The sequence below is a fragment of the Hallella seregens ATCC 51272 genome (genome assembly GCF_000518545.1).
Lineage (GTDB): Bacteria > Bacteroidota > Bacteroidia > Bacteroidales > Bacteroidaceae > Prevotella > Prevotella seregens.
In genome coordinates, this window is sequence record NZ_JADU01000006.1 from 1 (window position 1) to 115,343 (window position 115,343).

Sequence of the window (115,343 nt, forward strand, 5' to 3'; positions counted from 1 at the left end):
TCATGCAACTGCTCCTCGGAAAGGGAGAGAAGCTGATCGATGCTTTTCCCACTTGAAAGGAACAGGCGGACATACTTGCGGACAGTGTTACGGGAAGTATGGAACGTGGATGCCGTTTCCTTGATACCCATCCCTGCCGCATAACATCTTAAAATGTTCTTGATTCTCTTGTTCATTTGCATAGATTTTATTATTACCCCTTACACCAGGACTCGGGTTCCCAAATCTACACAAAAAAACTCTAACGACACTTGTACTAAGTGGTTAATGTTATTTTGGCCAAAAGGGTCAATCATATTATGGCCAAGGTGAGCAATCCTGTTTGGCCAAAAGGGTCAAAGTAGAGTGGCTTTTCCAATTTATTGCAAAATACTTATTTTTGGGTATTGCGGTGTTTTTATATCTTTGCTACTTTTGCAAAATAAACATTGCAACTATGCGAATACACAATATTTATATAGTAAGAGCGCAAATGGGCTCGTTCAATCTATCGCACCGTTCGATTACGAAACGGTGCGATTTTTTTATGAACAAAACAGAACTTCGTTCATTATTTAAAGTTTTCATGGGGGTATGCAGAAACTGAAAGACGACATTCGGCTGCGTATCGTTGCCGTGGCGCGAGAGGAGTTCATCGCTCACGGCGCACGCAGCACGTCTATCCGCACGGTGGCGCGGCGTGCGGGCATTGCTGCTGGCAACGTGTATAACTACTTCCGCAGCAAGGACGAGCTGTTCTGTGAGGTGTTGCGGCCGCTGCTCAACGAGCTGAACCGCTACATTCTGTCGCACAACGAGGAGCGGCACCTCTGCATCGAGGTGTTCGACGCACTCGATTTTCAGAACGAATACATCGGCACAATGAAGAAAATGGTGAAGCTTTACCGCCCCGAACTGCGCCTGCTGTTGTTCAATGCCGAAGGCACATCGCTTGCTGGGTACAAGGAAAGGATAGTTAAGCACCAAATGAAAGTTGGTTCGGAATACCTGCGACTGATGAAAGCGCGCTATCCGCACATCAACATCAACATCTCGCCCTTCTTCCTGCACATTGCGAGTTCTATGTGGGTGAACATCTTCTGCGAACTTGTGGAGCACGAGGACTACGACGAAAGCGAGGTGAACAGTGCGCTTCGGCAGTATACTGCCTACAGCATGGCAGGGTGGAAGGAACTAATGAAACCCTAAGAACCGCTACTATCGTTGCCCCTCTGCTGCTGTTTCCGACCGCTACAGGGCACACCGAAAACCGTAAGAACAATAACTTTTCAATACATATAAATAGCTATGATAAAAATACTGAAACGCTTAGGACGTTACATGGGAGGGCGCAAGCCGTTGCTGCCCTGCTCGGTTGTGCTGTCTGCAGTGAACGGACTGCTGTCGCTCGTACCCTTTATTTTCCTGTGGTTGGTGGTGCGCACGCTGCTCACTGCCGACGGAGACCTTGCCGATACGCCCGTATGGGACTATGCCATTGCGGCTTTCGTGGTGTCGGTGGCGAATGTTCTGCTCTATTTTGCCGCCCTCATGCTCTCGCATCTTTCCGCTTTCCGCATCGAAACCAATATGCGGCGCACTGCCATGGAACGGCTGATGCGTGTTCCGTTGGGCTTTTTCGACACGCAGAACACGGGGCGCATGCGCAAGATAATAGACGAGGATTCGAGCCAGACCCACACTTTCGTGGCACACATACTGCCCGATGTGGCAGGCAGCGTGGTGGCTCCGATAGGCATCATAGTGCTTCTGCTTGCCGTAGACTGGCAGTTGGGCATTGCCGCAATGGTGCCGATAGTGTGCGCCTTCGGCATCATGGGCTACATGATGAACCCTAAGAACAACGACTTCCAGCGTATGTACCTCGACGCACAGGAGAAAATGAGTGCCGAAGCCGTGGAATACGTGCGCGGAATACCCGTCGTGAAGGTCTTCCAACAGACGGTGTTCTCGTTCAAACGCTTTCACGACAGCATCATCAACTACCGCGACCTCGTCATCAGGTACACCCTTCTGTGGCGCATGCCTATGTCTGCCTACACCATAGCCATCAATGCTTTCGCCTTTCTGCTTGTGCCTACGGGCATCATACTGATAGGGCACGGCGGCGAGACTGCCATCATCGTTTCCGATATGGTGCTGTATGTGCTCATCGCACCCATCATTGCAGCCAACGTAATGAAAGCCATGCACCTCAGTCAGAACCTCTTTCTGGCAAACGAAGCGGTAGACCGATTGGAGAAACTCACCGCCACGCCGCCGCTTCCAGAGAGTTCCGAGCCCGAGAAAGCGGCAGCCTTCGACGTCAGCTTGCGCAATGTGTCGTTCCGATACGAAGCGGCGGAGCACGATGCCGTAAGCCACATCGACCTCGACATACCGCAAGGCAAGACCGTTGCGCTGGTGGGAGCGTCCGGAAGCGGCAAGACAACCATCGCAAGGCTCATTCCACGCTTCTGGGACGTGCGCGAAGGCAGTTTGAAAATAGGCGGTGTGGACGTTCGGCACATGGATAAGGCAGTGCTGATGCGCAACGTGTCGTTCGTGTTTCAGAACACCCGACTGTTCAAGACCTCCATTTTGGAGAACATACGCTACGGCAATCCCGATGCAACCATCGAGCAGGTGAACCGTGCCGTAGACCTCTCGCAGAGTCGGGAAATCATCGAGCGGCTGCCACAGGGGCTGGACACCGTGATAGGAGCGGAGGGAACATACCTCTCTGGTGGCGAACAGCAGCGCATAGTGCTTGCCCGTGCCATTCTGAAAGATGCGCCCATCGTGGTGCTCGACGAGGCTACAGCCTTTGCCGACCCCGAAAACGAGCACCTTATCAGGCAGGCATTTGCCCACCTGACTTGCGGAAAAACCGTGCTCATGATAGCCCACCGACTGACCACCGTGCAAGATGCCGACAACATTGTCGTGGTGGACAAGGGCAGAATAGCCGAACAGGGCACCCACCAACAGCTCATGGAGCAAGCCACATTATATTATAAGATGTGGAACGAATACCAAAAGTCGGTGGCATGGAAACTATAAACCTAAACAGAAAGGATACAAGACAATGATAAAATATCTTCAACAACGGTTCGCCCTCACCGAAAAAGGAGCGAAAGACTTGCGGAAAGGCATCGCCTTCTCTACATTGATGAACCTCGCATTGATGCTGCCGCCCACCTATTTGTTCTTCTTCCTCATGGAGTACATCGACGCCAAGCCCTCCACCGAGCCGCACACGCTGTGGTTCTATGTGCTTGTGGCTTTGCTCTTGGCAGTGCTTATGTTCTTCATAGCCCTCCGACAGTACGACAGCACCTACACCACCGTCTACAACGAGAGTGCGCAACGCCGCATCGGAGTGGCGGAAAAACTGCGCCGACTGCCCCTCGCTTTCTTCGGCGAGCGCAACCTTTCCGACCTCACCTCTACCGTGATGGAAGACTGCACGATGCTCGAGCAAACCTTCTCGCACGCTGTTCCCCAGCTGTTTGCGTCGGCTCTGAGCGTCGTCATCATCGGCGTGGGCATGTTCTCCTACAACTGGCACTTGGCTTTAGCCCTCTTTTGGGTCGTTCCGCTCGCCGTAACCACACTGCTGCTGTCGCGCCGTCAGCTCCACAAAGCCTTCGTCCAGCACTATAAAGTGAAGCGTGGCGTAACCGAACAGATACAGGAAGGGCTTGAATGTATGCAGGAAATAAGGTCGTACAGTGGCGAACAGGCATACTGCCGCAGCTTCGACAAGCGGCTGAAGGGCTACGAACACGAGCTTGTGCGCGGCGAACTCGTGGCAGGAGTCTTCCTCAACCTCGCCGGAATGCTGCTCAAGCTCGGCATGCCCACCGTTATACTGGTGGGAGCGTGGCTGTTGCAGCAGGGCGAAGTGTCGGTATTCACCTACTTGGCTTACCTCTTGGCATCGGCAATGGTCTACAATCCCATTATCGAAGTGTGCAACTACCTTGCCCTTCTCTCCTTCCTCGACGTGCGCATCAACCGTATGAAGGAAATAGAAGGCATGCCCACGCAGGAGGGAAGTGCAGCCGCACAACTCGAAAACTACGACATCGAGTTCCGCAACGTAAGTTTTGCCTACGAAACCGAGAAGCAAGTGCTGCACAATGTCTCGTTCACGGCACGCCAAGGCACTGTTACCGCCCTCGTAGGGCCGTCGGGTGGGGGCAAAAGCACTACTGCCAAGCTCTCCGCACGCTTTTGGGACATCGACGACGGACAAATTCTTGTGGGTGGAAACGACATCTCGAAGATTGACCCTGAAACGCTGCTGAAACACTATTCCATTGTTTTTCAGGACGTATTGCTGTTCAATGCCTCTATTGCCGACAATATCCGAATCGGCAAGCGCAACGCCACCGACGAGGAAGTGCGCCACGCCGCCCGACTGGCGCAGTGCGACGACTTCATCAGCCGAATGCCGCAAGGCTACGATACCGTCATCGGCGAAAACGGCGAAACCCTTTCGGGTGGCGAACGACAGCGCATTTCCATTGCCCGTGCCTTGCTGAAGAATGCCCCAATCATACTTCTCGACGAAGCCACCGCAAGCCTTGACGCCGAGAACGAGACGAAAATACAAGCGGGAATTTCCGAACTGGTGTGCAACAAGACCGTTATCATCATCGCCCACCGTATGCGCACCGTCCGCAATGCCGACCACATCGTGGTGCTTAGCGGCGGTACGGTGAGCGAGCAGGGAACGCCCGACGAGTTGTTGGCTCGCAACGGCGAGTTCGCCCAAATGGTTCGTCTGCAACAGGAAAAACGGCAATAATACCTCTACACCAATCGCTCGCAAAGGATTATGGCAAACAGCAACAGCCTATGGCTTACGACGCGTATGGCGACCGTGCAAATTGGACGCGTTTATCCAATAAGTTGGACAGACAAGTCCAATGAGCTGGACAAATTAGTCTAATTAGTTGGACAAATTGATCCAATGACATAAGTATTAAAGGTTTCCGGCGACCGTTCTGAGGTAGTAATAACGACCGTTCAGAGATAGTAATAACAACAAAGATAAAACAACAATGAAAATCGTAAAAATCAACAGTAAATTCAAGCGGTTGGCAGACTGGATACTTTGCCACCGGCTTGTGGTCGGTGCGTTGTTCGCAGTCATCGTCGCCTTCTCGTTTGTGGGAGCGAAGCGCATCGTGATGAAAACTTCGTTCGACGACTATTTCGTGAGCGACGACCCGATGCTGCTCAAAACCAACGAGTTCAAGTCTATCTTCGGCAACGACTACTATGTGGCGGTGCTGGTGAAAAACAAGGACATCTTCTCCCAACGCAGCCTGACGCTCATTCGCGAACTGAGCAACGAACTGAAAGACAGCCTGTCGTATGCCGACAAGGTAACGTCGCTCACCGATATTGAGTTTGCCGTAGGTACGGAGGAGGGTATGACCATCGAACAGATTGTCCCCGACGAGATTCCGTCTGATACCGCTTCGCTGAACGTAATCCGGCAGAAAGCGTACAGCAAACCGTATTTGGCAAAGAAGATGGTGTCAAACGACGGCACGATGACGTGGATTATGGTGAAACTGCGGCCGTTCCCCGAAGACAGCGTGTGGAAGAAGACGAGCGACATTGCGCCCGATATGATTACGGGCAAAGAAGCGGGACACATCATCGGCAAGGCGAAATACGCCGAACTGTCGCCCAACGCTGCGGGAATGCCCTATCTGGGCTACGAGAAATTCGTTTATCTCAAAAGCGAACTGGGGCGGCTGTTCCTCTTTGCCTTCATCATCTCCATCGTTGTGATGCTCATCGTAACCCGTTCGCTGCGCGGCGTTGTTGCACCACTGCTCACGTCCGTGTTCGGACTGCTCATCAGTTTCGGCATCATCGGCTGGACGGGCATTTACATCGACATGACCACAACAATGATTGCCGTGATACTGACTTTTGCCTGCTCCATCGCCTACAACATTCACCTGTACAATTTCTTCAAAACGCAGTTTGTAGAAACAGGCAAGCGCAGGGAATCCATCAAGGAAGCCGTAGGCGAAACCGGTTGGGGCGTGTTGCTGTCGGGACTTACCACCATGGCTGCCATGATGACGTTCCTGTCCATGAAGATAGTACCGATGCGAGCCATCGGCATCAACACCTCGCTCTGTCTGCTTGCCGTGCTGCTCACCTGCCTGCTGCTCACGCCCATCCTGTTGTCGTTCGGCAAGGACCGCAAGCCTGCCGCCGATATGTCGAAGAGTTTTGAAGGATATATCGGCAAACGATTCGAACAGTTCGGCAGTTTCGTGATGCGCAGGCATCGTTCCATTGTCGTTTCGTCGGTTGTGCTGACCATCTTCTGCGGTATCGGACTCTTCTCCATCGAGCCTGCGTTCGACATCGAAAAGACGATGGGGCGGAAGATTCCATACGTAAAGAAATTCCTCGACCTCTGCGAAACCAAACTCGGTTCGATATATTCCTATGACCTTATGATTACCTTGCCGCACGACAACGACGCCAAGAAGCCGGAGAATTTGCAGAAACTCGACCGACTAGCGGAGATTGCGGGTGGCTACAAGCTGACGAAACGCCACAATTCCATCACCGACATCGTGAAGGACATGAACTGCACGCTCAACGGCAACAAGCAGCAGTTCTATCGTATTCCGGACAACGCCGATATGGTGGCGCAGTTGCTGTTGCTCTATGAGAATGCGGGCGGTACGGAGTCGGAATACTGGATGGATTACGACTACAAGCGGCTGCGGTTGCAGTTGGAGATGAAAGACTACAACTCCAACGAGGCGGAAAAGGAAATGAACGACTTGCAGGCGGAGGCGCGCAAACTCTTTCCCGGCGCACACGTCTCGGTGGTGGGCAGCATACCGCAGTTCACCGTGATGCAGCAGTATGTGGAGCGCGGACAGATGTGGTCGATGCTGTTGTCGGTCTTGGTCATCGGCGTTATCCTCGTGCTTGTCTTCGGCAACTGGAAAGTGGGGCTCGTTGGGATGATACCGAACATTGCCCCCGCCATCATCGTGGGCGGGATGATGGGTTGGTTGGGCTATCCGCTCGATATGATGACAGCCTCGCTCATTCCGATGGTCTTGGGTATTGCCGTCGATGACACCATTCACTTCATCAACCACAGCCATGTGGCATATGACAGGTGCGGCAATTATGCAGAAGCCATCAACCGAACCTTCCGCACCGAAGGACTCGCCATCGTCATGTCCACAGTCGTCATCTCGGCTACGTTTACAGGCTTCGTCTTCTCCGACGGCACACAGATGCGCAATTGGGGCATTCTGGCTGTAGCCGGTATGATGTCGGCCCTGCTGGCAGATCTCTTTCTCGCGCCAATTCTTTTCAAGTATCTCCGTGTATTCGGGAATGATCGACAGGCTTCCTCGGGCGCGGCAAATGAACTTCCTAAGGAATGAGAAACGGGCTTCCCAAGGAACGGCAGATGGACTTCCCAGGGAACGACAAACGGACTTCCCGGGGAACGACAAACGGACTTCCCAGGGAACGACAAACGGACTTCCCAGGGAACGACAAACGGACTTCCCAGGGAACGACGGATGGACTTCCCAGGGAACGACAAATGAATTTCCTTGATAACAACAAAACACCATAAAATATAACGATATGAAAACAAAACATTTCACATTGCTGCTCATCGCCATACTGGCGGTTTGCAGCGCGCAGGCAGCAGGACTGTCGGGCAGAGACATCATGCAGAAAGTAAGAAACCGCGCAGACGGCGACACACGTTATGCCACCATCGAAATGACGCTCATTCAGAAGAGCGGCCATAAGCGTGTGAGGAAACTCGAATCGTGGGCAATGGACATAGGCAATGATACGAAGAAAATCATGTTCTTCACCTATCCCGGCGACGTGAAGGGTACGGGATTCCTCACTTGGGACTACGACAATACCGCCAAGGTGGACGATAAGTGGCTCTATCTTCCGGCAATGAAAAAGACGAGGCGCATCAGTGGGAAGTCGTCGAAAACCGATTATTTCATGGGCAGCGACTTTACCTACAACGATATGAGCGCCCGCAGCGTGGACGAAGAGAAGCATACGCTTCTGCGCGAAGAAATGTTGGGCGGTCAAAAATGTTGGGTGGTAGAGTCGGTACCCAACGACAAGGATGAGATTTACACACGCCGCGTCACCTGGGTTCGGCAGGACTGCCTGATGGCGGTAAAGGCGGAATATTACGATAAGCTGAACAAGCTGCACCGTAGGCTCACGATTTCCAACATAAATAAAGTGCAGGGCTTCTGGACGATGCACCTTATGCAGATGGAGAATGTACAGACGGGACACAAAACCATTATCCGTATGGACAATCAGAAGTTCAACATAAAGCTGTCGCCTAACCTTTTCACTGTTTCCCAACTGGAGAAAGGACTCTGATATGAAACTATTTATGCTCTTGCTTGTGCCGATACTCTCGGCGCAGGCAGCGGCCCAAATCGATAATACATTGCCGGCCGATAGCGACACCATCGGTTCGGCATGCACTCCGCAGGAAACGGTCGAAGCATCGGACGCTAACGCTTTTCAGGTGCAGGTGAAAGGTTTTCTTGATACCTACCATGCCGTCAGGACGGAGGGACGTGCCGACTGGATGGCTTCGCGGACTCGGGCGCGGGGAGAACTCAAACTCGAGAAAGGGGCGGCTTCGCTCTTCCTATCCCTGAACGCCACCTACAACGGAATATTGAAAGAACGCACAGGACTGGAATTGCGCGAGGCTTATCTCTCTTATGCAAAGGGCAACTTCGACCTGCGCGTCGGGCGGCAGATTGTCGTATGGGGCGTGGCGGATGCACTGCGCGTTACCGATTGCGTGTCGCCGTTCGACTATACTGAGTTTCTCGCACAAGACTACGACGACATTCGCATGCCCGTCAATGGGCTGCGTGCAAAATACACAAGAGGTTCGGTCACCCTTGAAGCCGTGTGCAATCCTGTGGTAGACTTCTTCGTGTTGCCGACAGACGAGCGCAATCCGTGGGCAATCCGCCTACCGTCTGCACCACTGCCTTACACCACCGACTTGGAAAGCGGCAAGCCGGAGAAGAAAATCAAGAATATGGAGTTTGGCGGACGGGTAAGCGTCAATCTCAGCGGAATAGACTTCTCCGTGAGTGCCTTGCGGACGTGGAACAAGCTGCCTGCCCTTTGCCCTGCCCTGTCGGGCGATGGAAGGACGCTCCACATCAACGGACAGTACCGCCGTATGACGATGTTGGGTGCCGACTGCTCATTGCCCGTCGGTCAGTTTGTCCTCCGCGCCGAAGTCGCCGAGTACATAGGCGAGGCACAAGGAAGCGGCTTGGGGCAAAATGCCGTGCGGCGCAACACGCTCAACGCCCTTGCAGGGGTAGACTGGTATCCGGGTAACGACTGGAACATCAGCGTACAGTATTATCATAAATACACATCGGGCAATCTCGCAGCGCTCTCCGTCTATCGCAATGCCGGGCTTGCCACAGCAAGACTCTCAAAGGAACTGCTGCACAACACGCTGAAACTCTCCACCTTTGCCTACATCGACGTGGCAAGCGGCGGCATCTTCAACCGCCTTTCCGCCTCCTATTCTCTCAACGACGATATAGAACTAACCGCCGGCTACGACTATTTCCATGCCAACAAAGGCAAGTTTGCCATGTATGGTAAGAACTCCGAAGCGTGGGTGAAGATGAAGTATAGTTTCTGATTCCATTTTAATACATGAAATGATTATACTCAAAATAAAAATAACATGTGAAAGTACGTAAAGAAGAAAAGTAGAATGTAGTCATAGGGTAGTAATGCTTGTCTTTCTCTAACTACATTCTAACTTTCTTTCTATCACAATTTTATATCTTTTGTAGTTATGTCGTAGATTGATATCGATGAAATAGAAAAGTGTATCAATTGATACTGCCATTGCAGGTATATCTGCTCCCTCACAGGTACAGGGCGTTGCAGTTCTCGACAGATGTATTTCCTGAACAAGTGTACTTCCGTGCTGTCCAATTGATAAGACAAAGCGATGATGATTGAAAGCGGATAAAGTGGGGCATAACCTTTTAACAGCCCATTTACGAATACTTCTAACTCCCCTGTATCCCTTTCATCGGGACGTAGGGAAGATACTTTTAGTAGTTGCTGCAGACGATAGTTGAGTTTCTTCCATGTTACACCGAAGAAGTCAACGAGCTCACTCTCGGTCATGACTATATCACCTTTACCTTTGCGAATGATTTGCATATTGTCGCCCCACTCGAAATAGCTGCGCTCTCTTTTTGTTTGATGGTGATTGACATTCATACGGCTTCCTCCCTTATTTCTTCTTTTTGATGTTTCCTTATCAATCTGTCCATATCCTCCGAAATCTTATTATCGGTAACCTGTGCGTAGATTTGAGTACTGGATATAGAGGCGTGCCCCATCATCTTGGCAATGCTTTCGATAGGTATCCCTGCACTTAAACTCATCGTGCCGAATGTGTGCCTCGCCATGTGGTAGGACAACCGTTCTCTGATGCCACACGCCTTACCCACGATGCTCAGCTTTGCACTCATCACGCTACGGCTACAAGCACAGTGAAAAATAAAGTCGTCGCCTTTTCCTTTCACTGTCTGCATTTCTTTCATGCTCAGTTGTTCTTTCTTGCATTGATTGATGATGGCCTCCGCTATCGGGTGCAGGGGCACAATAAACTCCATCTTTGTTTTCTGCCGTTCCTTTCTAATATATTTCTTTCCGTCTGCTGCCGTTTGAATGTGTCCAAATTGCAAATGTTCCATATCAGCAATAGCCAAGCCCGTGAAGCATGAGAAGACAAACATCCGTCTTGCTTGTTCTGCTTCCTTATCAGGTACTCTCAATGCCATGAGTTTGGCAACATCGCTCTTTTGCAGAAAGCGTATCTTCTGTTCCGCTTTCTCATACTTAGCTTTCTCAAAAGGATTACAGCGAATGAGCATTTGACTGACCGCACGGTACATCAGCTTACTCAACCAACAAAGGTAACGATTCATGGTAGCTGTTGTCAAACCTCGCTTTTTCAGATAGAAACGGTATTCTTCAAACAAGTCTTCCGTTATAGTGGCTATGACTATATCCGTCATTCCCTTATCCTTTACAAACTCCGTAAGTAACTTATCTGAATAAAGAAGATTCTGATAGGTTCCCTCAGCTCTTGATTTGCCCACGCACTCTTTAACGGATTGCAGTTCTGCTTTGCTCATGGCAAGAAGTGTTGTCGGCATGGTGGCTATCCCCTGCAAACGGTTCTTGAGCAGTTCCATGCTTACCACTCCGTCCTTTATCAATATCTCCTGATAGGCCTTTTCTACAAGTTCTTTGAACTCGCCGATTCTTTGATTGGTGTTCTTGTCGGTTGTCAGTCCTTTCCTGCTGTTCCACTCGGAGGATTTGCATTCCTCGCCTGTGGTAATGGCGGTACTCTTTCCGTCTATGGTGATACGGCAGAGAATGGTGGTCTTGCCGTCTGCCTTTATTTTCTTTCTGTTGATGTAAAACAATATCTTGAATGTACTTCTCATAAAAAATCTTGGTTAAATGGTTAAACGTAAATCTTCTGTGAAAGAAAGGAAACGGTTAAACTCCTCAAAGAGTTTCTGCGGTGTTACCTTTGCATAACGTTCGGTCATACTTACGTTCGTATGTCCGAGCATCTTGCTCACCGTTTCAATAGGAACGCCCTGCTCCAAGGTGATAAGTGTGGCAAAGGTATGCCTTGCAGTATGCGAAGTAAAGGGAAAAGAAATACCTGCCCGTAGTCGCAAGGCTTTAAGACAGGACTGATAAGTGGGATATTTGATGAAAGGCAGCAGTGCTTCCCTTTCATCGCTATGCATTTTCTCAATTAACCGAACAGCTTCCGGCAACAACTTGATACGACAAAGCACACCCGTCTTCTGTCGGTTGAACTTCAACCACAAACTACCTGCATCATCACGGACAAGATGCTTCTTGCCTAGTTCCATCAAATCACAATAGGCTGCACCGGTATAACAGGCGAAGAGAAACACATCACGAACTGTTTCCATTTCTTTTTCCAATTCATCAAAGCGGAGTGCTTTGAGTTTATCCAATGCTTTTTTGTCGAGAGCCTTGGGTGCTTTCTTCTCCCCGCGTTCTATATGGACTTTGTCAAACAGAAGCGTATCAGCCAACCCCTCACGATAAGCCAACCTGCAGACGGTCTTCAAATCTGCTGCAACTCTGAAGAATGTGCTTTGCTGATGACCGAGTTCGCCAAGACAAAATGCTTGTAATTCGTAGATAAAGTTTTCTGTCAGCTGCGAGAAAACCAAGTCCGAAACATGATACTTCCTCTGAATGAACTCCTGCAATCGTTTCCGAGTGGAATGATAGGCGTACATAGACCCTTCCTTGATGTCTATACCGATATGGCTTTCTTTCTCCCTGATGAGCATATCCAATCTTTCGATGAGCCTGCATCGTGCCTGCACACTGCCTTGAAACAGTTCCTTTACATCGGTTGCATCAAATGGCTGTCCTTTGGCAATCAACGACTGATAGGCAGATTGAATGGAAAGCAGAAGATTTTCCAACCTCCCATTAATTTCTACCGCCTCGCGGCTCTTGCCGTCCATTCTGCTCTCACGGGGATTCCATAAGTCGGGATTGCAGGAGAGTTTACAACTAAACTGAGCAATGGAACGCTCAATGGTAATACGCCCCATAATCGGAGCTTTTCCCGACTTGTCCAAACCGCTCTTTTTAAGGTAGAGCAACACCTTCATTTTCTCTGTTTTCATACGCTTTAATATTTGTGGGCAAAATTACTCGAATTAAAGCGTTCCTCACATACGCAGAAAACTGCCGACCAAAGCAACAGACGCACGAGCGAAAATAATTCAGTTACCGAATACTGCACCATCGTTACCAACATCAAAATAGGGTAACACTCTGGTAACTGAACTTCTGCCTAAATCTGCATATTTCTGCCCTTTACAAACAGAGCAACATCATGCTAATTTGTGCATTCCATCCTCATTATCAGTTAGTTTGCGCCAACTCCTATATTTCTTCATTTTCATTGATTAGTTACGAGCGAATCGCACGGCCGTTACGCCGTAATCACGATGCCGTTACGGTGCAAACGTACGGCCGTTACGGTGCAATCGCGCGGCCATTGCGCCGCAGGGCAAAACGCCTCACGGGGTCAAGCGCAAAAGAAGAAGAAAGAAAAAGGGAGAGGGAAAGGCACTGTCGCAGGGCCCGGCCGCCGTGCCGGCCCCTGCGGCGGGCACTTGCCGCATGCCGGTAAACCGGCGTGCCTCACACGGCCGTGTGGTCGTCGATGAAACGCTGCACCTCGTCCCTGTACGTTTCGCTGATGGGAACGAAGGCGCAACCAAAGGCAATGCGGCTGCGGTCGATGAGATTGATTTTGCTTCGGTTGACAATGTAGGAGCGATGCACGCGCATGAACGTGTCGATGGGCAGGATATGGTCCAGATGTTTCATGTTGAGCAGGCTCGTCACCTCTGTTTGCCCGTCGGGTGTGGGGCGTTCGAGCACAAACTTGACATAGTCTTTCAGGCCCTCGATGTAGAGAATATTGTCGAACGGCAACTTGAGAATCTTGTAGTCGCTACGCACAAAGAGGAAGCGGTCTGCGCCCACGGACGAGGCGCTGTCCGACCTGCCGCCAAGCACGAGGGCCTTGTGGGCCACGGCGAGAAAGCGGTCATAGGCGATGGGCTTGAGCAAATACCCGATGGCATTGGCCTTGTAGCTCTCGATGGCATACTGTGCAAAGGCCGTGGTGAACACCACGCGGGTCTGCCGGGGCAGGAGCGTGGCCAGCTCTACACCGTTGAGTTCGGGCATCTGAATGTCGAGAAAGGCCACGTCGATGGCGTTGGTATGGATGTCGCGGATGGCATCCACCGCACTGTTGTAGGCACCGACAAGATGAAGAAAAGGCGTTCGCGAAACGTAGCTGGCCAGCAAATCGGCGGCCAGCGGCTCATCGTCGATGACGATACAGTTCAATGTCATAAAGCGTAATTTTTGATTGGTATTCCTTATTGTCGTGCACAGGCCCGTAGGTCCACCGGTAGCCTCCGCCGTATTCCAGGTCGAGACGGCGGCGGATATACGAGAGCCCCACTCCGTGGCCGCTGCGGTTGGAGGCCGGCTTGGGGTAGTTGCTGTTGGCCACACAGAGCACATAGTCGTCCCCCTCCATGTAAATGCGGATGGAAACAAAGCTCGGCTCGCTGGCCGACACGCCGTGCTTGAAAGCGTTTTCCACGAGGGCGATGCCCACATTGGGGGCTACGGTGAGCTTGCAGTCGGGCGGCAGCTCGTAGCTTGTGGTGACGCGCACGTTGCTGCGCAGCCGCAGCCGCATGAGGTTGATGTAGTCGTTGATGAACTCTATCTCGCTGTGGATGCCGACGCGGGGCCTCTGATTGTCGTAGAGCACATGGCGCAGCATGTTGCCCAGACTCTCCACGGCCGACTGTGCCTTGTCCTTATCAAACGCGATAAGGGCGTAGATATTATTCAAAGTGTTGAGCAAAAAGTGCGGGTGAATCTCTGCACGCAGCACCTTGAGTTCGGCCTCGATGCGCGCCTTTTCGGCCATGCGCCGCTGCACCTCGGCCGTGCGCCACCGCTCCGTCATCCTGACGGCCGTGGCCGCCCCCCAAGAGGCGAAGAGCATAAAGGCATTCTTGAACATCATGAGCAGGGGCAGGTTGTACCGCCGCCGGCCATCCGGCCCGGAAAGGGGGGCAGCGGCACTGTCCCAGCCGGGTGCTGCGTTCCACAGATGGATGCCATAGACCAGCGCGCACACCATCACGATGTTGACTGCAAAGAAAGCAACCCGGCGGTTGTGGAAGTAGAGCTTCGGGATGAGCACGTAGTAGTTGAAGAGATAGGTGGACAGCATGAGGCTGGGCACGATGAGATAGCGGAGGTAGCTCCGCCAGTTGTGGTCGGTTGTGTCGGTATAAAGCAGCGGCGACAGGAAGATCATCAACCACATGGCGATACCAAACCGCGTCCAGTTGGGCTTGACAGTTGCACTCATGACATAGGGATCGGGGGTGGACAAAAGGGCGGAGGGCCGCTATTCATAGCGGATGGCTTCGATGGGATCGAGCCGGGCGGCCTTCTTGGCCGGGTACCAGCCGAAGAACACACCGGTGAAAGTGCAGACGGCAAAGCTCATGGCGATGGTCCACAGCTCGATGTAGATGGGCCAGTGGGCCAGCAGCCTCACGGCGTAACTGGCGCCCACGCCCAACGCCACGCCGATGACGCCGCCCGTGACACTGAGCAGAATGGCCTCGATGAGGAACTGGTTGAGGATGTCTACGCCGCGCGCCCCCACGCTCATGCGCAGTCCTATCTCGCGGGTGCGCTCGGTAACGCTGACGTACATGATGTTCATGATGCCGATACCACCCACGATAAGCGAGATGCCGGCCACGCAGCCCAGCAGGATAGTCATCATGTTGGTGGTGGAATTCATCATCGTCGAGAGCTCCTCCTGCGAGCGGATGTTGAAGTCGTCGGCGTCGGCCGCAGCCTCGTCGGTGGCTTCCTTGAGCTTGTGGTTGCGTCGCAGGATGGCAATCATCTCCTCGGTGGCCTTGTCGGTCACGTCTTCCGTGATGGCCGAGGCCTGTATCTCGCTCAGATAATTCTGGGCCAGGATGCGCTTCATCACCGTGGTATAGGGTGCGAGCACCAGGTTGTCCTGGTCCATGCCCATGGAGTTGTAGCCTTTTTTCTTGAGCACACCGATGACGCGGAACGGGATGGAGTTGAACCGAATGACGCGGCCGATGGGGTCGCTGCCGTCGGGAAAGAGATAGTCGACGACCGTCTTGCCGAGAATGCACACCTTGGCGCTCGACTTGATGTCCTGCTGCGTGAACACCTCGCCGTCGCTCACGCTGAGCTGTCGAATGCCGAGATACTCCTGATTGACCCCATAAATGGTGGACTGCGTATTGTTGTTGCCGTAGATGAACTGGCCGCTGCTGCTCACAACAGGGCTTATCGCCTTGATATAAGCGCACCCGTCCTTGAGCGTCTGGTAGTCGGTGAGCTTGAGAGTCTCCATCGACGAGGCGTCTTGACGCACTCCTCCGCGCATGTCGGCCCCCGGATGAATCATAATCATGTTGGAGCCCATCTCGGCAATGTTGGCTTGAATGCTGCGCTTCGAGCCTTGACCGATGGCCAGCATGGTGATGACGGAGGCCACGCCAATGATGATGCCGAGGGCCGTAAGGAACGATCGCATCTTGTTGGCAAGGATGGCGCGGAGCGCAATCTTGAACAAATTGGTATAATTCATGGGTAAGGGTGTCCTATTCGTCGGTGTTGGCCGGCAGGGCGGCAAGGCCCTCGGCGGCACTCTGAATGTTGTGGTTGTAGGCATCGCTCACCACACGGCCGTCGCGCAGCTGGATGTTGCGGCTGGAATAGTGGGCAATGTCGGGGTTGTGGGTGACGAAAATGATGGTGCGCCCCTGGGCATGGAGCTTCTGGAAGAGCACCAATATCTCGAAAGAAGTGCGTGTATCGAGGTTGCCCGTGGCCTCGTCGGCCAGAATGACGGCCGGATTGTTGACCAGTGCACGGGCTATGGCCACGCGCTGCATCTGGCCGCCGGACATCTGGTTCGACTTATGGTAGAGGCGACTGCCCAGTCCAACGGCCTCGAGGGCCTCGACGGCGCGGTCGTGCCGCTCCTGAGCCGAGACGCCGGCATTGTACATCAGAGGCAACTCCACGTTCTCCACGCTGGTGGTTTTGGGCAGCAAGTTGTAGTTTTGAAAGATAAATCCTATCTTGCGGTTGCGGAGAACGGCCCGCTGCGACTTGCTCATGGTGCGCACCGAAACGCCGTCGAGATAGTACTCGCCCGTGGTAGGGGTGTCGAGGCAACCCAGTTGATTGAGCAGTGTGGACTTGCCCGAGCCCGACTTTCCCATGATGGTGACAAACTCTCCCTCGAAGATTTTGAACGACACGCCGCGCAGGGCATGCACGGTTTCGTCGCCCACGAGGAAGTCGCGCCTCACGTCTTGCAGCTCGATGACCACTTTCCGGTCTTCGGTTTGGGGCCGCGGCTGCGGTTGTTGCTGTACCTGAACAGACATAAGCTATCTTCTTTCGCGGTTACTTCTTCTTGTTTCCGCCCGGCCGGCCCGGCGCAAAGGGGCTCGATTCCGAGGCTTGTCCGCCGTCGGCGAAGGCTTCGTCGCCGGCAGACTTCACGCTGACGCCGGTGATAACCCGCTGTCCCTGGCGGATGCCGCCGAGTATCTGGGTGTGCGTGCCGTCGGTGATACCGATGCCGACACTGTGTGCCACCACGGTGTTTCCCTCGAGCGTCCACACCTTGTTCTTGGCGTTGGGAGCGTCTTTAATCTTCCGTTGGCCCACCGTCTCCTTTTCGGGGGTGTAGCGCAAGGCCTTGCTGGGCACGCTGAGCACGCCTTTGCTCTCCTGGGTATAGATGGTGACGTTGGCCGTGAGCCCCGGCTTGAGCTTGAGGTCGGCGTTGGGAGCGCTGATGACCACCTCGTAGGTCACCACATTGTTGTTGGTGGTGGCCTCCTGGCGCACCTGCTTCACGGTGCCGGCAAAGGTGTCGTCGGGGTAGGCGTCGACGGTGAAGGCCACGCGTTCGCCCACCTTGACGTTGCCGATGTCGGCCTCGTCCACGTTGGCCACCACCTGCATGTTGGTCAGATCCTGGGCAATGGTGAACAGTTCAGGCGTGCTGAAGCTGGCGGCCACCGTCTGTCCCTCCTCCACGCTCTTGGAAAGCACCACGCCGTCGATGGGCGAAGTGATGGTGGCGTAGCCCAGATTGGTCTGCGCCTTCTGCACATTCTCCCGGGCTGTGGCCACTTGTTCGCGGGCCTGCTGGTAGGACAGGCGGGCCTGGTCGTAGTCGTTGGCGGCGATGAGCCCCTTTTTATAGAGGGCGGCATAGCGGGTGAAGTTGGCCGACTGGTAGTCCAGCGTGCTCCGGGCACTGGCCAGATTGGCCTTGGCGGTGTTGAGTTCACTCATGAGATTGGTCTTGTCGAGCTCGGCAATGACCTGTCCTTTCTTCACCACGCTGTTGTAGTCGACGTAGAGCTTGCTCACGATGCCCGACACCTGGGTGCCCACGGTGACCGACGTCACCGGCTCGATGGTGCCCGTGGCCGTGATGCTGTTCTCGATGTTGGCCGGCCCCACAGCCTCGGTGACAAACTCAACCTCCTCTTTCTCCTTGTTGCCGGAGAGCAGGAAAGCGGCTGCGGCCGCAACCACGATGACGGCCACGATGACCCAAATCTTACTTATCTTTTTCATAAAGGCTGTGTGCAATGTTATCTTGATACGGTGCCCGAGGGCTATTTCAGCGTTCCGTCCTGATAGAACTTGAGCAGGTCGATGTTGAGTATCGTGAGATACTTGGCTTGAAGCTCGGCCTGTTGGGCCTTGGCCAAGGCGTCCTTGCCGTTCATCAGCTCGATGACATTCTTCAGGTTCTGACGGAACTGCTCGCTCAGCAGCTCATAACTGGCCTGCGCACTCTCGGTGCTCACGCGGGCACTCTTGAACTGCGCCTGGTTGTTGACGGCCTGGAGCCAGAAGTTCTCGATGGCGGAATAGAGCGTGGTCTGCCGATCTTTGAGGTCGAGGGCATACGATTGCTTGGACAATATGGCCTTGTTGACGGCCGTGCGAGCCTGTCGGTTGTCGAAGATGGGCACGCTCACGGTGAATCCGCCGCCCACGGCGAAGTTGTTTTTGAGCTGCGTGCCCCAGGCGCGGCTGTTCATCGAGGTGGTGTTGGCGCTCAGACCGGCATTGAGCGACACGGTGGGGAGCCGCTGGGCACGGGCCGCCTTGATTTGCAGGTCGCCGCCCTCGATGGCGAACAAGGCGTTCTTGATTTCGGGACGGTTGTTCAGCGCCGTCTCGTAGACGCCCGTCACGCCCGGAATTTCCTGCAGGGCCATGGCGTCGGTGGCCTCCGGAACGGTCACGTCGAACTCCTCCTGGTCGGTGATTTGGAGCAGTTGTTTGAGCTGCCGCTTATAGTCCTTGAGGCTGCTCTCGGCCTGCACGAGTGCGTATTCATCCTGGGCACGCTGGGCCGTGAGCTGGGCCAGGTCGGCCTTGCTCATGCTGCCCACCTTGACAAACTCCTGTCCGCGGGCCTCGTTCTTCCGCGAGGTCTCGAGCGTGGCCCGGTTCACCTCAACGGCATCCCGCGAATAGAGTATCTGCACATAGAGCTGTGCTATCTGCTCCTGGATGCTGTTGGCCGTGGTTGCACTGTCCAGAGCGGCCCGGTCGGCGGTCAGCCTGTCCATCTTCACCTGGTTGCGGTTGCGCCCGCCGTTCCAAACGGTCCAGCTTCCGCTCACGCTGTACGACCCGTTGTAGTAGGCCTTATCCACGTTGGTCTGCACTTTGTCGCCGGCAATGGTGTAGCTTCCCGTCTCGGGCCATGGGTTGTAGGTGACGTTTTGCGAGGTCGAGGCCGAGAGCGAAGGCAGCAGGGCGGCCTGGCTCAGCTTGAGATCCTCGATGGCGCTCAGGTGCTGGACGCGCGTTTTCTGAAGCGAAATGTTGTTTTGCAGGGCGTAGGCAATGCACTCTTGCAACGACCACTGCCTGGCACCGGCCGTGAGCGGTGCACCGAGCAGCAGGAGAGTCATGGCAGATGCCATAAGCGTTTTATTCATAAACTGGCAATTTGGTGATTAATCGAATTGTAAACGTTGGACTGAAACCGAGGCAAAAAGTTTATAAAGTCCGCCGATTATTAACAAAAGTTAGGGGAAATGTCACATTCGGCAACATTTCCCCACGTGGATGGCTGGCAAGGCAGCAGGATGAAAAGACGGGACAACGCGAGGGCTCCCAACCGCCGTGCAGCGGCCACGACGGCCCGGAGCGTCAGCCGAAGTCGTACAGACGGGCGATGTACTTGCCCAGAATGTCGAACTCCAGGTTCACCACGCTGCCCACTTTGATGTCCCGAAAGTTGGTGTGCTCGCGCGTATAGGGGATGATGGCCACCTTGAACGTGTCGTCGGTGGGCTCGCAGACGGTGAGCGACACACCGTTGACCGTCACCGAGCCCTTGTCCACCGTGAAGTATCCGCGGCGGGCCATGGCCCGGTCGAGCGGGTAGCGGAAGGTAAAATAGGTGGAGCCGTCGGCGTCGGCCATGGCCACACAGGTGGCCGTCTCGTCGACATGGCCCTGCACGATGTGGCCGTCGAGCCGCCCGTTCATCAGCATCGACCGCTCCACGTTCACGCGGTCGCCCACCCGGAGGCGGCCCAGGTTGGAACGGTCGAGCGTCTCCTTCATCGCCGTGACGGTGTAGGCGTCGCCCTCGATGGCCACCACGGTGAGGCAAACGCCGTTGTGGGCGATGCTCTGGTCTATCTGAAGCTCCCCCGTGAACGAGCATTTCAGCGTGAAGTCCACGTTGCCTTGATACTTCTTGATGGCGACAACGGTGGCCATCTCTTCTACGATTCCGCTAAACATGTCCTGTAGTTTTAAAAGGGAGAACCGAGTGCCGGCACGGCGGCCGCCCTCAATTCTCCCTGATTGAAAAGGGGATCGTAACGATGATGTGATGAAAACTCCAGCTTAAAAAGTTGTGAGCGCTCTCCGTCTTTGTAATCCACCGGCTTTACAGCTGGGCACTTGGTGCTTGATGTGGCCCGCCATTGGCAAGAGAAGCATGCTCTGTTTTCAACGTAATTTGATGAGTATCCCGATCGAATCGATACAATCCCCCAAACGGTTTCTCCTTTATTCTGTTGCAAATATACGGATTTCCAGTTTGACCGCCAAACAATTTCGTGGTTTTTTGCAGGGCGGTGGTGGAAAAAGCACGGTGCGGACGCATGGGCATTGCGGTGTAATCGCGGGGCCGTTACGGCGCAATCGCCCCGCGATTCCACCGTTTTTCTCTGGCGTTTACGCCGTCATGAAAAACGGATTGTCCCCACACGCCATGTCCGCGCCAAGGCGTTTCATTTTCCAAGCGTGCGGGTATCGCCACGGATCACACGGATTTTCATGGATGCTGCGCAAGGCTTTTCTCACAGATTCCACGGATTTCGCAGATACTTCGCAGGGGTATTTCTCACAGATTCCACAGATTTCACAGATGCCAATCACCGCGCAGCATCTGTGAAATCTGTGGAATCTGTGAGAAAATTCTACGCAAAGTATCTGTGAAATCTGTGCCATCTGTGAGAAAAACTAACAATAACGGCCAGCCGAAGACGTTCTACATACAACATGAGAAAGGTACACCTATTTATATTAGGGCTGCTGGCCACCGCCCTGCACGGCCTTGCGCAGTCCCCGGCCGCGCCCCACCCCATCGTGACCGTGCTGCCGCAACGCGCCTTCCCCAAGACCATTCCGCCGGGAAACTACAGCGGCATCGCGTGGTTGGGCGGCGAACGCTATGCCGTGGTGAGCGACAAGAGCGAGGAAGACGGCTTCTTCGTCTTTGAAATCAAGACCGACTCGCTGACGGGCGAGCTGCTGTCGGCCCGCAACACGGGGTTCCACGGCTGCGGACTGCCCAACCGCGACGACGAGGGCATAGCCTACTGCCCACAGCAGGAAACCGTATGGATCAGCGGCGAGGCCGACAACCACCTGCGCGAATACACGCTCGACGGACGGCGCACGGGGCGCGACATCGCACCGACCGGCGTCTACCGGCACCTCGGCGCAAACCTTGGACTGGAGGCGCTGACCTACCACGCCGCATCGCGCACGCTGTGGACCTGCAACGAGAGCGACACGGTGTTCATCCAATCCTACGACAGTCTGCTCCACCCGAGGCAGTGCCTGCGCTACCGACTGGACGCGCCCGTGGGCGATGCACGCAAGGCACGGTCCCATGCCCACGGCATAGGCACGCTCTGTGCGCTCGACGACGGCAGTCTGCTGCTGCTCGAACGCGAGTTCTGGGTGCCTCGGGCCAAGCTGGGGGCCTTTGTCAACTGCAAGCTGTTCCACCTCACGCCGCCCCCGGCGAAGCAGGGCAACGGGCCCGCGGCCCCCATGGACGCACCCGGAAAGACCTTGGTGGCCGAGTGGCGCACACGCCTCACGCTGGCCGGCCGCAGCCTGGCCAACTACGAAGGGATGTGCCTCGGGCCCACGCTGGCGGACGGCTCGCGCGTCATTGTGCTGGTGGCCGACTCTCAGAATCAGTATGGAGGGGTGCTGAAGGACTGGATAAAGACGCTTCGGCTGGCGCCGCAGCAGACGTCTGCCGCTCGTCGGGCCCCGTCTGCGGGGCAGCCGTAGGCCCTGCGTGACCCGCCGGCACACCGGAGCTCACTGGGCGCAGACGGCCGTAATCGTCGAAACCGTAGCGACGTCCGATTTCGAGCGTGATCCAAAGCGAGGCCGTCGAGGCGGCCAGCACGGCCACAAAGAGCAACAACTGGAATGCCACGGCCGTGCCTACATCCACTCCGGCCAGCACCAGTGCCAGCAGAAGTGACGGGGCCGAGAGGGTGACCATGCCGCTCATCTGCTTCAGCAGCGGGTAGAGGGCGGCCTGAAAGCTGCGCCGCACAAAGTGGCGCAAGGCCTCGCGGTGGGTTCCGCCGTTGCCCAGCAGGTAATGGTAGAGTTGCGCATGGTGCTGCAAACCCATGTAGTAAGTGTGCAGCGCCCTGGCATTCAGGCCGATGATGCCGCCGATAACCAAGGCCAGCACAGGAATGAAAAGGCGCGTATCGAAGACTTGCCGCTGTCCCAGCACCAGAAAGACCATGTAGAGGCTGACAAACAGCACGGCCGGCAGCGTGCCGACCACGACGGGCAGCAGCAGGCGGGCCATGCCGAGGCGGGCGTGCCGGACGGTGATCGCCGCCGAGGCCAACAGCACGGCCACGCCGGCCAGGAGGGTGAGCGGCACGCTGTTCCAGCGCATCAGCAGGTGGATGAGCCCGCCCAGCGCACCCACCATCAGGGCCATGCGCCCCAGCGACACCAGCAAGCGGCGCATGCGGCGCGCATCCACCGTCCAGACTACGTACAAAGGGATGGCCAGCAACAGCAGTCCCAAGGCAAAACCGAGCAAAGAAATTTCCATCGTTCAGAGTTTTATCATTTTGTCGAAAGCTGTCGGCGTGCCCCCGTCGGCCTCCGCACCGCTGCCGTGCAGCGGCTCGCGGCAGGTGCACACCACCTCGGCGCCGTCGGCCGTGAGCTGGTGGAGCAGGGCCTGCACGGCAGGCGTCTGCGGAATTTCGTCGAGCAACACCATGGGCCGCCCCAGCAAGGGGAGCATGGACAGCAGCACAAGTTGCAGCTGCGGGCGGGTGAGCGTCTGCGTCGCGCGGTCGTAACAACGCTCGTCCACGCCGAGCTGCCGCCACCGGGCCATGAGTGCCGGCCGGTCGAACGCCCGGACGCGGTTCACCTTCAGGGCAAAGAGCTGGCGGCAGAGCTCGGCCACGGTGAGCGTGTTCCAGGGAGGCTGTTGCGGCACATAGGCCATCAGCTGCCGGAAATAGCTGCCGGAGCCCGGCGTGACAAGCTCGCCGTCTACCGTGATATAGCCGGCAGCCAAGGGGGCCAGCCCCATGACGGCCATCAGCAAGCGGGTCTTGCCGGAGCCTCCGGGGCCCGACAGGCATACCGTCTCGCCCCCATTCACCACCAAGGAAAAGGGAGCCGACTGCGTGCCGTCGGCAAGACCGACGCAGACATTCTTGAATTCGAGCATCGCTTATTTGTTTTTCGACCTGCATTCGGCAAGTCCGCCGCACAGCGCAAAGCCGCCGGCGGCCGGGTTGCCTTTAAGGATGGAGAGGCTGTGCCAACCAAGCGTTGGGCACAGCCTCTCGTGAAGTGTTTGCCGTTGGGAGCGGGCGGCTTACTGGTTGCCCTTCAGCAGCTTCTCCATCTCGACCGTGCGGGGGTCGTTGGCGGCGTAAACCAGATAGTAACACTGGTAGAGCGGATAGGCCCAGTTGGCCTTTTCGCGGTTGGGATCCAGGTTCTTGGCCTGCTCCAGATAGCCCATCGACTTGGTGTAGAGCTCCTTCTGTGCAGCGCGGTTGCCGTCGATCTGGCTGGCTTTGGCGTTGATCGAGAAGCCCAAGTAGGTGAGCACCACGGGGTTGGTGCCGTCCAGCTCTACGGCTTTGGTCAGTGCTTCGATGCACTCGTCCCAGTCGGGCTTGTCGGCTGTGGAGTTGCGGTTCATCAGTGTCTGGCCTTTCAGCGCCCACGCCGTGAAATTGTTGGGCTCGCGTTTCAGCTTGTCGGCCACCACGGCATCGAGTTCAGCCATCATGCCCAGGCCGCTGTACATGTTGCAGAGCGTGCCGAACGCCATCTCGTTGGTCGGCTCGCTCTGGTAGAGGGCCTTGATCTGCTCCACGTATTTCAGCGAGTCGGCATGCGTCTTGAGGTTGCGCTGGGCAATGGCAAACTTGAAAGTCTCGGCCTGCTTACGCATGGCGGTGTCCTGCATGGCAATGTCTGCATACTTCACGGCCTTGTCATACTGCTGGGCCTGATTGGCATACTGCGCCGTATAGTAAGCCACTTGGCCGAGGAACTGGGCCTCGTTGGCCTTGGAAGCCTGGAAGATGGGGTTGTCGTCGGTATCGAGGAATGTGCCCCAATACTTCAGCACGCCCTCCTCCTTGCCGTTCTGGGCAAAGTGGTTGCCGGCGGTCACGAGCTGCATGCGGGCGTTGGCAATGAGCGGCGTCAGAGAGCTGGCATACTTAGCCTTGACCTTTCCTTTCTCGTCGGGCATGGCATCGTACTTCAAGCACTCCAGACCGTCCACCGTGGCATGGTAGGCAGCCTCGTAGAAGCCCAGTGTGTCGTAGGGCGTCTCCTTGCTCTTGGTGAGCTGGGCCTGCATGTTTGCAGCCTGCACGGCGTTCTCCTTGTCGAACTTGGCCAGCGCGAGCTTCGTCAGATGTTCGTAGGCTTTGGCCTTCTCTTGCGGGCTGGCCAGCTGGTCGAGACTACTCTTCAGCAACTGCGTTGCCTCGGCATAGTCCTTGATTTTAAGGATGGCCTTCAGCGGTTCGCTGTCTCCGGCAAATGCAGCCGACGTGCCAAGCATCATCAATGCTGCAATCATTAACTTCTTCATAAGTCTATTATTTAAAAGGTTTGTCTGTTACTTCTCTTTCTTTACTTCTCGAAATCGATCATGTCGTCGGGCTCCACCTCGGGCTCGGCCGTGTCTTCGCCGGAGCCGGCAGCGGTGGCCGCACTCTCGGGAGCGTTGGTGGCCTGGGCAAACTGCTCGTTCTTCTCCTGCATGGCCTGGCGGTTCTCGGCCTCGACGGTGGCTTCGAGCTCGGAGCTCATCACCTTGCACACGCTGGCAATGATGTCGTTCTTCTTGGCAAGATTGATAAGACGCACGCCCTGCGTGGCCCGGCCCATGACGCGAATGTCCGAAACGGCCATGCGAATCACGATGCCGCTCTTGTTGATAATCATCAGGTCGTTGTCGTCGGTCACGTTCTTGATGGCCACCAGACGGCCGGTCTTCTCGGTCACGGCCATGGTCTTCACGCCCTTGCCGCCACGGTTGGTTTTGCGGTAGTCTTCCACACCCGAGCGTTTGCCGTAGCCATTCTCGCTCACTACCATGACGCTCTCGCTCTCGGCATCGTTCACTACAACCATGCCCACCACGGCATCGTCGTCGCCATCGAGCCTCATGCCTCGCACTCCGGTCGATACACGTCCCATCGTGCGGATGGCCCGCTCGTCGAAGCGCACGGCACGGCCGTTGCGATTGGCCATGACAAGCTCGTTCTCGCCATTGGTCAGGCGCACGTCCACCACCTCATCGCCCTCGACAATATTGATGGCAATCACGCCGTTGGCCCGCGGACGGGAGTATTCCTTCAGTGAGGTCTTCTTCACCGTACCGTTCTTTGTGGCAAACACCACGTAGTGGCTGTTCACGAACTCCTCGTTCTCCAGCCCACGGCCGCGCAGCCTCAGGAAAGCGTTCACCGAGTCGTCGGGCTCGATGTTGAGCAGGTTCTGGATGGCACGGCCCTTGGAGGTCTTGTCGCCCTCGGGGATGTCGTAGCAGTGGAGCCAGTAGCAACGGCCTTTTTTTGAGAAGAAAAGCATCGTCTGGTGCATCGTGGCGGGATAGATATACTCTGTGAAGTCTTTCTCACGGGTGTGGGCGCCTTTCGAGCCCACGCCGCCACGAGCCTGCTCGCGGAAGTCGCTCAGCGGCGTGCGCTTGATATATCCCAGGTGGCTCACGGTGATGACCACGGGGTCGTTGGGATAGAAATCTTCGGCGTTGAACTCGTGCTCGTCGAGGATGAGCTGCGTGCGACGCTCGTCTCCGTACTTCTCCTTGACCTCCTGCAGCTCCTGCTTCATCACGGCCTTGCACTTCTCGGGGTCGTCAAGGATGCTCTGCAGATACTCCACCTGGGCGGTAACCTCCTCGTATTCGGCGCGCAACTGGTCCATGCGAAGGCCTGTGAGCTGCGAGAGACGCATGTCGACGATGGCCTTCGACTGCAGGTTGTCGAGCTCGAAACGCTTCTCCAGGTTGACCTGGGCGTCGGCCGGGGTCTTGCTGGCACGGATGATATGCACCACTTCGTCGATATTGTCACAGGCAATGAGCAGTCCTTCGAGGATGTGCAGACGCTCCTGCGCCTTCCGTAGGTCGTACTGTGTGCGGCGGATGGTCACCTCGTGGCGGTGCTCAATGAAGTAGCTGATGCACTCGCGCAGCGACAACAGTTTCGGGCGCAACTGCGAATGGTCGTGCTTGTTGGGCACCAGGGCGATGCAGTTCACCGAGAACGAGCTCTGTAGCGCCGTCATCTTGAACAGCTTGTTCAGGATGACCTTGGCATTGACATCGCGTTTCAGGTCCACGACGATGCGCATGCCCTGACGGCCGGTCTCGTCGTTCACGTTGGCAATGCCCTCGAGCTTGCCCTCCTTCACCAGGTCGGCGATGTACTCGATGAGCTGCTGCTTGTTCACGCCATAGGGTATTTCGGTCACCACAATCTTGTCGTGGCTGTCGTCGCTCTCTATTTCGGCCTTGGCTCTCATCACTATTCGGCCGCGGCCTGTCTCGTAGGCGTCCTTCACGCCCTGCTGGCCATAGATGTAAGCACCCGTGGGAAAGTCGGGTGCGGGGATGAACTGCATCAGCCCGTCGGTGTCAATCTCGGGATTGTCGATGAACGCACAGCAGCCGTCTATCACCTCGCCCAGATTGTGCGTGGGGATATTCGTGGCCATGCCGACGGCAATACCGTTGCCGCCGTTGACGAGCAAGTTGGGGATTTTGGTGGGCATTACGGACGGTTCCTTCAGCGTATCGTCGAAGTTGTTGTCCATATCCACGGTGTCCTTTTCGATGTCATCCATGATGTGCTCGCCCATCTTCGACAGGCGGCACTCGGTGTATCGCATGGCAGCGGGCGAGTCGCCGTCCACGCTGCCGAAGTTACCCTGGCCGTCGACCAGCTTGTAACGCATGTTCCACTCCTGACCCATGCGCACCAGTGCACCGTAGACAGAACTGTCGCCATGGGGATGATACTTACCCAGCACGTCGCCCACGACGCGCGCGCACTTCTTGTAAGGTTTGTCACTGGTATTGCCCAAGCCCAGCATGCCGTAGAGGATGCGGCGGTGCACAGGCTTGAAACCGTCTCGAACATCGGGAAGCGCGCGGGCCACAATCACCGACATGGAGTAGTCGATGTAGGAAGTCTTCATCTCTTCCTCGATGTTAATCTTCATGATCCGGTCTTGATCAATTGTCTGATTCTCGTCCATTGAATAGCTTATAGTTTTTTATCAAAATTCCTTCAGAGGGCATTTTTTTGCGTTTTAAGCCGTTAACACCCCGCTTTCAAGGCGTAAAAGTACGAAGTTTCCCCGACATGGCAAAACTTTCAAAACGAAAAAAACGCTGTAAACGCAAGATAATCGGGCCGCCAACAGCCCGGACCTACGAGCCTATCCCATCAGCACATAGGCAAAACAATGGCAAAATTCGGCACCCAACACATAGAGCAGCAGCAGGGGCATGAGCCAGTTGCCGGCAGCACAGAGGCACTGACACACGTCGTACACGCTGTGCAGCCGGCCGCTCAACAGTCCGTAGCTCACGGCCGTGGTGGCTCCCATGAATGCCAACACGGGAAGCAGGCTCACCGAGAAACTGCTGGGAAACAGCTCTCCGGTCACACTAAGCAGCACGGCATGGGGCAAGGCCGTGAGCAAGAGCATGACCGCACATTCTATCAGCAACAGCAATCCTGAAGCTCTCAAGGCGTAGCGTTGCTGGCCGGTGGGCTGTGGCCGACGGGGCAGCAACGTGTGACACAGGGTTTTCCACAGCCCGCTCTCGCCCACTGCACCCACGGCCATTGCCATGACAATGAGGTTGACCAGCAGCGGACTGCCCAGCTTGAATGCGAAATTGCCGAAGAACCAGCGAATACCGGCCGCACTGAGCAGGGAGCGCACCGACATTTCGGGCATGGCTGCGGCCAGCAGCCACGACGCCAGGATGAGGGCCACCTGGCCCGCACCCAGCAGCAACGTCAGCCTGTAGACCCACGTCCGCCAAGTCACCCCCCAGTGCTGGCCGAATGCCGACTGGTGTCTGTCGCGCTCTTCTGTCCCCATCACCTTATATATATAGGTACGGTCATTCTTCAATCTTCGTCAGGATGCAGGTTGTCCACATCGAGAATGCGCAGCTCCAACGCCCGCACCACGAGACGTGTGGCGTTCACCCCCACTCCGCCGCGGCCGTCGGGAAAGAGTTTCTGCGCCAGCTCGTTCTGCCGTTTCTCCAGACTTTTCACACCGAACGGCATGCCGCGCAGGTTCGTGATCTGCTCTTTCGTGAAGCCAAGAGCCAGATGCCGCAGGAACCGCTCGTCGTATTCGTCTATCTCATAGTTGATAAGCGCCTCTTGTCGCATCAGTTCATTGTTCACGCTGTGCTTGAAGCGGCTCACGATTTTCTCCAGGATAGGCTGGTTGAACACCAGCCGCTTGCCGTCCATCACACTGGCCACATCGCCCCGTGTAAGCAGTTCCCCGCTCTTCAGGATGATGCCGTCGCAACCAGCGTCGAGCGCATCCACCCACAGTTTCTCGTTCAGAATCTCGCCGGTGAAAATCAAAATCTTCACCTCGGGGTGGGTCTCCTTGGTGTGTCGGCATATCTCTACACCCACGGTGGTGGAGCCGCCGAGGCCGAGATCGAGCAGCACCAGGTCGGGAATCTGCTCTTTCATGAGTCGCAAGAAGCTCTGCTCCGAGTCGGCCGTACCGATGATATGGGCCTCGGGAATGTCGTTACGGATGATGCCCTCCGTGCCTTTCAGCTCCAGCGGCACGTCCTCGACGATAATGATATTGAAGTCTTTCATGGCGTTTCTTATTGTTTAATCAATATATGGTTGGTTCGGCGCACCGCCTCCAGGCAGCGCACAGGCATGGTGACAATCACCACGGGGCCCGTCTGGCCCACTTCGGCCCGGATGCCACAGCCGCGCAGACCGGTGGCTTCGCCCATCTCACGCACGATTTGACGGCAGAGCAGGAACTTCAGATCGGCCGTATAGGGCGTGAAGAGCTGCCTGCACTGTTCGTCATTCAGCGCGCAGCCGTCCATCTGCACTTGTATATCAACGTATCGGTCGCGTGTTTCTGATACCGCAGCCTCGGGTTTTTCGCCGTTGTTGAGCTTCTTTAAGATTTCAAAAAGATAGGCCGTCATGTCGTCATCCAGCCGCGCGGCGGGAATCTGCCGCATAGCTTGCTGCGAAAGAATCTGGTAAAGCTCCTGATAGTAGCCGGCCAACTCCGCGATGCCGGCCAGATGTGCGTCGGTTCCATCGATGAGTTGGCGGATGCGTGAGGGGTAGTACATCGTCTCGTGTTTCAGTGTGGAGAGGCAGTTGTCCAGCACACTGTTCGACACATGCAGCCTGTCGGTGTCCATCTGAAGCCGGCGCAGGTTGTCCTCGGCCAGCTCAATGGTGGTTTCCTGACTGGCCGCACTGTCTATCGAGAGCTGCAGGGCATTGTGTATCTGCCTCACAATGACGCTCAGGTTCTCCTGCTGCTCGTCCGAAAGGTCGAACTTTCGGAAGTCGCCCAGCCGGTCGATGCCCTGCAGTTTTTCGGCATCTCCAACGTCCTTGAGCAGCAAACGGTTCATGGCATTGATATGATCGATGCAGAAACTATAGTTCAACCGATGGCGATAGTACAGGAAATAATAGGCCGGAAAGATGATAACGAGCAGCAACGACAGCAGTATCACGGCCACGGTCTTGTTGTTTTCGCTGCGCTGCATGGTGCGCACATACTCGGGCAACGTAGTGTCGGCACTCACTTCGCGGAAGAGTCGGGTGTACACTCTGTTGTTTTCTTGGTACACGTCCCACCGATGCAGGGCCAGAGCAGCCACGGCAGCCTCGTTGCTGATGTCGAGAAGGGTCACCGTGTCCGTAGGCGCCAGGTACTTGCGACAGCTGTCTGCCCACTGCAGCGTGCGCTCATAGGTGCCGTTGATATTGGAAAAGTAGGCACTGTCGGCATACTGCGAGGCCCTGCCAACCGGCGGACGTGCCGGCTTGGCCGCCGTCTCGCCGCCATGGGTCAGCGTTCCTGCCATCGCCAGCACCACGCACAAGCGGGCCACGCCACGGGGCAGCCTGAAGTAAAAACGCGAGCCGCAGCCCACCTCGCTCTCGGCCTTGAGGGTGCATACACTGAAGATACGGCTCATCTTCTTGTATTTCTCGATGATGCCATTACAGTTTTTCAGTCCGAATCCATGCCCTCCCGTATAGGTGCGGTCGAAGACATGGGCCAGCTGTTCGCCGCTCATGCCGCGGCCGTTGTCGGTCACGCTCACCTCCACATAGTCGTCGGTCTCCGTGGCGCTCACGCTCACCGTCCCGCCCTCGGGCGTAAACTTGCGGGCGTTGTCGGCCATGGTGTTAATCATGAAAAGCGTCAGCGTCTTGTCTGCTTTCACCACACTCTGCGTGGGCTCCACGTTGAGCGTGATGCCTTTCAGCTGATAGTTCATGCGGGCGCGCGCCACAATGTCGAAGAGCGACTGCAGATCGAAGTTCTCTATCTTGAGGCTCACCTCGCCTTGCCGCATCTGTATCCAGCGCGTCAGCACATTGTTGTAGTCGTTGATGCTCTCTGTAAGCTCGGCGATATACTGATAGCGTTGCCGCCTCACCCCGGGCGCATCGGTTCCGGCCTGCAGCCGCGCCACCTCGTTCATCATGCGGTCGATGAAAGGCATCACGCTGTTCACCAGCTGAATCTTGGCCCGCTGCTCCAGGTTGCGGCGTTTGTTCTGCTTCAGGTGCAGCCGCACCACGTCGGTCTGCTCCTGTATCTCATTGTAACGTTCCTGCACACCGGCGGCTTTCTGCTCGTTCTGCCGCCGCCATTCGGTCAGCGGCTCGAGCAAAGTGCCGAGGGAAAAGCGGGCATCGCTGCGTCGGCGCATTAGGTCGAACACATAGAGCAACGCCGTGACCACGGCTATCATCAGGATGACAGCCACAAGCATGCCGTTGAGCTGGCGCGCCGACTCGTCGAGCTGACTGGCACGCGCCTCCAGTTGCCGGTCCTGGCGGGTCTGTTCCTGCAGGTCGAGGTAGATGTTGCGGTTGCGATCGCTGTTCACCTTGTCGTTCACTGCCGAATAGACCAGGCTAAGCTGCTCGCGGATGGAGGCCACCAAGTCGGGAGCCTGACGGATGGCTTTGTTCGTGTTCAGCGCACGTTGCAGACAGAGCAAGGCCGAACGGTAGTCATGAATCTGCCAATAGCATTCGGCCAGCGTGCGGTTGGCACCGGCTGTCTGGTAGACATCGCCATAGCGGCGGAACAGGTCGAGCGACCGTTGTGCCAGGTTGCCGGCCAGCAAGGCCTCGGGCATGCCGTCGGTATTGATGAGCCGAATGGCGGGCAGGTTGTTGCGTATGAGCTGCGAGCGTTGGGGTTCGGCTTGCAGATGCTCGCTCATAGCCTGCATGGCCTGGGCTTTCCAGAAGGGATAGTCGGCCTGAACGGAGAGCGTATAACAGTGCACCAGATATTCAAACTCGGCCTGGGCGGTCTCCTCGGGAGTAGTCTCACTGAGGATGCCGCCGGCTCCAATGTTGTACCAATAGCACAGCAACTGGGCCGTGTCCTGCTGTATTTCACCAAAGGGATCTATCTCTTCCAGGGCGTCCACCGAGGTCTTGACTTGCCCCACATAATAAAAATAGGAAGAGGCCACGATGGCAAACTCCGAGCGCGCATAGACCATCCGCCGCATCTGGTGGGGCGTAAGGCGGTCGGGCTCATCGTCGAAGCGTCGCAGACGACGCATGGCACGCTCGCGATAGGCATAGAAATCCTTGTTGCGCGACCGTCGCTGGCAGAGCCTCATCATCTGGATGTCGGCCACAAGCAGCTCCACCTGGTTGTCGGTGGTGCCGGCAACCTGCTCCAGCAGCCGCTCGGCCTGTGTATACTGCATCTTGGCAAGACACACAAAGGCAAGGTGATTCAGGGCCTCGGCCGCCCCGGCATCGTAGTTGGCGGCAAGGCTCAGACTGCGACGGGCGTAGGCCTGCGTGGAATCAAGGTTGCGGTAGTGGAAGTCGTAGGCCCGCTCGTTCAGCCGATCCACGCGTGCCGCCTGGCGGTCGCCACAGCCCACCATAACCCAGCAGACGGCCAGCATCAACATGCCGACCGTCCACTTCAGAATCCTGTGTCGCTGAATGCGGGTCATCGTGCGGTTGCGGCGCGCCCGTTCAGCCGCGGGCCTCGCGGATATAGCCCAGCGCTTCCACGCACTTGTCGGTAATGGCCTTCCAGTTGCGGGCGGCCACCACCTCCTTGGGGAAGAGCTTTGACCCCATGCCCACGCAGAGCACGCCGGCCTTGATCCACTCGGTGAGGTTCTCCCTGTCGGGCGAAACGGCGCCGGTCACCATGATGTTGCTCCAGCGCAGCGGGGCCAGCACGTTCTTGACAAACGACGGCCCGCCCACGTTGCCCGCGGGGAACACCTTCGTCACGTCGCAGCCCAGAGCCTGGGCATGGCTGATTTCGCTCACCGTGCCGCAGCCCGGCGAATAGGGCACCAGCCGGCGGTTGCACACGGGAGCTATCTCGGGGTTGAAGTTGGGGCCCACGATGAAGTTGGCGCCCAGCTGCAGATAGAGCGAAGCCGTGCCGGCATCGATCACTGTGCCGGCTCCCAGGATGAGTTCGGAGCACTCCTTGTCGGCCCATTTCACCAGTTCGCCGAAGATTTCGTGGGCGAAGTCACCGCGGTTGGTGAACTCGAACACGCGCACGCCGCCCTCGTAACAGGCCTTGATAACATTCTTACACACGTCAACGTCCTTGTTGAAGAACACGGGAACCATGCCCGTTTCCTTCATGGCGGTCATCACCTGGACTTTGTTAAACTTTGCCATTTTATGCTGTTTATAGGTTGATTCTCTTATCGCTGCACGCGACCGTTGGCATTGCCGCCGGCCAGACTCTCCACCTCTGCCTCGCTCACGAGGTTGAAATCACCGGGAATCGTGTGCTTCAGAGCCGAGGCAGCCACGGCAAACTCCAGGGCTTCGCCCTGCGTGGACTTGGTGAGCAGCCCATGGATGAGGCCGCCCGAGAACGAGTCGCCGCCGCCCACACGGTCGATGATGGGGTCGATGTCGTAGCGCTTGCTCTCGTAAAAGTCCTTGCCGTTATAGATAAGAGCCTTCCAGCCATTGTGCGTGGCCGAGAACGATTCGCGGAGCGTGGACACCACATACTTGAAGCCGAACTCCTTCATCATGCCCTTGAAGATGTTGTAATAGCCGCTGGCATCGGTCTTTCCGCCCTCAACGTCGGCGTCGGGCTTGAAGCCCAAACAGAGCTGTGCATCCTCTTCATTGCCGATGCACACGTCCACATACTTCATGAGCGGACGCATCACCGAGATGGCTTTCTCCGAAGTCCAGAGCTTCTTGCGGAAGTTCAGGTCCACCGACACCGTCACGCCGTGGCGCTTGGCAGCCTCGCAAGCCAGGCGGGTGAGCTCGGCAGCCTTGTCCGACACGGCCGGCGTGATGCCGCTCCAGTGGAACCACTGCGCGCCGTCCATGATGGCGTCGAAGTCAAAATCTGAAGCATCGGCCTCGGCAATGGCGCTGTGCGCCCGGTCGTAAATCACCTTTGAGGGGCGCATCGAGGCTCCCGTCTCGGCATAGTAGAGGCCCACGCGGTCGCCGCCGCGGGCGATAAAGCGGGTGTCCACCCCATAGCGGCGCAGGGCGTTCACGGCAATCTGGCCAATCTCATGGCTCGGTAGCTTGCTCACGAAGTAGGCCTCGTGCCCATAATTGGCCACACTCACGGCCACATTGGCCTCGCCGCCGCCGGGAATGATGCGGAAATGGTCGGTCTGGATGAAACGATCGCTGCCCTCCGGGGACAAGCGCAGCATGATTTCGCCTAATGTTACGATTTTAGCCATGTTCTTAACGATTTAATTTTTATTGTTTGTTGTGTATAGATTATTCCTTTCGTTTGTCGGGGCAAATATAAAGAGAAATTTCCAAAACGGGAAACAAATCGGCAAAAAACATGGTTTTTCAACAAATAATTCCCGTGCACGTCGATACAATTCAACTTTTATGCTTATTTTTGCATGGTAATTACGACCCAACGATGACAGACAAAATCAGAATCAAGGACATTGCCCAGAGAGCCGGCGTGTCGGTGGGGACGGTGGATCGAGTGCTCCACGAGCGTCCCAATGTGTCGTCCAAGGCCCGTGCCCGCGTGGAGGCCGCACTCAAGGAGGTGAACTATCAGCCCAACATGTACGCCTCCGCCTTGGCCTACAACCGCTCGTACACATTCATTGTACTCATTCCCCGGCACGAGCAGGTGGCCTACTGGGAAGAGATAGAAGAGGGCGTCAAGATGGCCCAAGAGGCCCGACGCGACTTCCACGTCAAGGCCGAAATCATGTATTACGAGCAATTCGACGAGCAATCGTTCCTCGACACCACCCGCGATTGCCTGGAGGCCCAGCCCGACGGAGTGGTCATTGTGCCCTCGGATCTGGAGGTGACGCGGCGCTTCACCGACCAAATGCACGAGCGGGGCATCCCCTTTGTGATGCTCGACTCCTACATGCCCGACCTGAAACCCCTGGCTTTCTTCGGACAAGACTCGTTTTCGAGCGGCTACTTCGCCGCACGCATGCTCATGCTCATTGCCGGCCAAGAGACCGCCATCGCCATCGTGAAGCTCACCAGCAACGGGCGCGTGGTAAGCAAGCAGCAGGACAACCGCGAGGTGGGCTTCCGCCACTACATGCACGACCACTTCCCCAGCGTCGCCATCATTGAGCTGGAACTGCCGCTCAACGGCACGCGACAGCTCCACAACAGCATGCTGGAGGAGTTCTTCGTAGCCCGTCCCGACATTCACCATTGCATCACTTTGGGCTCCAAGGCCCACGTCGTGGGCGAGTTTCTGCTGCGCACCAACCGCCGCGACGTGCAGATTATGGGCTACGACATGGTGGGCAAGAACGCCGAGTGCCTGCGTCAGGGCAGCGTGTCGTTCCTCATTGCGCAGCACGCTTACCAGCAGGGCTACTCGTGTGTGGACACGCTTTTCAGGGCCATCGTGCTCAAAAAGAAGGTACAGCCCGTGAACTACATGCCCATTGAGCTGCTCACCCGGGAGAACGTGGACTTCTACCGGCGCACGCAGCTGTGAGTACCGAGAGAGTGACCGGGGCCTGGCCCCCGGCACCCCACACACGGAAAAAGACTACGCCGCCCGGCGGAAGCGGGACGAATGAAAGGATGAGGCCCCGAGAGGATGAAAGGAAGAACTGACCATGACCCATCAACAAGCGAACAAACAACTATGAACGAATCAACATTTATCAAAATCAATCCCGCAGACAACGTGGTGGTGTGCCTGCGCCCGGTGAAGCAGGGCGAGACGCTCGACGTGGACGGGCGCCGCGTGGAGGTGCTCCAGGACACACCGGCCGGCCACAAAGTGCTGCTTGCCGACGTGAAAGCCGGCACCGACATCATCAAGTACGGCTACCCCATAGGCCATGCCCGCGAAGACCTGCGCCGCGGACAGTGGGTGAACGAGACCAATCTCAAGACCAATCTCTCGGGCACACTCGACTACGAGTACCGCCCCGTGAACGAGGAACTGCGCATTCCCCACGAAGACCTCTGCTTTAAAGGCTACCGCCGCAGCAGCGGAGAGGTGGGCGTGCGCAACGAGATATGGATTGTGCCCACCGTGGGCTGCGTCAACGGCATCGCCGAGCGGCTGGTGCGCCGGCTCACGGCCGAGACCCGTCTGGAGGGCATCGATGCCGTGCACGCCTGGCACCACAACTACGGCTGCTCGCAGTTGAGCGGCGACCACGAGAACACACGCAAGGTGTTGCGCGACATCTGCCTGCACCCCAACGCCGGCGGCGTGCTCGTGCTCTCGCTGGGATGCGAGAACAACCAGCCCGACCAGTTCATGGAACTGCTGGGCAACTACGACCGCGACCGCGTGAAACTGCTCGTCACACAGAAAGTTGACGGCGACGAAACGGAGGCCGCCATGCAGCTGCTGCGCGAACTCTACGCCCGGGCACGGCAAGACCGCCGCGAGGACGTGCCCCTGAGCGAGTTGCGCGTGGGCCTGAAGTGCGGCGGAAGCGACGGCTTCAGCGGCATCACGGCCAATCCACTCGTGGGCGAATTTTCCGATTACCTCGTGGCGCAGGGCGGCACAACCATCCTCACCGAGGTGCCCGAGATGTTCGGTGCTGAGACCATCCTCATGAATCGGTGCAAGACTCCCGAGCTGTTTCGCCAGACGGTGGAGCTCGTCAACAACTTCAAGGAATACTTTCTCTCCCACGGCGAGCCCGTGGGAGAAAACCCCTCGCCGGGCAACAAGGCGGGCGGCATCTCCACGCTGGAGGACAAAGCCCTGGGCTGCACCCAGAAATGCGGGCGCGCGCAGGTGAGCGGCGTGCTGGGTTACGGCGACCGGCTGCAACACCACGGCCTGAACCTGCTCTCGGCTCCGGGCAACGACCTCGTGGCCTCCACGGCCTTGGCGGCCGCCGGCTGCCAGCTGGTGCTCTTCACCACAGGCCGCGGCACACCCTTCGGCACCTTTGTGCCCACGATGAAAATCTCGACCAACAACGACCTCTACGCCCGCAAACCCAACTGGATAGACTTCAACGCCGGCCAACTGCTGCGCGGCATGCCCATGGCCGAACTGAACCGGAGGTTCATCCAGAAAGTCATTGCCGTGGCCAGCGGAGAGAAGACCCGCAACGAGGAGAACGAGTACAGCGAGATCGCCATCTTCAAGAACGGCGTGACGCTGTAGGGCCACCGCGCCGCCTGGGCCACATGCACGCATCGCCACGGCGACGCAGACGTGCAACCAACACGCCGCAATCGCAACGCGGCAACGGCGTAATCGCGAGACCGTTACGCCGTAATCGCAGCGCGGCGACGGCGCAATCGCAAGGCCGCTGCGGTGCAACCGCACGGCGACCCTGCGGCCCCTGCCGCCGCACGGGGTACCCGACACCGGGGCGCAAGCCCCCGCTGACAACAACAAGAGACATGAACAAAGGCTTGCTCGCGCTCTCGCCGCTGATGGTTTTCATCGGGCTTTACCTGGCCCTGGCCGTTGCGGCGGGCGACTTCTACAAAGTGCCGATGACCGTTATCTTCATGATGGCCAGCATCTATGCCGTGGCCATCTCCGGTGGCTTCCCGCTGAAGAAGCGCATCGGCATCTACACACGCGGCGCCAGCTCGGACAGTTTGATGCTCATGCTCTGGATCTACGTGCTGGCCGGAGCCTTTGCCGCCTCGGCCAAGAGCATGGGAGCCATCGACGCCACGGTGGGGCTGGCCCTCCATGTGCTGCCTGCCAGCCTCATCCTGCCGGGGCTCTTCGTGGCCGCCTGCTTCATCTCGCTCTCCATCGGAACGAGCGTAGGCACCGTGGTGGCCCTGGTGCCCATCGCCGCCGGCATGGCCCACCAGACGGGAGGCAACGCCGCCCTGCTCACGGCTGTCATCGTGGGCGGGGCCTATTTCGGCGACAACCTCTCGTTTATCTCCGACACCACCGTGGTGGCCACCCAGACGCAGGGCTGCAAGATGAGCGACAAGTTCCGTGCCAACGCCCTCATCGTGGCTCCGGCGGCCCTGCTGGTGCTGGCCGTATATGCGGTGATGGGGCGGGGCATGACGGCTCCGGGACTGCTGCCGCCCGTCGATGTGTGGAAGGTGGTGCCCTATCTGGTGGTGCTTGTAGCCGCCGTGGCCGGCATGAACGTGATGGCCGTGCTCGTGCTCGGCCTGGTGCTCTGCGGGGCCATAGGCATCCTTGGGGGCAGCTACGGCCTCTTCGGGTGGCTCGGGGCCATGGGCCAGGGCATCGCGGGCATGGGCGAACTCATCATCGTGGCCATGATGGCGGGCGGCATGCTCGAGATGATTCGCGAGGCGGGAGGCATAGACTACATCATCGGCAGGCTCACGGCCCACGTCCACGGCAAGCGCGGCGCCGAGCTGTCCATCGCTGCACTGGTGGGCTTGGTCAACGTGTGCACGGCCAACAACACCGTGGCTATACTCACCGTGGGCAACATTGCCCGGCAGATAGGCGACCGCTACGGCGTGGACAACCGCAAGTGCGCCAGCATTCTCGACACTTGTTCGTGCACGGTGCAGGGCCTCATCCCCTACGGCGTGCAGATGCTGCTGGCCGCAGGACTGGCCAGCCTGAACCCCGTCCAGATTATTCCCTACCTCTACTACCCCATGTCCATCGGCGCGGCAACGCTGCTGGCCATCGTGCTGAGGTATCCCAAGCAATATTCCTGACCCATGAACATCATCATGCGCAACTTCTTCCGCCTGCTGCGCTCGGGGGCGCTCAACGAGTACGAGCCGCTGGAGCCGATGTCGGCTTTCAAGTGGGACCGGCTGTTCCAGATGGTGCGCGTGCAGCATGTGGAGCATGCAGCCCAGCGCGGCGTGCGCAACCATCAGTACGACGAGCGGATGAACATACCCCGGCGGCTCGTCGACGAGCATGCCGCCACGCCCGACAGCTCGGAGCCGCCACGCCTAAGCAACGGGCTGCTCAACCGCCGGCTGCGGCGCATCGTGGAGGCCGAGCGCCACGCCATCGACACCAACGTGGGGTCGTTGGAGGTACTGCACATCATCGTGGGCAACGTTTCGACCATGCTCAACCGCGGCACCATGCTCAGTGGACTCATCCAACTGGGCAGCTACCTGCGCAACAAGGGCGACAAAGTGGACTTCGTGAAGCTCGACGACTGGCTGCGACGGCTCCACATCCGGCGCATGGCACAGCTGCAAGGCAGCATGCTCATGGCCGTGTTCGGCTTCGACATAGACGAGTTGCCCTTTGTGACGCACGAGGAGCCGGCGGCCAACAAGCTGGTGCTGCGCTCTGTGGTGCACACGGCCAGCGACACGGCGGAGGAGTGGCACTTCCGACAGAGCCGGTCGGGATTCGTGCAAAACAACTCGGGACTGCTGCGACGCAACCTGCGCCGCAGCCTGCGCTACCTCACCTACGCCCCCATCGAGACCGTGAGCAACTATCTCAACAACTTCGCCCGCTCGCTGCAAGAAATCGAAGAGTAGAGCAAACAGAGGCCGGCGCGAGAGAGTGGACTCACGCAGAGACGCAGAGTTGAAAGAGGAAAGGTGTAAAAACTCCGCGACTCCGCGGACTCCGCGTGAAGACAAGAGGGGAACACTCACACGCAGAGACGCAGAGTTGAAAGAGGAAAGCTGTGAAAACTCCGCGGCTCGGCGGGCTCGGCGTGAAGACAAGAGGGGTTAAAAATCTTATAAAAAACGGCGTGCATGCGGCAGTCTTGATAGTTTTGGCTAACTTTGCAGTATGAAGCGCATTCTCTATTTCATGCTCAACATACTGCTCCTCACCCTCTTGTCGCCCTCGACGGCCGCGGCACAGAGCGACCGTGTGGAGTGCGAGGACACTTGTTCACACATTCACGGCATCGACCTGAGCCACTACCAGGGCAACGTGTTCTGGGAAACCGTGGGCGAATCGAAGATGGCTTATGTCTATCTCAAGGCCACGGAGGGGGGCAATCGCATCGACGAAAAATACAAGCAGAACATAGACTTGGCCCACCGCTACGGGCTCAAGGTGGGGTCGTATCACTTCTACCGGCCCAGAATACCCCAGCAGACACAGCTCGAAAACTTCATGGCCCAGTGCCGGCCCGACGACCAGGACCTGCTGCCCATGGTCGATGTGGAGACGCGCAGCGGGCTCGGCGTGGAGGAATTTCGCGACTCGCTGTTCACCTTTCTCCGGCTCATGGAACAAGCCTACAAGCAGAAGCCTCTCATTTATACCGGCGCCAACTTCTACGACCACTACCTGCTGGGGCTGCTCGGCGACTACAAAGTGATGATTGCACAGTACACCGAGCGGGAGCCCACGCTGAAAGACGACCTCGACTTCGTGCTCTGGCAATACACGGGAAAGGGTCGCCTGAACGGCATCAACGGCTACGTGGACAAGAGCCGCTTCATGGGCGACCACAAGTTGCGCGAGATACGCTTCCGCCACCGGTAGGGAAACGCAGGCATCCAAACGAACAAATCATTATCTATAGTTATCATGGCGATTATCAAATGTCCAGAGTGTGGACGACAAATCAGTGACAAGGCTCCCGCATGTCCCAACTGCGGCGTGCAGATTGCGGGCAAGATCATCCGGTGCCCACAGTGTGGCGATGTGTATTTCAATGACCAGGAGGTGTGCCCCAACTGCCACCACCAGACGCGTGTCTCCGGCCAGACGGGCCACAGCGACGCACCCACACCCCACGACGACCAGCCCGAACAGCCGCAGCAACCCCGCAAGAAAGGGCACGCCGCTATCATCGCCGGCTTCGTCTTCGCCCTGCTGGTATGTGCCATCTGCTTCTATTTCTACAACAACGCCAAGACCTCGAAGGAGGAAGAGGCCTACGAGTTTGCCATGAAGAGCGACGACCCGCTGGTGTTGCAGACTTATCTGGACACCAACCTCGACGCACCCGAGGCCCACCGCGACGCCATCACGGCACGGCTGGAGCAGCTCAAACAGCAGGACAACGACTGGACCAACGCCGTGGTCTCGGGTTCCAAGGCGGCTTTGGAGGACTATCTGATGAAGCATCCCGACTCCGAGCACAAGCTCGAGGCCCAGCACAAGATTGATTCCATAGACTGGAGCGACGCCAGCAATGAGAACACGATGGAGGCCATGAACCTCTACCTCACGCAACATCCCAACGGCGAACACGTGGACGAGGCCAACACGGCCATCAAGAAGCTGAAGGCCAACACCGTGCAGCCCGAGGAAAAATCCATGGTGGCCGCCATACTGCGCCACTTCTTCCAGAGCATCAACTCGCGCAGCGAGAGCGACCTGCAGGCCACCGTGGCCCCGCTGCTCACCAACTTTCTGGGCAAGACCGACGCCACCAAGGCCGACGTGCTGACGTTCATGAACAAAATCTACAAGGACGACATCACCAACATGAACTGGCGACTGAACAACGACTACAAGATAGACAAAAAAGAGGTGGGCGACGAACAGTACGAATATACCGTGAACTTCTCGGCACGGCAGACCATGGAACGCACCGACGCCAGTAAGGAAAAGGAGGCCAACTACCGCGTTAAGGCCACCATCAGCCCCGACGGGCTCATCTCGGCCATGTCGATGACCAAGATTCTGGAATAAAGCAGCTCATTCGGCCGTCTCCACTTCCTCTTTCCCGCCGATGGCGAGCTGCTTGAGGTCGTAGTAAGTGCCGTTGTAGATGTTCAGGTCCACATTCCCCTTGATGCCTGGCAGCACGCCCGTGTCGGTGTGCTGCCAGAATTTCCACTTCCCCTTGTACTCCACTTTGTCCACGTAGTAGTGGGCTATCCAGTAGGGATAGTCGTCGAATACGGGTGCGCTGAGGTAGCTTTCCTTAAATTTATAATAGGTGTAGATGATGGGCTTCACATGGTATTTGTCCTCGACAATGTGAAGCCAGGTGAGCACGTCGCGCTGAAAATCCTCCACGTTCTGGTTCTTGGGCTTGTGCTCGATGTCGAGCACGGGAGGCAGATCACCGTCTTCGAGGTGCACCTGCTTCAGAAAATGATAGGCCTGCGAACGGGCCGACGAGCTGTTGGTCCAGAAGTGATACACGCCGCGGACGAAGCCATACTCGCGCGCCTGGTAGAAGTTGTCGTTGAAGTTGGGGTCTATCCGCGAGGAGCCCTCGGTGGCCTTGATGAAGATGAAACGCAGCGGACTGCCGTTGATGACGGCATTTGAGCTCAGCACTTCCCAGTCGATGTCGCCTTGATAGTGGGAGATGTCGATGCCGTGAATCTCGTAACCCGCAGGATATTTGGCGTCGCCGTAGAGCGCACGCCAGCGGAAACCCGTGGGGCCGACAAAAAAATAGTAGAATATCCATACGTAGAAAGCCATCACGCCCACGCCCCCGAAGACCCAAGTCCAGCTAATCCGCTTTCTGAACAGGGAGGGATGGAACAGGGAAGCCAGCGGGCAGACATGTCGTTGCGGGACACGACGGCGGTGCTGGCCAGGCGACTTACGATGGCGTGTGGGCTTCCTGTTGCTCATGATGACCGGTTGATGGATAGGGATTGGGAAAGGGACACGCCATCCGTGCACGCACGACGGAGTGTCCCTTTCAGTGTCAAGCGGGGCGGCAGCCGGGTTCGCGGCCCGGCTGCCGCCCGTGGTGTGGCTTACTTCTTGGCCTCGTTCTCCAAGGCCAGCGTGCGGGTCTCACGGTCGCAAACCTCAGAAGGACCCCAGTACTGGATAGGACCGGGATAGACAAAACAGGTCTCACGGGCCCATTCGTCGCGTTTCTCGGCAAACTTTTTAAAGGGGGCACCGTCGAGTTCCACGAGGGCCTTGCGAATCACGGGCTTCATCTCGCCGTTGCGGCGCTCCATGTTCATCATCATCGTGATGGGCACACCGCCGGCCTTCCAGTCCTCGGCGGGAGCCGAGAGGTTCTGCACGATGGCCATGTAACCCGTCTTGCCGTTGGCAATGAGGTTGGCGGCGCTCACGCCGAGAGCGTAGCAGTAGTCGGCATCGAAGTTGGAGGGGGCTGCGCAGCGGCCCTCATAGCCGAAGAAGTGGTGCTGCGAGGCGAAGCTGCCCTTGTACTTTCCTTCCTTCTTCCACTCGTCGAGCTTGGCTCCCACCATGTTGGAAAGCAGCTTTTCAGTCTCGATAAGCGACACCTGCACATTGCCGTGGGGGTCGCGATCGAGCGAAAGCTGGCGGGCCACATCCTCGGGCAGGGTGGCGAATGTGTCGGCATTCTCCTTGCTCAGATGGGCCAGGATGTAGGCGTGCTGGGCGTCCTTGTCAAGATCCTTGTAGTCGGAACCGTGGGCGGCAAGCAGGTCGTTGAGCTCGTCGATGAGGCGGCCGATGGCCGGAATGAACTCGATGAGGCCCTCGGGAACGAGCACCACGCCGAAGTTGTTGCCGGCCACGGCACGCTGGGCCACGGCCGTGGCAATCTGTTCCACAATCTGGTTGAGCGTCATGTCCTCTTTCTCAATCTCCTCGGACACGAGGCAGATGTTGGGTTGGGTCTGCAAAGCGCACTCCAGCGCAATGTGGGAGGCCGAGCGGCCCATGAGTTTCACGAAGTGCCAGTACTTGCGGGCAGAGTTGGCATCGCGCTCGATGTTGCCAATAAGCTCGGCATACACCTTGGTAGCCGTGTCGAAACCGAAGCTCGTCTCAATCTGGGCGTTCTTCAGGTCGCCGTCAATCGTCTTGGGGCAACCGATGACTTGGATGCCGTAGTTCTTGGCAGCATAGTACTCGGCCAGCACACAGGCATTGGTATTGGAGTCGTCGCCGCCGATGATAACCACGGCCTTGATGCCAAGCTCGCGGATAATTTCCAAGCCTTTCTCGAACTGCTCCTCTTTCTCCAGCTTGGTGCGGCCGGAGCCAATCATGTCAAAACCACCGGTGTTGCGGTACTTGTCCACATAGTCGGACGTCAATTCGATGTAGTCATGATCCACCAAACCGCCGGGGCCCATGAGGAAACCGTACACCTTGTTGTTGGCGTTCTGTCTCTTCACAGCGTCGAAGATGCCGCAGATGACGTTGTGACCGCCGGGAGCCTGACCGCCGGAGAGGATGATGCCGACGTTCATCTCACGGGCCGCATACTCCTCGCCGGGCACGAACTCTATGATGGGCATGCCATACGTGTTGGGGAAAAGCTTCTTGATTTCATCCTGATCGCCAACGCTCTGCGTGGCTGCACCTTCCTTAACCTTAACGGCTCCCTGCAACCCTTTCGGGAGTTTGGGCTGATACTGAGCACGCGCTTTCTGCAAAAGACTCGTTTTCATGTTCTGTGATTTATGATTTAATGAATAGTATATCCTACTGCAAAAGTACGCTTTTTCCGTTGAATATGGAAAGAAAAGAGAAAGAAAACCCCTTTTTCACAATATTTTTAAGGGCCCGTGCTTGCATATCCACTTTTTTATTTATCTTTGGACATCGAATCAAAGAACATCAATTCACAAGCTATGGCAAAAAAAAGAGACTTGAAGCACTTGATAGACGGCATTTGCAGCGACTTGTTCGCAGAGGCTGTCGCCGCTTCCCTTTACGGCGCAGCAGACAATAAGGACAACCGGGAAAGCCTGCTCTCGGGTATTATCGTCATGCGCAACGACTTCGTGAGGCGCATCTCGCACCCCGAACCCGGCATGTCGCCCAAGGTTTACTACCACCAACTCACGACGGACTTCGACCATCAGGTGGCCGATGTGATTGACCAGATCGGCAATTTAGGATAACTCCGCACGGGCTGCACGCCTGGCAGCGACTTAATCAAGACATTATGTTCAAGCAGTTTTGTAACTGGCTTCTGTTCAAACACTGGGGATGGAAGGCGGAAGTTACTGTCGGCCACCCCGACAAATTCATCATTTGCCTGGCCCCGCACACCAGCAACTGGGACTTTCTTATCGGTCAACTCTACATGCGGTCACGAGGATTGAAAATCAATTTCCTGATGAAGAAGGAATGGTTTTTCTGGCCGTTGGGGCCTGTTTTCCGGCGCATGGGCGGCATTCCTGTGTTTCGCTCGCGCCATTCCAGCATGACCGACAACCTCGCCGACACCGCACAGCAACGCAAAGAGTTCAAGCTTTGCATCACGCCGGAGGGCACAAGGTCGCTCAATCCCGAGTGGAAGAAGGGCTTCTATTTCATCGCTTTGAAGGCCCAGATTCCCGTGTTGCTCTACGGAGTGGACTATGAACGGAAGCTCATTCGGTGTACCCGGAGCTTCGTTCCTACAGGCGACATCGAGCAGGAAATGCGCGAAACAAAACTGTATTTCAAGGATTTCAAGGGCAAGAACCCCGAGAAATTCACCATTGGCGAGCTATAACCATCATGCGGAAAATAGGATTGGCGGGCTGCCTCCTGGTTTTTGCCATCGGCGGGTGGACCCAAAACTCCGTCTTGCGCCACAAGATGGAGAAGGCTCTCAACGACTATTTCCTGACCTACACGGCGCGGAATACGGACTTCGGCCAGCAGCCACGGCTCCAATCGCTGACCATCGACGACAAGATGCGCCGTGTGACGGTGGCCACCAGCGATGCCTTCGCACAGCAGGAATTCACCAACAAGCAGGTGGGCAGAATCTACAAGCACGTGAAGCACGCCCTCGTGAAGCCTTATAGCGGCTACGAACTCCGTGTGACGACCAACGGCATGCTCATCGAACAGTATGTGCCCGGCCATGTGTTGAGCGATGCCGACGGACACGCGCTCTGGGGACGCACCGACTACGACGGCCGGCCCTGGGTGTCAAACGCCTCTGCACCGACACGCTTCACCCACGGCTTGTACAACCGCCACCTCACCGTCTGGGCCTCGCACGGCCGTTATTACGACAACAAGAAAGCACTCTGGAAGTGGCAGCGACCCATCATCTTCGGCACGACAGAGGACCTTTTCACCCAGACCATCGTCGTGCCTTACCTCATTCCGATGCTCGAAAAGGCCGGGGCCGTGGTGTTCACGCCACGCGAACGCGACTGGCAGGCGTGGGAATACATCGTCGATCCCGACGGCGGCCTCAATACTTTGCCCAACGATTACCGGGAATACGCCGAGAGAGACAGCTGGACTTATACCACCACGCCCGGCTTCTCTGCCCACGCCGGCAGCTATCTGGACGGCGAAAATCCCTTTGCCGCCGGGCGTTCCAGGCAAATCAAGACCACCAAGAAAGACGGCAAGGCCTACGCAAAATGGCAACCCAACTTCATCAAGGCGGGCCGATACGCCGTCTACGTGAGCTACCAGACGGTGCCTGGAAGCGTGGACGACGCCCACTACACCGTGTTCCACAAGGGCCAGGCCACCGAGTTCCGCGTCAATCAGCAGATGGGTGGCGGCACGTGGGTCTACTTGGGGACTTTCGATTTCGGCGAGGGCGACCACATAGACAACTGTGTGATGCTCACCAACCAGAGCCGGCACCACGGCGTGGTGACGGCCGATGCCGTGCGATTTGGCGGCGGCATAGGCAATATTGAGCGCGGCGGCACCACAAGCGGCTACCCGCGCGCCATCGAGGGAGCCCGTTACTGGGCCCAGTGGGCGGGGGCGCCCTATACCGTTTACGGCGGTCGCAACGGCACGGATGACTATGCCGACGACATCAACACCCGCTCGCGCATGCTCAATTGGCTGGCCGGAGGCTCCGTCTTTGTGCCCACTTTGTCGGGCAAGAAAGTGCCCATGGAACTGTCGCTGGCCGTTCACAGCGATGCCGGCTACGCCAAGGACGGCGTGGGACTTGTCGGTTCTCTGGCTATCTGCACCACCGACTTCAACGACGGCCGACTCGACGCCGGCATCTCGCGCACGGCGTCAAAGCTCTTCGCCGAGGAGCTGCTCTCGGGCGTGACACGCGACCTAAGCTACCAGTACAAGAGCTGGGCGCGCCGCTATCTATGGGATCGCAACTACTCGGAGACCCGTTTGCCCGAAGTGCCGGCGGCCATTCTGGAAACGATGTCGCACCAAAATTTCCCCGACATGCTGCTTGGACAAGACCCGCATTTCAAGTTCACGCTGGCCCGTTCCATCTATAAAACCATTGCCCGCTACGTCAACGGCATGCACGGCCACGCCACGGTGATAGCCCCGCTGGCCCCCACTGCCGTGAGTGTGGAGCTGGCAAGGAACGAGGCGCAACTGTCGTGGACCATGCAACCCGACCGGCAGGAACCCACGGCCACCCCCACCTATTATATATTGTACACAGCCATCGGCAACGGAGGGTTCGACAACGGCCGCAAGGTGAAAGGCACCACCGCCACCGTCGACCTGCAACCGGGCATACCCTACCACTTCAAGGTGTCGGCGGCCAACCGCGGCGGCGAGAGCTTCGCCTCGGAGGTGGTGTCGGCTTGCGTGCAGCCGGGTGCCACACAGACGGTGCTGGTGGTCAACGGCTTCCAGCGGCTCTCGGCCCCGGCCGTGGTCAACAACGACACGCAGCAGGGCTTCGATCTCGACGCCGACCCCGGCGTGACACGCGGTGTGACGGCCGGCTGGTGCGGCTTGCAGAGCGACTTCGACCGTGCCCACATGGGCATCGAGGGCGAAGGAGGCCTTGGCTACGGCGGCAACGAGCTGGCCGGCAAGTTCATTGCGGGCAACGACTTCAACTATACCATGGCCCATGCCACAGCCATCGCCTCGGCCCGCAAGTACAATGTGGCCAGCTGCTCCTCGCGGGCTGTGGAGACCGGCAAGGTGCGGCTGGAACGCTATGCGGCCGTCGACCTGATACTCGGCCTGCAACGCTACATGCCCGATGCGCTGGCCTACGACAAGACGTTCCCCGCGCAGCTACAGTCCAGGCTCTCGGCCTACACTGCCGGGGGCGGCTGCGTGCTGGCCAGCGGAGCCTACATCGGTACCGACATGAGCAGTGAGACCGATGCCGCCTGGCTCGCGCAGACGCTTAAGGCCAGCCCCGGCACGTCCATCAAGACCGATTCCATCAGTGGAGCCAACGGTCTGGGCCTCACATTCGACTTCTTCCGACTGCTCAACGCCGACCACTACGCCGCCACTCGTGCCAACGTGCTGCAGCCCTCGGGCGGCGCCGTCTGCGCCATGCAGTACAGCAACGGCCTTACTGCAGCCACGGCCTACGACGGGCCGCGCGGCCGCACTTTCGTCATGGGCTTCCCATTTGAGTGCATCACCGACCCCGCCATGCGCAACCGCCTCATGCAGGGCATCATGAACTATCTCCTGAAATAACTTTCAACAAACACCGACACTTATGAAAATTCAAGCCAACCACTCCGGAACCAGAAGCATTGAGGTGAGCGAGGCCCACCTCCAGACCATAGACAAGTACTCGTTGCTGCGCAATCTCATCGACAGCAACGGCATCATCGACGAGGACGTGCTCGACAAACTGAAGCTCAACGTGCGCTCCATGCTCGGGTCAGAAGCCGGCAAGGACAAACAGTTGCTCGACCTCTGCCTCGATGTTATCTACAACAACAACATGAAAGCCTTCGGGTTGCACCAGCTTATCCTGCTCTATATCGACTGGAAACGCAACCAGGAGACCGAGGAGGAGGCCGACCCGCAGGAGGTAAGCGACTGATGCGGCAACACCAACTCACAGATTTCCTACCCACTACACGCAAGGAATGCGAGCTGAGAGGATGGGATGAACTCGACGTCATCCTGTTCTCCGGCGACGCATATGTAGACCATCCCTCGTTTGGGGCGGCCGTCATCGGGCGCATTCTCGAAGCCCAGGGCTACCGGGTGGCCATTGTTCCACAGCCCGACTGGCACGGCGACTACCGCGACTTCAAGAAGTTGGGGCGGCCGCGACTGTTTTTTGCCGTGAGTCCGGGCAACATGGACTCCATGGTCAACCACTACACGGCCAACCGCCGGCTACGCCATGAAGACGCCTACAGCCCCGACTCGCGCCACGACATGCGCCCCGACTATCCCTCCATTGTCTACACCCGCATCCTGAAACAGCTCTTCCCCGACGTTCCCGTGGTTCTGGGCGGCATCGAGGCTTCCCTGCGCCGCCTCACCCACTACGACTACTGGCAGGACCAGCTGCACAAGTGCATCCTCTGCGACAGCGGCGCCGACATCATCCTTTACGGCATGGGCGAGAAGAATACCGTGCAGCTCTGCCGCGAACTGGAGGAGGGACGGCCCATCCGCGCTATCCGCGACATTCCCCAAACGGTCTTCCTCTGCCCCGAAGCAGAGATTCCCGGCGGCATCACCGACCAGGACATCGTGCTCCACTCCCACGAGGAATGCCTGCGCAACAAGCGTGCACAGGCCGAGAACTTCCGCCACATCGAGGAAGAATCCAACAAGATGCACGCCCAACGACTGCTCCAAGCCGTCGACCATGTATATACCGTGGTGAATCCTCCCTACCCTCCCATGACCACCGAGGAGGTGGATGCCACCTACGAACTGCCCTACACCCGTCTGCCCCACCCCAAGTACAAGGGCAAGACCATCCCGGCCTACGAGATGATCAAGTTCTCCATCAACATGCACCGGGGCTGTTTCGGCGGCTGCTCTTTCTGCACCATCTCGGCCCATCAGGGCAAGTTCGTGGTCTGCCGTTCCAAGGAGAGCATCGTGCGCGAGGCCAAGTTGGTGACCCAGATGCCCGACTTCAAGGGCTATATCTCCGACTTGGGCGGCCCGTCGGCCAATATGTACGGCATGCACGGCCGCAACCTCAAAGCCTGCGAGCACTGCAAACGGCCCTCGTGCATCAATCCCGAGATCTGTCCCAACCTCAACACCGACCACAGCCAGCTGCTCGAGGTCTACCGTGCCGTGGACGCACTGCCCGGCGTGAAGAAGAGTTTCATCGGCAGCGGCGTGCGCTACGACCTCATCCTGCACCGCAGCAAGGACGAGAAGTCCAACCAGGCGGCCATGGCCTACGCCCGCGAGCTCATCACCCACCACGTGAGCGGCCGCCTCAAAGTGGCCCCCGAGCACACGTCCGGCCGCGTGCTCGCACTCATGCGCAAGCCCTCGTTCAAGCAGTTCTACGAGTTCAAGCGCATCTTCGACCGCATCAACCGCGAGGAAGGACTCAACCAGCAGCTCATCCCCTACTTCATCAGCAGCCACCCCGGCTGCAAGGAGGAGGACATGGCCGAGCTCGCCGTGCTCACCAAGAACCTGAATTTCCACCTCGAACAGGTGCAGGACTTCACGCCAACACCCATGACCGTGAGCACCGAAGCCTGGTATTCGGGCTTCGATCCCTATACGCTCGAACCCGTGTTCTGCGCCAAGACCCCGCGCGAGAAACTGGCCCAGCGGCAGTTCTTCTTCTGGTACAAGCCCGAGGAGCGGCGCAACATCGAGCACGAGCTCAAGCGCATCGGCCGCCCCGATCTCATCAAACAACTCTACGACGGCGTACCTTTCCGCGGCCGCGTCAACTACGACGCCAAGGCTGTGGGCAGCTCTCCCGAGCCCGCCAGCCGCCGACAGGGCCGACAGGGCGGCGCCAAGCCTGGCCATGCCCCGCGCCAAGGGCGGGCGAACCAGACGGGCGGGCAGGGCCGCAAGTCGTTCAACCCCAATTTCCAACCCAACCCACGCCGCCGCAAGTGAACGTCATCGAACAGTGCCTCATCGGCAAACACACACCCGAAGACTGCGAAGACGGCATCGTCCTTACGCCCCACTTCGCGGCAGTCATCGACGGCAGCACCAGCAAGTCGCCCTCACGCGTGCGCCCCGACATGCGCAACGGCCGCTATGCCATGCTGCTCGTGGCCGACTTCATCCGCCGCATGCCGGCCGACGCCTCGCTGGCCGACTGTTGCCTCAGCCTCACAGCCCAGCTGCGAGCCCATTATCCCGAGTCGCCGGGCGGCCCGGAGGCCATCCCGCCCCACGAGCGGCTCTGCGCCAGCGCGGTGATTTTCAGCCGTGTGCACCGCGAAGTGTGGATGGTGGGCGACTGCCAGTGCATGGTGGCAGACCGGTTCTTCGACAATCCCAAGCCCGGCGAGGCCGCGCTGGCAGCCCGCCGTGCAGCCTGTTTCCACCAATGTTATTACGACGAAGACCACATGCTCGACGGCATGAACATCGTCCACGACTACGCCCGCGACATGATTCTGCCCGACCTCATCCGGAGCATGCAGCAGCAGAACGTGGCCTACGCCGTCATCGACGGCACGCCCATCCACATGCCGGGCGTGCGCACCATCCCTGTGCCGGAGCCGCCGACCGAGGTGGTGCTGGCCTCCGACGGCTACCCCCGGCTCTGCCCCACGCTGGCCGAGAGCGAGGCCGCGCTGCGCCGCCAGCTCGACGACGACCCGTTCTGCATCCGCACTTTCAAGGCCACCAAGGGCCGCATGGTGGGCAACCAGTCGTTCGACGACCGTGCCTACCTGCGCCTTGGCGTGTAAAGGCACGCCGCCACAGCCGCCCAAGCCGGCCGCACACTTTCATCCAAACGGGCAGGTATATATATAAAGAGGTGTACCCTCCCACGGAAGCATCAACAAATCCATGACCAACAACCCATCCCACAGATACTTTCTCTGGCTGAGCTTCGACGGCACGGCCTATCACGGCTGGCAGATCCAGCCCAACGGCATGTCGGTGCAAGAGAAAGTTCAGCAGTGCCTCTCCACCCTGTTGCGCCAACCCATCGAGGTGACGGGGGCGGGGCGAACCGATGCCGGCGTGCACGCCAGGCAGATGGCGTGCCACTTCGACACGTTCCAACCCCTCGACACCACCCAGCTGGCCTACCGCCTCAACCGCATGCTGCCGCGCGACATCAGCTGCTGCCGCGCCGAGGCCGTGCCCGCCGACCGCCACGCCCGCTTCTCGGCCACGCGCCGCACCTACCGCTACTTCATCCACACCGGCCACGACCCGTTCCTGCGCCACTTCTCGGTGGAGATGCACTGGCAGCTCGACTTCGCGCTGATGAACGAGGCGGCCGCCTGGCTCGCCACCGTGACCGACTTCCGTGCGTTCTGCAAGGCCAACGCCGACAACAAGACTACGCTCTGCCAAGTCTCCTGCGCCCGCTGGGTGCAGACGGGCCCCGCCACCTGGTATTTCGAGATTGCGGCCAACCGCTTCCTGCGCAACATGGTGCGGGCCGTGGTGGGTACGCTGGTCGATGTGGGCCGCCACCGCCTCTCGCTCGACGACTTTCGCCGCGTTGTCCTCGCCGGCACACGCTCCGATGCCGGCGAGTCGATGCCCGCCCACGGCCTCTTCCTCTGGGAAATAGCCTATTAATCGACAGAAAAGTCGTACCTTTGCACCCGTAAAAAGATGATGTTCATCGGATAATCAGTTCTGACATGTGGTTGTTTTTAGCATTTCTCTCGGCAGCGTTGCTGGGATTCTACGATTCGTTCAAGAAAAAGTCGCTGCAGGGAAACGCCGTCATCCCGGTGTTGTTTCTCAACACAGTCTTCTCCTCGCTCATCTTCCTGCCGTTCATTTTGCTCTCGGCCACGGGCACTGCACTCGACGGTTCCATCTTCCACGTGGCCTCGGGCGGCTGGGAAATGCACCGCTACATCGTGCTCAAGAGCCTCATCGTGCTCTCCAGCTGGGTGTTCGGCTACTTCGGCATGAAGCATTTGCCGCTCACAATCGTGGGTCCCATCAATGCCACGCGGCCGGTGATGGTGCTCGTGGGCGCACTGCTGGTCTTCGGCGAACAGCTCAACGGCTGGCAGTGGATGGGTGTGCTGCTGGCCGTGCTGTCGTTCTTCATGCTCAGCCGGTCGGGGCGCCGGGAGGGCATCGACTTCAAACACAACCGCTGGATAGGCGCCATCGTGCTGGCAGCGGTGCTCGGAGCCGTGAGCGGCATCTACGACAAGTACCTCATGGCCTCGCCGGCCAACGGCGGTGTAGGGCTCGACCGCATGGCCGTGCAGTCGTGGTACAACCTGTACCAGATGGGCATGATGCTCGTCATGATGGCCGTTCTGTGGTGGCCCACCCACAAGCGCACCACCCCTTTCCACTGGGACTGGACCATTATCGGCATCAGTGTGTTCCTGAGTGCGGCCGACTTCGTCTACTTCTACTCGCTCAGCCTCGACGGTGCCATGATTTCCATCGTGTCGATGATTCGTCGCGGCAGCGTCATTGTGAGCTTCCTCTTCGGCGCTGCCGTGTTTCATGAGCGCAACCTCAAGTCCAAAGCCGTCGACCTGGCCCTGGTGTTGCTCGGCATGGTGTTCCTCTACATCGGCAGCAGGGGCTGATGCACGGCCGGCCTACAACGTGCACCAAGCCCCGTGCCACCCTTTCCTTCCTCCGTCGCCACACGGCCCGAGCGACCCGGCCCCGTCGCAAGCCATCGGCGCCAACCGTCTGGACGCTCGCACCCACAGCCGCCACGCGCAAAAAATTATTGATAGGTTTCGCCCCTTTTCCTTTGCAATCTGAAACGAAAGTCGTATCTTTGCGGCCGAATCGTCATTCAGAATCGTAATCTCCATAGTTCACACTGCACGCATGGCACGCAATATTTTCAGAGGATTGGGCATTGCCCTCATCACCCCGTTCACTCCCGAGGGCGACGTAGACTACCCCGCACTGAAGCGGCTGGTGGAATATCAGCTCGACAACGGGGCCGACTTTCTCTGCATTCTCGCCACCACGGCCGAGACTCCCTGCCTCAGCCGCGACGAGAAAGACCGCATCACGGCCCTCATCAAGGAGGTGGTGCACGGGCGCATTCCTATCTTGAAGTACTGCGGCGGCAACAATACAGCGGCCGTCATCGAGGAGCTGAAGTCCACCGACTGGAGCGGCATCGACGGCATCCTGAGCATCTGCCCCTACTACAACAAGCCCTCGCAGGAGGGCCTCTACCAGCACTTCAAGGCCATTGCCGCCGTGAGCCCGCTGCCCCTCGTGCTCTACAACGTGCCCGGGCGCACGGGCGTCAACATGAAAGCGGCCACCACCGTGCGCATCGCCCGCGACTGCCCCAACGTCGTGGCCATCAAGGAGGCCTCGGAAAGCCTGGAGCAAGTGGACGAGATCATCAAGAACAAGCCCGACCACTTCGAGGTGATCAGCGGCGACGACGCCCTCACGTTCTCGATGGTGGCCAGCGGTGCGGCCGGCGTTATCTCGGTCATCGGCAACGCCCTGCCCAAGGAATTTTCGCGCATGATTCGGCTGGAGTTCAACGGCGAGTACGACCCCGCCCGCAAAATCCATCACATGTTCACCGAGCTTTACAGCCTGCTCTTCGTCGACGGCAACCCCGCCGGCGTGAAAGCCTTGCTCAACGACATGGGCTTCATTGAGAACCGGCTGCGTCTGCCCCTCGTGCCCACCAAGATTGAGACCAAGCAAAAGATGGCCGACATCCTGCGGGAGTTGCGCTTCTAATCCCCCGCGCCGGGCATTTTCCCCTCCCCTTGATCCATACCGAAAGCCGTAACACACAGCGCGTTACGGCTTTTGTCGTGTCCCGCGGCGGCCGTTTGCGTTGCCACCGCCCTGTTGCCGCGGAAGCATGACGGTGTAAACGCCAGAGAAAAACGGTGTAATCGCGGGGCCGTTACCCGTTTTTCGCAGGGCCATTACACGTTTTTCGCAGGGCTGTTACGGTGTAATCGCGAGGCCGTTGCGCCGTTTTCGCAGGGGCAGGTATCGTAGAAAGGGGCACCAGCAACTTCTTTTTCTCACAGATTCCACAGATTTTGCAGATGCTGCGCGTGGAATTTTCTCACAGATTCCACAGATTTCACAGATGCTGCGCGGTGATTGGCATCTGTGAAATCTGTGGAATCTGTGAGAAAAGCCTTGCAAAACTTCTGTGAAAAACGTGCCATCTGTGAGAAAACACAACGCACACCCCGCACCGAAACCCGGGTATTGCCCGTAGGGGCCGGCCTCCGCACCGGCCCGCATGCCCGTCAGGGCATTCACGTGGCTGCCTGTTCCGCCCCCCCGCTCCGCTCCGCGGCCTCGCGTACCGACTGCCGATACTGGCGGGGCGAGATGCCGACGACCTTGGAAAACAGGCGGGAGAAGTAGTAATTGTCGTCTATACCCACCTTGCCGCTGATTTGAACGATCTTCATGTCGGTGGTTTCCAGCAGCCGACAGGCCTCCTGCACCTTCATCAGATTGAAATAGTTGAGCGGCGAGTGACCCGTGTTGTTCTTGAAGATGAGCGAGAACTGCGACACCGAATAGCCGATGTAGCGGGCCAACGATGGGAGCGAGAGCCGCTTTTCGATGTTCTCTCCCATGTATTTGATGGCCGCCTGGATGACGTCGCCCTCGGCCACGCGGTCGCCTTGCTTGTGGTATTTGCGAAAGAGGGGCAGGAAACGGAACGTGGCCAGATAGGCGTGCAGCAGGGCCGCGGCGTAGTGCAGGTTGTCCGTGGAGTAGCCGTCGGAGAGCGTCAGAAAGATTTCCTCGAACAGCATGATGCGGTCGGCGATGCGCGATGTCGGCCCCGGACGGACGTCGCGCGGCCCCTGGCAGTCGCCCGCCAGCTCGGCAGCCAGGTCGCCGGCAAAGTGTATCCAGTAGATGGTCCACGGGTCGTCGTTGTTCGAGGCATAGGTGTGCGGGCGGCCGGCAGGGATGATGAAGTACTGGTCGGCGTGCACCTCGTGCTGCGTGCCGCCCACGCGGTACCAGCCGCTGCCGCACGTGCAGTGGATGAGGATGTGCTGGCCGATGGGCGTGGTGCGCTCGCGGTAGTGGTGCATGGCGTGGGGATAATGGCCCATGTCGGTGATGTGGAGCTGGCGCAACACGGCATCGTCCTGGGCGGCATGGCGTACAATGGCGGGCAACACGAGGGAACGCTCGCCTTCGAACCCCTCTCCGATTCTAAGCATAGGCGCTGGTCTTGGGTGGATTTGACGGTGTAAAGGTAGCCAAAAAACGGAAAACTACGCACGTGGCATCGGAATTTTGTCTATTTTTTCTCCCCGGCCCGTCTATTTTCCGGCCGGGCGGATTGTGCTACCTTTGCACGCAGAAACCCTGACTAAAAACATTTGGCATCATGACAGCAACCCTGAACAAGCGATTTGTCTACTTCATCTGCACCGTGTCGGCCATGGGCGGCCTGCTCTTTGGCTACGACTGGGTGGTCATCGGCGGGGCCAAGCCTTTCTACGAGCTCTATTTCGGCATTGCCGACAACGCCTCGATGCAGGGCCTGGCCATGACCGTGGCCCTCGTAGGGTGCATGGGCGGGGCCATGCTCTGCGGCACGCTGGCCGACCGCATCGGGCGCAAACGGCTGCTCGTTGCCGCGTCGGTCATCTTCCTGCTCTCGTCGCTGGCCGTGGGTGCAGCCCGCAGCTTCGGGTTCTTCCTCGTGGCCCGGCTGGTGAGTGGCGTGGGCATCGGGCTGGCATCGGGCCTCTCGCCCATGTACATTGCCGAGGTGGCGCCCTCCGCGATACGCGGCAAGCTGGTGTCGCTCAACCAGCTCACCATCGTGCTCGGCATCTTGGCAGCCCAGCTTACCAACTGGCTCATCGCCGATGCGATACCTGCCGGCTCCACGGCTACCCAGATAGCCGCCTCGTGGAACGGGCAGACGGCCTGGCGATGGATGTTCTGGGCCGCCATAGTGCCCTCGGGCGTGTTCTTCGTGCTGGCTTTCCTCATCCCCGAAAGTCCGCGCTGGCTCACCATGAAGGGCCGTGAGCGGCAGGCCCTCGGCATCCTGACGCGCATCGGCGGAGGGGTCTATGCCGAGGCCGAGCTCCGTGCCGTGAGGGAGGCCAACGCCGCCGACGCCTCGCAGGGAGGGCTGCGCCTGCTGCTGAGCCGCCCCTACAGGCGGGTGCTCGTCATCGGGTTGGTGGTGGCTTTCTTCCAGCAGTGGTGCGGCACCAACGTCATCTTCAACTATGCCCAGGAGATATTTCAGGCCGCCGGATACGAGATTGGCGACGTGCTTTTCAACATCGTGGTGACGGGTATAGCCAATGTAGCCTTCACCATCGTGGCCATTTTCACCGTGGATCGCTGGGGGCGCAAGGCGCTGATGATGCTCGGCGCGGGCGGCCTCTGCGGCATTTACCTCACGCTCGGCACGTGCTACTACCTCCAGGCATCGGGCTTTTTCATGATTGTGCTCGTGGTGGCGGCCATCGCCTGCTACGCCATGACGCTGGGTCCGTGCACTTGGGTGCTGCTCTCCGAGATATTCCCCAACCGGGTGCGCGCCGTGGCCGTGGCCACAAGCACCTTTGCCCTGTGGGTGGGCAGCAGCACATTGACCTACACTTTCCCCCTGCTCAATCGGGCACTGGGCAGCTACGGCACGTTCTGGATCTACAGCGCGGTGTGCCTGGCCGGCTTCATCTTCATGGCCCGCATGCTTCCCGAGACCAAGGGCAGGAGCCTGGAGCAGCTCGAACACGAGCTGGTGGACTGAACATCAGAAAACAAACCAACAACGATATGGCAAACGTAAAGGCATGGCGGGAGGTGGTAACCCTCCCGACCTACGAGATCGGCGAAGCCGAGAAGAACCCCATCTTCCTCGAAAAACGCGTGTATCAGGGGTCGAGCGGCGTGGTATATCCCTACCCCGTGGTCGAAAAAATCAGCGATTCGCCCACCGACCACGACTGGAACGCCGTGTGGCTGGAGAACGAATACATCAAGGTGATGATACTTCCCGAGCTCGGCGGCCGCGTGCAGATGGCCTACGACAAGGTGAAGGGCCGCCACTTTGTGTACTACAATCACGTTGTCAAGCCGGCCCTTGTGGGCCTCACCGGCCCGTGGATCAGCGGTGGCATCGAGTTCAACTGGCCCCAGCACCACCGCCCCAGCACCTATCTGCCCGTCGATTCAGACATCGAAGAGCATGCCGACGGGGCCGTGACGGTGTGGGTGAACGAGTACGAACGCATGTTTCATCAGAAAGGAGCCGCGGGCTTCACCCTGCGGCCAGGCTGCGCCTATCTGGAAATACAGGGGCGGCTCTACAACGGAACGCCCGTGCCGCAGACCTTCCTGTGGTGGGCCAACCCGGCAGTGGCCGTGAATGAACACTATCAAAGCGTGTTCCCGCAGGACGTAAACGCCGTGTTCGACCATGGCAAGCGCGCCGTGAGTAGCTTTCCCGTCGCCACGGGCACCTACTACAAGATGGACTATTCGGCCGGCGTGGACATCTCCAACTACAAGAATATCAAGGTGCCCACGTCGTACATGGCCGTCAATTCCAAGTTCGACTTCGAGGGAGGATACGAAAACGACACCCGCGGCGGCATGCTGCACGTGGCTAATCACCACTTCTCGCCGGGCAAAAAACAGTGGACTTGGGGCAACGGCGACTTCGGAAGGGCCTGGGATCGCAACCTCACCGACGCCGACGGACCCTACATTGAGCTCATGGCGGGCGTGTTCACCGAGAACCAACCCGACTTCACCTGGCTCATGCCCTACGAGGAAAAGCGCTTCACGCAGTACTTCATGCCCTACCGCGAACTGGGCGTGGTGAAGCAAGCCTCGCGCGACCTCGTGATGAACATCGACCGCAACGCCGACGGCACCGTGTGGTTCAAGCTCTATGCCACGAGCCTACGGCAGGTGCACGTGGTGCTGCAGGGCGACGACGGCACCGTCTACTACGACCGGCAGACGGAGCTTTCGCCCGAGAACATCCTCTGCGAGACGGTCGATGTGCAGGGCTGCCCGCTCTCTGCACTCACTCTTCGCGCCGGCCGGCTGGTGTGGCATGCCGAGCCCGACGAGCTGCGACCCATCCCCCAGGCCGCCCAACCCGCCCTGTTGCCCGCCGAGGTGAAGACCGTGGAACAGCTCTACCTCACAGGGCTGCACCTCGAACAATACCGCCACGCCACCTACAACCCCGTGGATTACTATGAGGAGGGACTGCGTCGAGACCCCGAAGACTACCGGTGCAACAATGCGTTGGGGCTGTGGTATCTGCGCAAAGGCCGGTTCGGCAAGGCTGAACCGTACCTGCGCAAGGCCGTGGACGTGCTCACAAAACGCAATCCAAACCCCTACGACGGCGAGCCCATCTACAACCTTGCACTGGCCCTACGCTGGCAGGGACGCACGGCAGAGGCCTACGACCTGTTCTGGAAGTCCACCTGGAATGCCGCCTGGCAGGATGCCGGCTTCCTGAATTGCGCCCGCATTTCCGTGGAGCAGCAGCGGCTTGAAGACGCTCTCGGGGAGGTGGACAGCTGTCTGGCGCGCAACGCCTACAACCACAAGGCCCGCGCGCTGAAGGTTGCCGTGCTGCGTCTCATGGGGCGCACGGCCGAGGCCCTCGGCCTGGCCCGCGAGAGTGTGGCCATGGATCGGTTCAACTATGGCTGCCGCTACGAGGAGTTCCTGCTCACGGGCGACGGGCAGCTGCACCGCAGCCTGGCCGCGTTGATGCACGGCATGCCCAACAACTACGACGAGCTGGCCCTCGACTACTGCGCTGCAGGCCTCACCGCCGAGGCCCGCGCGGTGTGGCAGTGGGCCGTCGACGAGGGAGCTACCACGCCCATGACCCACTACTACATGGGTTGGGCGGGCGACGCCGACGCCTTTGCAAGGGGCGAACGGGCCTGTCCCGACTACTGTTTCCCCAACCGCACGGAAGACATTCTGGCCCTACAGGCCGCCCTGCAACACAACAGCCGCGACGCCCGCGCCCACTACTATCTGGGCTGTCTCTACTATGCCAACCGGCAATACGGCCCAGCCCACGACCACTGGACGCGCTCCGCCGAGCTCGACCCGTCGCTGCCCACAGTGTGGCGCAACCTGGCTCTCTACGCCTACAACAAGGCGGGGCAGCTCGAACAGGCCCGCACATACATGGAACGGGCCTTTGACCTGAACCCCACCGACGCGCGCATCCTGATGGAACTCGACCAGCTCTACAAGCGGATGGGCCTCGACCCGGCCTGGCGGCTGGGGCAGCTGCAACGCCATCCCGCCCTCATCGCGCAGCGCGACGACCTGATTCTCGAAGAGGCCACCCTGCTCAACCAGACCGGCCGGCACGCCGACGCCCTCGAACGGATAGACCATCACCGCTTCCATGCCTGGGAAGGGGGCGAGGGTCGGGTGAGCGGACAGTACCAGTTGGCCCGTTTGGAGCTGGGCAAGCAGGCCCTCGCGGCCCGGCGATACGACGATGCACTCGGGCTGCTTGCCGAGTGTCTCGTCTACCCGCCCCACCTGGGCGAGGGCCGGTTGGAGGGCGCACAGGAGAACGACTTCTACTTCTTCATGGGCGTAGCCCATGCTGCCAAGGGCGAAGACAGCAAGGCCCGCTCCTGCTGGGAGCGGGCCACGGAGGGGCCTCGGGAGCCTGCCGCCGCCATGTACTACAACGACGCGCGGCCCGACAAGATATTCTACCAGGGACTGGCACTGCTCCGGCTGGGCCGCACGGACGAGGCGCGGGGGCGGTTCCACCGGCTCGTCGACTACGGCAAACAGCATCTCTTCGACCGCGTGGTGATGGATTACTTCGCCGTGTCGCTGCCCGACCTGCAAATTTGGGAGGGTTCGCTCGACCTGGCCAACGAGCTGCACTGCAAGTATATGCTGGCCCTGGGCTACTACGGACTGGGCGACCGCACCCACGCCATGCGCTATCTGAAGGAGGCCTCGCGGCTGGACGCCAACCATCTGGGCCTCTTTTCCTTCCGCACGCTGGTGGCGTTGCAGCTGGCCTGACCGCCGGGCACGCGGCCGGAACGGCATGCCCGGCCGGCCGCCGCTACTCGCCCCAGGGATTGTCGGCCCATTCTTCGTCGAAGCCCACGGCTCCCCAGCGCTTGCCGCCGGCAATGCCGGGGCCGTCGCCGGGCGTAGTATGCACGTGCACGTCACCGGTTTTCTTGTATCCGCCGTCCTCCGTACCGATGTCGTAACGGGCCCTTCCACTCACGCACACCATCTGTTCGAGTTCCACGTGTATGATTTCCGTCTCTGGACGCTGGTAAGTCCGCTGCTGTTTGTTGGCTTTCATATTCTTCATTTCACTACGTATTTCTTTCCATTAACAATATAAAATCCCTTGGGCAACCCGTCCAGGGAACTGCCGGCACGCACCAGCCGGCCGTCCGGCCCATATACTCCGCGGGGCGCGGAGGCCGCCGTGCGTGGGGCGGCAGCGTGCAGGGGGGTGATGCCGGTGGGCGTGTCATCGCCCGTTTCGGCCCCGTACACGCTCTGGGCCTTGGCCAGGGCCCCGTCATCGGCCGACGCAAGCACGCACGCAAAACCGGGCGTCCACGTGCCGCCCGCGGCCGATGTCCACTTGTAGAACGCGTTGGGCCACTGGCTCTCGTCGTCGCCCGAGTAATAATAATAGCTGTACTGCTGCAGCGACTTGCCCTGCGCGTAGTTGCCGCGGAACGTGTAGGCCACGCCGTCACACGTCTGCACCACCGTCTCGCCGTCGAGGGCGGCGTCGGTCTGGGGCTTCTTCTGTATGCCCACGATGGTGGTTTTCACGCCCGGCGTGCTGCCGGCGTGGATGGCCGGATGGATCATGTAGGGATGATGTGCCCGTGTAACCGTGACGGGCGTGGTGAAATGCAGGGTGATATACTTCCTGCCGGCACCCTCCATTTCAGAGCTCACCGCGGAAAATTCCACCACCTCCAACCCGGCTCCGTAGGCACTTTTGAGCTGGGCGGCGGTCATGTCGAAGGGCAGGCACATGGTGTACCACTTGTCGCGCACGCGCACCGAGTCGACTGTAATCTTCTTGCCCAGCGTCGAGTCGGTCAGCATGAAGTTCTTCCAACCGGCATAATCGCCATGAAGCCCCTCGAAATAGTCGGAGTGCTTCACGGGCAACCGGTTGCCGTCGGCGTCGAACACCCAGTGGTTCAGCTCCGGATGGTTGCCGTAGGGCGAGCTGCTGTAGCCCGCCGTGCCTATCACTTTAATGTATTCGTTGGTGTAATCGTCATAGGCCTCACGCATGAAATGCAGCCGTGTAACCACTTTCATGTTGCCGTCCTCGGGCGTATAGAGATCCCTGGTCACGCCCGTTTGCCCGTCGGTACAGGTGCCAGCCTGGTACTTGTAGGTGATGTTGTCGGTGAAAGCACCCTCGGCACACTTGGTGTGGTTGCCCAGCACGTAGACATCGGCCAGGTTGTAGTTGTTCTCAAAGGTGGCTGTCTCGATCTGTTCCACGCCCTCGGGGATGGTGATGCTGCGCAGTTCCGCGCACTGGGCAAAGGCTTTTGTGCGGATGACGCGCAGCGAATTGGGCAGCCGTATGGCCTCGATGCCGGCCCCGAGAAACGCACCCGCGCCTATCTCGGTGACGCCTTCGGGCAGCACAATGTTCTTTAAACCCGTGCAGCGGTCAAAGGCTTGGGTGCCGATGACGATGCTCGTCGAGCCGTAATGAAAGTCTACAGTCGTCAGGTTGGGGTTGCCCTGAAAGCACAGGTTGCCGATGTGGATGCTGCTGCGGGCGCCAAACACCACCTTTTTCAGCGACTTGTTGTGGAAGGCCTGCTGGGCCACGGTGAGGCCGATGGCGGCATTGTCGGGGATGACGACCTCCTCGATTTGGCACCGGGAGCCGTCGCTGAACGTGGTGGGAATGGACGATGTGGTGGCCGGATAGGTCACTTTCTTCATCGACGTGAGCCAAGCCAGGCCCCGAAGGTCGTTGTCCGACTGCAGCTCGGCCTCAGAGAGGTCAAGCTCCCGAAGCACAAAATGCTGGTAACCGCCGTAGCTCTCGCCGTAGAGGCGGTAGAGGTCGGCCTGTGTCATGCGCACGCCGGGGGCCGTCGCAACTTTCAATTTCCGAGCCGTGAGCGCCCCCGAGGCGGCCAGGAAAGCCGTGGGCTGCGCCGCGGCATACTGTCCTGTGAACTCGGCATCCAGGTCGCCCGCCGCATTCAGCGTCAGGGTCACGGTGCCGTCGCCGGCTGTGGCAACAGCCAGCTTGGCCTGTGCAAACTGTGTCACGAGGATGCACAGCATGGCAAGCAAAGTAATTCTTCTCATGTTTTCCTATTGATCTATATTTGTACAATGTTTCATGCCCGCCGGTCAACACGCCGGCGTTAAGAATATCTCTTCGTCTTTGGGTGGCTGCAAAGTTACGAAGACGCGGCCGACAAGGGATTTCCAAAAAGTTAGAAAAGATTTCCTTTTCTTTAAATTCCACGTCAAGACCCTTTGAACTCAAGGTCATTTTGCCTATCTTTGCCGGCAACTTATCTACCCATCATGGCTAAAGACGAAATCGAGGTGGTGCCTTTCGGCGCATTCCGCGAGCTTATGGAGCACCCGGGCCCGGTAAGCAGCGGACTGTCGTGCGCCTGCGACGACTACGGCGTGACGCTGGGCGCACCCCATTTGTTCCGTTCCGTGTTCGGTCGTTCCCACTATGTACGCATGGATTGCATGCGCATGGGCATCGTCAAGGAGGGGTTCTGCAGCCTGATGGTCAACGGCAAGACGTACCGTTGCCAGCCCGGCGACTTGATTTATATCAATTGGGGGGGGGTATTGGGCCCTGATATATTTGCCCGAGGAGTCGTTTTCGAGGGCATGGCGGCCCGCGAAGACTATCTCCGGACTCTTTTTTCCGGCGACGTTCCTTTGCTCCTTAGCGATGCGAATTTCCACTTCCGGCTGAGCCTCAATCCCGTCGAACGGGAAGCTCTGGGGCAATATCTCCACACCCTCTACCTGCTCACTGGCGACCCGCAGACCAGTGCTTCGTGTGCGCAGCTCATCGGGTCGCTGCTGCGCTACGTCGAGCTGCTGTACAGGCGGCACACACCCGAGCAGACCAACGCCGCGACGGGCGACAGCCTGTGTCTGCTCGACCGCTTCCTCTCGCTGGTCGACCGCTATGTGGCGCGCGAGCACAAGCTCGCCTTCTACGCCTCGGAGCTGTGCACCACCCCCACCTATCTCGACACGCGCATCGTGCAAATCAGCGGCGAAACGCCCAAGGAGTGGATAGACCGGGCCCTCTCGCTCAAGGCCAAGACAGCCCTGCGCTGCTCCGCGACGCCCATCAAGACCATTGTGAACGACCTTGGTTTCCCCTCATCGAGTGCTTTCTGCAAGTTCTTCAAGCGCACGACCGGCACCACGCCCATGGCCTACCGGCGCAGCAGCCGGCTGTCCCGGCAAAGCCCCGAGCCGCGGTAAAATCGCCAAGGCACAGGGTTTTGGCATGGAATCAACGCCATTTCGTTACCCATGATACAGGATTTCCATGTAAAATCAATACCATTTCATTTTCCATGGCACGGGGTATTGCCGTGCGTGCCGGCCTCCGTGTCGGCCCGCACGCCCGAAAGGGCGTTCACCCCCACGCCGCAACAGCCCCGCGACAACGCCGTAATCGCAACGCGATGACGCCGCAATCGGCGGGCGACGACGGCGCAATCGCGCGACGATTGCGCCGTCATGGCGTCGCGAAAAACCGTTACCGCATGGGCCAAGCACGCATGCGGCACAAAGAGCTACCGCCCCAACAGGCGGCGCAGCGAGAAATAAAGCTCTTCCTCAAGCCGGAAGAGACACCACGACAACGAGTCGGCAGCACGGCCGGCAGCCCCCCTTTCGTCCTGCAGCCCTGGCCCGGAGGCCCACCGCAGGGGCGCATAGCCGAACTTGCAGCGCAGCCGAGGCCGCAGCCGCCACGTCTCGATGCCGGCCCACGCCTCGCGAATCTGCCGCAGACCGCGGGCCGCAGCCGCGGCCCCGAGCCGGCGGCGGTGGCGGTGGTAGAACCAGTAGAGGTCCACCACATTGAGCCAACGGTGGTTCTCGTAGATGGAGAGCAGCTCGGACGGCACGCCCAACTGCCGCAGCTGCCGCGCCATGCTGAGGTTGGCCGCCAGATAGTCGAACCGCCGCGGGCTCACCTGGTGGGACACCGAAGCGGCGTGCTGCCGATAGAAATAGGTGCCACTGCAGAGCCGCACCTCGCGCGAGGCCAGATAGTGAAGCCGCGTGGTGTTGTCGTCGCTGAAAGCATGGGCCGACTCGTCGTAGGGATAGCGGCGGTGAATGTCGGTGCGAACCATGTAAACGCCGTGGATGGCCCAGGTGAGCGACCGCTCGAAGGCCTCCCGACCGGTGAGCACTCGGAAAGGCTGCATGGGGTATTCCTCCTGACGCGAGGGGCTGTAATAATATAAGGTGTGGAAGAGCACGCAGTCGGTGAGCGGATGGCGGTCGAACACGGCCACGGCGCGGGCCAGGCAGTCGACGGCCATCCAGTCGTCGCTGTCCAGAAAACACACCAGCCGCCCCCGGGCCCGCCGCAGCCCGATGTTGCGTGCGCGCGCCTGTCCGCCGTTGTCGTCGAGGTGCACCACCTCGATGCGCGCGTCGCGACGGGCATAGTCGTCGAGGATGGCGGGGGAGCCGTCAGTCGAGGCGTCGTCCACGCACACCACCTGCACGCCCGCCAGCGTCTGCGCCAGCAGCGAGTCAAGGCACTGGGGCAGGTAGGTCGCCGTGTTGTAAACGGCCACGAGCACGGTTACCTGGCAGGGGGTCATCGGCGGCGGATTTTGCGCATGAGGGCCGCCCAGAGGTTGGCTTTGCCATGCAGAATCTTGACCGAAACGGCCAGCGACATCCCGCCGAGCAGCAGCCCCGCTGCCCAGTAGGCCGGCCCGTGCACGAAGAGCGTTACGCCGTAGGCCGCCACGCCGAGCGGAATTTGCAGCAGCGCGTAGCGGCGTACCGACGGCGCCACGCGGTAGCCGTAGCGTCCGTGGGCGTAGCCGTAGACCACGGCCAGGTTGAGCACGCCGGCTGCCACCAGCCCCGCGCCCGTGCCCACGAGGCCCAGCCAGCGGTAGCCCACGATGACGAGCACGACGAAAGCCACGTCGTAGACCGCCTCGAGCAGCAGGTAGCTGCGCGAGTCGCTGCGCGAAAGCGCGATGTATTCCACGGGCAATGTCATGGCACGCAGGTACATGGCCAGCACCGTCAGCTGCACCATGCCCAGCACCGGCATGAACTTGCCGCTGTAGAGCAGGGGCAGCAATACGGGCAGGGCCACCATGAAAAACACCAGCATGGGCGAGACGAGCAGCAGGAGCACCTCGGTCTGGTGGTTCACCATCTCGTTGAGCCGCGGCCCGCAGTGGGCGATGCCCGAGAGCCGGGGGAAGTAGTCGGTCTCCATAGCCGAGAAAACCATGCCGGCATAGGTCATCGTCATGACGAAGCCGGCATTGTAGAGCCCCACGACGGCGAGGTCGCCCGTGGTGTTCAGATACGACCGCACCAGAAACTCGGCCCCGCTGCCCAGCACGCCGGCCGCCACGAAGGCCAGTCCCAGCGACACCATGCTCCCCCCCTCGCGCAGACGGCTGCGCGAGAATCGGAACGCCGGGCGGCACAGCCGGTAGGAGCATGCCACCGTGGCCACGCACTGAATGAGGGCCAGCAGCACCAGCGAGGGCACGATGCCGGCCTGCCCGAAGAAGTAGTAGATGGGGACGGAACAGAGCAGAGCCAGCACGATGTTACACACGGAGACGGCGGCAAGAGCCCGCAATTGGCGCATGCCCTTGAGGATGGCGGCCTCCCCGCCCGTGACAGCCAGCAGACCCACAACGGGCGAGAGCAGCACGAAGTGGAGCGTGTGGTCGCCCCAGTCGAAGGTCCAGCGGTCGAGAAGCGGGCTGAACAAGATGCAGACCGCCATGCCGAGCAGGGCCGTGAGCAGCTCCCACAGCCTGACCAGACCCACGGCACGCTGCACGCGCAGCGGCGAGCCGGAGTCGAAGGCCTCGGAGACATTCTTCACGGCACTCATCGGAAGACCCAGGTTGGTGGAGTCGGACACGAGCTTGATGGTGGAGTTGAAGAGCGAGACAAGGCCCATACCGTCGGGTCCCAGTATCATGGCCACCAGCTTGGTACGCACCACACTGACCAGAATATTGAGCCCTTGCACGCCGCCGAAGAGGCTCGTGTACTTCAGAATGTGCGAATACGAATCGCCCTTCTCCCGTTTTTCCATCCTATTTTAAACGAAAAAGGCAAAGTTTTATTATCTTTGCAGCATGAAACTCAGCATTGTCATCCCCGTCTTTCAGGCGGCCGCCACACTGCCGCGCTGCCTCGAAAGCATCATCGGCCAGTCGTACCGCAACTGGCAGCTCATCCTCGTCGACGACGCTTCGACCGACGGCAGCCGCAAGCTCTGCGATAAATATGCCGCCAAGGACGCCCGCATACAAGCCATTCACCTCAAGAAAAACAGCGGTCTCAGCGCGGCGCGCAATGCCGGACTGGCCAAGGCCCGGGGCGAATACCTGACGTTTGTCGACGCCGATGACTTCCTGGGCGAGGACACGCTGGCCCTGCTCATGGAGATACTGGGCGTGCATCCCGACTACGACCTGCTGGAATACCCCATCTATGAGCACTACGGCGGCCCCGGCCAGCGCATGCTGCGGCTGCGCCGCGCCGAGTACACCGACATGCGGGCCTACTGGCTTCGGGGCGAGGCCTACCGTCACAGCTACGCCTGCAACAAGGTGTACCGCCGCGAACTGTTCGACGGCGTGCAGTTCCCCGTGGGCCGCACGTTCGAGGATGTGGCCACGCTGCCCCAGGTGCTGCGCAAGTGCCGGCTCGTGGCCACCACCGACACGGGCCTCTATTACTACACCTACAACCCCACAACCATCACCCGCCGCGCCACCGGCAAGGACTACGGCTGGCTGCTCGAGGCCCATCTGCGGGCCATCCGCACGCTGCGGCTGCGCGCCACCAAGGCCCCGGTGTGGAACGATTACTACGCTGCGCTGGTCAATATCCAACTTGACGTGATGGAGCGCACCGGCCGCAAGCCCATCCTGAACCCGCGCCTCAACCTGCAACCCACGCGTCTGAAGACCCGCGTGCTGAAGCTCACGGGCTTCGGCCCGCTGGCCCAGGCCTCGCGACTCTTCCACCGGCTGCACAGGCGCAAGGACTGAACTGCCCTGCGCCACCCGCCCTCATGCCCACAACGCCCATGGAACCCATTGCCCCGAAGCCGCTCGTCAGCTTCATCATCACCGCCTGCGACCTGCCCGCCGAGATGCTCTGCACCTGCGTGGACAGCATCCTGAAACTCTCGCTCAACCGCGACGAGCGCGAGATCATCGTCGTGGACGACGGCTCCAAACGGCCCGCCATCGACGACCTGCAGGGCTGTTGGGACGAGCTGACCTACCTGCGGCAAGCCAACCAGGGTCTCTCGGCCGCCCGCAACCACGGTCTGCAATGCGCCACGGGCGCCTACGTGCAGTTTGTCGACGGCGACGACTACCTGCTTCCCGCGCCCTACGAGCACTGTCTCGACATAGCCCGCTACCAGAATCCCGACGTGGTGATGTTTCTCGAAACGGAGAAAGCCCACCCGGAGACGCCGTTCCTCTACGACGGGCCGGTGAGCGGCGCGGCCTATATGCACCAGAACAATCTACGCTCGTCGGCCTGCGGCTACCTCTTCCGCCGGGCCATCCTGGGCTCGCTGCGCTTCACGCCGGGCCTGTTGCACGAGGACGAGGAGTTCACGCCCCTGCTGTTGCTGCGGGCCGAACGCGTGTTTTCCACACCGGCCGAGGCCTACTTCTACCGGCGGCGCGAGGCGTCGATCATGAGCCGGACGGACCATCGCCACATCGCCCGCCGTCTCAGCGACATCACCGACATCATCCTCCACTTGCAGGACGTGGCCCAACACGCGCCCGAAATAGACCGCGTGGCCCTGAACCGCCGCATCGCCCAGCTCTCGATGGACTATCTCTACAACACCATCCGCCTCACCCACAGCCGCCACCAGCTGGCCGAGGCCATCGGGAAACTGCGCCGGCACGGCCTCTTTCCCCTGCCCGATAAGGCCTATACGCGCAAGTACACGCTGTTTCGCCGGCTCGTCGGCACGCGCATGGGCCGGCAGCTACTGCTGCTCACCATCAGATAACCGCCGCCTCCACCCACGATGAAGATACTGCTCCTCGGCGAATACAGCAACGTGCACGCCACGCTGGCCCGCGGCCTACGCCGGCTGGGCCACAAGGTGACGGTGGCCAGCAACGGCGATTTCTGGAAAGACTATCCGCGAGACATCGACCTGGCCCGCCCCTCGGGCCGCTGGGGCGGCGTGCGGCTCGCGGCGCGGCTTGCGGCACGGCTGCCCCGGATGCGGGGTTACGACGTGGTGCAGCTCATCAATCCCATGTTTGCCGAGCTGCAGGCGGCCCGGCTGCGCCCCGTCTACCGCTGGTTGCGGCGGCACAACGGCCGCGTGGTGCTGGGTGCCTTCGGCATGGACTACTACTGGGTGCACGAGAACCTGACGCGGCGGCCGCTGCGTTACAGCGACTTCAACCTGGGCGACACGCTGCGCCACGACGCGGCGGCTGAGAAAGAAAAACACGACTGGCTCGGCACCGACAAGGAGCGGCTCAACCGCATGATGGCCCTCGACAGCGACGCCATCGTGGCCGGACTCTACGAATACTGGGCGTGCTACGCGCCCCTCTTCCCCGGGAAGACGCGCTTCATCCCCTATCCCATCGACATGACCGGCCGCCCCGAGCCCGGCCCGCGGCCCAAGGACGCGCCGGTAAGGCTGTTCATCGGCATCAGCCGCGGCCGCAGCGCCTACAAGGGCACCGACGTGATGCTGGCCGCGGCACGCGCCGTCGAGGCCCGCTACCCCGGGCGCACGCAGCTGCGCGTGGCCGAGGGTGTGCCCTTTGCCCGGTACGTAGAGCTGATGGACGGGGCCGACGCCATCCTCGACCAGCTCTACAGCTACACGCCCTCCATGAACCCCTTGGAGGCCATGAGCCGCGGCATCATCTGCGTGGGAGGCGGCGAACCCGAGAACTACGACATCCTGAACGAGCACGAACTACGCCCCATCATCAACGTGCAGCCCAGCTACGACAGCGTGTACCGCGAGCTCGAAGCCCTCGTGCTCCACCCCGAACGCATCGACCGGCTGCGCCGACAGAGCTGGGCCTACGTGGCCCGGCACCACGACCACCTGAAAGTGGCCCGCCAATACGAGGAACTCTACCGCCAAATCAGCGAAAAAGATGGGAATTTAAAATAGAGATTCGCTTGCAAATTACAAATTAATCACTACTTTTGCACCACATAACGCATATCCAAAATGAAAGAGAAAAAGGCTATCACACTTAAAACATTGACCAAGAGCAACGTATGGGATGTACAGGAGAACGATGTCTTCCGCATGTGGGAAGCGGCCGAAAAGGATGCCGACCTGAAAGACAACATGCGCCGGTACACCGATACCATTCGCAGTGCTTTCGAGGTGGAGGAGGTGAAAATCGACAAGCCGGAGGTCATCAAGAAGTACGAGCAGCGCGGTTTCAAGATTGGAAGCATACGGGTGGACGAGAACACGCGGCAGAAAATCGCCATCAAGAAGCGGCCCATCATGCGCGTGACCGACCTGACCTACGAGAACATCCACCACATTTCGGCCGCCAAGCTCATCGAAGTACTGGGCCGCAACTTCGGCGGCGGCTGGGAATCGCTTTCACAAAGCACGCAGGACATCATCCTCTCGGGCTTCGACATCTCCACCACCACCTTGCCCAAGGATCGTCTGCACAAGAGCGGAGGTCTCTACGAGCGTAAGGTAAACGACGGCTACGAGGTGCTGGAGATTGCCAAAGGACTATGGACCGAGGCCATCTTCGCCAAGGAGAAGCCCGAACTGGAACCCCTTCAGGAACTGCCGGACGACCCCGACAAGGACGACTCCTTGGAGGACACGCTGGCCGACGAGGGCGAAGACCTGCCCGAAGAGGAGGATTTCAAGGTCGAGGAAGAGGAGGAGGACGACACCTTCGACGACGACAAACTCACCGAAGAAAGCTACCGCACCACCTACGACACCGACCCCGAGGATCTGAACTACGAGGCCGAGGAGATTAGTGACGAGAACGATTATTAGGCCGCCGACCGGCTCCGGAGCCACCGCCGCCTCCGGGCCGCAATGCCAACGAGAGCTACGGGGCGGCCCATGCCCCACCCATCAAAAAGGGCAGGACTCGCACGAGTCCTGCCCTTTTATTATACTCACTTTCATTTGGAGCTTGATTGTGGGGCCACGCCTCACGGTGAAACCCAACGCTCTTGCTTCAATTGTTACCTGAATATCCAACAATCTTGTTTACCTTAGCCAATAAACCTATTGCCTGTAACAATCTAATCTACCTAAAACTAAAACCTAAATCAAACTAATAACCTAAAAAACCTAATAATCTTGTTTACCTTTTGATAATGCAAAGATACGGCAAAATCAGCCTCATTCCAAATATATCCCATCCCTTTTAACCACTTTTTCGCATTGTGTGTACGTGCACAACAGTTGTTAACAGATAGCAGACATCAATAAATATTCGTTGACACATGACTCCTGTCTTCCCACAAAGTGTTCTACATGGCCTACCCATCTTTGTCTGACAACCTATTTTACAATACCTGAAATAATGAATATCACATTTGTAACCTTAGTGATGAAAGGACAAATATGAATGAAAAAGGGCGCAAGATTTGCCTTGCAGCAAACCTTGCGCCCCATCTAATTATGATGCAAGCTCTGAAAAGAAACTTACTTACACCTTTGCAGGAGACTTACTTGAAGTCTTTAAATATCGGAAGCCCGTATTTACGCTCGTTGTAGGCGACACTTATTCTCTGTTTGTTGACCCCTAAACAGTAGGCTAAGTTGTTTCCAAAATTTAGCGTGCGGGTCTTAGACCAATAAAGAGTTCCCTCTCCGAAATCAGACGCTTTTCCCTCCAAGTAAAGGCCGATAGGCGCAAGATGGAAGTAGCCGGAAAGCTCATCCTTAAAGAGAGGGTCGTGAGAAATGTTGCGATTTATCACCTGATCATTATAACTTGTGACGAAGCGATAGTCTACATTATCAGGGGCTTTGTATTGCATTTGGTCTAGAGTAGTGCCGTATGCATCACCAATAGTTTTCAGTCTCTTGATCCACATCCTTCCGGCATACAAATGTCCCATCGATGTCCAGAGTTCGTTATCCCAGTGCGGAGCCCCTCTCATGACCAACCAAGCCATCTGGTTCACGTTGGCACAATCTTTGGCAGACTGCTCTGCCCAGTGGTTAGCCGGAGTGTTGTACCATCTAACAGGAGATTGGGTTGCGCTTTTGGGATAACGTTCGTAATAGCCGCCATTAATCGTAGGCTGCCAAGCACTGAATCCGTGCCAATAGACCGATTTGGCATCCCACATATAGTACCCGTTCTTGTCGAAGTCCTCAAGATCCAGATTAGCTGTAACATCATATATCTTTCCAGGCTCACAGTTCATATTCTCTATATACTTGGTGACAGTGCCTTCCAAGTTATTATAAGTTACAACGCCATTCTCTATTTTCTTTGGACTGTGCGTAGTATTCCTAAACCAATAACGTACAATGAGCGTGTGCGTACCCGGTGCAATAACTATGTAGCAGCCTTTGCCGATGTCTGTTTGTTCATTGTTGACAACAAAACCGTCACTGCCACCCGTGGTGAGCGTTATTGTCTTGGATCCATTGGAAGTGGGGGCATTGGAAAGTTCGCCGTTGCTGAAATTATAGACACCCGCAATGTTATCTTTTGCAATGACTTCTATCTTGGTCAGCTTGCTCTTCTTAATCATATAATGAGAAGTTCGGGGCAGGAAGCAGAGATAAGATGCCTTGTGCTTGAGGGTAAAAGTAAATGAGTCCCCACTGCCCGAGGCAGTCCCTACTCCGCAATCACCCGACTTGCCAGCATGGCTGAAGTCGTTGGCAGCCGATTGTGCCTGGTTTGCAGCAATCGTCACAGTAGTGCCTGTACCATTGTCACCGGTGTAGTGGACGTCACAGCCATTGTTGAATGAGCCCGAAACATTAAATCTGCCGCGTGTCTTTTTGTCATTGAACGTGCCTTCATTACTCTGCTTCCATTCTCCGGAGGTGTTCTTTACCCAAACCTTGTCACCTGTAGACCAATATGCCGTGGCGCCGTTTTTATACTCATGGGTAATGGAAGTGCGGGTGGCCGGAGAATCGGCGGCACGTGTGGGCAACACGCCGTCCCCTATGAAAGTCACGTTGCTGGTAGCGGTATTTTCACCGCCTTGTTTTTCTCCCTGCACAGCGTCGTTGCCGGCACATCCTGCCAGTGCGACTGCTGTGAGCAGAATGGTCATATTTAAGAATAAATGGCTTGCTTTCATGTCTTATTCACTTTACATTTACAAATGTCTTCAATCTTCCCAAGCATTTATACGCTGAGGTTGCTCTTCGTCATCGTCAGAGAAAAAGCCCCGTTTAGCATCGCCGTAATCACCGTCTCCCTGTCCGATGTGCTCGTGGTCTCCACTGAATTCCATCATGCTCTCTTCTTCCACATAGATATTTTCTACCATCGGGCAGACATATATCCGTCTTCCTAATTTCGTCCGATTTATTTCCATCATGTTTTTAAAGAATAAATTATGCTTATATATCTCTTGGTTTACTTATCAAAAAAGGAGATCTTGATAGATTCCTTTGTTTATAGGGACGGCAACTGTTCCACGCACGAAAAGGTCTTTGGGGTTTCTACGTCTCCCTCACGCTCACCTTTGCGTTATCTTGTAAAGCTGACACCGGGTACTACTCACTCGTTAATATCATGTTGTCTTCCCATAAAGCGTCTGCAAAATTACGTCAATTTTCTGAAATCAGCAAATAGAACTTAAAAAAATTGTAGATCCTACACAAACAAGAACCTGTGACGGCACGCTGCATGCGTGCCGTCACAGGTCTAAGCAACAAGGAGAAAGGGTGTCAGCACACTTTCTCCAGCTTCTTCATCATCGAGAAAATGAAGACGAACGAGGCCAGACAGAGGGCCACAAGCACGCTCCACACCATGGTGAGCGGCAGTGCCTTCCAGAGATAGGCCGGAATCTGAACCAGGAAGTTGCCGATGGCCGTGGCGCCAAACCAGCAGCCCATCATCACGCCCTGGTACTTCTGTGGGGCCACCTTGGACACGAAGCTGATGCCCATGGGCGAGAGCAGCAGCTCGGCAAAGGTGAGCACGAGGTAGGTGCTGACGAGCCACATGGGCGAAACACGCTGTTCATCGGTGAGCGTATAGCTAAGACCCACGGAGGCCAGAATCATCACCACGTAGCCGGCGCCGGCCACAAGCATGCCGTAGCCTATCTTGCGGGGAGCCGAGGGCTCCTTGCCGCGCGCGGCCAGCCAGCCGAAGAGGGCCATGCTGAGCGGCGTGAGGCCCACGACAAACGCCGGGTTGAACTGCTGGAAGATGGGGGCCGAGACCTCCACCGACCCGCCGTCGGCCATCAGCGCACCGTATTTGTAGCCGATGAAACAGGCAGAGGCAATGATGACGAGGGCAGCAATCGTGCGCCCGCGGACGGTCTTGCTCTGGAAAGCAGCCACGGCGGCATAGATATTGACAATGACAGCCACCACGTTGGTCACGTCGAAGAGCATGGCCGTCCAGCCCGTGGCGCTGGTCTGGGTGAAGTCGCGGGCGAAGTAAGTAAGCGTGAGACCGTTCTGGTGGAACGCCATCCAGAAGAAGATGACCACGGCAAAGACCAGGAACAGAGCCACCAGCCGGCTGCGCGTGTCGGCCTTGTCCTCGGCCGTCTCTGGCTTGGCCTCATCGGCCTTGACCGTTGCCGTGGCCTTGGCGGCGGTGTTGTCCACGTGGGCAAAGGTGCGGCGGAAACCGTAATAGATGGCGATGGAGATCACCAGCGACACGCAGGCCACGCCGAAGGCATAGTGATAAGCCGTCTGTTCACTGGCGTGGAGCGAAGTGCGGGCCCAGGCCATGAGCTTCAATGCGGCCGTGGGGGCAAAGAGGGCGCCAATGTTGATGGCCATGTAGAAGATGGAGAAGCCCGAGTCGCGCTGCCCGGCATAGCGAGCATCGTCGTAGAGCTTGCCCACCATCACCTGCAGGTTGCCCTTGAAGAGGCTCGTTCCGATGCTAATCATAAGCAGGGCCGCCACCATGATGGCCACGGCGGGCATGCCGGCTCCGGCGGGCACGGCCATGAGCAGATAGCCCAGAAACATGACCACGATGCCGATGGTGACGCAGCGGCCGAAGCCTATCTTGTCGGCCGCGGCGCCGCCCACGATGGGCAGGAAGTAGACCAACATGAGGAATGTGGAGTAGACCGTGCCGGCCAGTCCCTCGTTCCAGCCGAAGTTGGACTGCAGGAAGAGCACGAAGATGGCCAGCATGGTGTAGTAGCCGAAGCGTTCGCCCGTGTTGGCCAAGGCCAGTGCAAAGAGGCCTTTGGGTTGGTTTTCAAACATAAGAGATGGGATTTGTATTGGTGGATAATAGTTAAAGCCAGTGATTCGGGCGGCCTATCGCGCGCCGAGATAGCGGGTAATGTCAAAAAGATAGGTCATCTTCACAGTGACGGTGCCGAAGTTGCTCGACCCGAAAAAGTCGCGCTTGGAGTCGCCGTAGATGTTGCCCAGCCCGTAGTAGTAGCGTGCTTCGAGCAGCAGATGGCCCAGTCGGGGATGGCTATACTCGATGCCCGCGCCGGCAGCGATGCCGTAGTCAAACTTGTTTTCCACGGCCATCGTGTCCTGTGCCACGATGGTATTGGCCCGGTCAGTCATGTTGCGGTGGTTCCAGTCGAAGCTGCTCTTGGTGCTCTCGCCGAGATATACGCCGAACTGCGGGCCGGCGTTGACGAAGAAGTTCACGCCGCGCGTCTCGCGTCCCCAGGCCAGATGGGCCATGACGGGCACCTGCACGTAGTTGATGGTGCGGCTATAGGTCTCGGCCAGTCCCGTCACACTGTTGATGACGGGCTGGTCGTCGAGGGTGCGGATGTCCTCGTTCCAGCCCATCTGGGCATAGTTCAGCTCGGCGGCGATGGAGGCTATCGTGGAGAAATACTTCTCCACGGTGTAGCGCATGGCCAGTCCGCCAGTGATGCCGCCCTGCATCTGCTGCACCACTTTGGGCGTGAAGCGGATGGTCGTCATGTTGTATCCGCCATTGAAGCCCACGGAGAACGTGTTGCGGTGCTCGCCTATCTGGGCCCGTGCGCCCACGGGCAGCAACAGCAGCAACAGGGAGAAGAGGGTCTTGTTCATAGGGTAAGGGGTTGGAGGGTCAGTAGGCCACCGACTCGATGCGCCCGGAGGGGGTGTAGTGAATGAGCTGGAAATACTCGTTCTGCATGCCCGCGGTGCTCACCTGCTTGAACAGGAGCGGGCTCTGCAGGGGCAGGTAGCTGCTCTGTCCGCGGGTGCCCCGGAAAGCCTTGCCGAGCGAGGCCAGCCCGCGCACGAAGAACTGGGCGTGGTCGTAGCCCGTGACGGCAAAGCGCGGCAGGGCATACTGCATGTCGGCATGGAACCAACGGCGGTAGCTCTGCTCGAGCTGACGCGTGCGGGCGTCGAGGGCGTTGTAATAAAAAGAGGTGGGGATGTAGGTGTCGAAACGGAAGAACCGCTCCAGATTGTTCTCGGTGTACATGAGCCATTCCGTGTAGCCAAAGAGTGAGATACGCAGTGCGGGCTGTGCATTTTTCAGGCTCTCGAGCTTGGCCATGGCCACGGAGAGCTGGGGTGAACGGCCGCTGTTGAGTATCACCACGTTGGGCTGGGTCTTGCTGAAGGCCTTGGCAAAGAGGGCTTCGCTGCTGTTCAGGTTGGTGATGGAGTAGGCCACGTTCTTGTTGGCCAGCCTGTTGCGCAGGGCAAAGGTGAAGACTCCCTTGCGCGAAGTGGTGTCGTTGCAGTCGACGAACACGGGATGGGCGTCGGGAAAACGCTTCAGAAAAGCCTCGATGGCACTGTTGTTGAGCTTGTCGGGCGACTCCCATACCTGGAAAATCTGCCGGTAACGGGCCACGTCATCGCCGCTGATCGAGAACGGAATGACGAGGCGGATGTCGCGGGCCTTGCAAAATTCGGCCAGCGGGCGCACCTGATGGGTGTAGAGCGGCCCGAAAATAATGTCGCACTGGGCGGCGGCGGGGTCGCGCGTTGTCTGGCTGATGTCGGCGTCGATGCTCACATTCCATGCGTGCACGTCGGTGGAAATGCCGGCTTGGCGCAGGCTGTCGCAGGCCATGAGAAAGCCTCGATAGTATTCCACCATGCGGCGGCCGTCGCCGTCTACCTGGTGCAAGGGCAGCATCACGCCCACGCGCACGGTCTTCGCCTGGGTGGCCACAGGCTGCGACGTGGGGTTGGCGGCAACGGTCTGCGCCGCCGCGGGCTTGGCAAAGGGGATGAAGATATAGTCGCCTTTCTTCAGCGCATAGCCCTCGACTTTCATTTCCGGGTTGGCCTCCATCAGCTCGGGGATGGTGATGCCGTAGTTCTTGGCAATGCCAAAGAGCGTATCCTTTTTCTTCACCTTGTACATCTCGCGCCACTTGCCCGTCTGGGCCCAAGCCCCGGCGGCGGCCAGCAGGGCCAGCACGAGCATGCCGTATCTCAATATTCTTTTCATTTTTGTTGGTCTTGTGCTGTCTGTTCAGTCAGTCATTGCGGCATGGACGCCGCGCGTTCGCCGCGTCCCGGCCCCATTCCTACACTCTTGCAAAAATACAAAAAATATCGCATCGGTCTGACATAAACCCGTAAAAAACTCGTCGCGCCCCATCTTTTCGCCGCAAACGGCTGGCCTTTCGGGTGGAAATCAGTAACTTTGCAGGAAAAGGAAAGGAAGAACATGAACATCAAGACCTGCCTGGCGGCCCTCTGCCTGATGGTTCAGGGCGCAGCGGCGCAGACTGCCCCGTCGCCCACTCTCTCGCCCACGGCCACCTATACCGACGCTGACGGCAACGCGCACACCGAGACCAACATCTCCGAGTCGGCCCCGCTGGCTGTCACGTTCAAGTCGGGCGTGGAGAATGCCGACGGCTGGACGGCCCACTACGAGTGGCACTTCTACAAGGATGCACTGCGCGACCGGCCCTATCTTGTGCGCTACGAAGAGGAGACCAGCTATACCTTCACCGAGGCCGGAGCCCACCACGTGGAGCTGTGGGCCACGTTCGTGCAGGGCACCGACACCGTGGCCTACGCCAATGAGTACTGGCAATCGGAGGGCTCGCCCCTAAGCATCTCCATCGCCGAGAGCAAGCTCGAGATGCCCAATGCCTTTTCACCCAACGGCGATGGCATCAACGACGTCTACAAAGCCAAGTCGGGTTATCAGAGTCTGGTGGAGTTTCAGGCCACCATCTTCAACCGCTGGGGCCAGAAGCTCTACTCCTGGAACGACCCTGCGGGCGGATGGGACGGCAAGTTCAATGGGCAGGACGTGAAGCAGGGCGTGTACTACGTGCTCGTGAAAGCCCGCGGAGCCGACGGCCGCAAGTTCAACATCCGCCGCGATGTCAACCTGCTGCGCGGATATACAGAGACCACTAAGGGAGAATAGCAGGCATGGAGCGTGACTCCTCAAAGAGGAGACGTGTCCTAAAGAGCAGCCCAGCCGCTGAAGATAAATAAGAAAGCAAGATGATTTCGACCCAACAAGACAAGCTAAAAAGTACAACTGACACCCTGCAAAAAGGATATATCTCTATCAAGAGCACAGAACACCACAACATTGACCCGGGGCAGCCGCTTCCCTCTCCCAATGGAGAAAGAAAGGGGGAGGCCCCTACCTCACTGTCAGAAGACCGTATTGAGGTCTTCGGCGCACGCGTGCACAACCTCAAGAACATTGACGTACAGATACCCCGCAACTCGCTGACGGTCATCACCGGCCTGTCGGGGTCGGGCAAGTCGTCGCTGGCTTTCGACACGATCTTTGCCGAGGGGCAGCGACGATACATCGAGACGTTCTCGGCCTATGCCCGCAATTTCCTGGGCAACATGGAGCGGCCCGACGTGGATAAAATATCAGGACTGAGCCCGGTTATCAGCATTGAGCAGAAGACCACCAACAAAAACCCACGCTCTACCGTGGGCACTACAACCGAGATTTACGACTACCTGCGTCTGCTCTACGCACGCGCCGGAACGGCCTACAGCTATCTGAGCGGCGAGAAAATGGTGAAATACACCGAGGAAAAGGTGCTCGACATGATTCTGACCGACTACACCGACCGCGCCATCTACATCCTGGCCCCACTCGTGCGCCAGCGCAAGGGCCACTATCGGGAGCTTTTCGAAAGCATGCGGCGCAAGGGATACCTCTACATGCGCGTGGACGGCGAGGTGAAAGAAATCACGCGCGGCATGAAAGTGGACCGCTACAAGAACCACAACATCGAAGTGGTGGTGGACAAGCTGAAAGTGCAGGGCAAAGACGATGAGCGGCTCAAGCGCAGCGTGCAGGTAGCCATGAAGCAGGGAGACGGCACGCTGATGATTATGGACAAGGAGACCGCGCAGACGCGCAACTTCTCCAAACGCCTCATGGACCCGGCCACAGGCCTGTCGTATGGCGAGCCGGCACCCAACATCTTCTCGTTCAACTCGCCCGAAGGGGCCTGTCCCCACTGCAAGGGACTGGGCTTCGTAAACCAGATTGACCTGAAAAAGGTGGTGCCCGACGACACGCTGAGCGTGCGAGAGGGGGCCATCGCGCCGCTGGGCAAATACAAGAACCAGATGATATTCTGGCAGCTCGAGGCCATCCTCAAGAACTACGACTGCGACCTGAAGACCCCGTTCAAGGACATTCCGCAGGAGGCCGTGGACGAGATGATGAACGGCACGCTCGAGGATGTGCGCATCGACAAGGACGTGGTGCACACCAGCAGCGACTACTTCGTGGCTTTCGACGGCGTGGTGAAATACTTGCAGACGGTCATGGAGACCGACGACTCGGCAGCCAGCCAGAAGTGGGCGGCCCAGTTCCTGGCTGAGACGGAATGCCCGCAGTGCCACGGCATGCGGCTGAAAAAGGAGTCGCTCTCCTACCGCGTGTGGGACAAGAACATCTCCGAAGTGGCCAGTCTCGACATGGCCGACCTGAAAGACTGGCTCGACCACGCCGAGGAGCACCTCGACATGCAGCAGCAAAAGATAGCCCACGAAATCGTGAAAGAGCTGCGCACACGCGTCAATTTCCTGCTCGAAGTGGGTTTGGACTACCTCGCACTCAACCGGCAGTCGGCCACGCTCTCGGGCGGCGAGAGCCAGCGCATACGGCTGGCCACGCAGATTGGCTCGCAGCTGGTGAACGTGCTCTACATTCTCGACGAGCCGAGCATCGGACTGCATCAGCGCGACAACCAGCGGCTCATCAACTCGCTCAAGGAACTGCGCGACCTGGGCAACACGGTCATCGTGGTGGAACACGATGAGGACATGATGCGGGCGGCCGACTGGATTGTCGACATCGGGCCGCGCGCCGGCCGCAAGGGCGGCGAGGTGGTGTTCCAGGGAACGCCGGCCGACATGCTGAAGACCCGCACCATCACCGCCCAATACCTGAACGGCGAGCGCGCCATCGAGATTCCGGCGCAGCGCCGCGAGGGCAACGGCAAGTGCATCCGGCTGTGCGGAGCGCGGGGCAACAACCTGAAAGGGGTGGACGTGAACTTCCCCCTGGGCAAGCTCATCGTGGTGACCGGCGTGTCGGGCTCGGGCAAGTCCACCCTCATCAACGAGACGCTCCAGCCCATTCTGTCGCAGCATTTCTACCGCTCGCTCAAGAAACCGATGGCCTACGACAGCGTGGAGGGGCTCGACCTAATAGACAAAGTGGTGAGCGTGGACCAGAGCCCCATCGGCCGGACGCCGCGTTCCAACCCCGCCACCTACACCGGCGTGTTCAGCGACATCCGCACGCTCTTCGTGGGATTGCCCGAAGCCAAGATCCGCGGCTACAAGCCGGGGCGCTTCTCGTTCAACGTGAAAGGCGGCCGTTGCGAGGCCTGCGGCGGCAACGGCTACAAGACCATTGAGATGAACTTCCTGCCCAACGTGATGGTTCCCTGCGAGGTTTGCCACGGCAAACGCTACAACCGGGAGACGTTGGAGGTGCGCTTCAAGGGCAAATCCATAGCCGATGTGCTCGACATGACCATCAACCAAGCCGTGGAATTCTTTGAGAACGTGCCCACCATCCTGCCCAAAATCAAGGCCATGCAGGAGGTGGGACTGGGCTACATCAAGCTCGGCCAGAGCTCCACCACCCTCTCGGGCGGCGAGAGCCAGCGCGTGAAGCTGGCCACAGAGCTGAGCAAGCGCGACACGGGCAAGACGCTCTACATCCTCGACGAGCCCACCACGGGCCTGCACTTCGAGGACATCCGCATCCTGATGGACGTGCTCGAGAAGCTGGTGAACCGCGGCAACACGGTAGTCATCATCGAGCACAACCTCGACGTCATCAAGCTGGCCGACCATCTGATCGACATCGGACCGCAGGGCGGGCGCGGCGGCGGGCGCGTGCTCGGCACGGGCACACCCGAACAGGTGGCGCAGAGCACCGAGGGCTTCACGCCGAAATATCTCAAACAAGTGCTGGAAAAAACCAAACGGGGCAAGGCATAAGCCTTGCCCCATACTTGTCAACAGGCGCACGCACCGGCGTGCACCTCTACACCGATTGGGTGGCGGACAATTCCGTCACCCTTATTTTTTCCAATGCCTCGCGGCCTGTCCGGAGGGCGGCCAGCAGCCGCGCTTCCACTTCTGAGCCGGGCATGGCAGGGTCGGAGCCCGCGGCGGGCAGCACGCCCACCAGCGCAGCCAAGGCCCTGCCCACCGTCATGCCCGACGTGTCGCCGGCCGGCACATAGCCCAGCACCGCGCCGTCAAGTCCCGACAGGCCCGCATCGGCCGGCCCGCGACCGCCGCCCCGAGGCCCCACGGCCACGCCATAGACCAGTCCGGCCGCCGTCAGCCGTCCCACGCACGCACCGACGCGGCCGGGCGAATAGCCCGTGGCCCGCCCGATAAGGCCGGGCGTGGCCGGCGAGAGTCCCTGCTGCTGCCGACGGCAAACCACGCCCAACACCACGAGGCACTGCATCAGCCGGGCGGCCACAGAGGGCTCGGCGGCATCTTCATGGAGACCCAGCTTGAGCAGCTGGTTGGCGTGGCCCAGCTCGGCAAAGCCGATGCAGATGTACCACGAGGCCTGCAGCCAAATCATGAAAAGCGGCAGCGCGGCCAGCGATCCGTAGATAATACTGTAGCCGGTGAGCAGCACTTGGATGTGCACATAGACGGCCTGCAGCCCCGTGATGGCCAGACTGGCCAGCAGTGCAGGGAACCAAACCTGGCCGAAAAGCACGCGCGTGTTGGGGATAACCATGTAGAGCGCGAGGAAGAAAGCCCACAGCAGCACCATGGGCAACGCCAGGCCGAAGAGCATGCGCATGGCCGGCGTGAGAATCTGGAACTCGGGCAGCCAGCCCGCCACCGAGTGGAAGAACAGCATCACGCCCGAGTAGAAGATGATGACGATGGGCACCAGGAAGATGATGGCCGTGTAGTCCACCACCTTGCGCCCCATGCTGCGCTCGATGCGCACGTGCCAGATGTTGTTGAACACCTCTTCCACGTTCTCGAACAGCGACACCACGCTCCACATCATCAGCAGCAAACCGATGCCGATAATGATTCCCGTGTGGGTGTAGTCGATGTACTGGCGGGCCAGCTGCACGATGGCCTCGCCCACCTGGGGCTGGCTGGCAAACACCTCGCGGCACCAGCCGGCGATGCTCTCCTCGAAGCCGAAGCCGCGGCCCACGGCAAAAATGACGGCGAACACGGGGATGATGGCCATCATTGTGTTGAACGTGAGCTGGGCCGCAAACTCCCAATGGCGTTTCACGAAGAGCTCCTTGTAGACCATGTAGAGCCGCTGCAGCAGATAGGCACGCGGCTCCTCGGCGGCCCTGATGCGGCGGGAGTCTTTCATCTCCCGCCGGCACCGGGCCATGAACCGGGTCAACTGGCGATAGGCTGGGCGGCTCATGGGCTACGGTATCAGCGCACCACCTTCTTGCCGCCCACGATGTAGATGCCGCGGGGCAGACCTTCCAGACTCTTGGCATGGCGGCGCACCAGCCGTCCGTCGAGGGTGTAGACGTTGTCGGCAGGGGTTGCCGCGCGCGGCTGCACGTCGCGGATGCCCGCCACCACGTCGGCCGTCAGGCTGCCATAGTAGTACAGACGGAAGTTGTCGAAGATGGTCCAGTACATGTTGTCGCTGGAGCCGCAGCGAATGCCGAGCCGCAGACTGGCGTCGTCGGCCTCGAGGTCGGCGAACACCTCATTGTCGTAGAGGCCACGACCGAAGTAGGCACTGGCCGACTGCATGTCGTTGGGGATGTAGGTGGCGGGCGTGGAGGCCAGCGTCGACTCGCTGCCCACACCCAGCTTGGCCGTCTGGGCGTCGGCCACGGCCTGTTTCACCTTGACGCTCTTGGGGCCGAGATAGAGGTAGGTCGTCACCTTGTCGGTGCCCGCGGCATAGGCCGTGTAGGCGTCAGCAGCCGATCCCGGCCGCTGGAAAGCCTGGGCCTTGAGCTGATAGCAGCCGGCGGGCAGGTGCGCAAGGGTCTGGCTGAAGTTGAAGGTGGACTGATAGAACTCGGCCGCCGAGTGTCCGAGTGCCGGCGTTCCGCTCCATCCGTCGAGCTTGTCCATGCCCGGATTCTGAATCATGAACGTGAGGTCGAAAGGTTGGGCCATGCTCTTCGGTGTGGCATTGGCCAGGAAGTCGAAGCCGGCCGAGCGGGCCTCGCCAAGCAAGGCCGCCAGCTGGGCCGACGTGGTGGCCGTTGCCTGTTGGGCCTCGACGGCGGCCAGGCGGTCGTCGAGAGCCTGATCGGTGCCGGGAGCGTCCTCGGTATGGGGCGTGGCGCGCAGTTTCTTCACGAGGGCCACATAGTCTGTCAGCTGGCGGGCATAGCCTGTCATGGCCAGCGTCTCCAGCTCGCCCATCTGGCTCTGGTCGAGCACCAACCAGCGTTGGGCCGTGGCGCTGTTGGCCAGACTGTAGGTGGAGGTGCCGACGTCAGAGCCGTTTCTGGCGCTCATGGCGTTGGGACTCTCCGCGCCTGTGTTGCGAATGATCCAGTAGCCGCGCAGCTTACTGCCCTGAAGCACGTCCTTGCGGCTGCGCATCAGGTGGAACAGCATGTTGGCCGTGGGCGTGGCAGCCGTCGTCGTGGTGATGGCGGCGGTGGCGGGCACATAGGTCAGATAGCGGCCGGTGCCCACATTGCGGAAGGCGTAGAAGCTCCGGGCGGGGTCGAAGGTGACGTTCCAGGCCGCACTGTCATTGGCTGCAGCCTCCTCGCCCGCCAGCTCGCGCAGGGCCACGGAGCCGTCTGCACGCTCCACCATATAGGCCGAGTAGAGACCGTTGTCGGGCGATTCGTTCTTGAGATAATAGCGTGTGTCGTCTTCCTGGTCGAGGCTGTAGGCCGGCGTGGCAAAGCCGCCCGAGGGGGGAAGGCCGTCTTCGCCGAAGGCCTGTACCAGCAGCGATTGGATGATGTAGAGGGCATCGGAGCCGTCGTCCTCGAAAGCACCGTTGATGCCGTAGGGCCAGAAGTGCATGTTGTCGCCGTTGACGGTGGCCGTTTCGCTGTTATCCCAGAAGCGCAGCACCTCCGTGGCACGGTCGCCGAGCCACAGTCCACGGTTGCCGTTGGAGCGCATCTCGCCGTCCCACCAGGGGTTGTGGGTGCCCACTCCCACGCCGTGGGCCATCTCGTGGAGCATGGTGCCGGTGCGCTGATAGCTCGTGTTGGAGCCCACGCGGATGTAGCCGCCGTAGGAGCAGTCGGCCGTGGGCGTGCCGGGATTGTGGCCCACATTGAACGTCACGCCCTGGATGGACGTGAGGTTGTTCCACCAGTTCACGGCGGCTTTCATGGCTGCATCGATGCGCGTGCGGGCCTCGGCGTCGCCACCATCGCGCATGGTATAGCCCAGCCGGCCCTTGGGAATGGTGTAGAATTTAATGACATCGCCATAGCCCACCTGCTTGCCTCGGGTGATGGCATAGGCGCGCATGTAGTAGCGCGTGGCGGGCGTGAGGCCCTGAATCCAGTAGATGGAGCCTTTGTGGTTCAGAAAATTGGTGGTGCGACTGTCGTTGATGGTGGGTTCGGGACTGGTGCTCCAGCAGAAGCCCTGCTCCACCACGTCCTTGCCGCTGACCGTGAGCCGTCCGAAGGCCATCGTGGCGCCGCGGGCAAAACGCTTGTTGGTGGTCACCGTGGGTTTCTCGCCCGTGGGGCTGGCCCAGGAGAAAATCTCGACGGCTTCGGCCAGCTGCATGAGGGCCTCGTTCACGTCGGCCAGCGTGGCCGAGGCGTTGTCGTGCACGGCCTGGGCCGCTGCAATGGCTGCCCGGAACGTGGCGGCTGCCTCGCCCGTGGCCTCGCCCAGCCGGGCCGTGGCCGCTGCGATGTCGGCGGCGAGGGCCTGCTTCTTCAGATCCACGTCGGCCGAGCCGATGGGTGTGGTGCGCAACAGGCGCACGTAGTCCAGCGACACCTTGGCCAGATTGCCGCTGCCCTTGTTCACCGTGGCCAGGAAACCCACCTGGATGCGGCCCTTGGTGGGGGCGGTGAGGGTGAACGAGAGCGTGTCGGGTGTCCACACGCGCACGGCAAATTCGGTGAGGGCCGACTGCACGGCCGGGCCGCTGGCCGGAATCCAAGCCACGAGCGAGCCGCCGGGCGTCTTGTCGCCGCCGTTATAGAAAGCCGAGGCCAGCTTGTAACTGCCGGCCGGAAGCGTCACCTCCTGGTAGAATTTCAGCATCTGGCCCCAGCCGGTGCTCAAGGCGAGCACGCCGCCGGCGGTCGTGCCGTCGTGGGCCGTGGCGGGCACGGCAGCCCCGTTAAAGGTCTTGGCCGTGCCTATCTGGTAGGTGCCGGTGATGGTGTAGTCCACGGAAATGTCCTTGGTCCATCCCGCGACATCGCGGATTTCCTGGGCCACGTTGCCGGTTTCGCCCACGGCATAGTCGTAGCCCGAGTCGAAGTCGTAGTTGTTGAGATAGGCCTCGGAAACGTCGTACAGACCCTGGGCATGGAGCGACGTACCGCCGCATGCGCAGAGCATGGTGAGGAGTAAAGTTCTAAAAGTCATACTATTGTTGGGTTAGATATTGCTGTAGGCCGATAGGCGGAGGCGCCGCGGGGCGATGCTGCGGGCTTTGCCGAGCCGTGCTGCGGGCTGCATGGAGCGGTGCCGAAAGCTACACAAGACACAGCTGCGGGTCGCGTAGAGCCGTGCTGTGGGCTGCATGGGGCGGTGCCGTGGACTGCAATGCCGAAATATTACATGGCAAAAATACAATAAAAAAGCGTGCCCTCCAAGGATTTGCACCATTTTTTATGCCGCAAAGCAGACGGAAAGGCCGCGAATCCTTAGACACAACAACAAAGCAACCTCTTGCCGACCGACAAGTTTTCTCACAGATTGCACCGCCTATAAAGTCCTATAATATCCTATACCATCCTATAAATTCAGCCCAAATCGCCCACCGCAGGGGCCAGGCCTCACGGCAAAAACCACATACAGTCAGGATGAAAACCACACAACGGCAAAATGAATACCCCGCAAACGCAGGACGACGACGGCGCAAACGCCATGCGATTACGCCGTGGCGGCCGGGCGAATACGGCATAAACGCAAAGCCGCGGCGGCATAGTGGTACGAGGGCTGCAAAGCAAAGGTCAGGGCACCGCGAAACAAAGAAAGAACAACAAAGGCGCGGAGCACGCACGACCATAAACCGGCGGAAGAACAACCGAGGAGCAGAGCAGGAACGCCAGCAGGGCGAATCGCACACGACCACGCTTGGGCGGGCGCATAAAAAAGCCTGTCCCGCCTCTGCGACAGAGACGGGACAGGCTGACAAAAGCGCAGCAAGGCGCGGCGGACTACATGCCGGCCAGCGTAGCTGCGTGGATCCAGTTGTAGACATAACTGCACACACCGAAAGCCACAATGCCGAGCGTGCAGACGGCCAAGGCCAGCTTGGTGTTGCTGTGGCTCCGGAATGCGGGCAGCGGATGGTCGTTGTGCTTGATGAACATGGCTTTCACGATGAGCAGATAGTAGTAAAGACTGACCACGGTGTTGACCAAGGCGATGAACACCACGGCGTAGATGGTGGCGCCAAGAGTGGTGGACACCTGCGCGCCGTCGACGGCAGCCATGAACGCGAAGAACTTGGAGAACATGCCGGCAAACGGCGGAATGCCGCCCAACGAGAACAGCGCGATCGTCATCAGGAACGCCAAACGCGGGTTGGTCTGGTAGAAACCATTGTAGTCGTCCATGTCAACGGTGCCGCCGTTGTGCTCCTCCACCGAGGCGATGATGGAGAAGACGGCCAGGTTGGCCACCACATAGATGAGCACGTAATAGCTCAAGGCCGTCACGCCCATGGCCGTGTCGCCCACCACAGCCAGCATGATGTAGCCGGCTTGGGAGATGGAACTGAAAGCCATGAACCGCTTGAGGTCTTTCTGGTGGATGGCGAAGAGGTTGGCAACGGTGATGGAAAGCACGATGACTATCATGAGCATGTACTGCCAATACTCCACCATCGGGGCGAAAACTTTCATCAGCACGGCGCAGAGCGCAAAGGCGGCGGCGCCCTTGGACACGACGCTCAGATAGCCGGTGACGGCCGTAGGCGCACCCTGATAGGTGTCGGCCGTCCAGAAATGGAACGGCACGAGCGAAATCTTGAAGCCCAAGCCGCTGAAGAAGAACACCATGCCCGCAATGGTGAGCGGGGTGGCCGAGAGCTTGAGCACGGCGTCGTCGAAGTAGAGCGTGCCGGTGGCGCCATAGAGAAAACTGATGCCATAGAGCATCACGCCGCTGGAGAACGTGGCCGTGAGGATGAACTTGGCGCCGGCTTCGGCCGAGTAGTGGCGGTACTTATCGAACGCCACGAGGCACGCCATGGGCACGGAAGCCATTTCCAAACCGAGGAAAAAGAGCAGGAAATGGTTGGCGCTCACCATCATGTTCATGCCCAGCAGGGTGGCGATGACGAGTTCATAGAACTCGCCCTCCTTGAAGCTGGTGTCGTCGCGCTGCAGCCACTCGCGCGCCTGCACCACGACAATGAGAGTGCCGAAAGCCAGGATGGTCTTGATGACACCGATGGCAGGGCCCGTGGCATACATGCCGCCAAAGGTGGTGGCGGCCTCCGTGGGGAAGATGTTGATGAGGATGTGGGCCACGAACATCACGCACACCAGCGGGTTGAACCAGCGGCGGTCGGCGGGCACGCCGGACTTGGGTGCCGTGAAAAGGTCGGCCAGAAAGACGATAACCAGCATGGCCATCAGCGTGACCTCGGGTATCATGTGGAGGAATTGACTATAATCGATATGCATAATTCTGGTTTTGGAGGTTACATACCTGCGAGAGAGCCGGTTGTCATGATGTGGTTCACCATCGGGCCTACGGCGTCATTGATGATGTTCTGCGCCCAGAGGGGGAACGTGCCCAAGCCGGCCACGCAGAAAATGAGGCCCGCCACGGCGATGCGCTCGTCCCAGGAGGCGTCCGTGAGCTTGTAATAGTCCTGGTCGGGCACCTGCTGATAGAGTATCTTGCCCACCACACGCAGGATGTAGACGGCGGTGACCACGATGGAGGTACAGGCAATGATGGTGCAGGTGCGGTGGAACAGGTCGTTGACCTGGAACGAACCGACGAAGATATTCATCTCGGCCACGAAGCCGGAGAACAGCGGAAGGCCCAGGTTGGCCAGGCCGGCCACCACATAAGCCACGGCCAGGAACGGCATGATTTTCATCAATCCGCCCAGCCGGCGCACGTCGCGCGTGCCGCAGCGGTGGTAAATCATACCGATGACGGCAAAGAAAAGGGCCGTCATGAGACCGTGGGACAGCATCTGAAGGATGGCGCCGGTGCAGGCCGTCTGCGTCATCATGCAGAGGGCGAAGAGCACCATGCCGCAATGGGACACGGAGGAGTAGGCGTTGATATACTTCAGGTCGGTCTGCACACAGGCCGAGAGGGCGCCGTAGACCACGGAAATGGTGGTGAGAATGAGGAAAATCCACGAGAGCTCACGGGCGGCGTCGGGCAGCAGGAACATGGCGATGCGGAAGCATCCGTAGCCGCCGAGCTTCATGAGCACGCCGGCATGGAGCATGGACACGGCCGTGGGGGCCGAGGCATGACCGTCGGGTGACCAGGTGTGGAACGGGAACAACGCACCGAGAACGCCGAAGCCGATGAAGATGAACGGGAAGAAAATCTTCTGCACGGCCAGGGGGATGGCGTGGCTCTGGGCAATGGCCGCCACGTCCATGGTATAGGTTCCGCTGAACTGCCCGTTGTAGAAGTAGATGCCCAAGATGCCGATGATGAGCAGGGCAGAGCCTCCCATAAGCATCAGCGTGAGCTTCATGGCCGAGTATTCCTTGGGCCCGGTGCCCCAAACGCCGATGAGCAGGTACATGGGGATGAGGGCAACCTCGTAGAACATGAACATCGTGAAGAGGTCTTCAGAGATAAAGAAGCCGAACACACCCGTGGAAAGCAGCGTGAACCAGAGGAAATACTCTTTCTGCATGGGGTGCTGCTGCCAGGAGGCAAACGTGCCGGTGAACACGATGATGGCGGAGAGCAGAATCATCACTACGGCAATACCGTCCACGCCCGTGCGGTAATAGATATGGAGAGACTCGAACCAAGGCACGGCGTCGCCGAAGAGGAATGGGTATTGTTCGGCGGGCATCGTCGCGCGGGCTCCGAGGAAAGCAAAGACCAGATAGATGGACAGGCCGAGCAACGCCACCGAGCCGACAGCCATGATACCGCGTACCTGACTGTCGTTGCGGGCCACCCAGAGGCCAAGCAACATCAGAACGGGTATCACTACAAATAATGTAAGAAATGTCATTTTACGTTATGATCCTTAATTGATGATACTGTTAGCTAAGCATGCAAAGCAGGATGATGGTCAGGGCAACGCTGCCCGTGAGGAACCATGCGGCGTACTGGCGCACGTCTCCGCTCTGCCAAGGGCGTATGGTTTCGCCTGCTTCCTGCGTGGCCCACGCCGAGAAGTTGAACATGCCGTCGATGACGTGGCGGTCGAACCAGGCTATAGGGATGGAGAAGCAACGGAAAACCACCTTGTGTGTAAAGAACTGCCAGGCGTCGTCGATGTAGAAACGGTTGAGGGCTGCCCTGTGCAGACGCGGCATGCGCCGCTGCAACATGTCGGATGCAGGGTTCTCACCGCTCTTGTACATCCACCACGACAAGGACAGGCCTATGGTGGCGGCCAGCAGACTGAACCATGCAGTGGAGCCCCACTGGAAGTGCTGGAGGGCAATATCCTCCGCGTGGCCGTCGCCGGAAACGAAGTGACCAAAGGGAATCCAGCCGGCCAGGCAGGAAACGACGGCCAGGAACACCAGCGGGCCCCACATGATGAAGGGCACCTCGGCGGGACGACGACGGTGGTCGGGGTCCTGCTCATAGTAGGACTTGCCCCAGAAAATGACGAAATAGAGACGGAACATGTAGAAAGAAGTCATGCCCGACACAAGCGTCATGAACCAACCCAGCCACGGTGCAAAGTGGAAACAGGCGTCCACGATCTCGTCTTTCGAGAAGAAACCGGCCAGTGGGAAGAAGCCGCTGATGGCTATTGTGCCGATGAGGAAACAGATGTTGGTGATGGGCATGTACTTGTGAAGGCCGCCCATATACTCCTTGAAGTTGGACCCTATAATCACAATGATGGCGCCGGAACAGAGGAACAGCAGGGCCTTGAACATGGCATGGGTGAAGAGATGGAACATGCTGGCCATGTAGCCAAACCCGCCTTCGCCCTCAACGGCGGTGCACACGCCGAGCGCCACAAGCATGTAGGCAATCTGGGAAATGGTCGAGAAAGCCAGGCCGCGCTTGATGTCGGACTGGGTGCAGGCCACAGCGGCGGCATAGAAAGCGGTGAACGCGGCGATGTAGGCCACGTAGTGGAGTGCCTCTGGAGCGTACTGCACCCAGATGGGGAACAGTGCAGCCACCTGGTAGACACCGGCCACCACCATCGTAGCGGCGTGGATGAGCGCACTGACGGGCGTGGGACCCTCCATGGCGTCGGGCAGCCAGATGTGAAGCGGGAACATGGCCGACTTGCCGGCGCCGCCGATAAACATGAAGAACAAGGCCGTGGGCAGAATCCAAGCAGCGTGTGGAAGTCTGTCGGCCAGCGAGGCGTCGGCGTTCAGGTCGAAGTTGAACGTTCCCACATAGTAGCTGAAGAAGAGGATGCCGATAAGGAAGAACAGGTCGGCAAAACGCGTCACAATGAAGGCCTTCTTCGAGGCATGCACGGCCGTGTGCTTGGGATAGTAGAAGCCGATGAGCAGATAAGAGCACACGCCCACAAGCTCCCAGAACATGTACATCTGGAAAATGTTGGTGGCTACGACGAGTCCAAGCATCGACATGGTGAAGAGCGAGAGGAACGCATAGAAGCGCTGGAAGCCCTTTTCATAGCCTTCCTTGACGTAGTGCTCGTCGCGCTCAGCCATGTAGCCGAAGCTGTAGATGTGGACCATAGAGCTCACAGTGGTGATCACAATGAGCATCATGACGCTGATGGGCGTGAGGCGGAAGCCGATGTTGAACGTCAGCAAATCGGTGAACTTCAGCCAGGTGACGTCGAAGACGGTGACCGTCGGATAGAGGCCGTCGGCCCCACGGCCAATGGCAAAGAAATATTCATAAGCCGTGTAGAGGCTCATCGCCCAGAGGGAGAGAAGCACCACGGTGCCGATGACACCGGCTACCGGCTTCTTCATATACTTGCCGCCGAGTCCGAGCAAAAGAAAACTCAGCAGCGGGAGAAGAAGTATCAGGAACGAATAACTGTATTCCATGGTGTGATGAAGCAGTGTTGTTTAGAATTTCATATTTTCAATGCTGTTCACCTGGTCGCTGTGGTAGTTGCGGTAAACATTGATGATGATGGCGAGGGCCACAGCCGTCTCTGCCGCACTCACGCCGATGGAGAACAGTGTGAAGAACATTCCTTCAAACTGGCCGGGGAACAGGAAGCGGTTGAAGACGGCGAAGTTGAGGTCTACGGCGTTCAGCACAAGCTCAATGGAAATGAGCATCGCAATCAAGTTGCGGCGCGTCACGAAACCAAATACGCCAATAAAAAACAGCAGGGCGCTCAGACCCAACAGACATTCTACGGGAACGATCATTTCTTGTCCTCCTTTCTTGCAATCATAATGCCACCGATGATACAAGCCAGCAGGAACACTGAGATGAACTCGAATGGCAACACATACTGATATTTTTCGCTGCCCACAAGGGCGGTACCAATCTGATCCATGGAGACCTCCGCGTCGGGGGCCTGCATGAACAGATTGACGAAGCGGGTCTTGAGGAACACCACGGCCACCGTGCCCAGGCCAACCAGCGAGAGCAAGGCTCCCTGGAACACGCGCGTGCCCTTGAAACGCTCCACCAAGCCCTGCAACGTCTGCTTGGAAACCAGGTTGATGGCGAAGATATACATCATTGTAATGCCACCGGCATAAATGCTAATCTGGGCGGCACCAAGGAATGTATAGTCGAGAAGGAAATAGAGGCCGGCGACCCCAAAAAGCACAAACAGCAGGAAAGTAGCCGCCCGCATAATCTGGGTTGTCATCACCGACAGAACCGCTGAGCCAAGAATGACTACAGCGAGAATACAGAATACTACGATATTTGCCATAATCTTTACTTGGTTTTAGTATTGAACTTACCGATGGTGAGCGGTGCGCCGCCATCAATCAGACCGGGCAGCGAGCCGCCTTGATAGACTTCCTTGTCCAGATGAAGCACCAGTTTGGAACGGTCGAACACGGCGTTCTCGAAGTCGTTGGTGAACTCAATGGCATCGAAATTGCAGGCGTTGACGCACAGTTCGCAGAACATGCAGTCGCCCAAATCGTACTGATAGTCGTCCAGCTGCTTCTTCTTGCGGCCCGTCTCGGCGTTGGTCTCCATGTGAGCCAGAATCTTAATGGTGTCGTTGGGGCAGGCTTTCTCGCACATGGTGCAGGCCGTACACTTGTAGGCACCGTTCTCATCGCGCTTGAAGACAAGTCTGCCGCGGTGACGCTTGGCCACGTGGAGCGTGGTCTTGCGGTTCTCAGGATATTGCTCCGTCGACTTGGGCGTGAAGTATTCCTTCAGCGTCGTCTTCAGGCCAACAGCCAGCGTCTTCATGCCGTCCGCAATTTCCTGGAAATAAGTTTTATTATTGTTAGACATGTTACCTTATACCTTTATTTATATAAGCAGTTTTACTTCACGTACCAGCCCAGTGCCACGCACACGGTCATCAAGACCAGGTTGAGCAGCGACAGCGGCATGAGGTACTTCCATTCGAGCTTCAGAATCTGGTCAATGCGCAGACGGGGGAACGTCCAGCGAATCCACATCAGCAGCCAGACCACTGCAAAGGTCTTGCCAAAGAACCACACGAAGCCGGGGATATAGTTCATCACCGTGTCGAAAGCAGCCACGCCGATGTTCAGCGGGGCCCAGCCGCCCAGGAAGACGGTGGAGGCGATTCCTGCAATGACAAAGAGATTGAGATATTCGGCCAGGTAATAGAAGCCAAATCCCATGCCGGAGTACTCGGTGTGATAACCGGCCGTCAGCTCGCTCTCGGCCTCAGCCATGTCGAACGGACCACGGTTGGCCTCGGCATTGCCGGCTACAAGGAACACGAGAAAGGCAATGATGGCAGGGATGTGGCCCTTGACAATCAGCCAATTCCAGGGTCCTGTCTGCTCGGCCACGATGCCGCTCACCTGCATGGTGCCCGTTAGGGCAACGGCTGCAATGAGGCAAAGGCCGAGCGAGAGCTCATAAGAAATCATCTGTACGGCTCCGCGCATGGCCGACACCACGGAATACTTGTTGTTGCTACCCCATCCGGCAATGAAGATGCCCAGCACGCCAATCGACGAGATGGCCGTGATGAGGAACACGCCAACGTTGAAATCGAGGATGCCGGCCCCCTTGTTCCAGGGAAGGAACGAGAAAGTGCCGACCGAAGCGATTATCACAAGGAACGGGGCGAGGTAATAGAGGAACTTGTCGGCCTTGTCAACCGCGAAGATTTCCTTTATCAGCATCTTCACCACATCGGCGAATACCTGGAAGATGCCCCACGGGCCCACGCGCATTGGGCCGAGTCGGCACTGGAAGTAGGCACACACCTTGCGCTCCATGAAAATCAGAGCGATGGCGATAAGAGCGTAAGCCGTGAGAATCAACACGCCCACAACCACGCACTCTATCAGGATTGACAGGAAGTCGCCCAGGCCGAGTGTCTGGCGCAGAAGACTGTCAAACCAAGTTGTTACTATGCTAAAGTCAAACATTGAAGAGGAATGTTTTAATCTTTTTATCTGTTAATTCTATAAACTCTACCGGTCGAGGTCGGGAATCACAAAGTCGACAGCAGCACCCGTGGCCACGAGGTCGGCTATCTTCTGCCCTTTCAGCATCCTGTCGAAAGCACCGGCAATGGTGAGGCCCATCGGGCGCATCTTCACGCGGTAGGGGCTCTTGTCGCCCCGGCTGTCGAGATAAACGCCGAACTCGCCGGCTCCACCCTCCACCGAGAAGTACCACTGGCCCTCGGGAACCTTGATGATTGGCTTCTGCTTGATGTAGAAGTCGCCCTCGGGGATGTTGTCGATTAACTGCTCGATAATGTCGAGACTCTGATAGAGCTCATGGATATGAATCATGTAGCGGTCCATGGAGTCGCCATGGATACCCACGATTTCCTTAAACTCCACCTTATTATATAAGGCATACGGATGGTTCTTGCGCACGTCGTTGTGCCAGCCAGAGGCGCGTCCGGCGGGGCCGGTGACACCATAATTGATGCTGTCGGCCATGTCGAGCGGGCCCACACCCTCCAGCCGCTGGTGGGTAATCACGTTGTCGCCAAACACGTCAAGATACTCCTGCACCATCGGACGCAGGTACTTGCACAGGGTCTTAGTGTTCTGTACGAAGTTTGGATCGATGTCGGCCTGCAGGCCACCGATGCGGTAATAGTTCTGAATGAGCCGGCCGCCGGTGGTTTCCTCCATCACGTTGAGCACGTGCTCACGGTCGCGCATGCAGTAGAGAAAAGCCGTCAGCGCACTCAAATCCTGCGCACAGGTGCCAAGGAACAGCAGGTGATTGTCGATGCGCTGCAACTCGTCCATGATGGTGCGGACGTAGAGAATGCGGTCGCTGAGCTCGACGCCCATGGCTTCTTCTATCACGCCCACCAGTGCATGGCGGTGGTGCATGGCGCAGAGATAGTTCAGACGGTCGGTCAGAGCCAGTGTCTGCGGGTAGGTCATGCTCTCCATCATCTTCTCCATACCGCGGTGGATATAGCCCAAATGCGGATAAACATGCTTGATTGTCTCGCCGTCCACCACCGTCTGCAAGCGCAGCACACCGTGGGTGGACGGGTGATTGGGGCCGAAGTTGATGACGAAGTCGTCCTCGTCGAAGAGGCGGTGACGGGTCTCCACCAGGCGTCCCTCGTCGTCCAGATTCCACTCCGACGTCCAGTCGGTCTCGGGTTCGTCGGTCATGGGGAATCGGTTGGCCTCGGGACTCATGTCGAAATCCTTGCGCAAGGGGTAGCCTGTGAAGTCATTACGCATGAAGAGGCGGCGCATGTCGGGATGCCCCAGGAACTTGATGCCGAGGAAGTCGAACACCTCACGCTCCAGCAGGTCGGCGTCGGCCCAAAGCCGGATGACCGAAGGAACCACGTATTCCTCGCCCACCTGCTTGGCCAGCTGCTTCACCGAGGTGCGCTCGTGTGTCTGTGTATTCTCCAGAATATAGATGCACCCCAGTCCCTCTTCGGGGCCGAAGTCTTCGCCTACAATGGTAACCAGGTAGTCGAAATGCTTCTCTTCCTTCAGCCTGCCCATTTCCCGGGCAAAGCTGTCAAAGCCGAATTCTTTGTTTTCGAGTTTCATTCTCTTTCAATATCTTTATATTCCGATTACCTTATTTATTCTCAGAGGCAGGTGCTGCGGCAGGTGCAGCAGCGGCGGAGGCGGCTGTCCGGGCCGGGGTTTCCTTGTCGGCAACCGGGGCGGCGGCGGGAGCAGCCGTCTTCAGTTCCTCGAGTTCCTTGCCCAGCTGTTCCACCTCTTCCTCGGTGGGAATGCCGGAAACGATGATGGGAGCCTTGTGACCGATCTTGGCCGACGAGAAGTTCTCGTTGCTCATGCCGTGCAGACCGCCGAGGGCCAGGCTCTCCTCTTTCTCGTCGCGGGTCATCTTGTGGTTGGCTCCGCCGAAGAATTTCTCCACCTTTATCTTGCGCTGCAACTGCATCATGCCGTAGATGATGGCCTCGGGACGCGGCGGACATCCGGGGATGTACACGTCCACGGGCACCAGTTCGTCGATGCCCCGCACCACGCTGTAGCTCTTTTTGAACGGGCCTCCGCTGATGGTGCATCCACCTACGGCCACCACATACTTGGGTTCGGCCATTTCGTCGTACAGGCGTTTGAACACCGGGGCCATCTTGTTGGTGATGGTACCGGCACACATAATGAGGTCGGCCTGGCGCGGCGAGTTGCGCGTCACCTCCCATCCGAAGCGTGCCATGTCGTAACGGGCGCAGCCGATGGCCATGAATTCAATACCGCAGCACGACGTGCCAAAGGTCAGCGACCACGGCGAATTGCTGCGGCCCCAGTTGATGGCTGCGTCCAGCGAGCCCAGAATCACGTTGGCTCCACCGTCGTTCAGCTCCTGGGCTATCTTCTCCAAGGAGTCGTTGTCCTTGAATTCATCAAAAGGAATGCTCTTGATCGACGCTCTTTTACTTACTTCCATTCCAGCGCTCCTTTCCGCCAAGCGTATGCCAGGCCAAATACCAATACCAGCAAGAAGAAACCGATGCTCACGAGGGCCATCGCTCCAAACTGTCTCACGACCACCGCCCAGGGGTAAAGGAACACGGTCTCGATGTCGAACACCAGGAAGAGGATGGCAAAGAGATAGTATCCCACGTGCATCGGCAGCCACGAACTGCCGCGTGTGGGGATGCCACACTCGAAAGGCTCACCCTTTACCGGATTGTAAGAGCGCGGTCCGATGAGCTTGGCGATGACAAAAGCAGCCACCACAAGCGTTACAGCCGTCAGCAAAACGGTAATCAACAAAGTGAAATTCATAAAAAATATAACGTTATTTTAGATATAATTCGCTAAGCGAGCACAAAGTTAGTAAATCTTCGGCTAACTTTTCAACCATTTAACAAAAAACTTCGGGCACGGTACACATATTTATACATACGGCTCGTGCAGCCGCCGCCGGCCGCTGGGGTCAAAAGCTAAAAGAATGGCCGGCAAGGCATTATTTTCAAAACGCTTGCACACTTATCAGCCAAACTTTTTATAACTTTGCAGTCCCAATCACGCCGTTTACGCGTCACGTATATGGGAAAAAGGCTCGCATTCACGGCGTCGGCCCCGCCGTTCCCGCAGCCCTCGCCGGCCACGGCGGGAACCGCTCCCCGCAACACGACCCGCATGCCATGCAAGATGAAACATGAACAGATGAAAGAACAACAACCCATACTCATCGCCGGCCCCTGTGTCATCGAGTCGGCCGAGCTGCTCGACACCGTAGCCTCGCGCCTGACGGCCATCAACCGCCGCCTGGGCACCGACATCATCTTCAAGGCCTCGTTCGACAAGGCCAACCGCACCTCGCTCCACTCGTTCCGCGGGCCGGGCCTGGAGCGCGGCCTGCAGATGCTCGCCGACGTGCGCCAACGCCATCACCTGCGCATCACCACCGACATTCACGAGGCCTGGCAGGCCGAGGCCGCCGGCGAAGTGTGCGACGTGCTCCAGATTCCGGCCTTTCTCTGCCGCCAGACCGACCTGCTCGTAGCCGCCGCACGCACGGGCCGCATCGTCAACATCAAGAAGGCACAGTTCCTCTCGGGCCGCGACATGGTGTATCCCGTACAGAAAGCACGCGAGAGCGGCGCCCGCGAAGTGTGGCTCACCGAGCGCGGCAACTGCTTCGGATACAACAATCTCGTGGTCGATTTCCGCAACATCCCCGACATGCTCGGGCTGGTGCCCACCGTCGTCATGGACTGCACCCACAGCGTGCAGCGGCCCTCGGCCGGCGACGGCAAGACCGTGGGCGACCGCAAGTTTGTGCCCGCCATGGCCTTGGCCGCCAAGGCTTTCGGGGCCACGGGCTTCTTCTTCGAGGTGCATCCCGACCCCGACCGCGGTCTCTCCGACGCGGCCAACATGCTCGAACTCGACAAACTCGAATCCCTGATTTCCCAACTGCTATGACCGAACATTCCTCCGAAGAGCGGCTCAAGCTCTCCCGTCAGTATGCCGAACGCTGCTTGCGCGACGAGGCCCAGGCCGTGCTCGACCTCATTCCCCAGCTCGACAACAACTTCGAGCGGGCCGTCTCGCTGATGTATCACTGCCGCGGCAAGGTCATTGTCACCGGTGTGGGCAAGAGCGGCAACGTGGGAGCCAAGATCGCGGCCACGCTGGCCTCCACCGGTACGCCGGCTTTCTTCATCAACCCGCTCGACGCTTACCACGGCGATCTGGGCGTGATGACGCCCGACGACGTGGTGCTGGCCATCAGCAACTCGGGGCAGACCGACGAGTTGCTGCGCTTCGTGCCCATCCTGCTCCACATGAATGTGCCCCTCATCGGCATGAGCCGCAACCCCCAATCCCTGCTCGCCAAGTACTCGGCAGCCCATATACAGGTGCACGTGGACCACGAAGCCTGCCCGCTAAACCTGGCTCCAACCTCGTCGACTACGGCCGCATTGGCCATGGGCGACGCGCTTGCCGTGGCCCTGATGCAGGTGCGCGACTTCCGTCCGCTCGACTTCGCACAGTTCCATCCGGGCGGCGAACTCGGCAAGCGACTGCTTACCACGGCCGAGGATGTGATGCGCACCGACGACCTGCCCATCGTTCCCGAGGGCACGCATCTGGGCGAAGCCATCATCCATGTGTCCAAGGGCAAGCTCGGTCTGGGCGTGTCGCTCGATGCCGACGGCCGCGTGGCCGGCATCATTACCGACGGCGACATCCGCCGCGCCATGGAGCAGTGGCAGGCCCAGTTCTTCGACCACACCGTGTCGGACATCATGACACGCACCCCGAAAATCGTGGCCACCACCACCAAAATCACCGAGATACAGCGCATCATGCACCATTACAAGATCCACTCCGTCCTGGTGTGCAACAGCGACAGGCACCTGCTCGGCATCGTCGACAGCTACGCCACAACGTTGCTAAACCAATGAGCATGAAGCGTCCTGTCCGTCATCGCCGCCACATCCTCGCACCCCTCTTCATCCTTTTCCTTGCCGTCGTCGGCCCGGCAGCCCGCGCCCAGACCAGCGACTCGCTCATGGCCCGCCACCTGCGGGCGTGTGGCGTGAGCTTTTCCCACGACAACAGCGTCGCCCTGCTCGCCACCGGGCAGCAGAAATTCGACGATCTTTTTGCCGCCATCCGCCAGGCACGCTCGTCGGTGCACCTCGAATACTTCAACTTCCGCAACGACTCCATCGCCTCGATGCTCTTCGACCTGCTGGCCCGCAAGGCGGCCGAGGGGGTGGAAGTGCGCGCCCTCTTCGACGCTTTCGGCAACCGCAGCAACAACCGCCCGCTGCTCAAGCGCCACCTGCGCGACATCCGCCGCCGCGGCATCGAGATTTACGCGTTCGACCCCATACGCTTCCCCTGGGTCAATCATGCCTTTGCCCGCGACCACCGCAAAATAGTAATCATCGACGGCAAGATAGCCTACACCGGCGGCATGAACGTGGCTGACTACTACATCAACGGCACGCCGCAGGTGGGCTCCTGGCACGACATGCACTGCCGAATCCAAGGCACTGAGGTGAACACCCTGCAGGCCATCTTCCTGCGCACGTGGAACCGGGTCACCGGGCAGCGCGTCCACGGCCCGCAATACTTCCGCGGGCTGGGCCTTGACGGCTATTTCCACGGACTCCGGCCCGACACTTGCGCCACGGCGGGCCGCAAAATGGTGGGCATCATCAACCGCGAGCCCCGCACGAGCAACCGCATCATCCGCGAGTTCTACACCAACGCCATCCGCTTTGCACGCGACAGCATCAAGATCATCAACCCCTACTTCACCCTCAACGGCCCCATCCGCCGGGCCCTGCGCGACGCTGCACGCCGCGGCGTCAAGGTAGAAATCATGCTGTCTGTCAGGAGCGACATCCCCCTCACGCCCGACTGCGGCTTCTACAACGCCCACCGGCTCATGCGGCAGGGCTGCACCGTTTGGCTCTACAAACCGGGCTTCCACCACACCAAGGTCATCATGGTCGATGGCCGATTCTGCACTGTGGGCTCGGCCAACCTCAACGCACGCAGCCTCGCCTGGGACTATGAGGAGAACGCCGTCATCCTCGATCGCTGTACCACGCACGAGCTGGACCGCCTCTTCGACAGCGAGAAACACGACTCCTTCCGCCTCACCGAGGAGTCGTGGAGGCAGTGGCGCACGCGCGGGCAACGGTTCACGGGCTGGCTGGCCCACCTGCTGGCCCCGTTCCTCTGACCCCCGACGGCCCTCCGCCCCACCCTTGCGCGGTCTCCACGACGCGCCCAATGGGCCACGACGGGCCAAGACACGGAAAGTTTTTCAGAAAAAACGCCACAAACGTTTGGCCATTACAGAAAAAGGCACTACCTTTGCACACGCAAAAACGAAATGGGCGTCCTTAGCTCAGCTGGTAGAGCAACTGACTCTTAATCAGTGGGTCTAGGGTTCGAGTCCCTAAGGACGCACCATCGTTGGCTCCTGACCCAAGCCGTTTCGTTCGCGCACGCGTCCTTAGCTCAGCTGGTAGAGCAACTGACTCTTAATCAGTGGGTCTAGGGTTCGAGTCCCTAAGGACGCACAAAGGCCCGAGGCATCATTGCCCCGGGTCTTTTTTTTGACAGGGCCACATGTCGGGCATCGAGCTGCGCCAAATAGGTTAAGACAGAACAACAGATGGGACATCGGGCTGTGCAGAAAGGGTTTGGACAGAACAACAGATAGGACACATGGCTGCGCCGTATAGGCCCTCGCCCTGCGGCAACGGCAGGGAGGCTGCGCGACAAAGCCGCAAACGCCACGCGATAAAGCCGTAAACACGGGGCGACAAAGCCGCAAACGCCATGCGATTGCGGCGCAACGGCGGGGCGACAACGGCGGTTTGGCAAAAGGGCGAGCCGGCGGCGGCGCAAATTTAACACCCCGGAGGCCCTGCGTTCCATATTTTTTGCCTATATTTGCAACGCCTTATCCAAAGGCAAACCATACGCTACTTGAACTAAAGACACATGCCAAGCCTATACCTCCGTCTCCTCATGGCCCTGCTGGCCCTGAACGCAATGGCCGCGCGAGCCGGTGAATGGCCCGCCGTGCAGCTGCCCGTCATCGCCGCCACGCGCTCTTTCTGCATCACCGACTGCGGTGCCACCACGGCCGCAACCGACAATACCACGGCCATTCAGGCCGCCCTCGATGCCACCATCACGGGCACCCCCACCGCCATCTTCCGGCCCACGGCTGCCCGCCAGCCCCTGCCCCACCTTTATAATATAAGGGGCCAACGGCTCCCCGCCGCATCGGGCAAGCTCGGCCAGGCCCAGCTGCGGCGTGGTGTCTACATCAGCAACGGCAAGAAATACGTCAAGAACTAAACCCTTCACCATGCACACCAAACACATTCTGGGCTCGCTGCTGCTGGCCGTGCTGCCCCTTGGCGCCGCGGCGCAGTACCGCTCGCAGGTGTGGTGCCCCGACAACGGCGACGGCACCTACACCAATCCCGTCATCAACGCCGACTACAGCGACCCTGACGTGGTGGCCGTGGGCGACGACTATTACCTCACGTCGAGCTCCTTCAGCTGCACGCCCGGACTGCCGGTGCTCCATTCCCGCGACCTGGTCAACTGGGAAATCATCGGCCATGCCCTCGACCGCGTGCTGCCCGACAGCATGTTCTCCGGCCGCCCCCAGCACGGCAACGGCGTGTGGGCGCCCAGCATCCGCCATCACAACGGCAGGTTCTACATCTACTGGGGCGACCCCGACAACGGCGTCTTCATGGTCAGGGCCACCCATCCGGCCGGTCCCTGGGAGCCGCCCGTGCTGGTCATCCCCGGCAAAGGCATCATCGACACTACGCCGCTCTGGGACGACGACGGCCGCTGCTACCTCGTCAACGCGTGGGCCAACAGCCGCAGCCGCTTCGCCTCGGTCATCACCGTGCGCGAGCTCAACGCCGAGGGCACCCGCGCCATCGGCCGGCCCGTCATCGTGTTCGACGGCAACGGCACCGAGAACCACACCTGCGAGGGCCCCAAATTCTACAAGCGCGACGGCTGGTATTGGATTATGTGTCCGGCCGGCGGCGTGCCCACGGGCTTCCAGCTGGCCATGCGCGCCCGCTCGCCCTTCGGCCCCTACGAGGTGCGCAAGGTGCTGGCCCAGGGCGACAGCCCCGTCAACGGGCCCCATCAGGGCGCGTGGGTGCACACGAAATACGGCGAAGACTGGTTCCTGCACTTCCAGGACAAGGGGCCCTACGGCCGCGTGGTGCACCTGCAGCCCGTGACCTGGCGCGACAACTGGCCCGTCATGGGCCGCGTGCCAGCCCGTGGCTATTGCGGCACACCCTGCCTCACACACCGCATGCCCAAGGCTGCCGCCCACACGATAACCAACCCGGCGGAGAGCGATGAGTTCAACGAGCCGCGCCTTTCGCCCCAATGGCAGTGGCAGGCCAACTACGACGCCACTTTCGGCATGCCCACCGCACTGGGCTTTTTCCGCCTCTACACCCACAAGAGCGACCTGCCGCTCTGGCACACGCCCAGCCTGCTGCTCCAGAAGACGCCGGCCGACCGCTTCACGGCCACGGCTCGGCTCAAGCTCGTGGGCAAGGCCGAGGGGCAGATGGGAGGCCTCGTCATGATGGGCCTCGACTACTCGGCACTCGTCGTCAGGCGCGTGGCCGACCGCTTCGAGCTACGGCAAATCACCTGCCACAACGCCGACAAGGGCAAGCCGGAGACCGTCCGCACGCTTGCCACGCTCCCCCCGACCGGGCGGGACGAGACCGACTACCAGTTTGCCATCCACGAAGACATCTACATGCGCATGAACGTCTGCGACGGCCGTCTGCAGTTTGCCTACAGCCGCGACGGCCGCCGCTTCACCCCCGTGGGCGAGCCTTTCGCCATGCGCGAGGGCAAGTGGGTGGGGGCTCGCATGGGCTTTGTGGCTCAGGAGCCCGCCGGAAATGCCAACCGCGGGTGGGTCGACGCCGACTGGTTCCGCGTGACCCCGTTGGAAAATGCCGCGAACAAGAAAGACCGCAAGCAAGCCCCTTGAGCCGCTGCCGACCTATCCGTTCCCTGCTGCAACAACAAGTCCCAATCCCACGATAAAGAGCACGAACATCGCCGTAAGCAGATAGTTGGCCACAGCCGGGGCGCCTTTATACTCTTTCCATATAAATACGCCCCAGATGGCAGCTATCATCGGGGCGCCTTGCCCAAGCGCATAAGAGATGGCGGGCCCCGCCTGCCCCGATGCGATGTAGCTGAAAGCTGAACCCAAAGCCCAAATGGCGCCCCCAAGCATGCCGGTAAGGTGAGTGCCCGCACTGCCCTTGAAGTACTCACGATAGGAAACTGGCGAGCCCACAAACGGGTATTTCATGACAATTGTATTGAAGACGACGTTGCTAACCAGCACGCCCAGGGAGAAGATGAATATGGCCGAATAGGGAGTAAACATGCCTGCCTGAGGGCTCTTGAAGTTCTCCATGTCCATGCCTTTTACCACAAATCGGAAGAAGAGCGACATCAATACGCCGGCCAGAAGGGCCAAGACGATTCCTTTTTTATTGGCAGAAGCGGCTTCGCCCTTTGCCATGCTGGTCTTGCCTGAAGCCACTCCGTTGCAAATGATGGCAAGTACTATCAGGACGATGCCTCCAAAAAGCAGCAATGGATTGCCGGACGGAACACCCAAATAATTGATGACAACGCCCAACACCAAGGCTATGCCCACGCCAAGCGGAAAGGCTGTTGCCATGCCTGCGAGGGACACCGAGGCAGACAAGAGTATGTTGGAGGCATTGAAGACAACGCCGCCTAAGACGATCCAACTGAAATTTTCAGCCTCTCCTTGGGCCAAATCGATCATGAACGACCGACCTTCCTCGCCCGTAGACCCCATAGTAAGACCTAAAAGCAGGGCAAAGAGCACCATTCCAAGCACATAGTCCCAATAGAAAAGTTCATAACGCCAGCTTTTGGAAGCCAGTTTCTGGGTGTTTCCCCAAGAGCCCCAGCAAATCATGGTGACAAAACAAAAGATGATTGCCAAAAAGTAATTGTCAACAATAAACATAGTTTTTGCTCATTTTTTAATTATACATAAATTCTTTGAACGATATACAGCAGCCATTCTTTCCACTGAACAGAAGCCTTTGCCATGGACGAACGGTATTCATGCTCCTTTTCATTGGAACATAGCCAGATGTGGAGTTCGCTCCATGAAGCATAGCTCCAGGCATCTGCCGGCTCATGGATCCATAGTTTCGGATAGCGTTCGCAGCCCTCCATGGCAGAAATGGCCGTCTTCTCAGAGACTGTTCCTCCCTGGTTGATAACGACAGCAGCAAACAGGTTCTCTTGTTTCAAGCCATCAAAGAACGCTCTTCCCTGACCGTTCATCAGGATGAGGCCGCGCATACGCTGGGATTTTCGGATGCACCTGACATGCTTTTCCGTAGACAGCACTGCCTCATTGGAAAAGCTGCCGTTCAGGAAAGCGACTACGATTTGTGGCAACAGCCCTTGACGCATCAGCTCATCAACAGCGTCGAGACATTGCCGTTGCTCCTCGCCGGTGGTTCCGCTGATATAGACAACAGGGTATTTGCGATAGAGTGTACTCGTGTCAGAAGGCAGCCAAACCGTAGCCTCTGGAATGTAAATCTGCTTTCCGGCCAAACAAGTCTCCATGAAAGAACGGGGGCTATCCAATCCCTCATACTTTTGTCCGCTGAAACGCGACGAGAGATAACTGAATGCAGATGGCAAAGCAGCATTCCAGACTGCGAAATCATGCCCTCCATGGCGGACGTTCCAATAATGCTGGAAGCCTTTTTCCAAAAGTAATCTGTGAAGCATTTCGTTACTCCTGCAGAGAGTTCTTTCCTTGTCTCCCACATCGATGAAAATACCTCCATCCTTCAACCTGCTGTTCTTCGAGTTCCGAACAAGATGCAGAGGTGAATGAGTTTTATAGTACGGGGTGATTCGAGCTTTGCCTTGAGCTCCTATCCCACCGAAGATTTTTCCCCACTGTTCATCCCATGCAGACTGTGGATTTTCCAACATATACTGTTCGTCCGTCCGAATGGATGGGGAGAGGGCAACGGCAGAACCGAGAACACCATCGTTGCGAAGGGCCAGCGACAACGCGCCGGCACCTCCCATGGAAAAGCCCATCACTGCCTGATGGGCGGCATCCGGCATGGTCCTGTAATGTTCGTCGATAAATGGTTTCAGTTCATGGATGAAGAATTCTTCATAAGGCTGACGCCCATCATAGCTGTCAACATAATAAGAAAGGTAGCCGTCAGGAATAACAATGATGAAAGGAAGAATCTGCTCCGCCTTTACCATATTGTCCATTACCGTGGCTACATGTCCATATTCCATCCAAGTGGAGCAATCGCCACCAATGCCATGCAACATGTAGACAACAGGATAACGATTGTTGTTTGCGCTGTATCCTGCTGGGAGAACAATAGAATATGCAACGTCCTTTCCCAGAATCTCACTTTGAAGACAGAGGGCCTCTTTCTCCATGGGCCGCTGTGCTGCTGAAGTGAATGGCATGCCGAATACGAATGCCATGAAAAACAAGAGGATTTTCTTATTCATTTACTTTCCAATTCACAGTATTACACATTCATTGTCATTCGGTCCTTTTCCAAGTATTCAAGTCCTTGCACTGAATCGCATAGTCTGGATGCGGATTGAGCCATGTCACGATCATAGAGTGTCTGCCGTCGGTGAGGTCATAATTCCAATAGATGTCATACTTGCGCTTGATGTAATCAAAAGGCATTTCAACTTCGGGCATTTCAATACCATCAATGGATATTCCAAGTCGTGCTATGTAATTGCTCGCATCTTTACCATCCCGACGAACCAAGCCTTGCAGCACAACCGCACATCCCGTGAAGGTGAAAGTGCGCTGTGTACCGAGATCAAACTTGAGAATTTGCCTCTCCAAGGGTTCAAGGCCCTCAAAACTTTCCTCTTTTGCTACTTCCATTGGCTGCTGCACTTCAAAGATATAGTTTCCCTTTCTTACCTTTCCTCCATTGGCGATTACTACGTCTTTTAGAAGTTTCAAGTTAATGTCATAAACGGAGTTGAGGGAAATATGGGTATAAGGAAAGTCAATGTCGCCACAGCGGTCTATGGCTGCTTTCCATTTGTCAGGGATTTGGCTCCACCCTTTGATGACGCCAAGGATGCCTGCCGCCGTAGCAGGGTTACAGTCGGAATCCTGGCCGCAGCGAGTCGAAATGTCAATGGTCTTGTCAAAGTCCCCATCACCATAGAGGAGACCCATAACACAATATGCGCCATTAATAACAGCATCAATGTCAAAAGCATTATATACCCCCTCCGGACAGCCTATGTCAAAAGAATAATTGCGCTCGACTTCGAGCCAGCAACGCTTCCAGTCATCAGGATATTGCTGGTGATAGCGAACAACATCCTCTATGCAACGCCGATATTTACATTCGGAAGGAAGCGACTTCAGGGATGAGGTGATAATCTCTTCAATATCATCGCAGACAAAGGCATAGGTGTACATTGCCGACATAAACACTCCACCATAATATCCATCACCATAGTTCATGATGTGGCCGATACGATCAGCAAAGCGTGCTGCAGCATTAGGCATCCCTGGACAAATCATTCCGATAAAGTCAGATTCTATTTGAAAATCAATATCGTCTACATGCGGATTATTTTTCCAATAGCCAGAAGCAGGTGGCATTATACCATGAAGAATGTTGTATCGGGCTGCCTGATTGGCGTGCCACAGCTTGTAGTTGGCATTTGCAAATGCTTTGGCATAAGATTCCGCGGGCGCATCAATGCCTTCGTGCTGCATCACCTCAAGAAAAGTCAGGTCCATGTAGACATCATCGTATAGTCCGGGATCTTGTTCAAAGATATCCTTACAATAGTCATCATACCAGATGATGGGGGTTTTGTCATTAATAAAAGCTCCCTTGTATTTGAATTCGGTTGGGCCTCCATAAGTGCAGCCAATGGTCTGCCCGGCCCACCCTCCTTTGATTTTATCAAGAAGCGTTTGTTCTGTCAAAGTTATCATCTGTCCAAAGGGAATAGCCGCGGTCATGTTCGTAATGCACATGAGCAACATGCCCACCAGAATATTGTACTTGTTGCTTGTCTTCATTTTCTTGTCTTTTTCTTTCCGTTGTAATAAAACCTATCCGTGAGTTCGTTGGCAGAATAATAAACTATATCGTTGATACGAATGACATAGTCTTTTCTATGATTTCTCCACTTCATCACGACCTGATGATGACCTTCCTGAAGAAGATATTTCCAGGCTGGCTCTACCTTTCTTTCTGTATTTTTCATCGGCAGGAGGGATACTTGGTCGAGGTTCCCGTCTATCCATACTTCTATTTCTGCAACATAGTCATCATCAGGTTCCGCGAGTCCGAACACCTCAGAACCGATGTGACGGATGGAAACACGATTGATATAGTCTTCATTGATATGCTTAAGACTACAGATGTTGCCCCAGATGACGAACCCATTACCATCGAAGTCAAACTCATATTCATCGTGCATGAAGCAGTCCTTGCGATCGCGGCATACGGGATACATCCCCGTGAAATTCTGCTCCAAGGGCAACACCTTGGCTTTGGAAAGAGGTATCTCCACCATATTGTCTATGATTTTACCTCCTTGCTGTTTAATCATTTGCAGGGCAAGTTCGTAGCTCTGTCTATAGGATTTGGAGAGAGACAAGTCTGTCCCCTGGAAACACAGGCCTTCAATCTCTTTGAGCGGCGAGAGCCAGAATTCAGGGATATGGCTGTAACCCAACACAACTCCCAGTACTCCAGCAGCCGTAGAAGGATTGCAATCGGAATCTTGACCCAGTCGCGCGGCAATATCCAATGTACGAGTGTAATCTCCATTGCCATAGAGCATCGCCAAGACTACAAATGCAGAATTTAGTTTGGCGTCAATATTGAAATTAAGGAAAACCCCTTTGGGACAGCCTATATCATGATTCCAATGCTCCTGTAGATAGAACCAGCAGTCTTTCCAATTATCTGGGTGTGCTGCATGGTATTTGCGTACATCATTAATACACTGATAAAAAGTACTTTGCTTTGGAATCGGCTCCAGAGCATTGTCGATGATCTTGCCTATGTCATTGAGATAAAACGCGCTACAGTAAAGCCCGGCAACAAATGCGCCCCCATAAAAGCCATCGCCACTATTCATGATATGCCCCACACGGTCTGCAATGTCAAGAGCCATTGGCATGAGGCCTGGCGACATGAGCCCGATAAAATCCGCCTCTATTTGGAAATCCAAATCGTCCGCATGCGGATTATTCATCCAAAAACCGGATTCCGGAGGTTCCAAGCCATTCTTTATATTATAACGTCCCATCTGGTTTGCATGAGCCAGATGGTATTTTGCCGAAGCAAAACGCTGTGCAAGCTGTGTGGACGTACAGTCTATCCCGAGCTCTGCAAAGGCATCGGTGAAAGTGCAGTCATTATACACATCATCGAAGAGCCCTGGCTTTTTTCCCCACCAATATTTGATATACCCCTCTCCCCATGGAATAGGCTGATAGTCCTGGATATAGCTTCCCGTAAACTTAAACTCTGTCGGTGCGCCGAACACTACACCGATAGTCTGCCCTGCCCATCCTCCTTTGATCTTGTCCATTAGCTCGGAAGTGGTTAGAGCCTTTACATTCGCTGCCGTCATGGAAAGAGAGAAGATGAGAGAAAATACAGCGACGAATAGTTTCTCCATTGTTTTCATCTATATATAAATTATCTATTTATTTTGCCTCATGAACCTCAATCTCTGTGACCGAGATAAAGGATGAAACATTCTTGGTGTATTTTTCCCAATGGGTCTGTACCTTGTCATCGAAGACTATACGTATGCCTCGGGTCATGACCGGTTCAAATTCTAGAATGTAGGAAGCGTAATGAGGTTGGAAGAATACTATATCTGTATCAGGCAACTTGGGGGAAGAGCTGAGGCCCTTAACATTTCTCCAGTGTCCATCTTGATCCTGATACTGAACAAACAAATCGGAAAACCAGCCACCAAACTCTTCAAGACAACCTCCATTAAAAGTAAGCATTCCGATATTGTGAGGCTTATTCCAGCCATATCCGAAGTAATCCATCTTGGGATTGTTACTTTTCGCAGCAAGCGAATAAAATACAGAGTGCTCACCCCTTGTACGACCATCATTGATGGCCTTTATATCAAGGGCATAGATAGGATATCCAAAAGTTGTCCAACAGGAGTCGAGAACATTCATATTGACTTTGCGTACTGTAGTGTAGATTGTATCTGCCATAGGTGCAATATTAGGAGACTTCACAAGAATATCAAAGTTTTTCTCCAATGTATGATTACCATCCGACAAAGATAATTTTACAGGATAGTGGCCGGGTACTTCGGGAATACCTGACAATTGCCCCCTATTGAAAATAATGCCATTGGGTAGCTTTCCACTTACAAGCTTCCAGTGATATGCCTGGTTACTGCAACAGGCGAAGCTGTATTTAGACTCCTGGCCTTGCTCAAGCACAGGTTTGGGGCCAGTACAGAATTCCAAAGGAATGACAAACTTGGCATTGGCATTGATTTTGAGTTTGTTACCTTTCAATTTTCCCCCCATAGCTATGGAAAGCTTGATGGCCTGACGATAGGTTCTGTTGATAATATCGTCTATCGAAGCATCGGGCATATCGTAGCGTGTGACATTTATATATCTGTCGTTGAAAGGTTTGGACCATCCCTTGATCGGTTTTGTGAGATTAGCAGGAATGGATGATGCTCCGTACATTACTCCCATGAGACCACTGATGGTGGCAGCCTGGTTGTCACAGTCAAATCCCATGGCACAGCAAAGATCGAGCGTGCGCTGGAAATCACCGTTCCCATAGAGCATGGCAAGAATGGCACAACAACCATTTAAATTAGCGTTCCAAATGGTCTTGGTCATAGGATCCTCGTTGATGTAGAATTCCTCCGCCATCTTAGCACGTGCCGTCTGCCATGAGTTAGGATATTGCTTATGGAGAGCTATCATCTTGCGAACACCACGCGCAAAGCGTCCATTGACAGGCAGATACTTCAAACCCTCGTCAATGAGTTTACGTATGTCGTTGCAGAAGAAAGCTTTGGCAAACATGGCACCATACATTATCGTAGGTTCTATTGCCCACGAATCACTGGTTATACGAGCTGCCCAGTCACTTTTGGCCGCGGCATAATCTACCATGCCTGGTGCAGTGTACCCCCATATCTCGTTGATGAGCTGCGGATCTATCTGGTACCAGTGGGGATTGTATTCTTGCATACCCGTAAAGGGCGGTGTGTATCCATAGTGCATCAGACCCAGAGCTGCCCTGTTGGCAAGCCATACTCTGTCACGAATATGATGCATCCACAATTGGCGCATTTGTTCGTAGGTGGGTTCGATACCGTATTTTTCCATCCCCATCAAATAGAGATATTCCACGTCAGTATCGTCATCCGAGAAAGCCCCATCATATTTCACAAGTTTATCCATATTCTTGGTGTAACCAAAGGGGAAGCGCGCCTCGTCGCCAGGCTCGTCTATAAACTTGTTTTCAAAAGGGAGCCCATAAATATTTCCGACCATCTGTCCTATCCAGGCTCCGGCAATCTTATCCTTGAGCTGGGATAAAGAAATCTGTTGCCCATGTCCCGTGGCATGGAACAGAATCACAGGTATAAGAAGTGAAAGAAATCTTTTATGTTTCATAGTTGTAGTATTTTCTATTTATCATATCCGTCGTTCTGTACTAAATTCGGGTTAGCATTCAATACATCTGTTGGAATAGGGAACAGAAGTCGGAAAGTTTCAGCCGACTGATCAGGATGTGCCCAATATTTCTTCAGATAGGTGCCAAAGCGTATCATATCCTCGTGGCGCCATCCTTCCCATGCCAGTTCTCGTCCACGTTCATTGTAGAGTTCCGATAAAGTAATATCTTTTTCTGTATAGATATTGAGTCCTGCTCGTGTACGGATTTTCGATAATTCCTGCAATACAACAGGACTTTTGCCCTGACGCAATAAAGCTTCTTCATACATGAGGATAACATCAGCATAACGGAAGATGGCAAAGTCATTATTCTGCGAAGCATTACCACCTGTAAGGGTACCATCGGTCTGATAAGGCCATTTCACGCAGCGTGCCCCCTCGTCATCAGAACGGCCACCATTCTTATTATAATATTTGTCCTCATCAAAATAAGGCTTATAGGTAAATGGATAACCCTCGCCGCCAACAAGCCAACACATATCGCGACGCTTGTCTTTCTCATCGTAAGTCTGATAAAAATCTGGCTCGCAGATAAAGCCATCCCAAGCATCGGAAATTTTGAAATATGATGCTGACTTTCCGTCAAGCGTGAGTACATAAATGATTAAACCTGTATCCCAACTACTGGTATAAATATTGTCATAGGGGATTACAAATATATTTTCCTTTGATGCAGCATTGTCAATAGCAAAGTTAGCTACATAATCATCCTCAATTGCATAGTGACCGGAATTTATAATGGCTTTACATTGTTCCTCTGCCTTGTCGTAGGCTTTATGCCCTTCGCCAAACCACGTAGCTGCATTCAGATAAAGTTTGGCTAACAAACAGCGAGCAGCACCCTGTGTAATACGCCCATAGTTAGACGAAGCAGGCGAGGCATCCAAGAAATCCATGTTGTCATTGATCTCTGTGATGAGGAAATCATATATTTCCCTGCGACTCTTTTGCTTAGGATAATCAGTATCTGTATAATCGATAGTGAAAGGCACATTGCCCCAATTAGAAATAGCTTCATAATAGAAAAACGCGCGTAGTACTTTCATTTCGGCAATAAGTTTATCCTTTCCTGACACCTCAACAGAAGTCTGCTCGGTCTCAAAAATAATCTCATTACATGACGCTATGCCATTGAACAAGAAATTCCATCCTTTCTTCACTAATTTATTGGCAGGAGGAATCATATTAGTCTGTAGTTCTTCATACCGTCCATTAGAATACCAGCTACCACCATGGGCCGGTACTGCACATTCGTCAGAAGTTTGCAACAATAGGGTCCACAGACTCTGCTCTTGGTTGTATGCCTGCAACTTTGTGTAGGCCCTTCCTGCATTGGCCACCAGTTCCTCCTCGGTTTTGAAGAAGTTGTTCATGTCAATGTTAGAATATACATGCTCGTCAAGATTATCGCAACTAGACATGGCAAGAGCCATTATGCCAGATGTAAATAATATATATAGCTTTTTCATTTCTATAATTCTTTAAAATTCAACTTTAACTCCAAAGGTAAATTGCGTTGTGCGAGGATAATAGTTTAAGTATTCAATGCCTGGCTCCAGACCGGAAAGGGCAACTTCTGGATCTACGCCCTTATATTTGGTAATACAGAATACATTCTGTGCTGTTAGAGCAAGGCGTAGGCTATGTATAAATTTAGATTTGAAATCAAGGTTATAACCCAACGATACATAGTCGAGTTTTAAGAATGATGCACTTTCTATATACTTTGATGAATACTTATAGGTAGTACTTGTAAATTCCTTGCAATCAAGCCATTTCTCAGAAATATTACGAAGTCCGAGACTACTTAGGTTGGCATATTCCATGGCATAGTTGTTGAGAATATCGCCGCCAATGGAAGCCCGCAGGGAGAAACCAAGATCAAATTTCTTGTAGCGGAAATTATTGCTCCATCCCATCTGGAAGTCAGGATAGGCGTTTCCTATTTTCTCCCACTGTTCCTCTGGAACTGACCCATCACTTCCTTGTCCCTTGAGGATGTCGTTGCCGTTAGCGTCAATTCCCGTCCATACAGGACCATAGAATGTTCCCAGCGATTCTCTTTCTATTAAGCGTTGGGTATAACATGCACCACTGGTTGACCAACCAACCTTATATGTTCCGTTTTCAAATTCTTTATTAGTGAATTTCTTCAGTTTATTGCTATTATGTGAAAGAGTATAGGTCATGTTCCATTCGAAGTCCTTGACTCGGACTGGTATTACGCTGAGAGTTATCTCAATACCATTGTTACTGATTTCACCCACATTGGTAAATATCGTATCATAAACATAAGGAGGTGTTGGAACGGTATAAGAATACAACAAATTAGTAGTCAGCCTGTGATAAAAGTCTATCGTACCAGAGATACGGCCATCAAAGAAACCAAAGTCAAGACCTACATTGAATTCGTTTTTTCTTTCCCATTGCAGGTCAGGATTGGCATTGCTAGCCGGCTGATAGGTATGTATCCAGCGTCCATTGTAATAACAATAGCCTGCTACGGACATCAACATTAATGATTTATAATTAGAAAAATCTTGGTTTCCTGTAACACCATAACCTATGCGTAATTTGAGGTCGTTCATCCATTTGGCATCTTTCATAAAAGATTCTTTATTGATACGCCATCCTGCACTGACAGCAGGGAACCATCCCCATTTATTGTTGTTTCCAAAACGTGAAGAACCGTCACGACGCATCGAGAAAGACAGAAGATAACGGTCATCATAGTTGTACATGATTCGGCCAAAATAAGCAATATAAGTGTTGTCTTCTTTATACGAATTCATAGAGGCTTTACCTTGTGACAAATAGGCACCTGCACCAATATTGTTCCAAAGATAGTCATCCACATCAAAGTATGAGTTCTCCATTCCAGAAGTACTGTTCTTCTGATATTGATATTCATAGCCTAACAGTGCTTGTACTGCATGTTTGCCAAACTCTTGGAAGTAGTTTAGTGTTGACTGGAACTGGGTGTCGTCATACTGGACGTTTGAGATTTTGGCTAATCCATTGGTGCCTATGTAGCTTGGATAATAGTGCGAATAATACGTATTTTCAGTTGATTTCTCACGGTCATACGAAAGGAAATTATCCCATTTCAGCCCAGGAACACATTTGATGTTAAGGGAGGCACGTAGATTACCACCATAGTTATCGTCTTCGTTCTCCATCGAACATTCATTGATCATTGCCACAGGATTGTAATATTGCATGGCAACAGTACGGCTATATCCACCAGCTTCCGTATTGGATGCGTCATAGACAGGTGTCGTCGGATTATGCGTAAAAGCCTGTTGAAAAGCAGAAGTACTGGAAGGATAATATCTGCGGTGAGCAATACGGATGTTATAATCCATATCTAACCAGCTATCGAGAAGCGACTGACGGATATTGCTTGAAATGATCATCTTCTCATTATAATTCTTTCTCTGCAAACCTTGTTGATATTGATAGTTAATATTAGTATGATGAGAGAACTTTTCTGTACCGCCCGAAAGAGCTACAGAGTGACTATGCCCTATCGGTGTACGAGTAATTTCCT

Annotated in this window: 87 protein-coding genes, 2 tRNA genes and 1 pseudogene (1 of these 90 running past the window's edge); 39 read left to right on the forward strand and 51 right to left on the reverse strand. The window is 57.5% G+C overall.

What is annotated here, in order from left to right; translation table 11 throughout:
* The coding region (locus L888_RS14370; RefSeq protein WP_075261829.1) for a helix-turn-helix domain-containing protein at nucleotides 1–176 on the reverse strand (176 nt) is incomplete at its 3' end.
* A gap of 397 nt (nucleotides 177–573) precedes the next feature.
* On the opposite strand from L888_RS14370, the gene L888_RS0101755 reads away from it, so the two are divergent.
* From L888_RS0101755 to L888_RS0101780, 6 genes are all read left to right on the forward strand, one after another.
* Complete coding sequence (locus L888_RS0101755; protein ID WP_005846722.1) at nucleotides 574–1,188, forward strand: TetR/AcrR family transcriptional regulator; 615 nt, start codon at nucleotides 574–576, stop codon at nucleotides 1,186–1,188.
* A gap of 99 nt (nucleotides 1,189–1,287) precedes the next feature.
* On the forward strand, nucleotides 1,288–3,042 hold the full coding sequence (locus tag L888_RS0101760; protein ID WP_005846724.1) for an ABC transporter ATP-binding protein: 1,755 nt from the start codon (nucleotides 1,288–1,290) through the stop codon (nucleotides 3,040–3,042).
* 25 nt (nucleotides 3,043–3,067) lie between these two features.
* Nucleotides 3,068–4,795, forward strand: coding sequence for an ABC transporter ATP-binding protein (locus tag L888_RS0101765; protein WP_005846726.1), 1,728 nt, complete (start codon nucleotides 3,068–3,070; stop codon nucleotides 4,793–4,795).
* Between the two features lie 256 nt (nucleotides 4,796–5,051).
* Nucleotides 5,052–7,433, forward strand: a complete 2,382-nt coding sequence (locus L888_RS0101770; RefSeq protein WP_027951628.1) for an efflux RND transporter permease subunit — start codon at nucleotides 5,052–5,054, stop codon at nucleotides 7,431–7,433.
* A gap of 208 nt (nucleotides 7,434–7,641) precedes the next feature.
* Nucleotides 7,642–8,421, forward strand: coding sequence for an outer membrane lipoprotein-sorting protein (locus tag L888_RS0101775; protein ID WP_005846730.1), 780 nt, complete (start codon nucleotides 7,642–7,644; stop codon nucleotides 8,419–8,421).
* 1 nt (nucleotide 8,422) lies between these two features.
* Complete coding sequence (locus tag L888_RS0101780) at nucleotides 8,423–9,730, forward strand: DUF1302 family protein (RefSeq protein WP_005846732.1); 1,308 nt, start codon at nucleotides 8,423–8,425, stop codon at nucleotides 9,728–9,730.
* A gap of 134 nt (nucleotides 9,731–9,864) precedes the next feature.
* Here the strand turns inward: L888_RS0101780 and L888_RS0101785 are convergent, their stop codons facing one another.
* From L888_RS0101785 to L888_RS0101830, 10 genes are all read right to left on the reverse strand, one after another.
* Nucleotides 9,865–10,326: a hypothetical protein gene (locus L888_RS0101785; protein ID WP_027951629.1), complete on the reverse strand. Its 462-nt coding sequence runs from the start codon at nucleotides 10,324–10,326 to the stop codon at nucleotides 9,865–9,867.
* The gene (locus tag L888_RS0101790) at nucleotides 10,323–11,567 is read right to left on the reverse strand and encodes a site-specific integrase (RefSeq protein WP_027951630.1); all 1,245 of its coding nucleotides are present in this window, start codon (nucleotides 11,565–11,567) and stop codon (nucleotides 10,323–10,325) included. Before L888_RS0101790 ends, L888_RS0101785 begins: the two co-directional genes overlap by 4 nt.
* A gap of 12 nt (nucleotides 11,568–11,579) precedes the next feature.
* Nucleotides 11,580–12,809 carry a site-specific integrase gene (locus L888_RS0101795; protein ID WP_027951631.1) on the reverse strand — a complete coding sequence of 410 codons (1,230 nt, stop codon included), beginning with the start codon at nucleotides 12,807–12,809 and terminating at the stop codon, nucleotides 11,580–11,582.
* A gap of 523 nt (nucleotides 12,810–13,332) precedes the next feature.
* Nucleotides 13,333–14,058 carry a LytR/AlgR family response regulator transcription factor gene (locus tag L888_RS0101800; RefSeq protein ID WP_005846736.1) on the reverse strand — a complete coding sequence of 242 codons (726 nt, stop codon included), beginning with the start codon at nucleotides 14,056–14,058 and terminating at the stop codon, nucleotides 13,333–13,335.
* The gene (locus tag L888_RS0101805) at nucleotides 14,027–15,100 is read right to left on the reverse strand and encodes a sensor histidine kinase (protein WP_027951632.1); all 1,074 of its coding nucleotides are present in this window, start codon (nucleotides 15,098–15,100) and stop codon (nucleotides 14,027–14,029) included. The genes L888_RS0101800 and L888_RS0101805 overlap by 32 nt, the downstream gene beginning before the upstream one ends.
* 39 nt (nucleotides 15,101–15,139) lie before the next feature.
* Complete coding sequence (locus tag L888_RS0101810; protein ID WP_027951633.1) at nucleotides 15,140–16,378, reverse strand: ABC transporter permease; 1,239 nt, start codon at nucleotides 16,376–16,378, stop codon at nucleotides 15,140–15,142.
* A gap of 13 nt (nucleotides 16,379–16,391) precedes the next feature.
* The gene (locus tag L888_RS0101815; protein WP_044248419.1) at nucleotides 16,392–17,186 is read right to left on the reverse strand and encodes an ABC transporter ATP-binding protein; all 795 of its coding nucleotides are present in this window, start codon (nucleotides 17,184–17,186) and stop codon (nucleotides 16,392–16,394) included.
* 19 nt (nucleotides 17,187–17,205) lie between these two features.
* Nucleotides 17,206–18,396 (reverse strand): efflux RND transporter periplasmic adaptor subunit, encoded by a 1,191-nt coding sequence (locus L888_RS0101820; protein ID WP_027951635.1) that lies wholly within the window; start codon nucleotides 18,394–18,396, stop codon nucleotides 17,206–17,208.
* A gap of 41 nt (nucleotides 18,397–18,437) precedes the next feature.
* Nucleotides 18,438–19,781: a TolC family protein gene (locus L888_RS0101825; protein ID WP_052323269.1), complete on the reverse strand. Its 1,344-nt coding sequence runs from the start codon at nucleotides 19,779–19,781 to the stop codon at nucleotides 18,438–18,440.
* A gap of 214 nt (nucleotides 19,782–19,995) precedes the next feature.
* Nucleotides 19,996–20,598 (reverse strand): riboflavin synthase, encoded by a 603-nt coding sequence (locus L888_RS0101830; RefSeq protein WP_027951637.1) that lies wholly within the window; start codon nucleotides 20,596–20,598, stop codon nucleotides 19,996–19,998.
* Between the two features lie 223 nt (nucleotides 20,599–20,821).
* Between L888_RS0101830 and L888_RS14375 the strand changes: the two genes are divergently transcribed.
* Together L888_RS14375 and L888_RS0101840 are read left to right on the forward strand one after the other, a co-directional pair.
* Nucleotides 20,822–21,256, forward strand: a complete 435-nt coding sequence (locus L888_RS14375; RefSeq protein WP_156924971.1) for a hypothetical protein — start codon at nucleotides 20,822–20,824, stop codon at nucleotides 21,254–21,256.
* Nucleotides 21,257–21,363: 107 nt separating this feature from the next.
* Complete coding sequence (locus tag L888_RS0101840) at nucleotides 21,364–22,392, forward strand: esterase-like activity of phytase family protein (RefSeq protein WP_027951638.1); 1,029 nt, start codon at nucleotides 21,364–21,366, stop codon at nucleotides 22,390–22,392.
* 79 nt (nucleotides 22,393–22,471) lie between these two features.
* On the opposite strand, the pseudogene L888_RS14800 reads toward L888_RS0101840, so the two are convergent.
* The 9 genes and pseudogenes from L888_RS14800 to L888_RS0101885 all read right to left on the reverse strand — a co-directional run.
* A pseudogene (locus L888_RS14800) lies at nucleotides 22,472–23,188 on the reverse strand (ABC transporter permease); the annotation flags it as partial.
* A 3-nt stretch (nucleotides 23,189–23,191) separates the two neighbouring features.
* Nucleotides 23,192–23,824 (reverse strand): ATP-binding cassette domain-containing protein, encoded by a 633-nt coding sequence (locus tag L888_RS0101850; RefSeq protein ID WP_027951639.1) that lies wholly within the window; start codon nucleotides 23,822–23,824, stop codon nucleotides 23,192–23,194.
* A gap of 150 nt (nucleotides 23,825–23,974) precedes the next feature.
* Entirely contained in the window at nucleotides 23,975–25,216 is a 1,242-nt protein-coding gene (locus L888_RS0101855) for a tetratricopeptide repeat protein (RefSeq protein ID WP_027951640.1), read from the reverse strand.
* A gap of 41 nt (nucleotides 25,217–25,257) precedes the next feature.
* A complete protein-coding gene (gene gyrA, locus L888_RS0101860; RefSeq protein ID WP_027951641.1) occupies nucleotides 25,258–27,912 on the reverse strand; it encodes a DNA gyrase subunit A in 2,655 nt (884 codons plus the stop codon).
* Nucleotides 27,913–28,095: 183 nt separating this feature from the next.
* Nucleotides 28,096–28,803: an AbgT family transporter gene (locus L888_RS0101865; protein WP_027951642.1), complete on the reverse strand. Its 708-nt coding sequence runs from the start codon at nucleotides 28,801–28,803 to the stop codon at nucleotides 28,096–28,098.
* Nucleotides 28,800–29,525, reverse strand: a complete 726-nt coding sequence (locus L888_RS0101870; RefSeq protein ID WP_005846751.1) for a DUF5932 domain-containing protein — start codon at nucleotides 29,523–29,525, stop codon at nucleotides 28,800–28,802. The genes L888_RS0101865 and L888_RS0101870 overlap by 4 nt, the downstream gene beginning before the upstream one ends.
* An 8-nt stretch (nucleotides 29,526–29,533) precedes the next feature.
* The gene (locus L888_RS0101875; RefSeq protein WP_044248420.1) at nucleotides 29,534–32,917 is read right to left on the reverse strand and encodes a sensor histidine kinase; all 3,384 of its coding nucleotides are present in this window, start codon (nucleotides 32,915–32,917) and stop codon (nucleotides 29,534–29,536) included.
* A 22-nt stretch (nucleotides 32,918–32,939) separates the two neighbouring features.
* Nucleotides 32,940–33,611, reverse strand: a complete 672-nt coding sequence (locus tag L888_RS0101880) for a bifunctional 4-hydroxy-2-oxoglutarate aldolase/2-dehydro-3-deoxy-phosphogluconate aldolase (protein WP_027951644.1) — start codon at nucleotides 33,609–33,611, stop codon at nucleotides 32,940–32,942.
* 26 nt (nucleotides 33,612–33,637) lie between these two features.
* Nucleotides 33,638–34,660 (reverse strand): sugar kinase, encoded by a 1,023-nt coding sequence (locus L888_RS0101885; protein ID WP_027951645.1) that lies wholly within the window; start codon nucleotides 34,658–34,660, stop codon nucleotides 33,638–33,640.
* Nucleotides 34,661–34,854: 194 nt separating this feature from the next.
* Between L888_RS0101885 and L888_RS0101890 the strand changes: the two genes are divergently transcribed.
* From L888_RS0101890 to L888_RS0101915, 6 genes are all read left to right on the forward strand, one after another.
* Nucleotides 34,855–35,919, forward strand: a complete 1,065-nt coding sequence (locus L888_RS0101890) for a LacI family DNA-binding transcriptional regulator (protein ID WP_027951646.1) — start codon at nucleotides 34,855–34,857, stop codon at nucleotides 35,917–35,919.
* Nucleotides 35,920–36,072: 153 nt separating this feature from the next.
* Nucleotides 36,073–37,569, forward strand: coding sequence for a UxaA family hydrolase (locus L888_RS0101895; RefSeq protein ID WP_027951647.1), 1,497 nt, complete (start codon nucleotides 36,073–36,075; stop codon nucleotides 37,567–37,569).
* A 242-nt stretch (nucleotides 37,570–37,811) separates the two neighbouring features.
* A complete protein-coding gene (locus L888_RS0101900; protein ID WP_027951648.1) occupies nucleotides 37,812–39,086 on the forward strand; it encodes a Na+/H+ antiporter NhaC family protein in 1,275 nt (424 codons plus the stop codon).
* Between the two features lie 3 nt (nucleotides 39,087–39,089).
* Nucleotides 39,090–39,881 (forward strand): hypothetical protein, encoded by a 792-nt coding sequence (locus L888_RS0101905; protein ID WP_027951649.1) that lies wholly within the window; start codon nucleotides 39,090–39,092, stop codon nucleotides 39,879–39,881.
* 262 nt (nucleotides 39,882–40,143) lie between these two features.
* Nucleotides 40,144–40,851 carry a glycoside hydrolase family 25 protein gene (locus L888_RS0101910; RefSeq protein WP_027951650.1) on the forward strand — a complete coding sequence of 236 codons (708 nt, stop codon included), beginning with the start codon at nucleotides 40,144–40,146 and terminating at the stop codon, nucleotides 40,849–40,851.
* A 45-nt stretch (nucleotides 40,852–40,896) separates the two neighbouring features.
* Nucleotides 40,897–42,009, forward strand: a complete 1,113-nt coding sequence (locus L888_RS0101915) for a zinc ribbon domain-containing protein (RefSeq protein WP_027951651.1) — start codon at nucleotides 40,897–40,899, stop codon at nucleotides 42,007–42,009.
* A gap of 6 nt (nucleotides 42,010–42,015) precedes the next feature.
* Here L888_RS0101915 and L888_RS0101920 read toward each other — a convergent pair whose 3' ends face one another.
* Nucleotides 42,016–42,912 carry a glycoside hydrolase family 25 protein gene (locus tag L888_RS0101920; protein WP_027951652.1) on the reverse strand — a complete coding sequence of 299 codons (897 nt, stop codon included), beginning with the start codon at nucleotides 42,910–42,912 and terminating at the stop codon, nucleotides 42,016–42,018.
* Nucleotides 42,913–43,040: 128 nt separating this feature from the next.
* Complete coding sequence (locus L888_RS0101925; protein WP_027951653.1) at nucleotides 43,041–44,690, reverse strand: diphosphate--fructose-6-phosphate 1-phosphotransferase; 1,650 nt, start codon at nucleotides 44,688–44,690, stop codon at nucleotides 43,041–43,043.
* Between the two features lie 183 nt (nucleotides 44,691–44,873).
* On the opposite strand from L888_RS0101925, the gene L888_RS0101930 reads away from it, so the two are divergent.
* From L888_RS0101930 to dapA, 9 genes are all read left to right on the forward strand, one after another.
* On the forward strand, nucleotides 44,874–45,146 hold the full coding sequence (locus L888_RS0101930) for a hypothetical protein (RefSeq protein ID WP_005846774.1): 273 nt from the start codon (nucleotides 44,874–44,876) through the stop codon (nucleotides 45,144–45,146).
* 44 nt (nucleotides 45,147–45,190) lie between these two features.
* Nucleotides 45,191–45,745 (forward strand): 1-acyl-sn-glycerol-3-phosphate acyltransferase, encoded by a 555-nt coding sequence (locus L888_RS0101935; protein ID WP_005846776.1) that lies wholly within the window; start codon nucleotides 45,191–45,193, stop codon nucleotides 45,743–45,745.
* 5 nt (nucleotides 45,746–45,750) lie between these two features.
* Nucleotides 45,751–48,648 (forward strand): golvesin C-terminal-like domain-containing protein, encoded by a 2,898-nt coding sequence (locus L888_RS0101940; RefSeq protein ID WP_027951654.1) that lies wholly within the window; start codon nucleotides 45,751–45,753, stop codon nucleotides 48,646–48,648.
* A gap of 22 nt (nucleotides 48,649–48,670) precedes the next feature.
* Entirely contained in the window at nucleotides 48,671–49,003 is a 333-nt protein-coding gene (locus tag L888_RS0101945) for a hypothetical protein (RefSeq protein WP_005846780.1), read from the forward strand.
* Nucleotides 49,003–51,024, forward strand: coding sequence for a YgiQ family radical SAM protein (locus L888_RS0101950; protein WP_027951655.1), 2,022 nt, complete (start codon nucleotides 49,003–49,005; stop codon nucleotides 51,022–51,024). Before L888_RS0101945 ends, L888_RS0101950 begins: the two co-directional genes overlap by 1 nt.
* Nucleotides 51,021–51,833: a hypothetical protein gene (locus L888_RS0101955; RefSeq protein ID WP_027951656.1), complete on the forward strand. Its 813-nt coding sequence runs from the start codon at nucleotides 51,021–51,023 to the stop codon at nucleotides 51,831–51,833. Before L888_RS0101950 ends, L888_RS0101955 begins: the two co-directional genes overlap by 4 nt.
* A 103-nt stretch (nucleotides 51,834–51,936) precedes the next feature.
* Nucleotides 51,937–52,683 (forward strand): tRNA pseudouridine(38-40) synthase TruA, encoded by a 747-nt coding sequence (truA, locus tag L888_RS0101960; protein WP_027951657.1) that lies wholly within the window; start codon nucleotides 51,937–51,939, stop codon nucleotides 52,681–52,683.
* A gap of 65 nt (nucleotides 52,684–52,748) precedes the next feature.
* The gene (locus L888_RS0101965) at nucleotides 52,749–53,669 is read left to right on the forward strand and encodes a DMT family transporter (RefSeq protein WP_027951658.1); all 921 of its coding nucleotides are present in this window, start codon (nucleotides 52,749–52,751) and stop codon (nucleotides 53,667–53,669) included.
* Nucleotides 53,670–53,922: 253 nt separating this feature from the next.
* On the forward strand, nucleotides 53,923–54,810 hold the full coding sequence (dapA, locus tag L888_RS0101970) for a 4-hydroxy-tetrahydrodipicolinate synthase (protein ID WP_027951659.1): 888 nt from the start codon (nucleotides 53,923–53,925) through the stop codon (nucleotides 54,808–54,810).
* Nucleotides 54,811–55,349: 539 nt separating this feature from the next.
* Here dapA and L888_RS0101975 read toward each other — a convergent pair.
* Entirely contained in the window at nucleotides 55,350–56,282 is a 933-nt protein-coding gene (locus L888_RS0101975) for an AraC family transcriptional regulator (RefSeq protein WP_027951660.1), read from the reverse strand.
* 170 nt (nucleotides 56,283–56,452) lie between these two features.
* Between L888_RS0101975 and L888_RS0101980 the strand changes: the two genes are divergently transcribed.
* Together L888_RS0101980 and L888_RS0101985 are read left to right on the forward strand one after the other, a co-directional pair.
* Nucleotides 56,453–57,841: a sugar porter family MFS transporter gene (locus L888_RS0101980; protein ID WP_027951661.1), complete on the forward strand. Its 1,389-nt coding sequence runs from the start codon at nucleotides 56,453–56,455 to the stop codon at nucleotides 57,839–57,841.
* A gap of 26 nt (nucleotides 57,842–57,867) precedes the next feature.
* Entirely contained in the window at nucleotides 57,868–61,131 is a 3,264-nt protein-coding gene (locus L888_RS0101985; RefSeq protein ID WP_027951662.1) for a DUF5107 domain-containing protein, read from the forward strand.
* A gap of 43 nt (nucleotides 61,132–61,174) precedes the next feature.
* Here the strand turns inward: L888_RS0101985 and L888_RS0101990 are convergent, their stop codons facing one another.
* Both L888_RS0101990 and L888_RS0101995 read right to left on the reverse strand, forming a co-directional pair.
* Nucleotides 61,175–61,435, reverse strand: coding sequence for a hypothetical protein (locus L888_RS0101990; protein WP_245594800.1), 261 nt, complete (start codon nucleotides 61,433–61,435; stop codon nucleotides 61,175–61,177).
* A complete protein-coding gene (locus L888_RS0101995) occupies nucleotides 61,432–63,438 on the reverse strand; it encodes a leucine-rich repeat domain-containing protein (RefSeq protein WP_027951663.1) in 2,007 nt (668 codons plus the stop codon). The genes L888_RS0101990 and L888_RS0101995 overlap by 4 nt, the downstream gene beginning before the upstream one ends.
* A 225-nt stretch (nucleotides 63,439–63,663) precedes the next feature.
* Between L888_RS0101995 and L888_RS0102005 the strand changes: the two genes are divergently transcribed.
* Nucleotides 63,664–64,599, forward strand: a complete 936-nt coding sequence (locus tag L888_RS0102005) for a helix-turn-helix domain-containing protein (protein ID WP_027951664.1) — start codon at nucleotides 63,664–63,666, stop codon at nucleotides 64,597–64,599.
* Between the two features lie 317 nt (nucleotides 64,600–64,916).
* Here L888_RS0102005 and L888_RS0102010 read toward each other — a convergent pair whose 3' ends face one another.
* Nucleotides 64,917–65,963 (reverse strand): glycosyltransferase family 2 protein, encoded by a 1,047-nt coding sequence (locus L888_RS0102010; RefSeq protein ID WP_027951665.1) that lies wholly within the window; start codon nucleotides 65,961–65,963, stop codon nucleotides 64,917–64,919.
* The gene (locus tag L888_RS0102015) at nucleotides 65,960–67,444 is read right to left on the reverse strand and encodes an oligosaccharide flippase family protein (RefSeq protein WP_027951666.1); all 1,485 of its coding nucleotides are present in this window, start codon (nucleotides 67,442–67,444) and stop codon (nucleotides 65,960–65,962) included. Before L888_RS0102015 ends, L888_RS0102010 begins: the two co-directional genes overlap by 4 nt.
* 43 nt (nucleotides 67,445–67,487) lie before the next feature.
* On the opposite strand from L888_RS0102015, the gene L888_RS0102020 reads away from it, so the two are divergent.
* From L888_RS0102020 to L888_RS0102035, 4 genes are read left to right on the forward strand one after another with little or no spacing between them, the layout of a single operon-like run.
* Nucleotides 67,488–68,408, forward strand: a complete 921-nt coding sequence (locus tag L888_RS0102020) for a glycosyltransferase family 2 protein (protein WP_005846808.1) — start codon at nucleotides 67,488–67,490, stop codon at nucleotides 68,406–68,408.
* A gap of 38 nt (nucleotides 68,409–68,446) precedes the next feature.
* On the forward strand, nucleotides 68,447–69,400 hold the full coding sequence (locus L888_RS0102025) for a glycosyltransferase (protein WP_027951667.1): 954 nt from the start codon (nucleotides 68,447–68,449) through the stop codon (nucleotides 69,398–69,400).
* 18 nt (nucleotides 69,401–69,418) lie between these two features.
* Complete coding sequence (locus tag L888_RS0102030) at nucleotides 69,419–70,540, forward strand: glycosyltransferase family protein (RefSeq protein ID WP_027951668.1); 1,122 nt, start codon at nucleotides 69,419–69,421, stop codon at nucleotides 70,538–70,540.
* Nucleotides 70,541–70,600: 60 nt separating this feature from the next.
* Nucleotides 70,601–71,410: a hypothetical protein gene (locus L888_RS0102035; protein WP_005846814.1), complete on the forward strand. Its 810-nt coding sequence runs from the start codon at nucleotides 70,601–70,603 to the stop codon at nucleotides 71,408–71,410.
* A 683-nt stretch (nucleotides 71,411–72,093) separates the two neighbouring features.
* Here the strand turns inward: L888_RS0102035 and L888_RS0102040 are convergent.
* From L888_RS0102040 to L888_RS0102060, 5 genes are all read right to left on the reverse strand, one after another.
* A complete protein-coding gene (locus L888_RS0102040; protein ID WP_027951669.1) occupies nucleotides 72,094–73,698 on the reverse strand; it encodes a hypothetical protein in 1,605 nt (534 codons plus the stop codon).
* A gap of 30 nt (nucleotides 73,699–73,728) precedes the next feature.
* A complete protein-coding gene (locus L888_RS0102045; RefSeq protein WP_027951670.1) occupies nucleotides 73,729–73,941 on the reverse strand; it encodes a hypothetical protein in 213 nt (70 codons plus the stop codon).
* 352 nt (nucleotides 73,942–74,293) lie between these two features.
* Nucleotides 74,294–75,814 (reverse strand): peptide MFS transporter, encoded by a 1,521-nt coding sequence (locus L888_RS0102050; protein WP_027951671.1) that lies wholly within the window; start codon nucleotides 75,812–75,814, stop codon nucleotides 74,294–74,296.
* A 54-nt stretch (nucleotides 75,815–75,868) separates the two neighbouring features.
* A complete protein-coding gene (locus L888_RS0102055) occupies nucleotides 75,869–76,615 on the reverse strand; it encodes a porin family protein (RefSeq protein ID WP_044248422.1) in 747 nt (248 codons plus the stop codon).
* 19 nt (nucleotides 76,616–76,634) lie between these two features.
* Nucleotides 76,635–77,984, reverse strand: coding sequence for a LysM peptidoglycan-binding domain-containing protein (locus tag L888_RS0102060; RefSeq protein ID WP_027951673.1), 1,350 nt, complete (start codon nucleotides 77,982–77,984; stop codon nucleotides 76,635–76,637).
* 222 nt (nucleotides 77,985–78,206) lie between these two features.
* On the opposite strand from L888_RS0102060, the gene L888_RS0102065 reads away from it, so the two are divergent.
* Together L888_RS0102065 and uvrA are read left to right on the forward strand one after the other, a co-directional pair.
* Nucleotides 78,207–78,923: a gliding motility-associated C-terminal domain-containing protein gene (locus L888_RS0102065; protein ID WP_015310422.1), complete on the forward strand. Its 717-nt coding sequence runs from the start codon at nucleotides 78,207–78,209 to the stop codon at nucleotides 78,921–78,923.
* 80 nt (nucleotides 78,924–79,003) lie between these two features.
* Complete coding sequence (gene uvrA, locus L888_RS0102070; protein WP_005846829.1) at nucleotides 79,004–81,997, forward strand: excinuclease ABC subunit UvrA; 2,994 nt, start codon at nucleotides 79,004–79,006, stop codon at nucleotides 81,995–81,997.
* A 46-nt stretch (nucleotides 81,998–82,043) separates the two neighbouring features.
* Here the strand turns inward: uvrA and L888_RS0102075 are convergent, their stop codons facing one another.
* From L888_RS0102075 to L888_RS0102130, 12 genes are all read right to left on the reverse strand, one after another.
* Complete coding sequence (locus L888_RS0102075; protein ID WP_027951675.1) at nucleotides 82,044–83,429, reverse strand: YihY/virulence factor BrkB family protein; 1,386 nt, start codon at nucleotides 83,427–83,429, stop codon at nucleotides 82,044–82,046.
* An 11-nt stretch (nucleotides 83,430–83,440) separates the two neighbouring features.
* The gene (locus tag L888_RS0102080) at nucleotides 83,441–86,566 is read right to left on the reverse strand and encodes a hypothetical protein (protein ID WP_027951676.1); all 3,126 of its coding nucleotides are present in this window, start codon (nucleotides 86,564–86,566) and stop codon (nucleotides 83,441–83,443) included.
* 797 nt (nucleotides 86,567–87,363) lie between these two features.
* Nucleotides 87,364–88,839 carry an NADH-quinone oxidoreductase subunit N gene (locus L888_RS0102085; RefSeq protein ID WP_027951677.1) on the reverse strand — a complete coding sequence of 492 codons (1,476 nt, stop codon included), beginning with the start codon at nucleotides 88,837–88,839 and terminating at the stop codon, nucleotides 87,364–87,366.
* A 17-nt stretch (nucleotides 88,840–88,856) separates the two neighbouring features.
* Complete coding sequence (locus tag L888_RS0102090) at nucleotides 88,857–90,380, reverse strand: complex I subunit 4 family protein (RefSeq protein WP_027951678.1); 1,524 nt, start codon at nucleotides 90,378–90,380, stop codon at nucleotides 88,857–88,859.
* A 31-nt stretch (nucleotides 90,381–90,411) separates the two neighbouring features.
* Nucleotides 90,412–92,376: an NADH-quinone oxidoreductase subunit L gene (nuoL, locus tag L888_RS0102095; protein WP_027951679.1), complete on the reverse strand. Its 1,965-nt coding sequence runs from the start codon at nucleotides 92,374–92,376 to the stop codon at nucleotides 90,412–90,414.
* Between the two features lie 21 nt (nucleotides 92,377–92,397).
* The gene (nuoK, locus tag L888_RS0102100; protein ID WP_005846842.1) at nucleotides 92,398–92,709 is read right to left on the reverse strand and encodes an NADH-quinone oxidoreductase subunit NuoK; all 312 of its coding nucleotides are present in this window, start codon (nucleotides 92,707–92,709) and stop codon (nucleotides 92,398–92,400) included.
* On the reverse strand, nucleotides 92,706–93,227 hold the full coding sequence (locus tag L888_RS0102105; protein WP_027951681.1) for an NADH-quinone oxidoreductase subunit J family protein: 522 nt from the start codon (nucleotides 93,225–93,227) through the stop codon (nucleotides 92,706–92,708). Before L888_RS0102105 ends, nuoK begins: the two co-directional genes overlap by 4 nt.
* A 5-nt stretch (nucleotides 93,228–93,232) precedes the next feature.
* Entirely contained in the window at nucleotides 93,233–93,769 is a 537-nt protein-coding gene (locus L888_RS0102110; RefSeq protein WP_005846845.1) for a NuoI/complex I 23 kDa subunit family protein, read from the reverse strand.
* Nucleotides 93,770–93,801: 32 nt separating this feature from the next.
* Nucleotides 93,802–94,890, reverse strand: coding sequence for an NADH-quinone oxidoreductase subunit NuoH (nuoH, locus tag L888_RS0102115; RefSeq protein ID WP_027951682.1), 1,089 nt, complete (start codon nucleotides 94,888–94,890; stop codon nucleotides 93,802–93,804).
* 45 nt (nucleotides 94,891–94,935) lie between these two features.
* Complete coding sequence (locus L888_RS0102120) at nucleotides 94,936–96,510, reverse strand: NADH-quinone oxidoreductase subunit D-related protein (protein ID WP_027951683.1); 1,575 nt, start codon at nucleotides 96,508–96,510, stop codon at nucleotides 94,936–94,938.
* Between the two features lie 31 nt (nucleotides 96,511–96,541).
* On the reverse strand, nucleotides 96,542–97,384 hold the full coding sequence (locus tag L888_RS0102125) for an NADH-quinone oxidoreductase subunit B (protein WP_027951684.1): 843 nt from the start codon (nucleotides 97,382–97,384) through the stop codon (nucleotides 96,542–96,544).
* The gene (locus L888_RS0102130) at nucleotides 97,375–97,725 is read right to left on the reverse strand and encodes an NADH-quinone oxidoreductase subunit A (protein ID WP_027951685.1); all 351 of its coding nucleotides are present in this window, start codon (nucleotides 97,723–97,725) and stop codon (nucleotides 97,375–97,377) included. Before L888_RS0102130 ends, L888_RS0102125 begins: the two co-directional genes overlap by 10 nt.
* A gap of 384 nt (nucleotides 97,726–98,109) precedes the next feature.
* Between L888_RS0102130 and kdsA the strand changes: the two genes are divergently transcribed.
* The 7 genes from kdsA to L888_RS0102165 all read left to right on the forward strand — a co-directional run bounded on the left by kdsA (nucleotide 98,110) and on the right by L888_RS0102165 (nucleotide 103,981).
* Nucleotides 98,110–98,871: a 3-deoxy-8-phosphooctulonate synthase gene (gene kdsA / locus L888_RS0102135; RefSeq protein ID WP_027951686.1), complete on the forward strand. Its 762-nt coding sequence runs from the start codon at nucleotides 98,110–98,112 to the stop codon at nucleotides 98,869–98,871.
* The gene (locus L888_RS0102140; RefSeq protein ID WP_005846854.1) at nucleotides 98,868–99,857 is read left to right on the forward strand and encodes a KpsF/GutQ family sugar-phosphate isomerase; all 990 of its coding nucleotides are present in this window, start codon (nucleotides 98,868–98,870) and stop codon (nucleotides 99,855–99,857) included. The genes kdsA and L888_RS0102140 overlap by 4 nt, the downstream gene beginning before the upstream one ends.
* Before the next feature lie 2 nt (nucleotides 99,858–99,859).
* On the forward strand, nucleotides 99,860–101,152 hold the full coding sequence (locus L888_RS0102145; protein ID WP_044248441.1) for a phospholipase D-like domain-containing protein: 1,293 nt from the start codon (nucleotides 99,860–99,862) through the stop codon (nucleotides 101,150–101,152).
* A gap of 157 nt (nucleotides 101,153–101,309) precedes the next feature.
* Nucleotides 101,310–101,385 (forward strand) — tRNA-Lys (locus L888_RS0102150).
* 37 nt (nucleotides 101,386–101,422) lie between these two features.
* Nucleotides 101,423–101,495, forward strand: a tRNA-Lys gene (locus L888_RS0102155).
* A 427-nt stretch (nucleotides 101,496–101,922) separates the two neighbouring features.
* Nucleotides 101,923–102,285 carry a hypothetical protein gene (locus tag L888_RS0102160; protein ID WP_005846857.1) on the forward strand — a complete coding sequence of 121 codons (363 nt, stop codon included), beginning with the start codon at nucleotides 101,923–101,925 and terminating at the stop codon, nucleotides 102,283–102,285.
* A 10-nt stretch (nucleotides 102,286–102,295) separates the two neighbouring features.
* On the forward strand, nucleotides 102,296–103,981 hold the full coding sequence (locus tag L888_RS0102165; RefSeq protein ID WP_027951688.1) for a glycoside hydrolase family 43 protein: 1,686 nt from the start codon (nucleotides 102,296–102,298) through the stop codon (nucleotides 103,979–103,981).
* 12 nt (nucleotides 103,982–103,993) lie between these two features.
* On the opposite strand, the gene L888_RS0102170 is transcribed toward L888_RS0102165, so the two are convergent.
* The 7 genes in view from L888_RS0102170 to L888_RS0102200 are tightly spaced (at most 56 nt apart) and all read right to left on the reverse strand, a layout consistent with a single transcriptional unit that may run on beyond the window.
* A complete protein-coding gene (locus L888_RS0102170) occupies nucleotides 103,994–105,007 on the reverse strand; it encodes a GRP family sugar transporter (RefSeq protein ID WP_027951689.1) in 1,014 nt (337 codons plus the stop codon).
* Nucleotides 105,008–105,027: 20 nt separating this feature from the next.
* Nucleotides 105,028–106,551, reverse strand: a complete 1,524-nt coding sequence (locus L888_RS0102175; protein WP_027951690.1) for an alpha/beta hydrolase — start codon at nucleotides 106,549–106,551, stop codon at nucleotides 105,028–105,030.
* Between the two features lie 34 nt (nucleotides 106,552–106,585).
* The gene (locus L888_RS0102180; RefSeq protein WP_449404745.1) at nucleotides 106,586–108,055 is read right to left on the reverse strand and encodes an ADP-ribosylglycohydrolase family protein; all 1,470 of its coding nucleotides are present in this window, start codon (nucleotides 108,053–108,055) and stop codon (nucleotides 106,586–106,588) included.
* 56 nt (nucleotides 108,056–108,111) lie between these two features.
* On the reverse strand, nucleotides 108,112–109,731 hold the full coding sequence (locus L888_RS0102185; protein WP_027951692.1) for an ADP-ribosylglycohydrolase family protein: 1,620 nt from the start codon (nucleotides 109,729–109,731) through the stop codon (nucleotides 108,112–108,114).
* A gap of 28 nt (nucleotides 109,732–109,759) precedes the next feature.
* The gene (locus L888_RS0102190; RefSeq protein WP_027951693.1) at nucleotides 109,760–111,730 is read right to left on the reverse strand and encodes an ADP-ribosylglycohydrolase family protein; all 1,971 of its coding nucleotides are present in this window, start codon (nucleotides 111,728–111,730) and stop codon (nucleotides 109,760–109,762) included.
* Nucleotides 111,731–111,744: 14 nt separating this feature from the next.
* Complete coding sequence (locus L888_RS0102195; RefSeq protein ID WP_027951694.1) at nucleotides 111,745–113,262, reverse strand: RagB/SusD family nutrient uptake outer membrane protein; 1,518 nt, start codon at nucleotides 113,260–113,262, stop codon at nucleotides 111,745–111,747.
* A gap of 12 nt (nucleotides 113,263–113,274) precedes the next feature.
* On the reverse strand, nucleotides 113,275–115,343 hold the 3' portion of the coding sequence (locus L888_RS0102200; protein WP_027951695.1) for a SusC/RagA family TonB-linked outer membrane protein. Its footprint extends 832 nt past the window's final position; only the last 2,069 of its 2,901 coding nucleotides appear in the window; its start codon lies off the right edge, out of view — the gene reads right to left on this strand; it ends in the stop codon at nucleotides 113,275–113,277.

Bases quoted from the DNA above. Each gene is read 5' to 3' on its own strand.
- L888_RS0102105 (WP_027951681.1), bottom strand. From the start codon at position 93,227: ATGGCAAATATCGTAGTATTCTGTATTCTCGCTGTAGTCATTCTTGGC.
- dapA (WP_027951659.1), top strand. From the start codon at position 53,923: ATGGCACGCAATATTTTCAGAGGATTGGGCATTGCCCTCATCACCCCG.
- L888_RS0101840 (WP_027951638.1), top strand. From the start codon at position 21,364: ATGAGAAAGGTACACCTATTTATATTAGGGCTGCTGGCCACCGCCCTG.
- L888_RS0101980 (WP_027951661.1), top strand. From the start codon at position 56,453: ATGACAGCAACCCTGAACAAGCGATTTGTCTACTTCATCTGCACCGTG.
- L888_RS0101950 (WP_027951655.1), top strand. From the start codon at position 49,003: ATGCGGCAACACCAACTCACAGATTTCCTACCCACTACACGCAAGGAA.
- L888_RS0101810 (WP_027951633.1), bottom strand. From the start codon at position 16,378: ATGAATTATACCAATTTGTTCAAGATTGCGCTCCGCGCCATCCTTGCC.
- L888_RS0101825 (WP_052323269.1), bottom strand. From the start codon at position 19,781: ATGAATAAAACGCTTATGGCATCTGCCATGACTCTCCTGCTGCTCGGT.
- L888_RS0101770 (WP_027951628.1), top strand. From the start codon at position 5,052: ATGAAAATCGTAAAAATCAACAGTAAATTCAAGCGGTTGGCAGACTGG.
- L888_RS0101925 (WP_027951653.1), bottom strand. From the start codon at position 44,690: ATGAAAACGAGTCTTTTGCAGAAAGCGCGTGCTCAGTATCAGCCCAAA.
- L888_RS0101785 (WP_027951629.1), bottom strand. From the start codon at position 10,326: ATGAATGTCAATCACCATCAAACAAAAAGAGAGCGCAGCTATTTCGAG.
- L888_RS0101790 (WP_027951630.1), bottom strand. From the start codon at position 11,567: ATGAGAAGTACATTCAAGATATTGTTTTACATCAACAGAAAGAAAATA.
- L888_RS0101755 (WP_005846722.1), top strand. From the start codon at position 574: ATGCAGAAACTGAAAGACGACATTCGGCTGCGTATCGTTGCCGTGGCG.
- L888_RS0102005 (WP_027951664.1), top strand. From the start codon at position 63,664: ATGGCTAAAGACGAAATCGAGGTGGTGCCTTTCGGCGCATTCCGCGAG.
- uvrA (WP_005846829.1), top strand. From the start codon at position 79,004: ATGATTTCGACCCAACAAGACAAGCTAAAAAGTACAACTGACACCCTG.
- L888_RS0102020 (WP_005846808.1), top strand. From the start codon at position 67,488: ATGAAACTCAGCATTGTCATCCCCGTCTTTCAGGCGGCCGCCACACTG.
- L888_RS0102185 (WP_027951692.1), bottom strand. From the start codon at position 109,731: ATGGAGAAACTATTCGTCGCTGTATTTTCTCTCATCTTCTCTCTTTCC.
- L888_RS0101915 (WP_027951651.1), top strand. From the start codon at position 40,897: ATGGCGATTATCAAATGTCCAGAGTGTGGACGACAAATCAGTGACAAG.
- L888_RS0101975 (WP_027951660.1), bottom strand. From the start codon at position 56,282: ATGCTTAGAATCGGAGAGGGGTTCGAAGGCGAGCGTTCCCTCGTGTTG.
- L888_RS0102035 (WP_005846814.1), top strand. From the start codon at position 70,601: ATGAAAGAGAAAAAGGCTATCACACTTAAAACATTGACCAAGAGCAAC.
- L888_RS0102010 (WP_027951665.1), bottom strand. From the start codon at position 65,963: ATGACCCCCTGCCAGGTAACCGTGCTCGTGGCCGTTTACAACACGGCG.
- L888_RS0102015 (WP_027951666.1), bottom strand. From the start codon at position 67,444: ATGGAAAAACGGGAGAAGGGCGATTCGTATTCGCACATTCTGAAGTAC.
- L888_RS0101870 (WP_005846751.1), bottom strand. From the start codon at position 29,525: ATGAAAGACTTCAATATCATTATCGTCGAGGACGTGCCGCTGGAGCTG.
- L888_RS0102130 (WP_027951685.1), bottom strand. From the start codon at position 97,725: ATGAATTTCACTTTGTTGATTACCGTTTTGCTGACGGCTGTAACGCTT.
- L888_RS14375 (WP_156924971.1), top strand. From the start codon at position 20,822: ATGAGTATCCCGATCGAATCGATACAATCCCCCAAACGGTTTCTCCTT.
- L888_RS0101760 (WP_005846724.1), top strand. From the start codon at position 1,288: ATGATAAAAATACTGAAACGCTTAGGACGTTACATGGGAGGGCGCAAG.
- L888_RS0101885 (WP_027951645.1), bottom strand. From the start codon at position 34,660: ATGGCTAAAATCGTAACATTAGGCGAAATCATGCTGCGCTTGTCCCCG.
- L888_RS0102030 (WP_027951668.1), top strand. From the start codon at position 69,419: ATGAAGATACTGCTCCTCGGCGAATACAGCAACGTGCACGCCACGCTG.
- L888_RS0102045 (WP_027951670.1), bottom strand. From the start codon at position 73,941: ATGATGGAAATAAATCGGACGAAATTAGGAAGACGGATATATGTCTGC.
- L888_RS0102180 (WP_449404745.1), bottom strand. From the start codon at position 108,055: ATGACCGCGGCTATTCCCTTTGGACAGATGATAACTTTGACAGAACAA.
- L888_RS0101815 (WP_044248419.1), bottom strand. From the start codon at position 17,186: ATGTCTGTTCAGGTACAGCAACAACCGCAGCCGCGGCCCCAAACCGAA.
- L888_RS0102065 (WP_015310422.1), top strand. From the start codon at position 78,207: ATGAACATCAAGACCTGCCTGGCGGCCCTCTGCCTGATGGTTCAGGGC.
- L888_RS0102170 (WP_027951689.1), bottom strand. From the start codon at position 105,007: ATGTTTATTGTTGACAATTACTTTTTGGCAATCATCTTTTGTTTTGTC.
- L888_RS0102040 (WP_027951669.1), bottom strand. From the start codon at position 73,698: ATGAAAGCAAGCCATTTATTCTTAAATATGACCATTCTGCTCACAGCA.
- L888_RS0102060 (WP_027951673.1), bottom strand. From the start codon at position 77,984: ATGAAAAGAATATTGAGATACGGCATGCTCGTGCTGGCCCTGCTGGCC.
- L888_RS0101880 (WP_027951644.1), bottom strand. From the start codon at position 33,611: ATGGCAAAGTTTAACAAAGTCCAGGTGATGACCGCCATGAAGGAAACG.
- L888_RS0102050 (WP_027951671.1), bottom strand. From the start codon at position 75,814: ATGTTTGAAAACCAACCCAAAGGCCTCTTTGCACTGGCCTTGGCCAAC.
- L888_RS0101945 (WP_005846780.1), top strand. From the start codon at position 48,671: ATGAAAATTCAAGCCAACCACTCCGGAACCAGAAGCATTGAGGTGAGC.
- truA (WP_027951657.1), top strand. From the start codon at position 51,937: ATGACCAACAACCCATCCCACAGATACTTTCTCTGGCTGAGCTTCGAC.
- L888_RS0101990 (WP_245594800.1), bottom strand. From the start codon at position 61,435: ATGAAGAATATGAAAGCCAACAAACAGCAGCGGACTTACCAGCGTCCA.
- kdsA (WP_027951686.1), top strand. From the start codon at position 98,110: ATGAAAGAACAACAACCCATACTCATCGCCGGCCCCTGTGTCATCGAG.
- L888_RS0101995 (WP_027951663.1), bottom strand. From the start codon at position 63,438: ATGAGAAGAATTACTTTGCTTGCCATGCTGTGCATCCTCGTGACACAG.
- L888_RS0101805 (WP_027951632.1), bottom strand. From the start codon at position 15,100: ATGAGTGCAACTGTCAAGCCCAACTGGACGCGGTTTGGTATCGCCATG.
- L888_RS0101905 (WP_027951649.1), top strand. From the start codon at position 39,090: ATGAACATCATCATGCGCAACTTCTTCCGCCTGCTGCGCTCGGGGGCG.
- L888_RS0101890 (WP_027951646.1), top strand. From the start codon at position 34,855: ATGACAGACAAAATCAGAATCAAGGACATTGCCCAGAGAGCCGGCGTG.
- L888_RS0102085 (WP_027951677.1), bottom strand. From the start codon at position 88,839: ATGCATATCGATTATAGTCAATTCCTCCACATGATACCCGAGGTCACG.
- L888_RS0101965 (WP_027951658.1), top strand. From the start codon at position 52,749: ATGTGGTTGTTTTTAGCATTTCTCTCGGCAGCGTTGCTGGGATTCTAC.
- L888_RS0102075 (WP_027951675.1), bottom strand. From the start codon at position 83,429: ATGAGCCGCCCAGCCTATCGCCAGTTGACCCGGTTCATGGCCCGGTGC.
- L888_RS0101850 (WP_027951639.1), bottom strand. From the start codon at position 23,824: ATGCTCGAATTCAAGAATGTCTGCGTCGGTCTTGCCGACGGCACGCAG.
- L888_RS0102080 (WP_027951676.1), bottom strand. From the start codon at position 86,566: ATGACTTTTAGAACTTTACTCCTCACCATGCTCTGCGCATGCGGCGGT.
- L888_RS0101800 (WP_005846736.1), bottom strand. From the start codon at position 14,058: ATGACATTGAACTGTATCGTCATCGACGATGAGCCGCTGGCCGCCGAT.
- L888_RS0102025 (WP_027951667.1), top strand. From the start codon at position 68,447: ATGGAACCCATTGCCCCGAAGCCGCTCGTCAGCTTCATCATCACCGCC.
- L888_RS0101780 (WP_005846732.1), top strand. From the start codon at position 8,423: ATGAAACTATTTATGCTCTTGCTTGTGCCGATACTCTCGGCGCAGGCA.
- L888_RS0101765 (WP_005846726.1), top strand. From the start codon at position 3,068: ATGATAAAATATCTTCAACAACGGTTCGCCCTCACCGAAAAAGGAGCG.
- L888_RS0101875 (WP_044248420.1), bottom strand. From the start codon at position 32,917: ATGACCCGCATTCAGCGACACAGGATTCTGAAGTGGACGGTCGGCATG.
- L888_RS0102165 (WP_027951688.1), top strand. From the start codon at position 102,296: ATGCACACCAAACACATTCTGGGCTCGCTGCTGCTGGCCGTGCTGCCC.
- L888_RS0101985 (WP_027951662.1), top strand. From the start codon at position 57,868: ATGGCAAACGTAAAGGCATGGCGGGAGGTGGTAACCCTCCCGACCTAC.
- L888_RS0102175 (WP_027951690.1), bottom strand. From the start codon at position 106,551: ATGAATAAGAAAATCCTCTTGTTTTTCATGGCATTCGTATTCGGCATG.
- L888_RS0101830 (WP_027951637.1), bottom strand. From the start codon at position 20,598: ATGTTTAGCGGAATCGTAGAAGAGATGGCCACCGTTGTCGCCATCAAG.
- L888_RS0101775 (WP_005846730.1), top strand. From the start codon at position 7,642: ATGAAAACAAAACATTTCACATTGCTGCTCATCGCCATACTGGCGGTT.
- L888_RS0101820 (WP_027951635.1), bottom strand. From the start codon at position 18,396: ATGAAAAAGATAAGTAAGATTTGGGTCATCGTGGCCGTCATCGTGGTT.
- L888_RS0102110 (WP_005846845.1), bottom strand. From the start codon at position 93,769: ATGTCTAACAATAATAAAACTTATTTCCAGGAAATTGCGGACGGCATG.
- L888_RS0102145 (WP_044248441.1), top strand. From the start codon at position 99,860: ATGAAGCGTCCTGTCCGTCATCGCCGCCACATCCTCGCACCCCTCTTC.
- L888_RS0102120 (WP_027951683.1), bottom strand. From the start codon at position 96,510: ATGAAACTCGAAAACAAAGAATTCGGCTTTGACAGCTTTGCCCGGGAA.
- L888_RS0101895 (WP_027951647.1), top strand. From the start codon at position 36,073: ATGAACGAATCAACATTTATCAAAATCAATCCCGCAGACAACGTGGTG.
- gyrA (WP_027951641.1), bottom strand. From the start codon at position 27,912: ATGGACGAGAATCAGACAATTGATCAAGACCGGATCATGAAGATTAAC.
- L888_RS0101930 (WP_005846774.1), top strand. From the start codon at position 44,874: ATGGCAAAAAAAAGAGACTTGAAGCACTTGATAGACGGCATTTGCAGC.
- nuoL (WP_027951679.1), bottom strand. From the start codon at position 92,376: ATGGAATACAGTTATTCGTTCCTGATACTTCTTCTCCCGCTGCTGAGT.
- L888_RS0102195 (WP_027951694.1), bottom strand. From the start codon at position 113,262: ATGAAAAAGCTATATATATTATTTACATCTGGCATAATGGCTCTTGCC.
- L888_RS0101795 (WP_027951631.1), bottom strand. From the start codon at position 12,809: ATGAAAACAGAGAAAATGAAGGTGTTGCTCTACCTTAAAAAGAGCGGT.
- L888_RS0101900 (WP_027951648.1), top strand. From the start codon at position 37,812: ATGAACAAAGGCTTGCTCGCGCTCTCGCCGCTGATGGTTTTCATCGGG.
- L888_RS0101910 (WP_027951650.1), top strand. From the start codon at position 40,144: ATGAAGCGCATTCTCTATTTCATGCTCAACATACTGCTCCTCACCCTC.
- L888_RS0102055 (WP_044248422.1), bottom strand. From the start codon at position 76,615: ATGAACAAGACCCTCTTCTCCCTGTTGCTGCTGTTGCTGCCCGTGGGC.
- L888_RS0102125 (WP_027951684.1), bottom strand. From the start codon at position 97,384: ATGGAAGTAAGTAAAAGAGCGTCGATCAAGAGCATTCCTTTTGATGAA.
- L888_RS0102160 (WP_005846857.1), top strand. From the start codon at position 101,923: ATGCCAAGCCTATACCTCCGTCTCCTCATGGCCCTGCTGGCCCTGAAC.
- nuoK (WP_005846842.1), bottom strand. From the start codon at position 92,709: ATGATCGTTCCCGTAGAATGTCTGTTGGGTCTGAGCGCCCTGCTGTTT.
- L888_RS0101935 (WP_005846776.1), top strand. From the start codon at position 45,191: ATGTTCAAGCAGTTTTGTAACTGGCTTCTGTTCAAACACTGGGGATGG.
- L888_RS0101920 (WP_027951652.1), bottom strand. From the start codon at position 42,912: ATGAGCAACAGGAAGCCCACACGCCATCGTAAGTCGCCTGGCCAGCAC.
- nuoH (WP_027951682.1), bottom strand. From the start codon at position 94,890: ATGTTTGACTTTAGCATAGTAACAACTTGGTTTGACAGTCTTCTGCGC.
- L888_RS0101855 (WP_027951640.1), bottom strand. From the start codon at position 25,216: ATGAAGAAGTTAATGATTGCAGCATTGATGATGCTTGGCACGTCGGCT.
- L888_RS0102090 (WP_027951678.1), bottom strand. From the start codon at position 90,380: ATGACATTTCTTACATTATTTGTAGTGATACCCGTTCTGATGTTGCTT.
- L888_RS0102140 (WP_005846854.1), top strand. From the start codon at position 98,868: ATGACCGAACATTCCTCCGAAGAGCGGCTCAAGCTCTCCCGTCAGTAT.
- L888_RS0101940 (WP_027951654.1), top strand. From the start codon at position 45,751: ATGCGGAAAATAGGATTGGCGGGCTGCCTCCTGGTTTTTGCCATCGGC.
- L888_RS0102190 (WP_027951693.1), bottom strand. From the start codon at position 111,730: ATGAAACATAAAAGATTTCTTTCACTTCTTATACCTGTGATTCTGTTC.